We start from the raw sequence: 114063 nt of genomic DNA on the forward strand, positions 1-114063 counted from the left end.
CCGTGGATCGTGCCTTACGATCCCGTGGCTTCCAATGTCTCGGAGGCCCTGCTGCCGCCGAGCGCGGCGCATATTGCCGGCACGGATCAGCTCGGGCGCGACGTGTTCAGCCGTCTCATCGTCGCCGCGGGTCTCGATCTTGCCATTGCGGTCTCGGCAGTCGGCATCTCCTTCGCGATCGGTGCAGTGGTCGGCTCGTTCTGCGGCTATGCCGGTGGCCGGCTCGATCGTGCCGTCGGCCGCTTCGTCGACGTGATGATGGCCTTTCCGCTGTTCGTGCTGGCGATGGCGATGGTCGCAGCGCTCGGCAACCGGATCGAGAACATCGTGATCGCGACCGCGATCATCAATCTTCCCTTCTACATCCGCTTCGCGCGGGCCGAGGTCAACGTCCGCCGCAATGTCGGCTGGGTGGAGGCGGCGCGCGCCTGCGGCGAGAGCCATTTCTCGGTGGTGCTGCGCTTCCTGCTGCCGAATATCCTGCCGGCGATGGCGGTGCAGATTTCGCTCAACCTCGGCTGGGCCATCCTCAACGCGGCGGGCCTGTCCTTCATCGGCCTGGGCGTCAAGCCGCCGACGCCGGAATGGGGCATCATGGTCGCGGAAGGCGCGCGCTTCATCTCGACGGGGCGGTGGTGGCTGGTCGCCTTTCCCGGCCTGGCGCTGATGATGGCCGTGCTGTGCTTCAATCTGCTCGGGGACGGGATGCGGGACATTCTCGACCCCCGCATGCGCACATGAGCGAGGCCCTGCTCAGCATCGACGACCTTCACGTCGCGTTCTCGACGCGACGCGGCATGGTCGAGGCCGTCCGCGGCGTGACGCTGACGGTCGGGAAGGGCGAGATGCTTGGCCTCGTCGGCGAGAGCGGCTCGGGCAAGTCGGTGACCGGCTTTGCGACCACACGGCTATTGGACCCCGCCGGACGCGTGACCGGCGGCAGGATCCTGTTTCGCGGACAGGACGTGACGAAGCTTGGGGGAGACGACCTCCGTCAGCTCCAGGGCGCCGCGATGTCGATGATCTTTCAGAACCCGCGGGCCGCGCTCAATCCGATCCGGGCGATCGGCTTGCAGATCGCGGACGCCATCCTCACCCACAAGCGTATCTCGAAAGACGCCGCGCGGGCCGAAGCGCTGGACCTGCTGCGCGCCGTTCAAATCCGCGAGCCCGAGGCGCGGATGAATGCCTATCCGCACGAGCTCTCCGGCGGCATGTGCCAGCGCGTCATGATCGCGATCGCGATCTCCTGCAATCCGGCGCTGCTGATCGCGGACGAGCCCACCACCGGCCTCGACGTCACCACGCAGAAGGTTGTGATGGATCTTCTGGCAGACATTGCCGCCGCGCGCGGCATGGCCACGATCCTGATCACGCATGATCTCGGGCTTGCCGCACGCTATTGCCGCCGCATCGCCGTGATGGAGCGCGGCCGCATCGTCGAGGAATCAGATCCCAGGACGCTCTTCTCCACGCCGCAGCACGCCTACACCAGGCGCCTCGTGGCGGCATCGCCGACCGCGACGTCGCGGATTGAAGACCTCGTGACGGAAGAGGAGCGGGAAGGCTACGCGGCCATGCTCGGCAAGCCGAGGCAGGAGCCCGCGTACGGAACGCCGCCGCTGCTCGAGGTGCGCGAGCTCGCCAAGCGCTTCGACGAGGGCTCCGCGGCGGTCGCGGATTTCTCGATGACGATGGCCGGCGGCGAGAGCGTCGGCCTCGTCGGCGAGTCCGGCTCGGGCAAGAGCACGACGTCGCGGATGATCTGCCGCCTGATCGATCCGAGCGAAGGCGACATCGTGTTCGACGGGCAGTCGATCGGCCATGTGGCGTCGCGTGATTTCCATCGCTCGCCCTTGCGCAAAGACATCCAGATGGTCTTCCAGGATCCGAATGAGAGCCTCAACCCGCGGTTCACCGCGTTCGACTGCATCGCTCATCCCCTGACGCGTCTCGACGGCATGCGGGCTGGCGACGCGCTGCGCACGCGGGTCGAGGAATGCGCCGAGCGCGTGGGACTGCCGCGCGATCTCCTGCCGCGGTTTCCGCACCAGCTCTCCGGCGGCCAGAAAGCCCGCGTCGGCATCGCGCGCGCCATCGCCTGCCGGCCGCGGCTCCTGGTGCTGGACGAGCCGACCGCAGCGCTCGATGTCTCGGTGCAGGCGGTGGTGCTGCAACTGCTTGACCGGCTCAGGCGCGAGAACGACATCGCGCTGCTGTTCGTCAGCCACGATCTCAACGTGGTGCGCATGCTCTGCGACCGCACCATCGTGCTGCGCAACGGCGCAATCGTCGAGCAGGGCGAGAGCCGGGCGCTGTTCGACAATCCGAAGACCGACTACACGCGCAAGCTGGTCGAGGCGATCCCCCATATCGACACCCGGCCGGCGCTGGCGGTTGCGCTTTGAAGCCCCAGCCGGTCGATCTGCCGACGAGATGCCGCTGGCGAAGGCCCGGCTAGTGGCATACCATTTGCACGCTAATGGGCTCAGGTTTCACCTGCTCTCGGCCAAATACGGCCGGCATCACGGCACTACTGGGAGGATTTCATGGATCGCAGGACCGTATTGAAGGGACTGGCCGGCGCGGGCGGTCTGGCATTGACAGGCATCTCGGCCCCGGCCATCGCGCAAGGCGCATCAGCCCGCACCCTGCGCTTCGTGCCGCAGGCCAACCTCGCCAATTTCGATCCGATCTGGGGCACGCAATATGTCGTGCGCAATGCCGCCGCGCTGGTCTGGGACACGCTCTACGGCATCGATTCCTCGCTGGTGCCGCAACGGCAGATGGTCGAGTCCGAGCAGGTTAGCGACGACGGCACGACCTGGACCTTCAAGCTGCGGCCGGGCCTCAAGTTCCATGATGGCGAGCCGGTGCTGAGCAAGGACGTCGTCGCGAGCCTGACGCGCTGGGCGGTGCGCGATCCGATGGGCCTGATGATCAAGGCGCTCCAGCAGGAACTCACCGCCGTCGACGACCGTACCTTCAAATGGGTTTTGAAGCAGCCCTTCCCGAAAATGCTCTATGCACTCGGCAAGAACAACTCGCCGTGCGCCTTCATCATGCCCGAGCGCATCGCGCAAACGGATCCGTTCAAGCAGATCGGCGACTATGTCGGCTCCGGCCCGATGAAGTTTACCAAGGCGGAGTGGGTTCCGGGCGCGAAGGCCGTGTTCGAGAAATTTGCCGACTATTCGCCGCGGCAGGAGAAGGCGTCATGGCTCGCCGGCGGCAAGCAGATGTTGGTTGATCGTATCGAATGGATCGTGATGCCGGATGCAGCCACCGCGGCCGCGGCGCTGCAGAACGGCGAGATCGACTGGTGGGAAAATCCGATCGCCGACCTCGTTCCGGTGCTGAAGAAGAACAAGAACATCAGCGTGGATATCGGCGATCCCCTCGGCAATATCGGCTCGTTCCGCATGAATTTCCTGTATCCGCCCTTCAACGACGTGCGGGCACGGCGCGCGGTGCTGATGGCGCTCAGCCAGGAAGACTACATGCGCGCGATCGTCGGCGACGACACCTCGCTGTGGAAGCCGCTGCCCGGCTTCTTCACGCCGGACACGCCGCTCTATAGCGAGATGGGCGGCGAAATCCTGAAGGGCAAGCGCGATCTCGACGCGGCCAAGAAGCTGCTCGCCGAGAGCGGCTATTCCGGCCAGCCGGTGACGTGCCTCGTCGCGCAGGATCAGCCCATCACCAAGGCGCAAGGCGACGTCACCGCGGACCTGCTGAAGCGGCTCGGCATGAATGTCGATTTCGTCGCGACCGACTGGGGCACGGTCGGCTCCCGCCGCGCACTGAAGACCCCTCCGGGCCAGGGCGGCTGGAACATGTTCCACACCTGGCACGCGGGCGCGGACTGCACCAACCCCGCGCCCTACACCGCCATACGCGCCAATGGCGACAAGGCCTGGTTCGGCTGGCCGACCAGCGCAGGTACCGAGAAGGAAGTCACGTCCTGGTTCGAGGCCAAGAACCTCGACGAGGAGAAGGCCGCCATCGGCCGCCTCAACAAGGCGGCGCTCGATGACGTCGTCTACGCGCCGACCGGCTTCTTCCTGAGCTACACGGCTTGGCGCAAGAACGTCTCCGGCATCACCAAGGGGCCGCTGCCGTTCTTCTGGGGCGTTTCGAAATCCGCATGATCGCGCACTGAAGCCAGATGCTCTCCTACATCCTCCGTCGCATCGTCTCGACATTGCCGGTCATGGCGATCGTCGCGCTGTTCGTGTTCAGCCTGCTCTACATCGCGCCGGGGGATCCCGCCGTGGTGATCGCGGGCGATCAGGCGAGCCCGGAGGATGTGGAGCGCATCCGTCAGAGCCTGGGTCTCGATCGTCCGTTCCTGATCCAGTTCGGAGGCTGGGTCTGGCGCATCCTGCACGGCGATCTCGGCACCTCGATCTTCACCAATCTGCCGGTCTCGGCGATGATCGGACAGCGACTCGGGCCCACGCTGTCGCTGATGACCGTCACGCTGCTGCTCACGATCGTGATCGCGGTGCCGCTCGGCGTGGTAGCGGCCTGGAAGGCCGGCAGCCTGATCGACCGCGTCATCATGGGCTTTGCCGTGTTCGGCTTCTCGCTGCCCGTCTTCGTGGTCGGCTACATGCTCGCCTACATCTTTGCACTCGAGTTGGAATGGCTTCCGGTGCAGGGCTACACGCCGCTGGCCCAGGGCTTCTGGCCCTGGCTGGAGAATTTGATTCTTCCGGCGGTCGCGCTCGGCTGCGTCTATATCGCGCTGATCGCGCGCATCACCCGCGCCACCATGCTCGAAGTGCTGCAGCAGGATTATATCCGCACCGCGCGGGCCAAGGGCCTCGGGCAGGGCGGCATCCTGTTCGTTCACGCGTTGAAGAACGCGGCGGTGCCGATCGTCACCGTGATCGGGATCGGTATCGCGCTGCTGATCGGCGGTGCGGTCGTCACCGAAAGCGTGTTTGCGATTCCCGGCCTCGGCCGGCTCACGATCGATGCGATCCTGCGCCGCGACTATCCCGTCATCCAGGGCATCGTGCTGCTGTTCAGCTTCGTCTACGTCCTCGTCAATCTGATGATCGACGTCATCTATACGCTCGTTGACCCGAGGATCCGCTATTGACCGACACCACCGTCAATCCGCAGGCGCTTCCGGCCGGATTCGTCCTCGCGCCGCAACTGCCGGAGATCCTTCGGCCGGTCAAGATCCGGCGCGGTCTCATCGGCTTCCTGCGCGGTCATCCGACGGTCGCAATCGGCGGCGCCCTGCTGCTGACGCTGGTCCTGATTGCGATCTTCGCACCCTATCTCGGAACGGTCGATCCGACGGCGCTCGCGCCTGCCAAACGCACGCGCGCGCCTTCGGCGGACTACTGGTTTGGCTCCGACGTGCTCGGACGCGACATCTATTCACGCGTGCTGTTCGGTGCGCGGGTTTCCCTCACGGTCGGCCTGTCGGTCGCGATCTTCGCATCCGTGGCCGGCCTTGCGATCGGCATGGTCTCCGGCTTCATCCGCTGGGCCGACGGCATCCTGATGCGCTTCATGGACGGCTTGATGTCGATCCCGCCGATCCTGCTCGCGATCGCGCTGATGGCGCTGACGCGCGGCAGCGTCGGTAACGTCATCCTGGCGATCACCGTTGCGGAGATCCCGCGCGTCTCGCGCCTCGTGCGCAGCGTCGTGCTGTCGTTGCGCGAGCAGCCTTATGTGGATGCCGCGGTCGCCTGCGGCACGCGCACGCCGATGATCATCCTCCGCCACATCCTGCCCAACACGGTGGCGCCGATGCTGGTGCAGGCGACCTATATTTGCGCCAGCGCCATGATCACCGAGGCGATCCTGTCCTTCATCGGCGCCGGCACGCCGCCGACCATTCCGTCGTGGGGGAACATCATGGCCGAGGGCCGCGCGCTGTGGCAGGTCAAGCCCTACATCGTGTTCTTTCCGGCGGCCTTCCTGTCCGTCACCGTGCTCGCGGTGAATCTGCTCGGCGACGGCCTTCGCGATGCGCTCGATCCGCGCATGGCCAAGAGCCTCTGATGGCACGGGGCTGATCGCGATGGCATTGCTCGAAGTCGAGAATCTACAGACTCATTTCCGCACCCCGAGCGGCATCAACCGCGCGGTCGACGGGGTGTCGTTTCATGTCAACGAGGGCGAGACGCTGGCCATCGTCGGCGAATCCGGCTGCGGCAAGTCCGTAACCTCGATGTCGCTGATGCGGCTGATCCCAGAGCCGCCGGGCAGGATCGCAGGCGCGATCCGCTTTGCAGGGCGAGACCTGCTGCAACTCTCCGATCGCGAGATGCGCGCGATCCGCGGCAACGACATCTCGATGATCTTCCAGGAGCCGATGACGAGCCTCAATCCGGTGCTCACCGTCGGCCGGCAGATCCGCGAAACGCTGATGATCCATCAGGGCCTGGACAAGACGGCAGCGGAGGCGCACGCGGTCGAAATGTTGACGCTGGTCGGTATTCCCGAACCGGGGCGCCGGGTGCGCGAATATCCGCACCAGCTCTCCGGCGGCATGCGCCAGCGCGTGATGATCGCCATTGCGCTCGCCTGCAATCCCAAGCTTCTCATTGCCGACGAGCCGACCACCGCGCTCGACGTGACGATCCAGGCGCAGATCCTGAAGCTGATGCTGGACCTCAAGAGCCGGGTCGGCGCCGCCATCATCCTGATCACCCACGACCTCGGCGTCGTCGCCGAGATCGCCGAGCGCGTCATGGTGATGTATGCGGGCCGCAAGGTCGAGGAGGCGCCGGTCGCCGAGCTGTTTCGCGCGCCGCGGCATCCCTACACGCAGGGCCTGCTAGGTGCGGTGCCGCGGCTCGGCTCGTCGCTCACGGGCACGGCAAGACGGCTCGCGGAAATTCCCGGGCAGGTGCCCGATCTGCGCAAGCCGATCACAGGCTGTGTCTTTGCCGGCCGCTGTGCGCTTGCGACCGATCTGTGCCGCCAATATGCGCCGGGGCTCGAAGAGAAGGGCCCTCGTCACGTCGCCGCCTGCCACTATTCGGCCAAGGGAGCCGTCGCGGCATGAGCCCTCCGTTGCTCCAGGTCAACGACCTCAAGAAGCACTTTCCGGTCAACAAGGGCTTCTTCGGCCGAAAGACCGAATTCGTCTATGCAGTGGACGGCGTGTCGTTCGAGATCGCGCGCGGCGAGACGCTATCGCTGGTCGGTGAATCCGGCTGCGGCAAATCCACGGTCGGCCGCGCCATTTTGCGGCTGTTCGACATCACCGCAGGGCAGGTCATCCTCGACGGCCAGCGTATCGACGATGCCCATCCCAGCACGATGCGCCAGATGCGACGCCGCGTGCAGGTGGTGTTCCAGGATCCGTTCTCCAGCCTCAATCCGCGCATGCGCGTGCGCGACATCCTGGCCGAGCCGATCCGCAATTTCGGCCTCGCCAAATCGGCGGAGGACCTCGAGGTGCGCGTCACCTCCCTGATGGACACCGTGCGCCTGCCGCGCGAGGCTCTGAACCGCAGGCCGCACGAGTTCTCCGGTGGCCAGCGCCAGCGCATCGGCATTGCCCGCGCGCTCGCGGCCGAACCCGAACTGATCGTGTGCGACGAGGCGGTCTCGGCGCTCGACGTCTCGGTCAAGGCGCAGATCGTCAATTTGCTGCAGGATCTCCAGAACGAATTTGGCCTCGCGCTGCTGTTCATCAGCCACGACCTCGCTATCGTCGAGCACATGACCCACCGCGTCGCGGTGATGTATCTCGGCAAGATCGTGGAGGTGGCGCCGCGCCGCGAGATCTTTGCCGCGCCAAGGCACCCCTACACCAAGGCGCTTCTGTCGGCAGTGCCGCTGCCCGAACCCGGCGCCCAGCGCAATCCCATCATCCTCAAGGGCGACGTTCCGAGCCCGATCAACCCGCCGAAGGGCTGCCGCTTCCACACCCGCTGCCCGCTCGTGTTCGATCGCTGCCGGGTCGAAGAGCCGGTGCTTCGCGCAGCCGGGGCCGAGCAGTGGGTGGCCTGTCATCTCGACGACGGCGCCGCGACCATCGGTGTTTAAATATCGAAATCTCGCAAGAATTTCGCTTGCGAAAACAATGGCTTGCTACTGTGCATGGGGTTGTTTTCGCACTTTTGGGGGCGGGGGCCTCAGCCCTGCCGGCGGAGGAAGCCAGTGATGGTGACCTTGTCCCAGATGCCCGCGGCGGCAAAGGGATCTGCGCGATTGAAAGCCTCGACCTCGCTGCGGCCTGGCGCCTCGATCAGGAACAGGCTGCCGATCATCGTTTGACCATCGTCGGAGACCAGCGGCCCCGACATCACGATCTTCACGCCGAAGCGCGACGGGTCGCTCAGGAAAGCCTTGTGGGCATCGTAATTGGCGAGCCGGGTCGGCAGCGCGCCGGCGCGGTCGACGGCGTGAATGGCGAACAGCATGGTGGTCTCCGTGGCTTCGGCTTCAATTCTTGGGACGGCCGCCGTGGCGACCGTCCTGATGTGATGGGGTGGACTTACTTGGCGCCGAGCTTGCTGGCTTCCTCGAAGGTCGGGCAGGTCCGTTGCTCAAGCGGCACGTCGAACGGCTGGTAGTTGTCCTTGGTGATGACGGTCGGCTTCAGCACGATCTCGGCGATGACAGGCTGATTGCGCAAGGCGCGGATCGCCATCATGGTGCCGAGGCAGCCTTGCGCAAACCCGTTGTAGTCGCCGCTCGCGAGCAGCTTTCCGGACTTGATCGCGTCGATCGCCTCCTTGGTGCCGTTGATGCCGATCACCTGGGCCTTGCGGTTGGCACCGTCGAGCGCCTCGATCGCGCCGACTGCCATGGCGTCGTTGGCGGCGAGCACGCCGTCGATCTGCGAATTCGACTGCATCAGGTTCTCCATGACCTGAAGCGCCTGCAGCCGCTGATAGTTGCCGGGCTGCGAGGCCAGCAGCTTGGCGCCGGTGTTCTCCTTGAGTGCATCGTTGAAGCCGCGGACGCGGTCGACATTGGTCAACGAGCCCTTCACGCCCTCGATGATGACGATGTTGCCCTTGCCGCCGAGCGTCTTCAGCAGGAAGCGCGCGGTCTCGAGTCCGAGGCTGTAATCGTCGGCACCGACGAAAGACAGGAACTTGCCGCCGGCGGAACGGTCGGTGATGTTGACGACGGGGATCTTGGCTTCGTTGATCTTCTCGACACCCGGCACCATCGCCTTGTAGTCGACCGGCGTGAACACGATCGCGCTCGGCTTCTTCACCACCACGTCCTCGATCTGGCTGAGCTGCTCGGGGATCGAATCCGGCTTGGTCGGGATGTACTGAAGCGTCTTGGCGTTCAGCGTCTTCGCCATGTTGTCGGCGCCGACCCGCACCGTCTGGAAGAACGGGTTGGTCTGGTTCTTGGTGAAGACGGCGATGGTCTCGCCGTCGGCCAGCGCTTGCGTGGTGAATGCCGCGGCCATCAGCAGCGGCAGCGTCAGGTAACCCAGTTTATGTTTCATGTTGCCTCCATCCCTCGTTTTGCTTGTTGGTAGTCCAGGAACTCATTGCGCGCGGCGGCGGGTCTTCATGTCGAGCCAGACCGCGAGAATGACGATGACGCCTGTCACCAGCGGCTGCCAATTGGCGCTGACCGAGAGCAAATTCATGCCGTTCAGAACCAGCGTCAGGATCAGCGCGCCGATGAAGGTGCCGAACACGGTACCGACGCCGCCGAACAGCGAAGTGCCGCCGATCAGCACGGCCGCGATCGCCGGCAGCGTCAGGCTTTCGCCGATATCGGCCTCGGCCGAATTGAGCCGCGACAGGAAGATGATCGAGGCGAGCCCCGCCATGGTGCCTGAGACCGCGTAGACCAGCAGCAGGCGGCGCGCGACAGGAATGCCGGAGAGGCGGGCGGCGACCGGATTGGCGCCGATCGCATAGATCTCCTGGCCCCAGACCGTCCGCTGCGCGAAGAACGTTCCGATCCCGAGGAACACCAGCAGCAGATAGACCGGGATCGGCAGGCCGAACAGGTAGCCGCTGCCGATCTGGCGGAAGCCGGCGGGGAAGCCGTGAAGCGTTTCGCCCGCCATGTACCAGTAGGTGAGGCCGTTCAGCACCCAGAGCATGCCGTAGGTGGCGATGAAGGAGGGGATGCGCAGCGCGGTGACCATGATGCCGTTGAGCAGGCCGACGAGGCCGCCGCAGGCAAGCCCGGTGAGGATGCCCAGCGCCGGCGAGCCGGTCTTGTGGATCACGGTGCCGGCGATGCAGGCCGACAGCGCGACATTGGCGCCGACGGACAGATCGAGGCCGGCGGTCAGCACTACCAGCGTCAGACCGGAGGCGATGAAGAAGGTCAGGCTCGCCTGCCGGAGCACATTGAGGATGTTGCCGAGGCTCAGGAAGGAATCGCTGAGCACGGCGAGCACCGCGCAGATCAGCAGCGCCGCGAGCAGGCGATAGAACACCTGGATCGCATCCTGCGACAGGAAGGAGCGGGGCGGCATCATGGCGTCCTTGGTGATGTCGGTCATGCCCGGCTCCTGAGACCATCGAGGAACAGCGCGACGATGACGAGCACGCCGACGCTGGCGACCTGCACCGAGGACGGCAGCGAGATCAGGTTCAACCCATTGCGGAGCACGCCGACCGAGAGCACGCCGAGCAACGTGCCGAGCAGCCAGCCATTGCCGCGCTCGAACGAGGTGCCGCCAACGGCGACGGCCGCGATGGCATCGAATTCGAGGCCGAGGCCCGCCGTGGGATGGCCTGAATTCATGCGCGCCGTCATCAACAGCCCTGCGATGCCGGCCATGGCGCCGCCGATCGCATAGACCGCGATCAGCAGCTTGTTCGGCGACAGGCCGGCATAGCGCAGCGCCTCGCGGTTGCCGCCGAGTGCGAAGATGTAGGTGCCGAAGCGGGTGTGATAGAGCAGGCCGTGGAACGCCGCGTAGGTCACCAGCGCCATCACGATCGGCACGGGCACGCCGAGCAGCGTCGACGAATAGATGTCGCGGACGCTGTGGGGGATACCGACCACGCTCTGACCGTCGCTGACGATCAGCGACAGACCCTGCGCCATGCCGAGCGTGCCGAGCGTTGCGACGAAAGGTGGAATGCCCAGGATGGCGACCAGCCAGCCGTTGGCAACGCCGAAGGCTACACCCACCAGCAGGCCGGCGCCGAGGCCCAGCAGCATCGAGTGGGTCGCGAGAGAGACGATCGCAACGCAGAGCGAGGTCAGCGTCAGGACTGCGCCCATCGAGAGGTCCAGACCCTCGGTCATGATGATCAACGTCATCGGCAGCGCCAGCATGGTCAGGATGGTCGACTGCACCAGCACGTTGGAGAGATTGGCGACCGAGAGGAAGCCGGGGGCGATCGCGCTGAACAGCGCGATCAGCAGCACCAGCACGATGGCAACGCCGGGAATGCGCTGCAGCGGGTTGGACTCCGAGACGATCGCGGCTTCACGCATGATGCATCCCCAGTCGCACGATGTTCTCCTCGGTCAGTTCGTTGCGGGCGAGGTGACCGGCGATGCGGCCCTCGCGCATCACATAGGCGCGGTCGCAGACATGGCAGATCTCGATTTGCTCGGACGAGATCATCAGCGCAGCCGCGCCTTCGGCGACGAGACGGTCGATCAGGGCAAAGATCTCCGATTTGGCGCCGATGTCGATGCCGCGCGTCGGCTCGTCGAAGATGAAGAGCTTCGAGCCGGCCGCCAGCCATTTGCCGATCACGACCTTCTGCTGGTTGCCGCCGGAGAGCAGGCCGACGGTCTGCCGCGCGCTGGGCGTGGCGATGCGCAATTGCCGGATCAGCGCGTCGGACGTCCGTTGCGCGCTTCGAGAATCGAAAAGTCCGCTCGGGAACAGCTTTCGCAGGGCCGAAACCACGAGGTTGTCGCTGACCGAGCGCAGAAGCGCGAGACCCTCGCTCTTGCGGCTTTCCGGGATCAGCGCGATGCCGCGGCGGGCGGCAAGATCCGGCTCGCCGGACATGGCCTTTCCGTCGAAGATGATCTCGCCTGATGTGACCGGATCGGCGCCGAAGATGGCGCGCGCGACTTCGCTGCGGCCGGAGCCGACCAGGCCGCACAGGCCGACGATCTCGCCCCGGCGCACCTCGATATTGATGTCGGAGATGCCGGTCGGCGCGCTCAGGCCCTTGACCTCCAGCAGGATCTCGCCGGGCTTGTCGGCAAAATTGCGCGGATAGGTCATGTCGACGTTGCGGCCGACCATCATGCGGACGAGCTGGTCCGGGGTGACGTCGGCAGGCTTGACGCCGTCGATGCGGCGGCCGTCGCGCAGCACGGTGATGCGGTCGCCGAGCGCAAACACCTCGGCCATGCGGTGCGAGATGTAGACGATGGACACGCCGTCGGCCTTGAACTTGGCGATCAGCGCAAACAGGAGTTCGGTCTCGCGGTCGGACAGCGCGGCGGTCGGCTCGTCCATCACGAGGATGCGGGCGTTCTGGCTTATCGCCTTGGCGATCTCGACCATCTGCTGCTGCGCGACGCCGAGCTTGTCGACGATGGTGGAAGGATCGATGTCGAAGCCGATCGTGTCAAGCACGCGCCTGGCGTCAGCCAGGATCTTGCGGCGGTCGATGGTGCCGGGGATGTGGCCTTTCGGCTCGCGGCCGAGGAAGATATTCTGGGCGATATCGAGATAGGGGACCAGCGAGAATTCCTGGAAGATCACGGCAATGCCGAGCTTCTGCGCATCCGCGGTCGACGAGATCGCGACCCTGTCGCCCTTGTAATAGAACTCGCCGGCATCGGCGCGATAGGCACCGCACAGGACCTTCATCAGGCTCGACTTGCCGGCGCCGTTCTCACCCAGCAGCATGTGGACCTCGCCGGGGTAGACGGCAAAGGACACGTCATCCAGCGCCTTGACGCCGGGAAACTCCTTGCTGATGCCGCGCAGCTCGAAGAGCGGCGTGGGTGAGGTGACCTCGATCGGAAGCGCGTCGCTCATGCCAGCTCACTCATGTCTTGGCTCCGCCCGCAAAGATCTTCCCAGGGTTCATCAATCCATCAGGATCGAGCGCGGTCTTGATGGATCGCATCACATCGACGGCCTCGCCGAGTTCATCGGCGAGGTAGTCGATCTTGCCGAGCCCGATGCCGTGCTCGCCGGTGCAGGTGCCGTCCATGGCGATGGCGCGGGCGACCATGCGGGCCTGCAGCGCCTTGGCGCCTTCGCTCTCCTCCGGCTTTGCGGGATCGATCAGGATCAGCATGTGGAAATTGCCGTCGCCGACATGACCGACAATCGGTGCGGTAAATCCATGCGCGTCGGCGTCGCGCCGTGTCTCGGTCAGGCATTCCGCCAGCCGCGAGATCGGCACGCAGACGTCGGTGATGACGGCGCGCGCGCCCGGCCGCAAGCCGAGGCCGGCATAGAGCGTGTTGTCGCGAGCGTGCCAGAGCCGGCTGCGGTCTTCCGGCGCTTTGGCCCAGGCAAAGCCGTGGCCGCCATGGTCGGCGGCGATGGCCTGCGCAGCCTCGGCCTGCTCCGCGACCGAGCTTTCGGAGCCGTGGAACTCGAAGAACAGGGTCGGGGCCTCGCGATAGCCGAGCTTGGCGTAGGCATTGATGCCGCGCATCATGACGTCGTCGAGCAGCTCGATGCGCGCCACGGGGATTGCGGACTGGATCACGGAGATGGCGGTGTTCACCGCATCATGCAGCGTGTCGAAGCTGCAGACGGCGGCCGAGATCGCTTGCGGCACCGGGTGCACCTTCAATGTGATCTCTGTGATCACGCCAAGGGTTCCTTCCGCGCCGACGAACATGCGAGTGAGGTCGTAACCGGCGGCCGACTTCCGCGCACGCCTGGCGGTGCGGATGATGCGGCCGTCGGCCAGCACCACCTCCAGCGCCATGACGTTGTCCTTCATGGTGCCGTAGCGTACCGCCATCGTGCCGGAGGCCCGCGTCGAGGTCATGCCCCCGATCGAGGCGTCGGCACCGGGGTCGATCGGAAAGAAAAGCCCGGTGTTGCGCAGCTCGGCATTGAGCTGCTTGCGCGTGATGCCGGGCTGCACGACGACGTCCATGTCGCTGTCGTGCACGGTCAGCACCTTGTTCATGCGCGCGAAGTCGAAGCAGACGCCGCCAGCGATTGCGGCCGCATTGCCTTCGAGCGACGTGCCTGCGCCGAACGGAACGATCGGCATGCCCGAGCTCGCGCACAGCTTGACGATCTCGGCGACCTCCTGCGTGGTTTCAGGGAAGACGACGATGTCCGGCGGCAGATTGCGATAGTGCGATTCGCTCTGCCCATGCTGATCGAGCACGCCGCGCGCAACGCTCGCGCGCGGGCCGATCATGCCGGTAAGGCGTTCGGCCAAGATGCTCGTGCTGACCCGCGGTCCCATCCCTAACTCCCGTCTGCTCCCTGTCGCCGGACTCTTGTTGGTCCGTCGCCGCCTCAGCTTAAGCGGCTCTTGCGTTGCTCGCGACCTGCTTCAGGCCGAAATCGTAGTTGAGATGGAAATATTCGGTGCCCACCATGCGACCATCCGGCGCACGGCCGGCCGGATGCCGGGCGAATTCGCGGATCAGGCTGTCCTTGACGCCGAACACAACGTCCGAGTCGAGATACTGGTCGCCGGCAACGAACACGTGTGTCACGAGCTGCTCGAAGCCGGGCGCCGAGATCATGAAGTGCACATGCGCCGGACGCCAGGGATGGCGGCCCTGCGCCTCCAGCATCTCGCCGACCGGGCCGTCATGCGGGACCGGGTAAGCGGCCGGCTTGATCGACCAGAAATGGAATTTTCCATTGGCGTCCGTGTGGAAGCGGGCGCGCATCGCGAGATCGCCGATGTCGTCGAGCTGCTGCACGTCGTAATAGCCGTCGTCGTCGGAATGCCAGACGTCCACGACGGCGCCCACCAGCGGCTTGCCGTCGACGGTCGAGACCGAGCCGGTGACCAGCATCGGATCGCCTTCCATCGGCCCGGAGATATCCGCGCCGCTGTCCTTCTCCGGCGCAGCCTGTACGAAGAACGGGCCGAGCACCGTGGTCTCGGTCGCGCCCTCCGGCACTGGATGGTTGATCGCATCGACCAGCATCGAGACGCCTAGCGTGTCCGACAGCAGGATGAACTCCTGTCGCTTGTCGTCGCACATGTGGCCGGTGCGGGTCAGGAAGTCGATGCCGAACTCCCATTCCTTCTGGGTCGGGCGGATCTCGCGAACGAAAGCATGGAGGTGGCGCACCAGGGCTTCGCTGACCTGCTTGATGCGCGGATCGCTAGCGTCCCTGATCCGCTCCAGAACCGCGTCGGTGATCGTGGTCTCGTTGAAATTGCGCATGGGAGGCTCCGCGATCAGAGTTTGGGTTCGCCGAGGCCGGACAAGCGTTCGAGATGCTTGACCGTCGAAATGAAGTCGGTGTCGCCCTCGCCCTGCGCGACCAGCGAGCCATAGGTCTCGCGCACCTGTGCCGCGAGTTGAAGCGGCACGCCGACGGCATGGCCGGCGCCGAGGATGAGGTCGAGGTCCTTGGCCATCTGCTTGCAGGAGAAGGTGGATTCGAAGTCGCGGTTGCGCAGCGGCGCGGTCTTGTACTTGACCATGGGCGAGGCCACCGCGCTGTCGTCGAGCACTTTCAGAATGTCCTGCCAGGCGATGCCGCCCTTGCGAGCCAGCGCCAGGCTCTCGGCCATCATCGCGGCCGATACCGCGATCATCAGATTGACCGAGAGTTTTGCGTAGCGCGCTTCCTCGTCCGGACCGAGGTAGGTCTGCGCGCGGGTGAAAGCGGCAAACAGTGGCTTTGCCTTCTCGAAGGCGTCTTGCGGCCCTGAGACGAAGCAGCTCAGCGCACCGGTGTGAACGATGCTGGCGTTGCCGGAGACCGGCGAGCGGAGATAGGCAATGCCGCGCGCCTGGGCAGCCACCGCAACTTCGGTGGAGGCCTCGACGCTCACCGTGCTGGTTTCGATCAGGACGGCCCCGGGCGTCATCGCGGCGATCAGGCCGCTGGCACCGAGCAGCGCGCCGCGCAACGCGGCGTCATCCGGCAGTGACGTGACGACGGCCGTCTTGCCGCTGACGGCCTCTGCGGGCGAAGCGGCAATCGAAATGCCTTGCGCGCGCGCCTCGTTGATGCGCGCCGCATTCTGGTCGAACGCGGTGACGGCAAAACCGGCCTTGGCGACGAGCGCCGACATCGGCAGGCCCATCTTCCCGATCCCGATGAAAGCGACGTTTTTTGATGTGTCTGTCATTGTTGTTGTCCGTCGGCCGCTTCAGGCGGCGCGTCCCTGTCGTTCGATATCCTGCACCAGCCGCCGGCCCGATTGCGCCAGCAGGTCCTTCTTCGCCTCCAGTCCCTCGACCAGAAGTCGCCCGTTCCGCTTCTTCCAGGCGCCGCCGATCATGACCGCCTCGATATTGGCGAGGCTCGTCTGCATCACGACGGTGGCGACGGGGTCGTGCACCGGGACGAGATTGAGATCGCTGGCATTGATGACGACGAGGTCGGCAAGCTTGCCCGGCGTCAGCGAGCCGATCTGGTGCTCGCGGCCGAGCATGCGGGCGCCTTCTGTCGTGATCCAGCGCAGCGCCTCGCGCACCGGGATCGTAGTGGTCGCGGGAATGGTGCCGCTGGTCTTGCGCGCCTCTGCATTGTCAAGCGCCCGCTGCGTCGAGAGCGCAACGCGCGCGACGGTCAGAAGATCGCCGGCCAGCACGGATTCCAGATCGATGCCGATTGTCGGCCGCACGCCGCGCTTGAGCAGCCGCCCGGTGATCGGAAAGCCGTGGCCCTGGATCATCTCGTTCTCCGGCGTGACGGAGAATGACACGCCGAGATCGACCATCTTGTCGAGGAGATCATCGGGCAGATCGTTGCCATGGACGATGTTGATGCCGGTACCGACGAGCCCGGCCTCGATCAGCTTCTCCCAGCCGCCCGGCGTCTTGGCCGGGCCGCCGCCCTGATGCATCGATGCGATCAGCCTCAGTTCACGTGCTAGCCGGAAGTCCTGCATGGCGACGTCGAGGGTCGAATAATGCGGGCCGAGGATCGCAAGGCCGAGCGTGACGAGGCCGTCGCGGTCGGCGAGGGGGCCTGCGAGCAGCCGCTCGACCTCGCGGCGCGGATGCGGCACTTCCGAGAAATGAGGCTCGCCGGGCTTCGGTTCCGGCTTCGGCGAGCCATGGAAGAATGCGGCGCGAATGCCGCTCTCGACCAGGCCGCGCACGGCCGCGTCGGTGTGATTGGGCGTCGGATTATTGTGGCACCAGTCAACAAGCGTGGTGGTGCCGCAATTGATCTGGTTCAGCGCACCGACGAGGGTCGCGATGTAAATGTCGTCGGGCCGGAACACGGTCGCGAGGCCGGCATGCATGCGGCGGAAATATTCCAGCAGCGTCCAGTTGGCGGCAAAGCCGCGCAAGCCGGTCTGCCAGGTGTGCATATGCGCGTTGATCAGGCCGGGAATGACGATCCGATCTTTGCCTTCTACAACCTCTGCGTCGGCCGCAACGTCGATCGATGGGCGCACGTCGACGATACGGTTGCCTTCGACCAGCACGTCGCCGTTCCGGAGATCACCGATTGCGCCATCCATGGTGATGACGGTGGCGGATTTGATCAGTGTGCGCCGCATCGCTTCACGCCGCCGCTTTGATCGCGGCCGGCGGCTCGCCGGCCCAGGCGCGCGCGATCAGGTCGCGGATGGCGCCGCGCTCGAGCGGGCGCGGATTCCAGTAGGCGTTGGTGACGGCGAGATCGGCTGCCTTGTCGATGCCGCTCCCGGGCATGCCGATGTCGCGCAGCGCCGTCTTCGCACCCAGCCGCTTCGCAAGTTCGAACAGCCCCTGCGGCGCATCGGCCGCGCCGATGGCGCGCGAGATGCGCGCCATCGGCTCGGGCACGGCCGGCGCGTTGTAGGCCAGCGCGTGCGGCAGCACGATGGTGTGGGTCTCCGCGTGCGGCAGGTCAAAGGTTCCTCCGAGCGTGTGGCAGAGCTTGTGATGCAGCGCCATGCCGACGGTGCCGAGGCAGACACCGCACAGCCAGGCGCCATAGAGCGCTTCGGTGCGGGCCTCGCGGTCGTCGCTTCTGGCGGCAATGGCGGGCAGGGTGCGGGCCAGCGCGCGGATGCCTTCTTCCGCCATCAGCGATGTCACGGGATTAGTGTCGCGCGCATAAAGCGCTTCAACGGCATGCGCGATCGCGTTGATGCCGGATGTTACGGCGAGACTTGCCGGCAGCGTCAGGGTGAGATCGACATCGTAGATCACGGTCTCTGGCAATATCGCCGCATCGCGCACCGTGGTCTTCAGGCCGTTCTCGGTCTGGCCGACGATCGGCGTCATCTCCGAGCCGGCATAGGTGGTGGGAATGCAGAGCTGGTTGATTCCGGTGCGCAAGGCCAGCGCCTTGCCAAGGCCCGTGGTCGAGCCGCCGCCGAGCGAGACGACGCAGTCGGCCTCGCATGCCTTCATCGCCGCGAGCGCGCGCTCGGTGACCTCGACCGGCGTGTGCATGGTGGCGCCGGAAAAAATGCCGGCATAGAGCGAGCCGAGTGCGGCACCGAGGCTCCTGCCCTGCGCCTCCTGCTGTGGCGTCGTCAGCACCAGCGCGCGCTTGCCCCCCAGCCGTTCCACCTCCGCCTTGGCGGAGCCAAGCATACCGCTGCCGAACACGACGCGGCAGGGCAGGTTTTCAAAGGTGAACGAACCGATCATGCGCCGGTCTCTTTGATGGGATAATCGACCTGGAAGCGTCCGATCCGCAAGTCGCCTAATGCCTCGCGGACGCGCAAATGTTCGGGGTGGGTTGCATAGGCCGAAAGCGCGGCCTGGTCGGTGAATTCGGAGAACAGCACCACGTCGCAGGCGTAGTCGACCGCGCTGACGTCCACGCCGATTTCGATATGGGTGAGGCCCTCGATCCGGCCCTTGAGGCCTTCGAACAGGGTTTTGACCTTGACCCGGGCGGCGGAGCGCTCCTCAGGGGTCTCCCCGCGCAGCCGCCACATCACGATGTGCCTGATCGGGCCCGACATTTCCTGATTTCCTCGCCTGCCATTCTGCTTTGTTGGGGCTATTTTGCCTTGCAGAAATCGGAAATAAAGGCCAAAAATTGTAAGTCTCTTTTCCGATTTATGCAAAAATGGACCGGCTGCTTCAACTCGAAGTCTTCTCCAAAACCGCCGAGCTCGGCAGCCTGTCCAAGGCCGCCGAGATCCTGCGGATGTCGAACGCGGCCGCCAGCCGCCATCTCAGCGCGCTGGAGGAGCGGCTTGCGGTCCGGCTGATCGAACGCAACACGCGCCGGCAATGGCTGACCGAGGCCGGGCAGGAGCTGCTGCAGCGCTGCAGCACATTGTTGAACGAACTCGCCGAGGCCGAGGATGCCGTCTCCGACCGCGCGCTGTCGCCGAAGGGCATGCTGCGTGTGACGAGTTCGTTGTCCTTTGCGATGATCTATCTCGCGCCGATGCTGCCCGCCTTCCGCGCACTCTATCCTGATCTCAGCGTGCAGATCATCAGCGCGAATCGCTATCTCGACTTCATCGAGGCCGGCATCGACGTGGCGATCCGCACGCGCGAGCACGAACCGGATTCCAACATCATCGTCCGCCGCATCGGCCAGATGCACCGCGTGCTCGCGGCGGCGCCGTCATACCTTGAGAAGCACGGCCGCCCGGAGCATCCCGCCGATCTCGCCCACCACAACATGCTGATCTACAATCTCGCCAACGATCCCTATTCGCTGCGGCTCAGTCAGGGCAGCACGACGCAGACGGTGCGGATCGCGCCGACGCTCGACAGCAATGACGGCCAGATCATCTGCGGTGCTGCACGCGCGGGGCTCGGCATCCTGATCCAGCCGCTCTACATCGTGCAGAGCGACATCGCGGCCGGCCGGCTGGTGCCTGTCCTGAGGGATTGGCAGCTGCCGCTGCTCACCATGAACATCGCCTATCAAAACCGCGTCAGGCTGCCCGCCAAGATCAGGGTGTTTTCCGACTTCCTGGTCAGCCACATCCGCGACCATTCGGAGCCGGGGATCTGGATCGACGCGGCGAAGTGAGCGGGAACAGCAATCGCCGCGAGAATCAGCCGGTGAGACCGCAGATCACAGCGCCGAACTCGGGCTCGGTTGCCTAGATGGGACTGCCGATGGAAATCTGCTCGCGAAGGCGCGCATCTTGGGCTGGACACGTGATCCGTCGATCACCTCGAGCCGGCCGCAGCGGTTCAGGGTGTGCAGCTTTCTGCCGGGCCACAAAGGTCCGGGCTTCAGGGAATGACGGACGATCTGCCTGAAAGCCGTCGGCGACAGTTCAATCACTTCCGCCAGCGCGAGCGCCGCGCCGTATCCATCGGTGCAGTTCTGCACCGGGCGCCACAGTTTGCCATTGAACGTGACGAAATTCCCCGCCGGCCGCGTGCTGGCGCGATCGATCAGGACCGGGTTGCTGGCATGGGGCTGCCAGGGGCCCAGGAGATGCTCGGCGTAATAGATCGCGAGCGAATCCGAATAACCGCCGGTTCCGTCGCGCCAGGCGCCGAACAGATAATACAGGCCGTTGTGCTGCGTGATCGTCACGTCCGCAAGCTCGAGGCCCGACAGCAGCGTCGCATGCCGCTCCCATTTGTCCGGAAACCGGACGCATTTGTAGAGGGCGACGTCCCCGTGGGTCGAACTCTCCGGGATCATCCACAACTCGCCGCCGCCTTCGATCAGAAAGGGATAGGAGAGATGCCAGGGCTCCTCCAGCACGGGCACCACGTTTCCCGTTGGGCCGGCGTCATTGAACTCGATGGCGGAAATGATGCCCTTGCCGATACGGTGATCGAGATCTTCGAAGAAGACGAAGGTTCGTCCCTGCCACGTGACGGGAAAGGGATCGGCATAGAAGTGATTGCCGGGATCTCCAAGAACGTTCCAGCGCGGCCCGGACAGGTCACCGGTCTGCCAGACGCCTGCGCCGTCGTTGAAGCGCCACCCGACATGCCAATGCGGGGCGTAGCAGCAAAGGCGATAGATCTCCTTGGCGATCGAGACAGCAAGGCCGCGCGCGACATAGGCTGCGGGCCGCCGGCCCGGGCCGTTTGAGGTGGAACGCGCCAACTGCGGCACAATTCGCGGCCGTCCCGACAGGATTGCCGCGACCATCGTGAGCGTTCGCGCCATCACGGTTTCGAGCGCGCCGCTCATGCCGGCGGCGATCTCACCGGAAGGGTGGCCGCGGTCGAGCACGGCACCATCGACCTCGTTGACGATGTCGATCACCGGCAGGTCGCCGGCGAGAATGGCGGCGAGGGCAGCGTTCTCGCCGGAAACGCCGTTGAACAGCGGCCGGAGATATTGCCTTGCGGAGCTGTTCGGATCGCGCGCACCATTGGTGAAGTCGACGATCACGTCGGCGGTCCCGGTTCGACCCTGCGTCGATTCCGGAATGATGGGCAGCCTGTTGGCGCCGCTGTGTTTGCCCTTGTGCAACACCAAGCGTTCGAGTTCGAACAGGGCGTCGAGGCCCGTAGGGCGCGGCTCTTGAGTTGCAGTCCACGCGATTTGAACCGGAACGTCCCGGCCGTCGATCAACAGCGTGTCGCGGCTCATCCACCGCCGCGCATGCTCACGTTCACAGCGAAACTCGATGATCATGTCGAGCCATTCCAACGTATCAGGTCAAACGACCTGGCCCAGAATCCGGACGTATTCCTCCACCATGGCCTCTACCGAATAGCGCAGGCGCAGGCCTTTGGCGTTTTGTCGCAGTTCGTCGCGCAACTGTCGGTCCATCAGCAGCCTGGAAACGGCTGCTGAGAGCTTCGCATGATCGGAAGCGTCGACGAAAAGAGCCGTCGGCCTTCCTTCGTAGGACAGCACTTCGCGCAACACGGGAAGATCGGTGACGACGGAGGGAACACCGGCGTTCGCAGCCTCGACCGCGGCGAGACCGAAGGTCTCGGCCTGTGTCGGGAATACGAACAGGTCCAGGCCGGCGAGAAAATCCGCCATCCGGCTGGGGGAGATTTCCCCGAGCAGATGCAGCCTGTCCGACACCTTCAATTCATTCGCCAGCAGCTTCAGCCGGGCCTGGTCGGCACCCTGGCCAGCGAGCGCAAGATGCCAGGACGGTTGATCCGGCAACAGACGTATCGCCAGGTCGAGACGCTTGTGCGGATGCAGCCGCGCTGCGCAGCCAAGCAATATGCAATCCGGCGGCAGGTTGAATTCTCGTCGTGCAGCTTCCTTCGACAGGGTCAGGGCCTTGTCATCGAAGCCGTGCGGAACATGCACCATGCGCGACCGGTAGGATGCGGGGTAGCGCGAATATTCGCGCTCCATGTCTTTCGAATTGAGCGTGATGCGGTCGAAGAAGCCGAGGCTGCCCATCGCGATGTCGGCGCTGCGGACCGGCCAGCTCATCGACAATGCGGATGAAACCTGGTTGGCGATGACAGGTGCGCGGCTGACGAGGCGTGTCACGCCGCCGCCGATGACATTGCCGAAATGCTGGAAGGTCAGGACGGCGTCCGGTTTGACGATGCCGATATGACGGCCGAGCGTCCACAGCATCCGCAGCAGGGCCACCGGATTGCCGGGGCGGCTCGGCGCGCAATAGAGCGTATCGGGTGGCTCGTCGAAGGAATCCGATTTGCGGAAGAAGAAGAGATTGGTGACGCGATAGCCACGCGCGGTCAGCCCGGCGCCGAGCAGCCTCGAGATCTCCTGCGCCCCGGCGTTTTCGGCCTGGGTCTGGGCGAGAAGCACGTGCAGCTTTCGTTCGCTGCCGTTCGGCCGCGCGGGTGCCGTCGCGGTCGTCTCGCCCAATTCCCTGTTCGGCTGATAGTGGAGCACCGATCCCGACCCGCTAGAGAAACGAAATCTTCACCTTCTTAACCCCGTACCTATCATGCGGGCCTCGCGTGGACACCGACTAGCAACAAACGGAGTTAATGCCAGGCCTGGCCGTCGACATCGTTTCCGCAGCCGTTTCACTGGTTCCCGATGCGGTGCAGCGAGCACGTTAACCAATCGGTCCTGCGCGCGGCCAGCGCGTGATCGCGAACCGCCGGGTGACGGTGTGGTTGACGCCTAGTCGCTGGAATCGGCGCCGCGCACGGCATAATTGCCTCGTTTCAAGGCGGAGAAGCGCAACAGCACGAGGATCGAAGGATCCACTCCCGTTCGCTGGCGGCAGAGGATGTTCAGGGCAATGGTTGCGAGCGCCAGCGACACCGTGGCCGAAATCGCCGCGCCAAGCAGGCCGAGCCAGGGAATCAGGATGAGAAACCCCACGAGCCGCAACGCGACGTTGGCAGCAACGACGGGAACATAGATTCGTTCATGGCCGGTCAGCTGCAGGATCGCAGCGGACGGGCCGCCTGCGGCCTGGATGGCCGTCCCGATTGCGAGCACGATCAGGACCGAGTGCTGTGTGGTGAAATGAGGTCCGAACAGGTTGAGGAGATAGGGGCCGCCGACCCAGATCATGGCGAGCCCGGCGGCCACGCATAGTGCGGTCACCTCCGCCATCAGCCGCAACGTCCGCCCGAACTCCTGGTGGTTCTTGCTGAAATACAGCGATGGAAGCCGGCGGGCTCCGAACGTGTATAGCGCCGCAGACAGCATGGCGAAGATGTTGGCGAGGCGCGACGCGGCAAAGTAGATTCCTGCGGTCACGGGATCCAGCATCCAGTACACCAGGATGACGTCGAAATACTGGTTCGCAGCCTCGAGGATGGACGCGAGCCAGAAGTGAAGGGAGCTCGAGCGCCAGCGGGACGTTTCTAGGCGCGCCGGCGTGCCGCGCAAATCCGGCAGCGCGCGCGCGATCGAGACAATCTGCGCGGCCAGGCCGACCGACATGGCCATGGTCATGACTACGAACAACTCGGCGGGATCGAGCTGCCGATGACCGAGCAGCATGGCGAGCAGGAAGAGAACAACGATGACCCGCCAGAAGAACTCGCGATTTCCCTCGCCCATCAGAATGCTCACCAGCGAGCGGGCGACCTGACTGCCGAGCATCACGCCTGCATTCACGGCCGTGTAGGCCGCCACTGCAAGGACGAGCACCCACCAGTCCCCTCTCAGGCTGGCCACGATGGCAATGCCGAGAATGACGACCAGCATGGCAACGGACGTGATCTTGATGCTCGATTGGAGCACGCCTTTGATGAGGTCCGGCCTGTCGCCGACTTGATACTCGTTCAGGAACCGCACCAGCAACGATTCCTGGCCGACCAGTCCCACGACGGCGGCGATCTGGGCAACCGAAAGCCAGGTCGCAAAGATGCCGAAGCCGTCGGGCGACATCGTGCGTGCCGCCAGCGAAAACAACGCGAACGCGAGCGCGCCGCTACCAACCTTGAGCAGGATGGTCCCGACGACCCCGCGCGTAACGTCGCGCCGCAAGAGCTGGAGGATGGATTTGATCATGGAAGTCTAAGGAGCTGCTCTCTCCTGAAGAGACACGTTCCGATACCGGTGACAACCTAGCATGCCGAAAAATCACGAGTGTTAATGCGGGGCATCCAGGATCTCGCCTGCGGCGTCGATATCGCGATGAGGCCGGTTGCCTCACTGTGGAACATGACCGTCCCCATTGTCCCAAATGGAGCAAGGCCCACTGAGAGAGATTGACGGAATAGCGCCGCATCGACGGCCGGGAAAGGCGAGGCCAGTCGCTTGAATGCGAAATGGCCCGCCGGGATCGACCGCAGAACAGCCAGAAGCCGGACTCTACGGAGAATTCCGAGCAAGAGGCGTGCCGGATATCGTCTGGGCAGCCGGCTCTCCGCTTCATTAACCTCGATACCGAGAAATGATCGCGTTTGGTCCTGTGATGCGACATCAGGCCGGAGAATTGCACGTGCGACCTTGGTTGACCGTGGGAGCCTGGATCATGACGGTGGATGGAACTGTGACCGAGCCGATCGACACAGCCGGTACGTCGACGATCGTCGCGGACATCGCGATCGTCGGCGGCGGCCTTGCAGGGTCGCTTGCGGCGGCCGTACTGGCGCGGGCAGGGCATCGCATCGCCCTGATCGAAAAGCGCGCGGTTCATCCGGACGAATTCCGGGTCGAAAAGATCGGCGGCCATCAGCTGGAGTTGTTGCGCAAGCTGGGCTTCTTCAACGCGCTCGAGAAGGTCGCTTGCCGATATGATCAGGTGCTCAACATCCGGGAAGGCAAGGTGGTCGATGTCAGCGTCGGCCAGGCCTATGGATTTTCCTACGCCGATCTCGTCGCCATGGCGCGCAGCCAGATACCCGCTTCGTCCAGCCTGATCGTCGACGAGGTCACCGCGATCAGTGGTAGCGACGACGCCCAGCATCTCGAGCTGGCCTCGGGGCGGTGCGTGACTGCGCGCCTCGTCGTTCTCGCCACGGGCATGGCGGCGGCGCTCGGCTATAAACTCGGTATCAAGCGGCGGATTCTGGCCGAGCGCCATTCGGTGTCGTTCGGATTCACGATTGCCCGTCAGGATGGTCGCCCGTTCGATTTCGAAGCGCTGACCTGCTATGGCGAGCGCACGGCTGACGGCATCGACTATCTCAGCCTGTTTCCGGTACGCGCCGGCATGCGGGCCAATCTCTTCATGTTCCGTGACCCCACCGATCCGATCATGCGCGAGCTGCGTCGTGAACCGGAAGCGACGGTCTTGCGTCTGCTGCCGGGATTGCGGACCTATCTCGGTGATTTCCGCGTTATCGACCGGGTCCAGAACTGGGTGATGGATCTGACCGTCGTCGAGGGACACCTCCAACCCGGAATCGTGCTGATCGGCGATGCCTTCCAGACCAATTGTCCCGCCGCCGGCACCGGCGTCGCGCGCCTGCTGGTGGATGTCGATCGTCTGTGCACTGAATATGCGCCGAAATGGCTCGCGACCCCCGGCATGGGTCTGGAGAAGATCTCGCAGTTTTACTCCGATCGCGACAAGCTCGCGGCGGATCAGCAGTCCCTGAAGATGGCGCGCTTCCGCCAGGCCCTGACGTCACGCAACGATATCGGCTGGGACGTTCGGCGCCGGTTGCACTTCCTGCGGCGCAGCCTGACACACCGCGTCGATCAAATGCATCCGGGCTGGATTGGACGGGTTCGCGGCGCCCTGCGCGCCTGAGCTCTACGCTCCTTCCCGCGCAGGATCAGCGCGTGGGCGTCGGAGTGCGGGCGGGCAGCAGCCGCAAATCGGATAGCCGTTTGGCTGCCAGCTTCAGCCAGGGAGCCTGCTTCAGCGCGAACAAAGCGATGGCGCCCGCGGTGCTGCCGGCTTTCGTGATCGCCCACATCGGCGAGGGCTGTGCGCCGAACAATTTCTTGTATGGCTCGTCACCAATGGTGAAATCGAGCATCTGATCCCCGCGCTCGATGCAATCCCGCGCCACCTGCTCGAACATCAGCGCGCCCAAGGACTGGCTCTTGTACCCGGCGATGTCGAAGGCGCTCATGATGATGAGGAAGCTGCCGCGATGGCAGAGGCCGATCACGGCGGCGATCACCTCGCCGTCCATCTTCATGGCATAGAGGCGCACAAAGCCGCCGAGCCCACGAAGGGCCACGTCGGAATAAAAGCCGAAATATTCGGGACGCTGGAGCAGATCGCCGTCTCCTTGCGCCTGAAAGCGCGGGCCGCGAAGCTTCCTCATCACATCCAGCGCTTCGAGCACGGAGGCGTTGTCGCTGCAGCATGAGAAGCTCAGCACGCCCTTCTTCTGCAGCTGACGATACTTCTTTGCGAGCTCCTTCTGATAGGAACGATCGATCGCACTGGCCCGCCATTGCTCGAACGGCGCGACGAGAACCGTCGCGTAGGCATTGGTGTCCATCGATACGCGGCGGGATGCCGCTAGGAGGTTCTCGATCGGAAGCCGTCCGTCGGGCAGCTTGGTCATGCGGAGCAGATCGAAAGGTCGAACGAGGCGCTGGATCTCCGCGCATGCATCCGCATCGTCGAGCAGTTGCGAAAAGACTTTCTGGTCGCAAACCGGCGCCAGATAATCGGAGACGCGGAGGTCGGCGAATTCGACGGTCCGGATCGGACCGCGCCGGATCCGGAGCAAGGGCAGCACCATTGCAAGGGCGCTCGTCGCGCGGTGGCGGACCACGACGACCAGAGGCGTCGCACCCGCATCCGAAGCGAGCCCGGTGTAGAGGCTATGCAGCCAGATCGGATGCTGGAACGCCGTGGCGGCCGAGCGATCGAACAGCTCGGCATATTCCGGAGACAGAAAGTCGAACGCCTGCTCGATGACGATGTCGAAATTGTTGCTGAGCTTGTTCATGCGCAATCAGGGAAACCGGATACTTCGCGAAGTCGATCGAGCCGTGCCTACGCTTTATAGCAGGGTCGTTACGGGCTAAACACCGGCAGCGTGCGATTTGCATTAATGCGCTCAAGCACGTTCGTATCGTTACCAAATTCTTAAGTCCCGGAGTCGTTTGGACCGGGTCCCAGGATGAGATCGTGCAGAAGCGCCCTGATGCCGCGCAAGGCTCGGGGTAGCCGAAGTTCACTCGCTTCAACGAACCGACGGCCGGCAGAGACATCCGCCGTTGGCGGCCAGAGCAGATGCCCACGACCGGCGTGGGTCCGTTGGCATGTCTGCTCGCAGCTCTCGACAGCACACGTCCGGTCTGGAAGCAGGGCGTGCAGCGTGCCCTGTGGTCTCAGCCGCATCGAGACGGCGCGAAGTTCGGCTGCATAGTTTTGCTGCACCACGATAAGAATCGCGGCAGTTTCCGCTGCAATAACGCGCTTGACTTCGTAACTGATCTCAACGACCGTATCATGCAGGCGTTGGGCAGTTCGGCCCGTCAACGCAGCTAGCTTCAATCATTTCCAACATCACGCTGATGGCGTGCTCGGTTGGTGGCGAGGGCGCCCTCGGCTTAACAGCCGGTGGGTGCCTTTTTTGTTTTGGAACGAGTGATGGCGCGGACGAACTATCGGATCGGCGTGATGCTGTCGACGACGGGATCCTACAGCGTCGTTGCGCGCTCGATGTTGAACGGCGCTCTGCTCGCCTTTCGCGAGATCAATGCAGGGCATGACGACATCGCGCTGGAGCCCGTCGTGGTCAACCCGTCCGGCGACCTTGCGAGCTATCGTTCGCTCAGCCTCGAGCTGCTCGGTTCCGGCGTTCGGCATGTGGTCGGGTGCTACACCTCGTCGAGCCGCAAGGAGGTGATCCCCTGCTTCGAGAAGTTCGACGGACTGCTGTGGTATCCGTCTCACTACGAGGGATTCGAGAGTTCCGATAACGTCATCTACACCGGCGCCGCGCCGAACCAGCACGTGCTGCCGCTCGTCGATTATCTGGCATCCCGCGTCGGCTCGCGCGCCTTCTGCGTCGGCTCCAATTACATCTGGGCGTGGGAAAACAATCGCATCTTCCGGGAGGCACTCGCCGCGCGCGGCGGCACTGTGCTTGCCGAGCGCTATCTCTCGGTCGGCGACACCGAGGTCGACCAGGTGATCGCGGCGATCATCGATCAGCGTCCGGACTTCGTCTTCAACAACCTGATCGGCACCAGCGCTTATGCCTTCTTCCGTGCGTTCCGCGCCGCCTGCCGTGCGCGCGGCATCGACCAGGCGGCTGAAATCCCGGTCGCCAGCTGCACGCTGTCGGAGCCGGAATTGCCGGAAATCGGCCCGGATGCCGTCGATGGGCATCTGTCATCCAGTGTTTATTTCTCCTCGCTGAATTCGGCGGAGAACGGTGCCTTCATTCGTGCCTACACGACGTCCTTTCCGGATGGACCGGTCTCGTCGGCCGACGCCGAAGCGTCCTACATCGCCGTCAAGCTGCTCGGCGCGGCCCTCTCGCAAGCCGGCACCGACGACGCCCGCACGGTACGCGCTGCCGTGGCCGATCAGCGGCTGCACGCTCCGCAAGGCGAGGTCCGCATCGACCGGCAGACCTTCCACGCCTGGCTGACGCCCCGGATCGGCCGGTCGACCGTCGGCGGGCAGTTCGAAGTGCTGCTGGAATCACGCGAGCCGATCGCGCCGGATCCCTATCTCGTTCAGTCGTCGCCGCGCTTCGCCGGCGCAATGCGCTCTCCGCTTTTGAAGGTGGTGCAATCATGAGCTCTCGACTGCTTCAGAACTTCAAGGGCGGCCGTGCCATCGTCGTTGTCAGGCGGGGCGGATGGGAGAGCGCGCTCGAAACGACGCTGGCCAAGCTCGGCGTCTCCACCGAATATCCGGAGATCATCGACGGCCGTGCGCAGATTGATGTCGCAAGCCTTCAGGCCGAGCGGGACATCCTGTTCATCGACGGCGATCTCGAAGGCGCGGTCGCAATCGAGGTCAATCCCGGCTCGCGCCTGCCGCCGGTGCCGGTGATCGGCCTCGTTGGCGTCGAGGCGCCGAGCCGGCTCAAGGCGCTCGTCAATCTCGGTGCGACCTCGTTCCTGCGCAAGCCCGTGCATGGCGGCGCGGTCTATACCTCCCTGTTCATGGGCATCAACCAGTTCCTGTTGCGCGCCGAGATGTATGAGCGCCTTCAAGGCCTCGAGGAACGCCGCCGCGGTCGGCGCGCGGTGATCCGGGCGGTCATCCTGCTGATGCGGCAGGACGGCCTCGACGAGGAGGGAGCCTATTCCCAGCTCCGTCGCGACAGCATGCGCGCGCGGCAGAACATGGAACTCTATTGCGAGGAGTTTATGAGCAAGCGGGCGAAGCCGCCCGATACGTCCGGCCGCACAACCGGCATCACGCTGCAAGGCGGCAACAAGCAGGCCATCTAGGAGAAGCAAAAATGAGCAAGTCTGTATTGCGGGGGCTGCGTGCCGCAGCCCTCACGGGGACGCTTGTCCTCGGATCACCCTTTGGACCACAAATGGCACTCGCGGCGGAAAATCCGATCAAGCTCGGCGTGCTTGAAGATCAGTCCGGCGATTTTGCCGCCGCGACGATCGGCAAGGTCCACGCCATCCAGCTCGCCACCGAAGAGATCAACAAGGCCGGCGGCATCATGGGGCGGCCGATCGAGCTCGTCGCTTACGATACGCAATCCGACAACACGCGCTACCAGGAGTTCATGCGGCGCGTCCTCCAGCGCGACAAGGTCGACGTCGTGTTTGCGGGCTTCTCCTCGGCCTCGCGCGAGGCGTACCGTCCGATCGTCGACCAGTTCAACGGCTTCGCTTTCTACAACAACCAGTACGAAGGCGGTGTCTGCGACGGCCACATGATCGTGACAGGGGCGGTGCCCGAGCAGCAGTTCTCCACGCTCATCCCCTACATGATGGAGAAGTACGGCAAGAACGTCTACACGCTCGCAGCCGACTACAATTTCGGTCAGATCTCGGCGGAATGGGTGCGCAAGATCGTCAAGGAGAACGGCGGCAAGATGGCCGGCGAGGAGTTCATCCCGCTCGGCGTGTCGCAATTCTCCCAGAGCATCCAGAACATCCAGAAGGCCAAGCCCGACTTCGTGGTCACCCTGCTGGTCGGCACCGCGCAGGCTTCCTATTACGAGCAGGCGGCCTCCGCCAACGTCAACCTGCCGATGGCCTCCTCGGTCAACGTCGGCCAGGGCTACGAGCACAAGCGCTTCAAGCCGCCGAGCCTGAAGGACATGTACGTCACCACCAACTACATCGAGGAGATCGACTCGCCGAAGAGCAAGGCGTTCTACGCCAAGTTCAAGGCGAAATTCCCGAGCGAGCCCTACGTCAACCAGGAGGCGGAGAACTCCTACCTCGCCGTCTATCTCTACAAGCAGATGGCGGAGCGCGCGAAGTCGACCAAGCGCGAGGACATCCGCAAGGTGATTGCGATGGGCGACGTCTGCATGGACGCGCCGGAGGGCAAGGTCTGCATCGACCCGAAGAGCCAGCACATGTCGCACACGATCTATCTCGCCAAGGTCGGCGCCGACCATTCGATCTCCTTCCCGAAGACCTGGGAGGACATCAAGCCGTACTGGCTCGGTGAGGCCGGCTGCGATCTGACCAAGAAGGATCCGATGGCCCAGTACACGCCGTCGAATCCGCCGCCGAAACCCTGACGGCGACTGGTTGCCCCGGCGTTTCCCGGCACGCCGGGGCAACCCTCTAACATCTGCGACGGCAGTGTCGCGCCTCCCACATTCTGGTTGTTTCATGGACCTTGCGACCCTCGTCTTCTCTGCGCTCTACCAATTCGGAGACGCCTTCGCGTTCCTGGTGCTCTCCGCCTGCGGGCTCGCAGTGATCTTCGGCATGATGGGCGTGATCAATCTCGCCCATGGCGAGTTCATCATGTGCGGTGCCTATGTGACGGCCGCCACCGTGCATGCCGGCCTGCCATTGCCGCTCGGGATACTCGCCGGCACCATCGTGTCGGCGCTGGTCGGCGTCCTCGTGGAACTTGTGGTCATCCGCCATCTCTACGACCGGCCGCTCGACACCATCGTCGCCACCTGGGGTCTCAGCCTGATCGCGACGCAGGGCACGCTGATCATGGTCGGTTCGACCATGGCGGGCGTCGGCACGCCGTTCGGCAGCTTTCAGGTCGGCGACTACTCCTATTCAATCTATCGCATCGTGCTATTCTGCGCCGCGCTCGGCGTGCTGGCTGGCCTCTATGCGCTGTTCAACTGGACCCGCTTCGGCGTGTTGGCGCGCGCCACCATCCAGGTGCCGCACATGGCCGCCGCGCTCGGTGTCGACACCCGCCTGATCTATAGCCTGACCTTCGCCTGCGGAGCGGGGCTCGCCGGCCTCGCCGGCGGTCTTTATGCCCCGACGATGACGCTGGTGCCTACCATGGGCGCGACCTTCATCATGGAGGCATTCGTCACCGTGGTGATCGGCGGCGCCGACGTGTTCCTCGGCACGGCGCCGGCCGGCGGCCTGCTTGCGATCGTGAAGTCGGGGATGACGTCCTGGCAGGGGCAGCTGTTCGGCCAGATCGGCCTCCTCGTCGCCGTCATCATCGTCGTCCGGGTGCTGCCGAAGGGCATCTCCGGCTTCGTGCTGCGCGAGCGGACCTGACGGGGGATGGCGTCGTGACCGGTTTTCTCTCGTTGTTTCGCCGTCTCGAAGGACCGCAGACCGTCGGTCGCGGTCCGGCCTTCTGGGGCCTGTTCGCCGTCGTGCTCGCCGTCGCACTGGCTTATCCGCTGGTGAGTGACGGCTACACCGTCGGCAACACCGTTTACTTCTTCGTCTGGGTGTTCATCGCTCTCAGCCTGTGCCTGATCTGGGGGTATGGCGGCTCGCTGTCCTTCGGCCAGACCGCCTTCTTCGGGATTGCGGGCTATGGCTATGGCATCCTCACCATCAATTTCGGCTCGGCCTATGGCTTCACGCTGGTGGCGCTGGTGGCGGCCGTCGCGATCGCTGCGCTGTTCGCGGTCCTGCTCGGCTATTTCATGTTCTTCGGCCGCATCGCCGGTGTCTTCCTCGGCATCGTCACGCTCGCGGTGACCTTGATGCTGGAACGATTCATGGCTCAGACCGCGGGGCCGGAGTGGCGTATCGGCAGCGCGCGACTGAACGGCTTCAACGGCATGAGCGGGATGCCGCCGTTGACCATACCCTGGCCGGGCGGGCCGATCGTGCTGTTCGCGGATGTCGGCCTCTATTACTTCGTGCTCGGTCTTCTCATCTTCGTCTATCTGGGCCTGCGCATTCTGATGAACTCGTCGTTCGGCAACGTCATCGTCGCGATCCGGGAGAACCCGGAACGGGCGGAGATGCTGGGCTACGACGTGCGCAAATACCAGCTTATCACCTTCGTTATCGGCGCGGCGCTCGCAGGCCTCTCCGGTGTGCTCTACACGGTGTGGGGACAATATATCACGCCGTCGAGCATGGGCATGACGGCGGCGGCATTGCCGCTGATCTGGGTCGCCGTCGGGGGCCGCAGCGATTTGACCTCGACCGTGATCGGCACGCTGATGGTACTGGCTGCGTTCCAGGCGCTCACGATCTATGGCAGCCAATATGCGCTGGTCTTCATGGGCGTGCTACTGGTCCTCACGGTGCTGATCGCCCCGAACGGCCTCGTGCTCGGTGCGATGAATTGGCTCGGCAAGCTCGCCGCCCGCCTGACGCGGAGGGCCGGCTGATGTCGCTGCTCGAATTGCGCAAGCTGAACAAGCATTTCGGCGGGTTGCACGTCACCAACGCCGTCGACCTCACGCTGCAGCCCGGCGAGATCCATTGCCTGATCGGCCCGAACGGCGCCGGCAAGAGCACGCTGTTCCGCCTGATCTTGGGTGAGCATCATCCCGGCAGCGGCGAAATTCTCTTCGCCGGGGAGAACATCACCTCTCTGAAATCCTTTGCGCGAATTCATCGCGGCCTCTCGGTCAAATTCCAGGTGCCCGGCGTATTCAAGGGCCTGTCGGTCCGCCAGAACCTCGAGATCGCGCTTCAGAGCCGTCATCGCGGCGCCGAGCTCGAAGCGGAGATCGACCGGCTGCTCGCTTTCCTCGGGCTCAAGTCCGAGCAGGCCCAGGCTGCCGGCAATCTCAGCCATGGCCAGAAGCAATGGCTCGAGATCGGCATGGCGATCAGCCTGAAGCCGCGCCTGCTGCTGCTGGACGAGCCGACGGCTGGCATGTCGCCGGAGGAAACCCATCTGACCGGAGAGATGGTGCAGCGGCTCAATGCGGACGGCATGACGGTGCTCGCGATCGAGCATGACATGACCTTCGTTCGCCAGGTCGCCCAGCGCGTGACCGTGTTGCATCTCGGCCAGGTCTTCGCGCAGGGCTCGATCGACGAGATCGTGGCGGATGAACGTGTTGCGGCGATCTATCTGGGGCAGGCCCATGCTTGATGTGCCACGCAAGGAAGTGATCCTCTCGACGCTGGCCTTGCGCGCCGGCTATGGCGGCAAGCCCGTGCTCCAGGGCCTCGAGATCGAGGTGCGGGAAGGCGAGATCGTCGCCGTCATCGGACGCAACGGCGTCGGCAAATCCACGCTGATGAAGAGCCTGATCGGGCTCGTGCCGGCGATGAGCGGCTCGATCGTCTACCGCGGCGAGGCTGTGGATTCCCTGCCGGCGCACAAGCGGGCGCGCCTCGGCATGGGCTATGTGCCGCAGGGACGCGACGTGTTTCCACGGCTGACCGTCGGCGAGAACGTCGCGGTCGGCGCCGCGATCAAGGGCGGCGGCATTCCCGAAGCGGGCCGACGCAGGATCGTCGAGGCGTTTCCGATCCTCGCCGAACGCTGGCACCAGCGCGCCGGCACCATGTCGGGCGGCCAGCAGCAGCAACTCGCGATCGGACGGGTCTTGATCGCAGACCCCAATCTCATCCTGCTCGATGAGCCGTCTGAAGGTATCCAGCCCAACATCGTCCAGGATATCGCGCGCAACATGGTCGAGCTCAACCGCAGCACGGGCGTGACCATCATTCTGGTCGAGCAGAACCTCGACATGATCCGCGCCATGGCGCAGCGCTGCTACGTCATGGACAAGGGCCGCATCGTCGCAAGTCTCGACCGCTCGGCGCTCGACGACGTGGCGGAGATGCGCCGGCACCTCGCGGTCTAGACAGTCCAACCAAGGAGAACAGCAATGGCCTGGCAAAACGAGTCGATCATGGCACGCAAAGGCGTCGCCAAGGGCGCGCGCGGCAAAGAATATACGATCACGGAGAGCGAGCAGGGCAAGTATCACTATGTCTACGGCCCCTACGTGAATCCGGTGCTGACCGTGGATCCGGGAGCGGTCGTCGCCGCCGAGACCCACGACGCGTTCGAGGGCGCCATCAAGCACGAAACCGACAGCCCGTCGAAGATTCTCAACTTTCCGTTCCTCAATCCGCAGAATGGACCGATCCACGTCAACGGCGCCGAAAAGGGCGACACGCTCGCGGTCTATATCGAGAGCATCGTGCCGCGCGGGCCGCAGCCCTGCGGCACCACCGTGGTCATGCCGGACTTCGGCGGCCTCGTCAGCACGGGGCAGACCGCGCTGCTCAACCCGGCGCTGCCCGAACGGGTCAAGAAGCTGGTGATCGACGCCAAGACCGGTACCAAATGGAACGAAAAGATCACGCTGCCCTATGAGCCGTTCATCGGCACCATCGGAACGTCGCCGGAGATCGAGGCGATCTCCTCGCTCGTCCCCGATTATTACGGAGGAAACATGGACCTGCCGGACGTCGGTGTCGGCGCCATCGTCTACCTGCCGGTCAACACCAAGGGCGCGCTGCTCTATCTCGGCGATTGCCATGCCGCGCAGGGGGACGGCGAGCTCTGCGGCGTTGCGATCGAGCATCCAACCGTGACCACGGTCCAGGTCGATCTTATCAAGGGCTGGACGATCGCCTGGCCGCGGCTCGAGACTAAGGACTTCATCATGACCATCGGCTCGGCCCGGCCGATGGAGGATGCCGCGCGCATCGCCTATCGCGAGCTGTGCCGCTGGATGGCGGCGGACTACGGTTTCGAGGAGATCGACGCCTACATGCTGCTGACCCAGGCCGGCCGGGTGCGTCTCGGCAACATGGTCGATCCGAAATACACGCTCGGCGCCTCCATCAAGAAATCCTATCTCGTGTGAGGACCGGCGAGGTCATGAGACGCATCCACAAGGTCGCCGCCGTTCAGTTCGAGCCGACCATGTTCGAGAAGGAGCGCAACATCGCGCGCCTGCTCGAACTCTGCGAACAGGCGGCGGCGGCCGGTGCCAAGCTGATCGTCACGCCGGAAATGGGGACGACCGGCTATTGCTGGTTCGACCGTGCCGAGGTCGCGCCGTTCGTCGAGACAATCCCGGGGCCGAGCACGGACCGCTTCGCGGCGCTCGCGCGCCAGCATGACTGCTACATCGTGGTCGGCATGCCGGAGGTCGACGAGGACGGCATCTATTTCAACTCAGCCGTCCTGATCGGGCCCGACGGCATTGTCGGCCGCCACCGCAAGACGCATCCTTACATCTCGGAGCCGAAATGGGCGGCGGCAGGCGATTTGCACAACCAGGTGTTCGAGACGCCGATCGGGCGGATCGCGCTGCTGATCTGCATGGACATCCATTTCGTTGAAACCGCGCGGCTGATGGCGCTCGGCGGCGCCGACGTCATCTGCCATATCTCGAACTGGCTGGCCGAGCGCACGCCGGCGCCATATTGGATCAGCCGCGCCTTCGAGAACGGCTGCTACGTCATCGAGAGCAACCGCTGGGGCTTGGAGCGCACGGTGCAGTTCAGCGGTGGAAGCTGCGTGATCGCGCCGGACGGGGAGGTGATTGCGGTGCTCGACAACGGCGACGGGATCTTGCTGTCCGAGATCGACCTCGACGTCGCGCGCGCGCGCCGCGTGCTCGGCGAGACCGTGTTTGCGCAGCGCCGTCCCGAGCTTTATCCGGAACTGCTGACCGATACCTTCAGCTGGAACCCGCGCGATTTCTTTGGCCTCTATGGCCATCAGCCGTGGCCGACGGGCAAAACGTCGCAAGTCAGCGTCGCGCAATTTGCACCTCGCGATGACGCCAGCCAAAACCTCGGGGAGATCGCAGTGCTCGCGCGCAAGGCCAGGGACGAGGGTGCGGAGCTCGTCGTCTTTCCGGAGCTTGCCCTGACGGGACTTGCCGATCCCGCGGCATCGGCGCAACCGATACCGGGACCGGCGACCGGCAGCCTCGTCGCGCTTGCAACGGAGCTTGACCTCTACCTCGTCTGCGGCCTCGCCGAGCGCGACGGCGATCTGGTCTACAACAGCGCCTGCCTTGTGTCGCCGGATGGGGACGTCTCGGTCTATCGCAAGGCGCATCTCACCGCCAATGAGCGAAGCTGGGCCACCGCAGGTGACGGCTGGACCGTCGTGGACACGCCGATCGGGCGGATCGGGTTGTTGATCGGTCATGACGCGTCGTTCCCGGAAGCGGGCCGGGTGCTGGCGCTGCGCGGCTGTGATCTCATCGCGTGTCCCGCCGCGATCAAGGGACGCTTCAGTTCGTCGCATGCCGGCACGGAGGTCCTGCAGCCGAAGCCGATACCGACGGGCCCGGATCCGCATCACTGGCATCATTTCCGTGTTCGTGCCGGCGAAAACAACCTGTTCTTCGCTTTCGCCAATATCGCCGATCCAGAACGTGGCTATCCCGGGCTGAGCGGCGTGTTCGGTCCTGACACGTTCGCGTTTCCGCGGCGTGAGGCGATCGCGGCCGGCGGCACGGGCCTTGCAACCGCGCTGGTCGACACCACCAATCTCGACAGCGTCTATCCGACCAACGTCGTGCGGCGAAAGGATCTGGTTTCGATGCGCATGCCGCACAGCTATCGTGGATTGGTGAGGGCCGCCGCGACCAATTACTGAACCAGGAAAAGGAATCGGACCATGGATCTCGGACTCAAAGGCGCCAAGGTTCTCGTCACGGGAAGTACCAAGGGGATCGGCCGCGCGATCGTCGAGACATTTGCTGCCGAAGGCGCCGATGTCGGCGTATGCTCCCGCAATCAGGCCGAGGTCGAGAGCACGGTTGCCGCGCTTAAGGCCAAAGGCGTCGCTGCCTATGGCGGAGCGGTGGACGTCGCCGACGCGGCTGCGCTGAAAGCCTGGGTTGTCGACATGGCGACCAAATTGGGCGGGATCGACGTCGTCGTGGCGAATGTGAGCGCGCTTGCGATCGGGCAGGACGACGAGAGCTGGGAGAAGGAGTTCTCGACCGACATGATGGGTACGGTCCGGCTGGTGAATGCGGCCATGCCCTATCTGGAGAAGAGCGGCGCCGGTGCGATCGTCGCCATATCGAGCGTCTCCGGGCGCGAGGTCGATTTCGCGGCCGGTCCCTACGGCACCTTCAAGGCCGCCATCATCCACTACACGCAAGGCCTCGCCAATCAGCTCGCACACAAGGGCATCCGTGCCAACACGGTCTCGCCGGGCAACACCTATTTCGAAGGCGGCGTCTGGAACACGATCAAGGACAACAATCCCGAGCTCTACAAATCGGCGCTTGCGCTCAATCCCACGGGCCGGATGGGGACCCCGCAGGAGATGGCCAACGCGGTCGTGTTTCTCGCAAGTCGAGCCGCTAGCTTCATCACGGGAACGAACCTCGTCGTCGACGGTGCCCTGACGCGCGGTGTGCAATTCTGAGGCGTTGCTGCATTCGCCGCGTTGCAGCCGGGAAGACGAACGCTGCTGACCGAGGACCACGTCCCGAATCCGGACGGAGCCTTGAGTCCCGCCGAGGATGCGGAGCGCGAGGGTGCGGCGCCTTGCCGCCCGCACGGTGCAGGGCAGCGATCTCCTCGGGCGGATTTTCAAGGCCGTTCAATCGTGTATGATGATTGGCACGGTCCTGAATCCGCAGAAGATGTCCCTCCTTTCACGCCGAGAACTGCTCGATAGGGCGGCGCGTATTACGGCGCTGGCCGCATGGCCCGGCTGTGCGGCCGCCGGCGATTATCCCTCCCGTCCCATCAGGCTGGTCATTCCCTATACGGCTGGCGCCGCGGGTGATCAGATCGGCCGTCCCTGGGCGGACAGGATCGCGCCGCTGCTGGGCCCGATCTACGTCGAAAATATCGGCGGCGCCGGCGGCGCGATCGGCTCCGCCGCGGTGGCGCAGAGCGCCCCCGACGGCTATTCGCTTCTGCTCGGCAATGGCAGCACTCAGGTGATGATTCCGTTGTCCTCGGCGCAGCCCGCCTACGACACGGTTCGCGATTTCCGCGCCATCTATCGCCTGATTACCACCACGCTTGCAATCGCGGTTCATCCCTCGCTGCCGGTGAAGGACCTGCGGGAACTGGTAGCTTTTGCAAGCGCCAATCCGGGCAAACTCTCCTACGGCACTCCGGGCGTCGGCACCGGCAATCATCTCATTGGGGAAATGTTCAGGCTGCAATCCGGTCTCGCAACAGATTTCGTCCACGTGCCCTATCGGGGCATGAGTTCCGCTACCAACGACCTGGTCAGCGGCCAAATCTCCGCCGTCATTGCGGTGGTGTCGAGCCAGATCCTGGAATTGCACCATGCAGGCAAGCTGCGGCTGATCGCGGTGACGAGCGAGCAGCGGTTGAGCGGTGCGCCGGGAATCCCGACCGTGATCGAGTCAGGCATGCCGGGCCTCAGATACGCCGGCTGGTTTGGCTTGTTCGCTCCGCGAGCAACCCCGGATACGATCGTGGAGCAGATCTCCAGGGCAACCCGTACGGCGATGTCCGATCCGCAGTTGCAGGAAAGCTATCGTTCGCAAGGTCTGGAGCCGGACGTCGATTCAGGCCCTGACAAATTTCAGCGCCTCGTCGAGGACGAACTGACCCGCCTGGCTCCCATCGTCAAGTCGATCGGGCTCAAGCGCGACTGAGCGGAATCACCGCCGATTTGAGCTGCGTCCGTCCTGTCTCAACTCTCGCGAGCCGGATCGGCAGTGGCGTTCTCGCGGCGACGTTGAGCAGCATCGATCTTGCTGCGGCATTCTGACCGCACGAGACTTGAATCACTCACAGTGCATTTGAATCGTTCCAGACATTCTCCCGTCGATCGTCAATGATCGAGACATTCTAAGTCTCTCCGCATGCAATTGCGTTGCGGTCACGATGATGCCTTCCTAAAGAGGCGGTGCAGATCGCTGGCATCCGGATGTTGTCGCCAAGACGAAGACAGCAAGGGCGTGCGTCTGCAGAGCAATTGATTGACGGGGCATTTGTGCCGGCCGAGTTCGGATGCGGAGAGCTGCTCTTCGATCCATGCTCGTTGCTGGCCAAGCGCGGAGCCGTGTCACGGCGCGCTGCGTGCTATTGATGAAGGACTTGCTGGGAATGCGGCGTGCGGGTGAGGTTGAGACGGTGGCTCGCTTTGGTGCAGCGCTGCTGGGTGGTGTCGTGTGGCTGGCAGGGTTCGAATCGCCTGCTCACTCCCAAACATCGCAAGCTGGGAGCTCGCTTCCGCCCGTAACTGTCGAAGCTCCAACGCGCCAGGCGGTTCGTCGTGCGCCGACCAGGCGAAGCGACGCCCGGGTCCGATCGACCTCACGACGAGCCTCGCAGCCTCAGACCGTTACAGTGCCGTCGCAGCCAAGTGTCGTCCCCGCCTTTGCAGGCGGCCAGGTCGCTCAAGGCGCGCGGCTGGGACTGCTCGGCAATACCAACACCATGAAGTCACCGTTCAGCGTGACAAGCTACACCGACAAGTTCATTCGGGATCAGCAGGCGGCAACGGGTGCGGATGCCCTGATCCTCGATCCGTCCGTGCGCAGTTCCCACCCGACGGGCGGTATCGTCGATTCCTTCAACATACGCGGCTTCCCGATCAATGAAGGCAACAACGGTGAATTCGCCTTCGAGGGCCTTTACGGAATCGCGCCGACATACCGGATCTTCACGGACTACGTCGAGCGCATCGAAGTGCTCAAGGGTCCCTCGGCGGCACTCTCGGGCATGGCGCCGAATGGCGGCGTTGGTGGCGTCATCAATGTCGTGCCCAAGCGTGCGGAAGAGGATCTGACCCGCCTGACAGCAAGTTACGGATCGACCGCACGCTTCGGCGGTCACTGGGATGTTGCGAGACGCTATGGCGACGGCAAGGAATGGGGCGTACGCGCCAGCGGGAGCCTCCGCGGCGGCGATACGCCCATCGACCGCCAGTCCGAGACGACAGGTGTCGGATCGCTGGCGCTGGATTATCGAGGCGAGCGGTTCAGGTCCTGGCTCTATCTCATTGCGCAGACCGATCGGTTCGACGCACCCTCACGTCCCTTTCTGATGGCTCCCGGCCTGCAGGTGCCAAAGGCGCCGGACGGCCGGTTGAACGTGACCCAGCCCTGGGAATGGTCACGCATCAACGACCAATCCGCCTTGCTGCGGACCGAGTACGATGTCAGCGATCAGGTCACTCTGTTTGCGGATGTCGGTGGCGCCAGGACCAATGTCGAACGATTCTTCGGTCTTCCGACGATCGTCAACAATAGCGGGGACACGACCTCTACGCCCCAGTACTTCGGTCTCAGCATCGATCGAACCACATATGACGGCGGCCTTCGCGCCCGCTTCGACACCGGCTTCGTCCATCATGCTCTTGCTGTCCAGGCCTCGGTCTATCAGGACGCTCTGTACCGGCGCCTGACGAATGGCAGTCCGGTCACCTCGAACATCTACAATCCGACCGTCGCGCCGACCCAGTTCGCCAACGAGATCAGCAGCCGCCCGCGGCTCTCGGATAGCGAGCTCACGGGGCTTTCGATTGCCGACACCTTGTCCGTACTCGACGAGCGGGTCCTTCTGACCTTCGGTGTCCGGCGCCAGGGCATCGAAGCCAACAACTATCTCTCCAATACCGGAACGCTGACATCGTCTTACGACAAGAGCGCCGTGACCCCGGTGGTTGGTCTCGTCGTCCGTCCCCTGGAGCATGTCTCGCTGTACGCGAACTATGTCGAAGGTCTCGCGCGCGGCGACGTAGCTCCCCAGACCGCGTCCAATTTCGGCGAAGTGCTGCAGCCCTACGTCGCCAAGCAGTACGAGGCCGGTGTCAAGGTGGAGTTCGGCCGGATCGCAACCACCTTCAGCGCGTTCGAGATATCGAAGGCGAGCGGCGAGCTGTCCGCCGGGCGTTTCGCGGCGACAGGCGAACAACGAGTCCGCGGGCTCGAGTTCAACGTCTACGGCGAGCTCATGCAGGATGTTCGTCTCCTCGGAGGCATCTCGCTGCTGGACGGCACCCTGACGAAAACTGCGGTTGCGGCCAATCTTGGCAATACGCCGATCGGCGTTCCGAACATTCAGGCCAATATCGGGGCGGAATGGGACCTCCCGTGGATGAGAGATCTCACCGTGAATGCGGCCGTCATCTACACCGGCAGGCAGTTCGTCGATACTGCGAACAAGCAACCGATTCCCGAGTGGACGCGGCTGGATCTCGGCGCCCGTTACACCACGGCGATCAGCGGCAGGAGAACGGTTTTCCGCGCAAACATCCAGAATGTGACCGGTGAGAGCTACTGGTCCAGCGTGGCTTCGTTCGGAACGTTCTTCCTGGGAGCGCCACGGACATATCTGCTGTCGATGACCGTGGATATGTAGTCGCTGCACTTGCACTTGGGGCAAGCGCTTCCCGGCAGGGTCAATCTGGTCCCGAAGTGGATAGGGGCGCCGCAGCTCGCTTCGGCCCGGCGGAGCCTCACCCTGGAATTTCTCCATTAAATCAATGAGGCGATCTCCTTTTCCATGCGTCTTCGGCCTCAGGGCCGAAAGTGGCGCGGCTCTTGCTCTTGCTAGTATGAGGGTTCTTGATAAACGTCATACTGCCGGATGAGGTGAATGGAGCAAGCGGTGAGGCGGACTTTGCGGGCGGTCGAGCCCGGAACGGTGGTGCTGTTCGGGGGGCTGATCGCGGCCAACATCGCCGCCTGGGCTTGGGCCTTCGCGTTGTTCGGCGACCGGCCGACGGTTCTGGCGACCGCGCTGCTGGCCTGGGTGTTCGGTCTGCGTCACGCCGTCGATGCCGATCACATCGCCGCCATCGACAACGTCGTGCGCAAATTGATGCAGGCGGATGGCGCGCCGCACAGTGTCGGCTTCTATTTCGCGCTCGGCCATTCCACCGTCGTCGTGGTCGCAACCATCCTGCTTGCGCTCGGCGTGGTGAGCCTCGGCGGCGACAGCCTGCTCAAGGACATCGGCGGCCTCATCGGCACGTCGGTGTCGGCGGTTTTCCTGCTCGTGATCGCGGCCATCAATCTCGTCATCTTCGCCGGCCTGTTGCGGACGTTCCGTGCGGCACGGCAGCAGGGCGTTGACGACGCCGAAGGCCTCGAGAGGCTGCTCGCCCATCGCGGCTTCCTCGCGCGGCTGCTCGGACCGCTGTTCCGTCTGGTCACAAAGCCCTGGCACATGTATCCGCTCGGTTTCCTGTTCGGGCTCGGCTTCGACACGGCGACCGAGATCGGCCTGCTCAGCATCTCCGCAACCGAAGCCGCGCGCGGCGCCTCCATTGCAGACGTGCTGGTCTTCCCCGCGCTGTTCGCGTCGGGCATGGCGCTGGTCGACACGGCCGACTCCGCACTGATGGTCAGCGCCTATCGATGGGCCTTCGTCGATCCCATGCGAAAGCTCTGGTACAACCTCACGATCACCGGCGCCTCCGTGGCGGTCGCGCTGTTCATCGGCGGCATCGAAGCGCTCGGGTTGGCGGCCGACCGGCTCGGCCTGTCCGGGGGCGTGTGGACGCTGGTCGACGGTCTCAACGAATCGCTCGCCAATGTGGGCTTCGCAGTGATCGCGCTGTTTGCGATCGCCTGGCTCATTTCGGTCGTGCTCTATCGTCGCCTCTTCGAGGGTGGCCGGCGCCGGTCCGCGACGAAAGCCCTGGAATGCGCCGATGCGACCGATGCGGCGTAAGTCCGGTCGTCGAGGCGTTACCTCGCCAAGGATGCCTATGACGGCGGTCTGCATGTCGAGCCTTCGCTGGCAACCGCGATCTTCGTGCCAGCCGCCGTGGCGATGGTCTGGATCGTCACCCGCAACATCCGCAGGCGGCATCTGAAGCACGACGACATGCCGCCAACCACCTGGCTACTGTGCATGGGGTTGTCTTTCAGGTTTTGTGTTTGGCGGTAGAGATCGGCTCGGCCCATCAAGGCGAATTCGTCAGGTCGAGGCCCCGAACAATCTGCGGACCGCCGGCAGCCACTCGCCGGTCATCGTGAACTCGAGCCCAAGGCGCGCTCCGCAGGCGATGGCCACCATCGTGACGGGTGCCGAAACCGCGAGCGTCGAAAACGCGCTCAGGCCCTGACCGATGGTGCAGCCCAACGACATGATGCCGCCGATGCCCATCAGCAGCGCACCGATCATGTGACGCTTCAACTCGCGTGCGTCGTCGCATGCCTCCCAGCGGAATCCGCGCGCGAGCATCGCGGCGGCAAACGAGCCGGCGACAACGCCGGCAACCGAGCCGATGCCGAAATTGAGCCGCGCGCCGGAGAAGGTGGCGATGTAGAGAATGGCGTCGCCAAGCGGCGCCACGAAGGTGAGCGAGGCGACCCGTGCGGGATCGAACTCGTCGTCGGCAAGCCATCCGGTCGCAAACCAGCCGAACGCGATCGCGGCGCCGACGGCAAGACCGGAGGCCAGCAGCCGCGGCGACCGGACCAGTCGCCCATCTGCAAGGGCCCAGAAGGCCAGCGCTGCGGCAATTGCCACGACGAGGATCGCGCGCATCGCGCTGCCTGCGCCGAGCAGCGAGGTCAAGGTCTGGGTGCTTCCCTCGGGCAGCCGTAACGACAGCGGTTCGATCAGTTTAAGCCGGAGCATACCGGTGATGCCGCGCATGGTCGCGAGCGCCGACAGGCCGAGCACGAGAAAGACCACGATGGCACGGAGATCGCCACCGCCGACGCGCACCAGCGTGCCGAACCCGCAAGTGCCGACCAGGGCCATGCCGACGCCGAACATCAGCCCGCCAATGATAGCACCGCCAAGGCCGATCGATGCCGTCAGGTAGATCGACCGTGACAGATCGACGATGCCGAGCGCGGCGAGCGCCTGGGTCGCGAGCAGGGCGACCGAAGCGGCCAGCGCAAAGGATTTCAGCCGGCGAAAATCCGATCCGAAGAATGCGTCCTCGAGCATCGCCAGCGTGCAGAAACGTCCCGCACGGCCGGCAACGCCGAGCACGGCACCGGCGGCAAGCCCGCATGCGAACGCTATGGTCGAAGGGCTCAGCATTCCTCCCGCTTCTTTTTTGTTTCTGTCCGCAGGTAGTCTGCGCCGGTGGGGCGCGAAAAGCCAGCGCGGAAGAAACTACCGGCGGCGCCGGCGCACCGGCTCGCAGAACACGTCGTAGACGGCGGTGAGAATCTTGCGGACGTCCTCGCTCGCGAGACTGTAGTAGATCGTCTTGCCGTCGCGGCGGGTCGTCACCAGCCGATCGAGTCGCAGCCGCGCGAGCTGCTGCGAGACGGTCGATTGTCGCTCGCCCAGGAACTGCTCGAGCTCGGTCACGGATTTCTCGCCCTCGGCGAGGATGCAGAGCAGCAGCAGTCGGGACTCGTGCGACAGCGCCTTGAGCATGTCGCTGGCCTCGCGCGCCTTCTCGATCATCTGCTCGAGTTCGGCGGAGCCCTCGATCTCCTTCAGCTTCGGCAACGGCATCGCGTCAAGTTCCTCTCAGCAAACTCCGCAAGAACGGTCACGACCCCTTGGGTTCCAATCCCGTATTTGACAGGATTCGGTCCAACAGGCCGAAGAAGAAGGCATCCCCGGGATAGCCGCGAATGCGCCCGATCTCACGGCCCTCTTGTACCACGACGAAGGTCGGCGTGAAGGGACCCGGATCGATTCCGGCGAGATCGGCGGGAAGGCGGCTGTTCAGGTCGATCCGGCGCAATGGTGCGGCCCGGCTTTCGTCGGTCTTGCCGTAGATCGGGGCGATCTCGGCGTTGAAGCGTGCGCACCAGGTGCAGCCGGGCCGCTCGAACATGACGAGTTCGGCGGCGCGCGAGGCCGTCGCGGGCAGCGCGAGCCCGACGGTGAGGGCGAGCAAAACGGCGATTCTGTTCATGCTGCGTAATCTGGCCTTTGCCGGCTTGATTGGCGGACTTGCTTCCCAAACGTCCTTGATGTCTTATATCATTAAATTCGTATATGTGCTAGGGATGGGGCGGAAATGACCTTGGACGTCACGCTGGGTGCGGCCTTTGTCGCGGGCCTGTTGTCGTTTCTTTCGCCCTGCATCCTGCCTCTGGTCCCGCCCTTCCTTTGCTACATGGCCGGTGTCTCGGTCACGGATCTGTCCGGCGACCGGCCGGAGCTGCGGCCGCGGATCCTGATCTCTGCGCTGGCCTTCGTGGCGGGCTTTTCGCTGGTGTTCGTCGCGCTCGGCTCGACCGCGTCGATCGCGGGACGCTTCATCTCCGCACATCTGTCGACGCTCGGCATCGTCGCCGGCGGGCTGATCATCGTCATGGGTCTGCATTTTCTCGGGCTGCTCAGGATTCCGATGCTCTATCGCAGCGCGACCGTGCAGTTGGACAACCGTCCGGCCGGCGTGGCGGGGGCCTTCGTCATGGGCCTGGCCTTTGCGTTCGGCTGGACGCCCTGCGCAGGCCCGATCCTCGCCGCCGTGTTGCTGATGGCGGGCTCGGAGGACTCGACCGGGCGAGGCGCGCTGCTGCTGCTCGCCTATTCGGTCGGGACCGGAATTCCCTTCCTGATCGCGGCGGCCTTCACCGGCCGCTTCATCGCCGCGCTCGGCCGTGTGCGCCGGCATCTCGGCCTGATCGAGAAGACGATGGGCGTCTTCCTGGTCGCGACCGGCCTGATGTTTCTGACCGGATTGATGCCCGCGGTCTCGGAATGGCTGCTCGAGCATTTCCCTGCATTGACCAGCATCGGCTGAGGCTAACCGTAGCGAAAGTCGAGCAACTGCGCGAAGGACTGCAGCTCGATGAGGTAGCGGTGCACGAGGGGACCGTCGCCCGCCATCGCCGCATGAGCGATCTCGCTGCTGCTGGCGATTGCGCCGTCGATCAGGCGGCGGAATTCGCCCTGGGCGGCGATCTCGCCGTTTGCCCATTCGTTACAGCGTACGAGCCGATCGCGGAACGCGCTTGCAGCAGCAACGGTCTCCTCGGCGTTCGCCGGCGCCGGCTGTTCGCCGTATCTGATGGCCGCGACACGCAACGCTTCCATGGCGGGCGCGATCTCGAAGATGCAATCGCCGAGATCATAGAACCCCGCGTGACGTCTGAGCGCGTGAAAAGCCTGCCGAAGCGCGAGCAAATCTCGGCCGGCGGCGACGGTGTCGCCTCGCTCCAGCGCGCCCGTGATCATCGTGAGCCTCTCGCGACCCCCGTCGAGAAATTCCGACAATTCGGCCGGTCGGTCAGCGGGCAGGGGAGCGAGCCGTTTCCACCGGGCGACAGCTTCGTCGGTCTCGATCTGTGCCAGCGCGACGTTTCCGGTGCGCGCATAGCTCGCGGCGGTGCGCAGATTGGCCGTGATCGGCGCCATCGTCGATGCAACATCAGCAGCTCTATCGGCTTCCGCGCCGAGCGCGAGAGCATTCGAGGCGAGCCACGCCAGCAGTGCGATGGTGCAGCGCAAGATCGGAACTCCTTGTCACATTCGTGTATTCGAATATCATAATGAAAATGAGCAACGCGCAAGATCTTCCGATGCACGAAATCCCGACGTCGCTTCGCAAGCTGACCCGACGCGGCCTCCTGGCATTCGCAACAGGCGCGGCCTTGGCCGGCCGCGGCGCGGCGGCGGCCGAGCCGACGGTCGGAGAAGACGGGCTCTATCACGAGCCCTGGTTTCTGCAGAGCTTCCTCGATCTGCGCGAGGATCTGGAGAGCGCGGCGGCCGGCGGCAAGCGCCTCGCCATCATGTGGGAGCTGCGGGGCTGCCCCTATTGCCGCGAGACGCATCTGGTGAACTTCGCCGATCCCGGCATCTCGGGCTATATTCGCGACAATTTCGAGGTGTTGCAGCTCAATCTGATCGGTTCGCGCAAGGTGACGGACTTCGATCGCCAGGAACTGTCGGAGAAAGAGCTCGCCCAGAAATACGGGATCCGGTTCACGCCGACCTTTCAGTTCTTTCCGACATCCCCCGACGGTCTCGAGGTAAAGGACGCGACGGCGCGCGAAGTGGCGCGGGCCCCCGGTTATCTCAAGCCACAGCACTTCCTGGCGATGTTTCGCTTCGTGCGCGAGCGCGCTTACGAACGCGGCTCGTTTCGGGATTTCCTGGCCGCGAACGGTTGACCAAGAGCGTCGTTCGAATTTCGCTTGACGCCGCCAATCATATGAACATATCATAATAATTGAATTTGATGGGCCGTGAGTCCATCGTAACCAAGAGCGGGCGTCACCCCGCGATAAGGGTAGGAAACATGCGGCGCTCGCTCGCGGCTGCGTTTGCACTTTGTCTGTCGGCCGGCGGCGCTCTCGCGCAAGAGGCCGTCAAGGAGCCGATCAAGCTCGACATCGTCAACGACTCCCTTCCCAAATCCCTGACGGGCGCGCCCGGCGATGCCGCTGCCGGCAAGAAGGTGTTTCTGACGCGCACGCTCGGCAACTGCCTGGCCTGCCATCAGGTCACCAGCCTGAAGTCCGAGGAATTCCACGGCGAGTTCGGTCCGTCGCTCGACGGCGTCGCCGGCCGCTACACCGAGGCGCAGCTCCGCCTCATCGTCGCCGATCCCAAGCGCATCTTCACCGACACTGTCATGCCGGCGTTCTTCAAGAACGACGGCTTGAGCCGGGTGCGCCCGGAGTTCGTCGGCAAGTCAATTCTGACGGCCGCGCAGGTCGAGGACGTGGTTGCCTATCTCAAGACGCTGAACTGACGGCGAGGAGGATCAAGGAATGAAAGCCATCAATCGACGGCAGGCATTTGCGCTCGGGGGCGGCTTCGTCATGCTGACCCTGATGCCCATGGCGGCCGATGCCGAAGTGACGGGCGACGCGGCGAAGTGGATCGAGAAGTTCACCGGCGGCAAGCAACCGGTCAAGGGCAAGATCTCGCTCGACCTGCCGGAGATCGCGGAAAACGGCAACACCGTGCCTCTGTCGCTCACGGTCGAAAGCCCGATGACCGCGGACTCCTATGTCAAGGAAGTCATGATTCTCGCGGACGGCAATCCGAACGCCGGTGTCGCGACGCTGATGTTCACGCCGCTCTCGGGCAAGGCGGAGGCATCGATCCGGATCCGGCTCGCCACCACGCAGAACGTGGTTGCGGTCGCGAAGATGAGCGACGGGTCGCTGTTCACGGAGCAGAAGACCGTCAAGGTCACAATCGGCGGCTGCGGCGGCTAAGCTCAAGGAGACGGACGATGGCAGAGAAACCGCGCCTCAAGCTTCCCAAGGAAGCGGCCAAGGGCGAAATCATCCAGATCAAGACCCTGGTCTCGCATGTCATGGAGTCGGGCCAGCGCAAGGACGCGCAGGGCAAGCCGATACCGCGCAAGATCATCAACAAGTTCACCTGCGAATTCAACGGCAAGCCGGTCTTCAGCTGCACGCTGGAGCCCGCGATCTCGGCCAACCCCTACATCCAGTTTGACGCCAGGATCGACGAAGCCGGGACGTTCAAGTTCGCCTGGACCGACGACGACGGCTCGGTGATCACGGCCGAAGAGAAGATCTCGCTCAAGGCGTAGTGCCGTAGAGCTTCGAGGGAGAGGGCGGATGCTGTCGCGCTGTATTGGACTAGCTGTCGCGATCGCCGCGGCCGTATCGGTGGCGACGTGTGCCTCCGCGCAGGAGGCCGAACGCAAGGGCATCCCGGCGCCTCCCGGACACGTCTTCAAGACCATCATCTCCGGCTACCAGTTCCGCAGCAAGGAAACGCGGGCCCTGCAGGACGACGACCTGGAGAACCCGGGCTTCCTCGCGGTGGAGCGCGCGGCGGATGCCTGGAAGAAGGTCGAGGGCAGCGAAGGCAAGTCCTGCATGACCTGCCACGGCGAGGCCGAGACCAGCATGAAGGGCGTCGGCGCGGCGATGCCGAAATGGGACGACAAGCTCAAGAAGCCGGTCAATCTCGAGCAGCGCATCAACATCTGCCGCAGCGAGCACATGAAGGCGGAGCCCTGGAAATTCAAATCCAGGGAGCTGACCGACATGACCACTTTCGTGCGATACCAATCGCACGGCATGCCGGTGGCGGTGAAGACCGACGGGCCGATGTCGCCCTGGTTCGAGCGCGGCAAGCAGACCTACTACACGCGCTATGGACAGCTCGATCTCGCCTGCGCGTCGTGCCACGAGCGCAACAACGGCAAGTTCATGCGTGCGGACTTCCTGAGTCAGGGCCAGACCAACGGCTTTCCGACCTATCGGCTGCGCGACCAGCGCCTGGTGCCGCTGCATGAGCGGTTCGAAGGCTGCATGTTCGACGTGCGTGCCGAGCCGTTCAAGCCGCTCTCGGACGAATTCCTCGCGCTCGAGCTCTATGTCGCCTGGCGCGGCATCGGCTTGCCGGTCGAGACGCCGTCGGTGCGCAACTGACACGATGAGCTTGCAGGAGTATTGCGCATGATCTCTCGCCGCGAGTTCATTCAGGTTGCCGCGGCCACGGCGGCCCTGTCGAGCGGATTCGGCGCCGGCCTGACGCGCGCGGTCGCCCAGCAGCGCCTGACCGAGAAGGAATTGCTGGCGTTCGAACCGCTTGGCAACGTTACGCTGGTGCACGTGACCGATATTCACGGCCAGCTGATGCCGCTGTATTTCCGCGAGCCCTCCACCAATCTCGGCGTCGGCGAGGCCAAGGGCCTTCCGCCGCATGTCACCGGCAAGGAGTTTCTCACTCGCTTCGGCATCGCGCCCGGCTCGTCCGCGGCCTACGCGCTGACCTCGGAGGATTTCGAAGCGCTCGCCAAGAGCTACGGCCGGATCGGCGGGCTCGACCGCGCCGCGACCGTGATCAAGGCGATCCGCGCCGAGCGCGGCGACAAGGTCGCGCTGCTCGACGGTGGCGACACCTGGCAGGGCTCGTGGTCCTCGCTGAAGACGCGCGGCCAGGACATGATCGACTGCATGTCGCTGCTCAAGCCCGACGCCATGACCGGCCATTGGGAGTTCACCTACGGCTCCGATCGGGTCAAGCAGGCGATCGAGGGCCTCGGCTTCCCGTTCCTCGGCCTCAACATCCGCGACACCGAATGGAACGAGGCGGCGTTCGAGGCCTCGATCATGATCGAGCGCGGCGGCGTCAAGATCGCGGTGCTCGGCCAGGCCTTCCCCTATACGCCGGTCGCCAATCCGCGCTGGATGATCCCGAACTGGTCGTTCGGCGTGCGCGAGGAGGACGTTCAGGCGCAGGTCGACAAGGCCCGCAAGAGCGGCGCGCAGCTCGTCGTGCTGCTGTCGCACAACGGCTTCGACGTCGACCGCAAGCTGGCGAGCCGTGTCAAGGGCATCGACGTCATCCTGACCGGACATACTCACGACGCGCTGCCCGAAGCCGTCAAGGTCGGCAAGACCCTGCTGATCGCATCGGGCTCGTCCGGCAAGTTCGTCTCGCGGCTTGATCTCGACGTCCGCGACGGTGAGGTCAAAGCGTTCCGTTACAAGCTCATTCCGCTGTTCTCCGACGCGATCAGTGCGGATGCCGAGATGGCGGCGAAGATCGCCGAGGTCCGCAAGCCCTTCGCGAGCGATCTGGCCAAAGTGCTTGGCAAAACCGATTCACTGCTTTACCGGCGCGGCAATTTCAACGGCACGTTCGACGATCTGATCTGCCAGGCGCTGCTGCAGGAACGCGATGCCGAGATCGCGCTGTCGCCTGGCTTCCGCTGGGGCACCAGCGTGCTGCCGGGGCAGGACATCACCTTCGAGGACGTCACCAACGCGACCGCGATCACCTATCCCGCGGTCTACCGCATGGGCATGACCGGCGCGCGCCTGAAGGAGATCATCGAGGACGTCGCCGACAATCTCTTCAACGTCGATCCCTATTACCAGCAGGGCGGCGATATGGTGCGGATCGGCGGACTGTCTTACGCGATCGACGTCACCAAGCCGCAGGGGCAGCGCATCTCCGACATGCAGGTTCTCAAGACCGGTGCGCCGATCGATCCCGCCAGGGAGTATCAGGTCGCGGGCTGGGCCAGCGTCAACGAAGGCACTGAAGGGCCGCCGATCTGGGAGGTCGTCGCGAACTATCTGACGCGGCAGAAGACCGTTCGGCTCGAGCCCAACCGGGCCGTCAAAGTTACCGGAGCGTAAGAAGCGATGTCGAACACAGACAACCAATCCCGTCGCAGCTTCCTGGCCACCGGCGCCGGCGTCGCGGCCGCGATGCTGGCAAGACCGGCTGCCGCTGGCGGAAATCCCGCCAACCAGCCGCCTAACGTGCCCGAGTGGACCAAGTCGCTCGGCGAGGGCGTCGCCGTGCGCCCGTATGGCAAGCCGTCGAAATTCGAGAAGGACGTCGTCCGGCGCGACGTCGAATGGCTGACTGCCTCGCGCGAATCCTCGGTGAGCTTCACGCCGCTGCACGAACTCGAAGGCATCATTACCCCGAACGGCCTCTGCTTCGAGCGCCATCACGGCGGCATCGCCGAGGTCGATCCGGCCGATCACCGCCTGATGATCCACGGGCTGGTCGAACGTCCGCTCATTCTCACGCTGGAAGAACTGAAGCGCTATCCGCGCGTCAATCGCATCCACTTCATGGAATGCGCGGCGAATTCGGGCATGGAATGGCGCGGCGCCCAGCTCAATGGCTGCCAGTTCACTCACGGCATGATCCACTGCGTGCAGTATACCGGCGTCTCGCTTCGCACCTTGCTGCAGGAAGCCGGCGTCAAGACCAACGCCAAGTGGTTGCTGGTCGAAGGCGCCGATGCCGCCGCGATGGACCGCAGCCTGCCGATCGAGAAGGCGCTCGACGACTGCATCATCGCCTACAAGATGAACGGCGAGGCGCTCTATCCCGAGCAGGGCTATCCGATGCGGCTCGTGGTGCCGGGCTGGCAGGGCAATCTCTGGGTCAAGTGGCTGCGCCGCATCAAGGTCGGCGACCAGCCCTGGCATACCCGTGAGGAGACGTCGAAATACACGGACCTCATGCCGAACGGCAAGGCGCGCCGCTTCACCTGGTCGATGGACGCCAAGTCCGTGATCACGAGCCCGAGCCCGCAGGCGCCGATCAGGCATGGCAAAGGCTTTACCATCGTCTCGGGTCTGGCCTGGAGCGGCAACGGCAAGGTCAAGCGCGTGGACGTCTCGCTCGACGGCGGTCGCAATTGGTGGTCGGCGCGGCTCGACGGGCCGGTTCTCGACAAGGCGCTGACGCGCTTCTACTACGAGTTCGACTGGAACGGCGAGCCGCTGCTGCTGCAATCACGCGTGCAGGACGAAACCGGCTACGTGCAGCCGAGCAAGGCGGAACTGCGCAAGATCCGCGGCGTCAATTCCATCTATCACAACAATGGCATCCAGACCTGGCATGTGCAGGCCAATGGTGAGGTCGAGAATGTCGAAGTCGCTTAAGCTCGTTGCAGCCACGCTGCTTGCCTGCGCGCTGAGCGCGCCGGCGCCGGCGCAGCAGAAGGCCGACGCCAAGAGCGGTCCGCGCTATCACATCGGCCGCGTGCCCACCGCGGACGAGATCCGCGGCTGGGATATCGACGTGCGTCCCGACGGCCAGGGCCTGCCGGAAGGCAAGGGCACGGTCGCGCAGGGCGAAAAACTGTTCATGGACAATTGCTCGACCTGCCATGGCGAGTTCGGCGAGGGCAACGGCCGCTGGCCGGTGCTGGCCGGCGGCAAGGGCTCGCTGACATCGGACAATCCGGTCAAGACCGTGGGCTCATACTGGCCCTACGCGTCCACCGTGTTCGACTACATCAGGCACGCCATGCCCTATGGCAATACGGGGTCGTTGTCGGTCGATGAATATTACGCGCTGGTCGCCTACGTCCTCTATCTGAACGACGTCGTCACCGATCAGAACTTCGAGCTGAACAAGAAGACCCTTGCCGCGATCAAGATGCCGAACGAGCAGGGCTTCGTGATGGACGACCGCGCCACCAGCGAGAAGTCGTTCTGGCAGAAGGACCCCTGCATGAAGGACTGCATCGCTCCGGTGAAGATCATCGGGCGCGCTGCCGCCATCGACGTGACGCCAGAGGACGGCAAGGAGAAGAAGTCGCGGGGCGTGGAGTGAGGCCCGGCCGGGCGAGCCGCCGCACGCTGCTGCATGCGGTTCTCGCCGCTGGCTTGGTTTTCACGATCCATCCGGCCGCGGCCCAGGCAGTCGAACCTCACAGGCTCGCGCTGCAGATCAGCGACGACGACCCGGCCAAGATGCGTGCCGTCCTCGATGTTGCGGCCAACGTCTCGCGGCATTATTCCGGGCAGGGCGAGGACGTCGAAATCGTGGTCGTTGCCTTCAACGGCGGCCTCGACATGCTGCTCGCGGACCGCTCGCCGGTGAAGGAGCGCCTGGTGAATTTCCTGAAATCGATGCCTAATGTGAGCTTCATCGCCTGCGGCAACACGCTGGAGACGCTGGCGGCAAAAGAGGACAGGCGACCGCCGCTGATCGAGGGCGTCAGCGTCACGCAGGTCGGGGTTGCCGCGCTGATGGATTTGGCGGAGAAGAACTGGACGATTGTCCGGCCATAGGGGAGAGAGCCGACGATGCGATGGTTGCTGGGATTGACCATCTTGCTCGCGTTCGCAGGGTCCGGATATGCGGCCGAGCAGGAGCTCGAACTGTCGATCGAGGGCCGCACCACGCTCGCAACGCTGCGCACACCCGCCGCGATGACACCGGACACACCGCTCGTCGTGATGACCCATGGCACGCTTGCGCACAAGGACATGGAGGTCATCCAGGGCGTTGCCAAGGCGCTGGAGCAGCGCGGCATCGCCTCTCTTGCGCACACGTTGTCGCTGGGACTCGATCGCCGCAAGGGCATGTATGATTGCGCTGCGCGGCATGACTATGTCGTTGAGGATGCGGTTGCCGAGATCGGCGCCTGGGTGGCGCGGGCGAAGGGCCTGTCCCGGCTCGTCTTCGCGTTCGGTCATTCGCGCGGCGGCAACCAGGTCGCGCGGTATCTCGCAGCCGGCGAGGCCCCGCCGGTGGCGGGTGCGGTGCTGCTGGCGCCAGCGACCGCAAAAGCCGAGGCCGATCTGCGCGCCTCCTACGCCACGACCTACGGCAAGCCGCTCGAACTGGTTCTGGAGCTGGCGACCAAGGCGGTCGCGGCCGGCCGCGGCGGAGAGTGGATGGACGTCCCGGGCTTCGTCTATTGTCGCAATGCCGTGGTCACCGCGCGGGCCTTTGCATCATTCTACGGTGCCGATGCCGGCCAGGACACGGCCGCGCTGGTGGCGCGCGTGAAGCTGCCGGTGCTTGTGCTCGCCGCGACGAAGGATAGTGTCGTGCCCGACGTTGCGGACGCCTTCGCTTCGCTTGCGGGGTCGAGCGGGGGCAGAGTCCAGCTCGACAAGATCGAGGATGCCGATCATTTCTTCCGCGACCTGTTCGCCGAAGACGTCGCCGACCGCATCGCCGAATTCATCAAGCAGACACGATAAGAGGGGGACCATGCAGCGTCGATCCATGCTTCGCGCGAGCCTTGCCGGACTATTTGGTGCCTTCGCAGTGCGCCAGGCATCCGCGGCCACGGAAACGTCCGCGCGGCAGCGCGTCGTCTATCATCTCGCCGATGCCGATCGGGTCGTCTTCGTTCTGGGCAATCTGCAGAACCATGTCGACGGTGTCGGCGGACCCGGGAAGGCCGACATCAGGCTGGTCGTACATGGGCCGGCGCTGCGTGCCTTCCACGCGCTCGCGGCGCAGGATCACACCGTTGCGATGATGACGAAGCTCGTCGATGCCGGCGTTGGTTTCGACGCCTGCGCCAACACGATGAAGGCGCAGGGCGTCAAGCTGGACGACCTCACGCCCGGCTTCGTGGTGGCCGAGAAGGGCGGCGTGGTGCGGCTCGCCGAGCTGCAACAGCAGGGATATGCCTATCTACGGCCATGAGGCCGCTCCGCTCCGGCATGCTGCGGTGTCGAGCTTTGATCTGGCTCATGGGACGCGACGGCCCAATCGCTAGAATTGCATGCTCGCAGGAACAGCCGAGGCGGACGTGCTGACGCCGATCATCGATCTCTTGGGTGAAGACCGGCTGTCATGGCTCGGTGGGCTTCTGGTCGGAGGCCTGTTCGGGTTCTTTGCCCAGCGCAGCCGGTTCTGTCTGCGTGCCGCGGCGGTCGAATTCTCCCGCGGCGAGGGCGGGCCGCGCCTTGCGGTCTGGCTCCTGACCTTTGCCGCGGCGCTGGTGGGCACGCAAGGCCTGGTCGCGCTCGGCTGGCTCGACGTATCCGAGGCGCGTCAGCTCGCGCAGCAAGGCAGCATCTCCGGCGCACTGCTCGGCGGCGTCATGTTCGGTTGCGGGATGATCCTGGCGCGCGGCTGCGCCAGCCGGCTGTTGGTGCTCTCGGCCAATGGCAATCTGCGGGCATTATTGTCCGGGCTGCTGTTTGCGGTGACCGCGCAGGCCTCCTATCGCGGCCTGCTGTCGCCTGCGCGCGAATGGGTGACCAGTCTGTGGCTGGTCGATGGCGGCCCGTCGCGCGACATCATGGCGGTGTTCGGTGCCGGCACGCCCGAGAAGCTTGCATTCGGAGCGGTGTGGCTGCTTGCGGGGCTGTCCTTCGCCTTTCGCAGCCGGTTGCCGCGCCGGCTGATTCTTGCCGCGCTTGCCACCGGAGCGGCCGTCGTCGCCGGCTGGCTCTTCACCTATCAGCTGTCGCAGGCTTCCTTCGCGCCGGTGACGCTGAAGAGCCTCACCTTCAGCGGGCCGTCGGCCGAGTTGCTGATGCTGGTGCTCAACAGCGCGCAGCTCCGGCTCGGCTTCGATCTCGGCATCGTCCCCGGCGTGTTTCTCGGCTCGTTTCTCGCCGCGGCACGTGCGCATGAGCTGAAGCTCGAGGGATTTTCGGATGGGCTCGGCATGCGACGCTACCTGCTCGGGGCGGTTCTGATGGGGTTCGGTGCGATGCTCGCCGGCGGCTGCGCGGTTGGTGCCGGCGTGACCGGCGCCTCGGTCTTCGCACTCACCGCCTGGCTCGTGCTCGGCGGCATGTGGCTGGGGGCGGGACTCACGGATCTGCTCGTCGATCGCGCCGGCATGCCGCAGCAGACGACGACCGTGCCGGCAGCGGGCGGCTGAATCGCCGCGGTCCTGGTCGGCGCGCTGAGCGACCTCATCGGCCGCAGGAAGACGTTTCTCATCATCGGCATCCTGGCGCACATGCGGCCGCGCCAGCCACTACCCCGCCAGAAATCCGCCATCCACCGCGACCACCGTTCCGGTCGCGTATTGCGAGGCCGGCATGCAGAGGAAGGCGACGGCACCGGCGATGTCCTCGGGCTGTCCCCAGCGCTTGAAGGCGGTGCGGTCGGCGATGCGCTGATAATGGGCGCGGTCGGTGCGGCCGGCGGCATTGATCGCGGTTTCGACATAACCGGGCGCAACGGCGTTGACGCGGATGCCGTCTTCGGCCCACGCCAGGGCCAGCGCCTTGGTCAGCATCACGACGCCGCCTTTGCTGGCGCAATAGGCCGGAATCCGCGGCAGCGCCAGGGTGGCATTCATCGAGGCGATGTTGACGATCGAGCCGTTCATCTTCGCCAGCCGCGAGCGGAACGCCATGCAGGTCCGGAACGTGCCCGTGAGATTGACGTCGAGCACTTTCATGAAGGTCTCGATCTCGTATTCCTTGTCCCGCGCCAGGATGCCGGCGCAATTGATCAGCGCATCGACGCGTTGGTGTTGGCCGGCGAATGACGCGACGGCTTCATCGTTCGTGACATCGAGCGTCGCGAGCGCAAGCCCGCTGCGCGGCTTGAGCAGGGAGCGTGCGAGATCGGCATCATTGACGCCTGTGGCGGTCACCGTCGCCCCGAGATCGCAGAACTGGTTGCTGATCGCCGCGCCGATGTCGCCGGCACCGCCGACCACGACGGCGTGGAAGCCGGGGGTGAGAGAGAAGCTGGCACTCATCGGAGATCTCACTTCAGATTGGGGGAGGCGGAGCCGTCGATTCCCGAACCACCAGCGAGAAATCGACTTCGCGATGCATGATGGTTTGCTCGCCGGCGAGGCTGCGCACCAGATATTCTCCGGCACGCTGCCAGGTCTCGTCGGTTGGGACGTGGATCGTGGTCAGGCTCGGCCGCAAATGGCGGCTCCAGTCGAGGTCGTCGAAGCCGACGACCGACAGATCGCGCGGCACCGAAAAGCCGCTGCGCTCCGCTTCCAGCAGGACGCCATAGGCGATGACGTCGTTGCCGCAGACCACCGCCGTCGGGCGGTCCCTGAGGTTGAGGAGATGGCGAGCCGCCTCGCGCGCGTCGTCCAGGGTATAGGGGACCTCGACATGCCATTCAGGAGGCATCTCCAGGCCGTTCTCCGCGAGCGCGCGGCGAAAGCCGGCGACGCGGGCGCCGGCGCGGTCGTTGTTGCGCTGGAGCGCGGACACGATTCCGATCTTGCGATGGCCGAGCTCGATGATATGCGCGGCCGCCCGATGGGCGGCGGCTTCGTTGTTGGTGCCGACGCAAGGGTAGGGTCGGTCGGGCTGATAGATCCCGACATTGATGAAAGGCACCGCATTGTCGGCGAGCAGCTTGCGCAAGCCCTCGTGATGGCAATCGCCCCGCAGCACGAGGCCATCGACGCCGCGGCCGATCAGGTTGCGGGCCTGTTGCAGCTCGACGTCGAGATCGTATCCGCTCGTGGTGAGAAACAGCATGTAGCCCACCGAGGAGAGGTATTTCTGCAGCGAGGCGATGCCGCGCGCGAACATCGTGTTGTCGATTGTCGGCACGATCGCGCCGAGCGTACGCGAGCGCCGCGATGACAGAATGCGGGCCGGCGCGTGCGGGATGTAACCGACCGCTTCGATGGCCTGCGCGATGCGCGCGCGCAGGGACGGGCTGACCGCATCCGGGCTGTTGAGTGCACGAGAGACCGACGCCGTCGACACGCCGGCTCGCGCGGCGACGGCGCGGATGCCTTGCTTCGTCAATTTGGCGGACGATCCGGTCATGATGTAACGTTACAGTTGCGCTTTTAGGCCCGCAAATAGGAGAATATCTTCGATATTGCAGCAGAAAAGCTAAATTGTCTATCACTTGACAGAGGTGCTGTGGCGCTTAGGATGTAACCGTTTTCATAAAAGGCGCGACAGCATAAGGCGCCAGCGGGAGGAGAGTTCGATGAAGGCCAAGATGCTCGCGACGCGCGTCGCGTTGCCCGTTCTTGCGATTGCCGCCGTCAGCGCGCAGGCGCGCGCGGCCGATTTCGACTGGATGAAATTCAAGGGCAAGACCGTCACCTTTCTCGCCAACAACAATCCGGTCTCGCAGGCGCTGCTGACCTACAAGGCCGATTTCGAGAAGCTGACCGGCATGACCCTGAAGGTCGACGGCTATCAGGAACAGCAGATGCGCCAGCGTCTGGTCACGGTCATGAATGCGAACAGCGACGAGGTCGATGTCTACATGACGCTGCCGTCGCGCGAAGGCGAGCAATTCGCCGCCGCCGGCTGGTATGCCGATCTCACCGCAATGGCCAAGAACGACGTTGCCAAGGATTACGATGCAGCCGGCCTGAGCCAGGCGCTGCTGAAGGCAGCGACGTTCGGCGGCAAGCTGACCAGCATGCCGATGAACCTCGAAGGTCCGATTTTCTATTACCGCACCGATATCTTCAAGAAGTGCGGCCTCGAGGCGCCGAAGACGATCAAGGACGTCGAGGCTGCGGCCGAGAAGATCAAGACCTGCGACAGCTCGGTAACGCCGTTCGTCTCGCGCGGCCTCAAGCCCGCGGTCGCCTACACCTTCAGCAACATGCTGCACAATATCGGCGGCAGCTATATCGCGAACGGCAAGTCCAATCTCTGCTCGGCCAAGGGCAAGGAGGCGCTCGACACCTATAGCCGCCTGCTGCGCGATTTCGGACCGCCCGGTGTCGTCAATTACAGCTTCCAGCAGATCTCCGCGCTCTATCGCAGCGGCCGTGCCGCGATGGCGTTCGAATCCTCCAACGAGTTGCGTACCGTCATGGACGGCGGTGCGCGCCTCAAGGACACCGGCCTGTTGCCGTTCCCGGCGGGCGAGGCCGGCCAGGTGCCGACCACGATCGGCTGGGGCATGGCGGTGTCCTCGCACAGCAAGCAGCAGGATGCCGCCTGGTATTTCGTGCAGTGGGCGACCAGCCCGGAGGTGCAGAAGAAGATGGCGCTCCAGGGTATCGCGCCGCCGCGTCCGTCGGTCGCGAACGATCCCGAATATCGCAAGTGGATCGATGAGGAGCCGGTGCGGAAGGAATGGCAGGCCGCGCTCGACGTGCTCGCCACCAAGGGCTCGTCCGAAGTCGGATATCCCATCGTCGCCAATCCGCAATCGCGCGAGTTCATCGGGCAGGCGGTACAGGATCTGATCCTGAAGCAAAAGCCGATCGACCAGGCCTGTGCGGATGCCGACAAGGCGCTGGACGCGCTGATCGCGCTGAACTGACCGTCCGGTGCCGGCTGGCTCGCTGCCTGCCGGCACCTCACCCGATCGAGGACAGGAATACATGTCTGATACGGCTGCGCCACTCACGCAGGACCGGCAGAAGCTGGAAATGGCCGCGCTCTCCGCGCCGGCCGTGATCTTCACGGTCGCGATGATCGCGTTTCCGGTCGTCTATACGATCTGGCTCGGCTTTCAGACGTTCTCCTCGACCGGCAAGCAATCCTTCGCGGGTCTCGCCAATTATTTGAAGCTGGTTTCTGACTACGAGTTCTGGCACGGGCTGTGGATCACCATCGCGCTGTTCGTGCTGTCGCTCGTGCTGCAGCTCGTCTTCGGCATCTGGCTCGCGCTGGTGCTGTTCAACGCCAAGCGCCTGCCGGGCATCGTACGCTCGCTGTTCATCTCGCCCTTCATGATGCCGCCCGTCGTGGCCGGCATGATGTGGCTGGTGATCCTCGATCCGTCGCTGGGGGCCGCCAACTATATCCTGCAATCGTTCGGCCTGCCGCCCTCAGACTGGCTGGCTTCGCCGACATGGGTGGTTCCGACGGTGGCGCTGATCGACAGCTGGCAATGGACGCCTTATGTCGCCCTGATCGTGCTCGGCGGATTGCAATCGCTGCCGCCGAGCGTCTATGAGGCCGCGCAGATCGACGGCGCGTCCCCGTTCAAGACGTTCCAGCGCATCACGCTGCCGCTGCTGCTGCCGACCATCGTCACTGCGGCGATCCTGCGCAGCGTCGATCTGCTGCGCTTCTTCGACATCATCTACATCACGACCCAGGGCGGGCCGGGCAACGCCTCGAACACGCTCAATATCTACGGCTTCCGGGTCGGATTCGAATTCTTCAACATCGGCTATGCCAGCGCATTGATGCTGACGCTGACCGCGATCGTGTTCGGTGCCGTGCTCGCCTTCAACCGCCTCCGCAGCGCAGTGGCGTGGTGATGCCATGAACGATGCCGTCAATACCGATCGCTGGATCCGTTGGCTCAACACGGTGCAACTCGTGATCGCCGGTGTGCTCATCATGGCGCCGACGGTCTGGATGGTGCTGTCCTCGTTCAAGCCGTCGTTCGAGGTCACCGCCTATCCGCCGACGCTGGTTTTCTCGCCGACGCTGGACAATTATGTCGAGCTGACGAGGACCACGCCGTTTCTCAGCTACGCGCTCAACAGCCTCATCGTCACCGTCGGCTCGACCGCGCTCGGGCTGCTGTTCGGGATTCCCGCCGCCTTCGCCGTGTCCTGGACCCGGATCACGTGGCCGGCGATCCTGACGCTCGCGGCGCGCATGGCGCCGGGAACGCTGTTCCTGTTGCCGTGGTACGTGATGTTCCGGCAAATCGGCTTGATCGGCTCCTACACCGCGCTGATCCTCAGCCACGCCGTCATCACCCTGCCGATCGTCATCTGGGTGCTGCTGCCGTCGTTCGATGCCATCCCACGCAGCGTGTACGAGGCGGCACAGGTGGATGGATGCAGCGTCACGCGCATCCTCTGGCGCATCGCGATGCCGCTGGTGGCGTCGGGCATCGCCGTGTCGGCGATTCTCGCTTTCGTGTTCTCGTGGAATTACTTCCTGTTTGCGCTGGTGCTCTCCAATGGCGACACCAAGACGCTGATCGCGGCCGCCTTCAACTTCATCGGTGAAGGCTCGACGCAATGGGGCGCCCTCATGGCGGCTGCGACGCTGATCGCGTTGCCGCCGCTGGTGCTGGCGGCCCTGGTTCAGCGCTGGCTGGTGTCCGGACTGACGCTCGGTGCGGTGAAAGGCTAGGTATTGGATGAACGTATCTCCCCGTCCGAACTCGATCATGCAGGCCGCGGTCTTCCACGGCAACGACCGCATCACCATCGAGCGCGTCGCAATGCCCGATGTCGGCCCCGGCGAAGTGCTGGTGCGGGTCTCGCGCACCGCGCTGTGCGGCTCCGATTTCAAGCTCTGGCACAAGGGTGCCGAGTTCACCGCCGGGCATGAGATCTTTGGCGTCGTCGAGCAGCCCGGCCACCGGCTGCATGGCCGCCGTTGTGCCGTCTACATCCCCCTACATTGCGGCCACTGCGCCGCCTGCAAGCGCGGCGACACCCAGATGTGCCTGGAGGTCTCGAGCCTGATCGGCTGGAACAGGCCGGGCGGCTATGCCGAATACGTTCCGGTGCCGGAAAACTGTTTGCTGCCGGTGCCTGATGATATCGAGGACAGCCTCGCGCCGCTCTTGCTCGACACCATCGGCACCTCCGGCCACGCCGTGCGGTTCGTCGGTCGCGTGGTCCCGGCGAGCGAGGCCGGACATGTTCTCGTGATGGGCGCGGGGCCCGTCGGCCTCGGCGTCGTGCTGGCGCTCCGCGCGCTTGGCTACGACGATATCTACGTCGCCGATCCCAACGCGTCGCGATTGAAAATCGCGCAGTCTTTCGGTGCCAAGGCGCATCCAGTCGGTGATACCTCGAAGCGTTTCGCCCTCATCATGGAATGCTCCGGCGCCCATGCGGCACGCAACCTCGGCATCGAACTGGTCCTGCCGCGCGGCGCACTGGTGCTGGTCGGTGAAAACGCCGCGCCCTGGACCATCGAAGAGGGCAAGGTGTTTCGCCGCAAGGACTTCTACATGATCCGGACCTTCTACTTTCCGATCCAGGATTTCGAGCCGAATGTCGAACTGCTGCGCAAATACAAGGAGGAATATCGCGTCCTGGTCGATGGCGAGTTCGGCCTCTCGGCTCTCCCTGAGAATTTCGCCCGCTTCGCCAAGGGCGAGCTGATCAAGCCCGTGCTGGCGCTGGACTGACGATCATGGCCTCGATCTCGATCCGCAACCTGACCAAGCGCTACGGTAATTTCACCGTGATCCCCGATCTCAATCTGGAGATAGCGGACCAAGAATTCGTGGTTTTCGTCGGCCCGTCCGGGTGCGGCAAGTCCACTTTGCTCCGGATCATCGCCGGTCTCGAGCCGATTTCCTCCGGAGACCTCTACATCGGCGACACGCGCGTCAACGGCGTGCAGGCCGCGCAGCGCGACATCGCGATGGTGTTCCAGGACTACGCGCTCTATCCGCACATGCGGGTTTACGACAACATGTCCTTTGCGCTGGAGCTGCGGGGAACGCCGAAGGCGGAGATCGACGCGCGGGTGAAGCGCGCGGCGGCGCTGCTGCACATCGAGCCGTATCTCGACCGCAAGCCGAAGGAGCTCTCCGGCGGCCAGCGCCAGCGCGTCGCCATGGGGCGTGCGATCGTGCGTAACCCCAAGGCCTTCCTGTTCGACGAGCCGCTCTCGAATCTCGACGCCAAGCTGCGCGGGCAGGTGCGCGCCGAGATCAAGGCGCTGTCGCAGGAACTCAAGACCACCATGGTCTTCGTGACCCACGACCAGATCGAAGCCATGACCATGGCCGACCGCATCGTGGTGCTTCAGAGCGGCACGATCCAGCAATACGACACGCCCGAGGCGGTGTACGAGCGGCCGGCCAACCAGTTCGTGGCCGGCTTCATCGGCTCGCCGGCCATGAATTTCTTTCCAGTCGAATGGCGCGAGGGCCGGGCGGTCCTTTCGCAAGGCGGAACTGTGGTGCCGCTTGACGGCGAGACCGCAGGCCGGCTGAGCAAGGCCGGCAATGCCGCGCTGGGCATTCGACCCGAACATTTTGCCGTTGCTGCCGATGCAACCGACGGCATTGCCATCGAGGTGAGGCTGGTCGAGCCGCTCGGTTCGGATACGCTGATCCATTTCGATCTCGCCGGCGGCTCCGCCATCGCGCGGGTCGATCCGGCGCTACGGCCAAAGGTTGGCGATCGCATCACTCTGCGTCCGCAATCCGGCAAGACGCATCTGTTCGATGCCACAAATGGGCAGGTCGTGCGGTGAGCGCATTGGTCAACATCGGCGATCTGTCGGCTCTGTCTGACGTCGTGTCCAGGGCGAAGTCCGTGCACGTGATCTGCCTCGGATTGTCCGCGCTCGATCAGGTCTGGCGGGTCGACCGGCCGTTCGCGGGTGGAAGCGAGAAGATCAAGGCCATCGAATACGGTACGCTCGGCGGCGGTATGGCCGCCAATGCCAGCGTCGCGATCGCCAAGCTCGGTGCGTCCGTCGCGTTCTGGGGGCGGGCAGGGAATGACGCTGCCGGGCATGAGATGAGGTCGGCCTTCACCGCGGAAGGCGTCGACGTCGAGAATTTCCGGCTGTTTGCCGATGGCCGCTCATCCGTCTCCGGGGTCATCGTCGACAGCTCCGGCGAACGGCAGATCGTCAATTTCCGCGGTCTCTATCCCGAGGCCGCAGACTGGCTTCCCCGCGAAGCTGTCTCGCGCGCATCGTCCGTGCTGGCCGATCCGCGCTGGGTCGAGGGCGCCGAGACGTTGTTCCGCGCAGCGCGGGACCACGGCATCCCGACGGTGCTCGACGGCGACATGGCCGAGCCCGAAGTGTTCGAGCGGCTGCTGCCGCTGACCGACCACGCGATCTTCTCCGAGCCTGCACTTGCCGCCTTTGCCGGCGCGGCGGACGACAAATCCCTCGCAGCCATCGCGCGGTTCGGCTGCCGCGTCATCGCCATCACGCGCGGCGAGGGCGGCGTGAGCTGGTCCGAGAACGGCGAGTTGCAGCGGCAGGCCGCCTATGCCGTCGACGTCGTCGACACCACTGGCGCGGGCGACGTCTTCCATGGTGCCTATGCGCTGGCGATCGGCGCCGGTCTCGACGTGCGCGCCGCCATGTCATTCTCGGCGGCGGCGGCCGCCATGAAATGCCGCCACGCCGGTGGCCGCAATGGAATTCCCGATATCAACGAGTGTCTTGTATTCATGAGGACGAAGCCATGAGAACGATTGGAAAGAACCGCGGCCTGGCACGGCTTGCTGACGCTGATGGCCACTTTCGAATGGTCGCACTGGACCAGCGGCCGCCTTTGTTCGATGCCATCGCCAAGGCAAAGGGCATCACGCGGGAGCAGGTCGAATATTCCGACGTCACGGCGGCGAAGCGCCTCCTCGTCGAGAACCTTGCGCCGCACTGCAGCTCGATGCTGTTCGATCCCAATTTCGCCGTGCCCGCTGCAATCGATCTGCTGCCGCCGCGCTGCGGCCTGATCATGACGCTGGAAGAACACCGCGTCGAGGAAACCGCGGGTGGCCGCAAGTCGCGCGCCATCACCAACTGGAGCGTGGAGAAGATCCGCGCCATGGGCGGCGACGCCGTCAAGGTGCTGGCCTGGTACCGGCCGGACGCCGATGCCGCGGTGAACGATCACCAGAAGAAATTCGTGCGCGAGATCGGCGAGGACTGCGCCCGTCACGACATTCCCTACGTGCTCGAGCTGCTGGTCTATCCGTTCCTCGGCAGCGCCAACCACACCGCAGATTACGTGGAATCGCCGGGCAAGCTCCCCGGCCTCGTCATCGACAGCGTGCGCGAGTTTGCGAAGCCCGAATACAACGTCGACCTGCTCAAGCTGGAGAGCCCGCTGGCGGCCAACAGCCTGCCGGCCCGTGACGGCAGTGCGGAGGCCAAGGCCGCGCAGAAGGAGTTCGATGCGATCGGCGATATCTGCCGCGGCCGCAACATCCCCTGGGTGCTGCTGTCGGGCGGCGCCGCGCCGGAGAAATTCGAGCGGGTGCTCGACTATTCCTATGCCGCGGGCGCGAGCGGTTTCCTCGCGGGGCGCACCATCTGGCTCGATGCCGTGCTGAAGAATTTCCCGGATCGCGCTGCGGTGTCGGCCAGCCTGCGCAAGGACGGCCTCAACGTTCTGGAACGGCTCAGCGAGTTGACCACGGCCAAGGGGACGGCATGGAGAGCGCGCTATCCTGTTTTCAGCGATATCAAGCAGGAAGGTGACTTCGCGCGCGCTTACTGAGATGGTGGCGGCTCCGCGTCGTCTCGCAGGATCTGCAACATGACTGACAGCTTCACCATCCGCTCGATCGAGGCGTTCTGCTATCGCTATCCGCTGGCAACGCCGGTGGTGACGTCGTTCGGCAGGATGCTCAACCGTCCCGCCGTCTTCGTTCGCGTGATCGACGAAGACGGCGTCGAAGGATGGGGCGAAGCCTGGTCCAACTTTCCGGCACCGGGCGCGGAGCACCGCGCCCGGCTCGTCAACGACGTGCTCGCGCCCGGCCTTGTCGGGCGCAAATTCGACGGTCCCGCCCAGGCCTTTGAGGCTCTGACGAGGGGTACCGAAGTGCTGGCGCTGCAATGCGGCGAACCCGGTCCGTTTGCACAGGCGATCGCGGGCATCGATCTCGCGCTATGGGACCTGTCGGCGCGCCGTCGGCGCTTGCCGCTTTGGCGGCTGCTCGGCGGACACGGCAGCACGATCAAGGTCTATGCCAGCGGCATCAATCCCGGCGGCGCCAGGCAGACCGCCGAAGCCGCACTCGGGCGAGGTCATCGCGCGTTGAAGCTGAAGGTCGGATTCGGCGCCGACATCGACCTTGCCAATCTGGCAGCCCTGCGCGAGGTCGTCGGCGCGGGCATGCTCGCTGCGGACGCCAATCAGGGCTGGTCGGTCGAGCAGGCGCTTCAGATGCTGCCGCGGCTTGGCGGGTTCGATCTGCGCTGGCTGGAAGAGCCCATCCGCGCCGATCGGCCGCGCGAAGAATGGCAGAGACTGCGCGCAAGCGCGGACATGCCGATTGCCGCCGGCGAGAACATTTCAAGCGCCGAAGGCTTCAAGCAGGTGCTGACCGAGGACGTGCTCGGCGTGGTTCAGCCGGACATCGCCAAATGGGGCGGGCTCACGGTCTGTGCCGGGCTGGCGCGTGACATTCTCGATGCGCGCAAGACGTTTTGCCCGCACTATCTCGGCGGCGGCATCGGGCTGCTTGCCTCGGCTCATCTGCTGGCGGGCATCGGCGGAGATGGCTGGCTGGAGGTCGATGCCAACGACAATCCGCTGCGCGATCTGTTTTGCGGCCCCGTGGCCGACGTGCGCGAAGGCACGGTCCAACTGAGCGACGACCCCGGGCTCGGAGCAGTGCCGGATCTTTCAGCTGTCGAGCATTGTCGCAGCGTCTGACCAGTACTCGTCGGGAGTCGTTGGCCTAAAGCACCTCGGCCAAGGACTGGCCGTGCAGCTCGATGTTCAGTCCCTGCATGCCCATGTCGGTGATCTCGCCGCCCATCGCCTTCAGGCTCTCCTCGCGGATCAGCGACATCAGCCCGCGGCGCAGCGCCAGGAATTCAGAGGACATCATCATCGACTGCTGCCGCGGCCGTTCCAGCGGAATCGGAATCTCCGCCTTGATCGAGCCGGGGCGCGCGGTCATGCAGTAGACGCGGTCGGACAGGAAGATCGCCTCGTCGATGTCGTGGGTGACGAACAGCACCGAGATCTTCAGCCGCTGCCACATGTTGGTGAGGATTTGCTGCATGATGACGCGGGTCTGGGCGTCGAGCGCCCCGAAGGGCTCGTCCAGCAGCAGCACCTTCGGCCCCGTCGCGAGCGCGCGGACGATGCCGACGCGCTGCTTCATGCCGCCCGAGAGCTTTTCCGGATAGTGCTTCTCGAAGGCCTCCAGGCCGGCCAGCCCGAGCAGCGTTCGCGCGGCGCGCTCGCGCTGCGAGCGCGGCATCCCGCGCATCTTCAGGCCGAACTCGACGTTCTCCCGCACCGTCTTCCAGGGAAACAGCGAATATTGCTGGAACACCATGCCGCGCTCGGCGCTGGGTCCGCTCACACGCTCGCCGTCGACGGTGACGATACCGGTGGTCGGCTTGAGGAAGCCGGCGACTGCATTGAGCAGCGTGGACTTTCCGCAGCCGGAGGGCCCGACGATCGAGACGAACTCGCCCGGCTTCACGTGGATCTGCGTATCGGTGACGGCCTGGACCGGTCCCTCGATGCTGTCATAGCTCAGGGAAAAGTTCGTGACCTCGATGTGTCCTTGCGGTGCTTTGGCGGGAATCTCGCTCATTTTACTCTCCACGGCATCACCAATTGTCCGGCGCCTCGGATCAGCAGGCTCGATCCCAGGCCGAGAACGCCGATCGCGATCATGCCGAGCGCGATGTCGGCGTACTGCACCAGCGAATAAGCCTCCCAGGTGAAATATCCGATGCCGTATTGCCCGGAGATCATCTCCGCTGCGATCAGCGACACCCATGCGACGCCCATGCCGACGGTGAGGCCGGTGAAGATGTGCGGCAGCGAAGCCGGAAAATACACCTCCCGGAAGATCGATCGCTCGCGTGCACCGAGGCACTGCGCCGCGCGCACCAGCACGGGATCGACCAGTGACATGCCGTGGAGCGTGTTGATGAGGATCGGGAAGAACGAGCCGAGGAAGGTGATGAAGACGATGCTCTGCTCGTTGGTCGGCCACAGCATGATCGCCATCGGCACCCAGGCGATCGCCGGAATCGGCCGCAGCACTTCCGCGACCGGGAAGATGATCTCGTGGATGAGCTTGAAGCGGCCCATGATCAGGCCGAGCGGCACGCCGATGATGGCTGCGAGCGAGAAGCCGATGAGGATGCGCCGGCAGCTCAAGACAATATGCAACAGGAATTTGGGGTCGTGGATCGCCTTGGTGAAGCTGGCATAGACCGCGAGCGGCGAGGGGACGTTGGTGAAGCGCACGAAAAACACGACGCGGTAGGTCGTGAGCAGGTGCCAGACCAGAAGGAACGCCAGCAGCGAGATGACGCCGATCGCAATTGCGCGCAGGCTGCCGCGGTTCAGCCGGTACCAGCGCAGCGCGAGCGTGCCGAGGGAGGGCGGGGTGGCGACGGGCTCCGGGCCCGTCGCTGCAATGGCCGTTGCCGGCATGCTGTCCTCGGGCTGTCTGAGGATGGCGGAGCTGCTCACGTCTTGCCTCCGCTGACCGCCGCCTTCACCGCGTCGTCGAAGCCCAGCACCTTGCCGCCGATCTTGGCGGCATAGGCTTCGGCGTCCTTTTTCAGCAGGAACGGGGCGACGTCGCCATCGCCGACCGCGAAGAAGGCCTGGTCGGCGAATAGTTTGATGCCGCGCGTGGTGTCGAAGACGTAGGCGACGTTGATCTTCTTGCCCTTGGTCTTGAAGTCGGCATAGGCGCCCAACGTACACGCCGCGGATGAAAACGGCATGATGCCGGCGTCATCCACCCAGACCTCGCCGGCCTTGCGCGGATCGGTGATCGGCTTCTTGCAGAAGGCGTCGTCGCCCGAGATCTCGTAGTTCTTGGTGCTGGCAAGCTGGGCGTCATAGTCGAGCTTCATCTCGGCATAGGCCTTGCGGATGTAGCTGTCGTCCACCCACTTCTTCGGATCGAACTCCTTCATGCGGCCGAGATTTTGCAGTACCTTGACGTCGGTCGCGGCTGCATCGATCAGCGCCGGCTTGATCGTGGGGTCGGTGGTCATGTTGCCGCTGGGGCCGAGGAAGATGTAGACGACTTCCTTGTTGATCCCTGTCCATTCCTGGATCTTTTCGGCCGCCAGCTTGGGATCGTCGCGCAGCCACTGGTTGGCGGCGATCAGCGCCTTGAAATAAGCCACGACGACCTCGGGATATTTCTCGGCGAAATCGGTGCGGACCACGATGCCGTGAAAGGTCGGCAAATTGGTCTCGACACCGTCGAAGATCTTGCGCGCGAAGCCGCGGAACGGCAGCAACTCGGCAAAGGGAACGAAGTCCGCATGCGCGTCGATCTTCTTCTCCTGGAGGTTGGTCGAGCCGACTTCCGGGCTCTGGCTCACAAGCTGGAAGAAATCTGAATTATAGCCGCGATCCTGCATCGCCTTCAGCACCATGCCGTGCGCGGCGGAGCCGAACGGCACACTGACGAGCTTGCCCTTGAGATCGGCGAGATCGTAATAGGGCGAATCCTTGTGAACGACGACGCCGTTGCCGGAGCCGGACATGCTGTAGGCGGCTATGCCGATCAGCCGGCTCTTGCTCTCGGGATTACTTTCGAAGGTGAAGCCGTTCACGATCAGCGGATAGTCACCCATCATGCCAATCTGCAGCTTGTTCGCCATCATCGCGTTGGTGACGGGCGGGCCGGAGGTGAAGTTCTGCCACTCCAGCTCGAACTTGATGTTGGCGTATTTACCGTCCTTGGGCAGATACTTTTCGAGGAGATGGAGCTGGCGGATGACGACACCGGCGGTCACCGTATTGCTCGTGGTGTCCTGCGTTCCGATGCCGAGCGTGACGGTTTCCGCCGAGGCCGGCTGCGCGACCAGGAGGGCCAACGACGTCACCGACGTCGCGATCGAGAGCGTGGGAAGATGGCGGACCATTCTCATCCTCATTCGGTTGGATGTGCTGTGGTTGCCATGATTGGGTGAGGGCCCGGACAGGGCAAATCCGGAATGACCGCTGCAGTCGATTAGTTGCCGGGAAAAGCTGATTGCATACTCCTTGAGCAGTCCTGCACTTTAAAGCCGCTTGCCTGTGCATGGGCAGTGGTCGCAAATTCGATCAATCGGATGCGTGGCCGCGCATCTCCTCCAGCACGTCTGTCCGGCAGACCACGATCTGCGACCGCTTGGTCAGCACGATTCCCTTTTCCTGCATCCGCTTCAGGCTGATCGTGACCCATTGCCTGGTGGCTCCGACCATGTGAGCAATGTCGGCATGGGTGAAAGCGGCCGCGATCACCCTGCCATCGGCGTCCTCGACGCCATAGAGCTCGACGAGATGCAACAGCAGATGCGCAAGGCGCTGCGTGATCGAGCGCGTTCCAAGCATTTGGGCGAGAGCCGAATAGCATTTGCCCTTGAAGGTCAGGCCTTCGATCAGGCCGATCGCGAGGTTCGGAATCTCGACGGCAAGGGACCGCAGTTCCTTGCCGGGAAGGTGCACGACGCTGCAATTGCTGGACGCGACACCGGACCATTGATGCACGGTGCCTTCGAACACTTCCGGCCCGCCGACGAAATTGCCGACATGCCAATAGGCCAACGTGATCTCGCGCCCGAGCGGGGAGGTGTAGAACACTCGGATACGGCCGCTCTCGATCAGCCAGATGCCGTCATGCTTGCCGCCCTGGCTGAACAGTGTCTGGCCGCGGTTGAGCACCTTTCGGCGGCCCTGTTTCAGCACCAGCTCCCGTTCGCGTGGGGTGAGCTTGTCCATCAGCGGCGGGGGCCCGCCGATCCATTGCTGATTCTCTGTGAGCAGCAGCGAGGAACTGCCTGCAGGCCGGACTGCCGGGGGAACAGCCCCGCGAACCACATTCGCTGCCTGCAACATCGTCAGCCTCCGGAACGTTCAAATCGTTCTAAAGAGGAGCAATGTCCGTGCCAGATGGGGTAGGCACCAACACCGGTGTCATCGCCCGCCTAGTGCGCAATTGCGCACAGGGGCGGGCGATCCAGTATTCCAGAGGTGCCAATGGGATACGGAGAGGCCGCGGTGTACTGGATTCACCGCCTTGGCGGGGAATGACAGCGGTTTTCGTAGGCAGATCGAGGCCTACCGGCCCGCCAGGCTCAGCAGATATGGTTTCGGGTAGATCCCTCGGTTATGTCCATCCGAGAACGAGATGTTCAGCCCATAGCCGAGGTCGCCGATCTCGGTGATCGCGATGCCCGCAAAGCGTTCGGGAAAGCGGCCGTCGAAGCGGGCGCGGGTGCAGTGAGCGCATTTGCAGGAGAGGCGAAGCTTTTCAGCAGGCACGCTCAGCGCATCATCCTGTGTGGTGCGAACGAGGAGCGTCGCCAGATCGGCGCTCGCTTCGTAGTCTGTCACGGTCGGTGCTACCAAGGTCATGGTCATGGCGTATCTCCGCCCCTCTTCTACGTCGTCGCAGACGATCGCGAATAGCAACTAGTTGCCAACGCCGGCTGCTTCCCGATCATCGCCCGCGAAATGTGAAACTAATCGACCGGGAATTTCACTTCGGCGTTGCCGGATTCCTCTCTCTCCGAGACCTTGCGCGCAATCGAGTCATGGAGAGACGACGGATGAGCGCATTTCAGAAGGAGACGGTTCTGTCGGTCCGGCACTGGACTGAGTCCCTGTTCAGCTTCACCGCGACACGCGATCCCGGCTTCCGTTTCCAGAACGGACAGTTTGCGATGATCGGGCTGGAAGTCGAGGGCAAGCCGTTGATGCGGGCCTACAGCATGGCCAGCGCCAATCACGAGGAGGCGCTCGAATTCTTCTCGATCAAGGTGCAGGACGGTCCGCTGACCTCGCGCCTCCAGAAGATCAGCGAAGGCGACATCATCCTGGTCGGCCGCAAGGCGACGGGGACGTTGATCACCGGCAACCTCATCCCGGGAAAGCGCCTTCTGTTGCTTTCGACCGGCACGGGCCTCGCGCCGTTTGCCAGCCTGATCAAAGACCCCGACGTCTACGAGAGCTACGAGACCATCGTGCTCGCCCATGGCTGCCGCCAGGTCTCCGAACTCGCCTATGGCGAGCACGTGGTCGAAGACCTGCGCAATCACGAGTTCTTCGGACCCTTGATCCGCGACAAGCTCGTCTATTACCCGACCGTCACCCGCGAGCCGTTCAGGAATCGTGGCCGCATCACCGATCTGATCGCCTCGGGTCAGCTGTTCGACGATATCGGGCAGGGCAGCCTCGATCTCGAGACCGACCGCATCATGCTGTGCGGCAGCCCGGCGATGCTCGAGGAACTCCCCGCAATGCTTTCCGCGCGCGGCTTCGTCGAAGGGAACCACAGCCAGCCCGGCCATTTCGTGATCGAAAAGGCCTTCGTCGAGCGCTGAGGCGTAAATCGCGTCCCGGCGACAACTAATTGCTATCGCCGAGACGCCCTCTGAACAAATCTGATGCAAAGGCGCCGGAGATGCCGGCGAACCAGGAGCAAGCGATGGCACTAGATCAGATCGTCGACGGACTTTCGGAAGTTTCCTGCGATGTGCTGGTGATCGGTGGCGGCACGGCCGGCCCGATGGCGGCGCTCAAGGCGAAGCTGAAGAACCCGAAGGCGAATGTCGTCCTGCTCGAAAAGGCCAACGTCAAGCGTTCCGGCGCGATCTCGATGGGCATGGACGGGCTGAACAACGCCGTCATCCCCGGCTATGCGACGCCGGAGCAGTACACCAAGGAAATCACCATCGCCAATGACGGCATCGTCGACCAGAAGGCGGTCTATAAATACGCGCAGAACTGCTACGGCATCATCGAGGAGCTCGACAGCTTCGGCATCCGCTTCTTGAAGAACGAGAATGGCGACTACGCCGTCAAGAAGGTCCATCACATCGGCACCTACGTGCTGCCGATGCCGAACGGCGAGACCGTGAAGAAGGCGCTCTATCGCCAGTTGCGGCGTGCCCGCATCCTGATTTCCAATCGCTACATGGCGACGCGGCTGCTCAAATCGAGCGACGGCCGCATCGCCGGCGCGATCAGCGTCAACACCCGCACCGCAGAAATGCTGGTGATCAAGGCCAAGGCCGTGATCCTCTGCATGGGCGCCGCCGGCCGCCTGGGTCTGCCGACCTCCGGCTACATGTTCGGCACCTACGAGAACGCCGCCAATTCCGGCGACGGCTATTCGATGGCCTATCACGCCGGCGCCGCGCTTGCGAACCTCGAATGCTACCAGATCAATCCGCTGATCAAGGATTACAACGGTCCCGCCTGCGCCTATGTCGCCGGCCCCTTCGGCGCCTTTACCGCCAACAACGAGGGATCTCGCTTCATCGAATGCGACTACTGGTCCGGACAGATGATGCTCGAATTCTACAACGAGCTGCTGTCGGGCAAGGGGCCGGTGTTCCTCCAGCTCAAGCATCTCCACCCGGACACGATCTCGGAAATCGAATCCACGCTGCACAAGGTGGAGCGGCCGACGCGTGGCCTGTTCCAGCAGGGACGCGGGGTCGACTACCGCAACGACTCGATCGAGATGCACATCTCCGAGATCGGCTTCTGCTCCGGCCACAGTGCTTCCGGCGTGTTCGTCGACGACAACGCCCGCACCACCGTGCCGGGCCTCTATGCCGCCGGCGATATGGCAAGCGTGCCGCACAACTACATGCTCGGTGCCTTCACCAACGGCGCGGTCGCCGGCATCGACGCGATGGAGTTCGCCGACAGCCACGATTTCGCGGAGTTCGATGCGGCCGATGTCGCCAGGGAACGCGACCGCGTGATGGCGCCGACCAGGCGCGAGGACGGCATTCCGCCGAACCAGGTCGAGTACAAGACGCGCCGCCTCGTCAACGACTATCTCCAGCCGCCGAAGGTCACGCGCAAATATGAGCTCGGCATGCGCCGCCTCGCCGAGACGCGGCAGGACATGCAGGAACACATGATCGCGCGGAACGCACACGAGCTGCTCCGTGCGCTCGAAGTCCAGTCGATCATGGACTGCGCCGACATGGCGGTACATGCCTCGCTCTATCGCGAAGAGAGCCGCTGGGGCCTCTATCACTGGCGCACCGATTTCCCGGAGAAGGACAACGAGAACTGGTTCTGCCACACGCTCCTGAGCAAGCAGAATGGCAAGATGACCAGCGAGAAGCGCGCGGTCGAGCCCTATGTCGTGCCGATCGCCGACGACGAGAAGGACCTCTACGACAAGCAGCGCATCCGCGCGACCGCCTGATCCACCGCCAAATAGAAGCAACAGGAGATCAACGATGCCTCTCGCATCCTATCAGACATCGGTCCCGGTGGTCGTCGACGACGCCAAATGCATCGCCGACAAGGGCTGCACCGTGTGCGTCGACGTTTGCCCGCTCGACGTGCTCCGCATCAGCGACATAACCAACAAGGCCTACATGGCCTATGACGAATGCTGGTATTGCATGCCCTGCGAGGCTGATTGCCCGACCGGCGCCGTCACCGTCAACATTCCCTATCTGTTGAGGTGACCATGTCGAGCCCGTTCGAATCCTACGACGATCTCGAAGATGCCGACGAACGGTTGCAGGCTGCAGATCCGGCCGAGCGGCGCGTCGCCATCATCGCGCTCGGCCATTCCGGCGACCCGGCCGCCGTCGCCCATCTCGCCAACCTGGTGTCGGATCCCGACGCGGGCGTGCGCCAGCAGGTCGCGATGGCGCTGGGCGAGTTCGACGGGCCGGAGGCGGCAAGTGCTCTGGTCAAGCTGCTGGTCGATCCCGAGCGGATCGTGGCGTCGGCCGCAGCCGACAGTCTGGCCGAATTCAAGGACCCCGCCTGCGCCGAGATCATCCTGCCGCTGGTCAAGCATGCCCACGCCTTCGTTCGCATGGGCGCGCTGCGCGCGCTCAAGGAGTTGCGCCGCAAGGACACGCTGAAGCCCGCGCTGGAAGCGCTCCAGGACGGTGACGCGGCCGTCCGCGTGCAGGCGATCGGCGTCATCGGTTTCCTCAAGCTCGAAGAGTCGATCCCGGCGCTGACCGCGCTGATCCACGATCCCGACGCCCATGTGCGCCGCGCCGCGGTGAGCGCGCTTGCCTTCTCGCAGATGAAGCCGGCGGCCGAGACGATCACCCGCGCCCTCAAGGACAGCGACTGGATGGTCCGGGAGATGGCAGCCGAGACGCTGGGGCTCAACGTCAACGGTTCGCTCGCTGCCGATCAGCTCATCGCCTCACTGGCCGACGAATTCTGGCAGGTGCGGCTCAAGGCGATCCGCAGCCTCGGCAAGATGAAGCTCGAGCGCGCCTTGCGCCCGATCGGCAATTGCATCAACCACGAGCAGGCGAACTTGCGGAAGGAGGCGGCTGCCGCGCTCGGCGAGATCGCCGCCCCCGAGGGCGAGGCCTACCTTGTCGTGATCGCCAACGATCCCGATCCCGACGTGCGCAAGAACGCCCGCTGGGCGCTCCAGCAGATCGCCGCGCGAAAGGGAAAGGCGGGAGCGTAGAGTGGAGGGGGCCAGTTCAGTCTCGTGACGCCGTTTGGCGGCGTGGGTCAAGCGCTGGTCGGAGACGGCGTGGAGAACGCCGCGGCCTATGCCGCTGCGGCATTCGAGACGGCGCAACTCTGGGCGAAGTTCTGGCCGCAGCTTGCGCTGCGCGAGGGGAGTGGAGGGCGCGCGAAGGGGTGAAGCGGCCATCATACAATAGTACAGGTGTTTTGCCCGACGTGTCAGGTCGCTCAGGTACGATACGCAATCGTGAGCCTCGGTATTCCCAAAAGTAACGCGCGAAAAGCCCTTCGCAAACAAGGGCATCTCTACTGTGCATGGGGTTGTTTTCGCGCTTTTGGGGTCCTAGCCCAGCTCGATCGGTCCGTCGCGGCCGCTGAGTTCCTCGTCGAGGCGCAGATAATGCCCGAGATAATCGTGGAGTGCAGTCGCCGCCTTCGAGGTCGCCCGCTTACTTCCGCAGCAAATCCTCGATCCGTTGGGCGGCCCCAAGCAGCGTCCGGTCCTGTCCGCGCCTGGCGATGATTTGCAGGCCGAACGGAAGGCCGCGCGGATCCGCTCCGCATGGAATCGAGATCGCCGGCAGGCGGGCATGATTGACGAAGGGAGTAAACACCGCATGCCCCCGTGGGCTCGCGGGCTTTCCGCCGATCATGTCCGGCCCAAGCTGGGTCAGCGGCCAAGCGACGCAAGGGACGGTCGGGGTCAGCAGCACGTCCATTTCGGTGAGGAAGGCGGCGAAAGCACTGGCGACCGCGGCGCTCGCGACCAGAGCTCCAGCAACCTCTGCACCCGACCAGGAGAGGCCGCGTTCGATCTGCCTGGCGACGTCAGGATCGAATATGGAGGGATCCTTGCGGAACGCGTCGCCATGGAGCGCAGCGAGGCCCGCGTGCTGCAGCGGCATGATGGCGTCTTCGGTCGCGCCCGCCGGCCAGACGGGATCGCGCTGCATGATGCGCAATCCTACCGCGGAGAGGCGGTCGACGGTGGAGGCGAGGCCGTCGGCGACGATGTCGTCGACCGCGACGTCGAGGCCAAGACGGGGCGAGAACGCGATGCGCAAGCCGGCGATGTTTTCAGCCTGCGGTGCGATGACGGCGGAATCGGGGTCGCGCGGATCGGCGCCGGCCATGGCCTCGAACGCCAATGCGATATCGGCGACTTCAGACGCGATCGGTGCGATCACGGAGAGGCCGAAGAACGGCTCGGCAAAACCGGGTCCATAGGGAATCGCGCCGTAGGACGGCTTGAAGCCGGTGACGCCGACATGAGCCGGCGGCCTGCGGCTGGAGCCGCCGGCATCGGTGCCGATCGCGAGCGGCACGAGGCCGGCTGCGACGGCAGCGGCGGGACCGCCGGACGAGCCGCCCGGGGTCAGCGCGGGATCGAGCGGGTGGTGTGTGGGCCCGTAGAGCTGTGAGGTGGTGACGCCCTTGCAGGCGAACTCCGACGTCGCGCCGATACCGACCACGACGGCACCGGCCCTGCGCAGCCGCTCGATCGCCATCGCATCTTCGGGCGCGACGAAATCGGCGAACAGGCGCGAGCCCTGCGTGACACGCCAGCCGGCGACCCAGATGTTGTCCTTGACGACGACGGGCACGCCCGCGAGCGGCATGGTCTCGCCGGCGCGCACGCGATCGTCGACCGCCGCGGCATCGGCCAGCGTGCGCGCGGGATCGACCGTGACCACGGCGTTCAGCGCCTTGGCGGCCTCGATGCGCGCGAGCGCGGCCTTGGCGGTCTCGACCGCGTTCGTTCGTCCGGCCGCAACGTCGGCCGCGATCCCGCGCGCGCTATTGACCAGCTTTGTCATGGCCTCCCCAGATCAACGCCAATGTGCCGCCCAGCGCAAGGCAGGCGAGGGCGACGAAGGCCGCGCCGAGGCTGGCCGCGGCGTCCAGGATCGAGATCAGCGCCGGGGCAGCCAGCAGGCCCGCATAGGATGCGGTCAGAACCGCACCGGTGGCCTCGCCGATCCGGTCCTGCGGCGCAAGGCGCGCGATCTCGGCGATGAAGACGCCGTTCCAGCCCGACGCGGTCAGGCCGAACAGGGCGGCCATCGCGAACTGCCAGCTGCGCCCGAGCGATGCGCCCTCAAGGCCAAGCAGCGCGGCGCAGAAGGCCATGCCGAGGCCGATAGCGACCAGAACGCCGCGTGAGGCATCGAGCCGCATCGCGACAAAGCCCCAGCCGAGCCGGCCGACCAGGCCGCCGGCTTGCGCGCAGGCGAGCGCCATGCCGGCCTCGATATGGCTGAGGCCGAGTTCACGCGTGCCGAGCGTGACGAAGACCGTGTTGAGCGACACCTGCATCGCGCTGAACGGCATCGAGGCCAGCGCCAGCATCGCAATGCGCCGGTCCGCGGTGACGAGCGCGAGCCGTGCACGGAGACCGAGTTCCGGAGGAGGCACGGCCTTGCCGACGTAGGTAGGCCGCAGCCGCTCGAACAGCAGGATCGCCAGCAGTGCGCAGGCACCCACGGCTGCATAGCACCAGGCAGGTCCGAGCGAGATGGCAAGGGCAGGCAGCACCAGCGAGCCGCAGACGGCGCCAATCTGGTTGCCGGTCTGGCGCACCGAGAACACGAAGGCCCGCCGTTCGGCCGTCACGAGCCGCGACAGCAGCGCCGCGCTGGCCGGCGTCTCCGGCCCGAAGGCAAGGCCGAGACAGAGGCCCGCAGCGAGCAGGGCCGCGGTCGTGCCGAGCGAGGCCAGCGCCATGCTGGCCATGATGGCCGCCGCGCAGAGGCTGGCGATCCGCAGCGAGCCCAGCCGCGCAATGAAACCGCCGCCCCAGAACGAGGCGGGAATGCCGACGGCGAACACCGCGCAGGAGAACATCGAGAGCTGCCAGACCTCGATATGGGCGCGGGGCGCGACCACGCCCGGCGCGAACAGCGCGAGCGCCACCAGGGCCTGGAGCGAGGTCATCGCCCCCAGGGCCGGCAGCAGAGCGGGCGCTGGTCGAACGGGACTGTTTGCGTCTACCATGCAACTGCACTCACGGGAGGACCATGGTGGCAGGCGGTATTTCCATTCATGCAGTCGATGTGGCGAGCGGCCGGCCGGCGCAGGGACTGCGCGTCGAGATCTGGCGGGTCGATCCGGACTCGCTGCGCATCGCCGACGGGCGGCTCGGGGCGAACGGCGTGCTCGATCATCTCGTCGCGCAAGGCGCAGGCGTGACGGCTGGCGAGTACGAGGTGCTGTTTCATCTTGGCGAGTTCTTCGGTGACAGCGACGGTTTCCTGACCGTGGCGCCGTTCCGCTTCCGCATCAAGCACGTCAATGAACATTTTCATCTGCCGCTGAAATTCACCCGCTGGGGCTATTCGCTGTTCCGCGGCGCCTGATCAGTTGGTCAGCCGCCGCGACAGGCCCGTGACGCGCTCCATCACCGCGACCATCGCCACGGTCGCGATGATCAGGACGCCCGACAGCGCGGCGATGGTGACGTCGAGCTTGCCCTCGAGATCCTGCCACATCCGGATCGGCAGCATGTCGGTGGCGGCGTCGCGCAGGAACAACGAGACCGGCACGTTGTCGAACGACGACATGAAGGCGATGAAGGCGCCCGCGATGATGCCGGGCCGGATCAGCGGCAGTACGATGCGCCGGAACGTGTAGAGGCGGCTTGCGCCCAGCACCGCGGAGCTTTCGAGCAGGGTCGGCTCCAGCTGGGCCAGCGCGGCGACGGTGTTGCGCACGACATAGGGCACGCAGACCACGGTGTGGCCGATCACCAGCGTCAGCGGCGACACCGGCAGGCCAACCAGCGAAAACAGCATCAGCGCGGCCAGGCCGAAAGCCAGCGCAGGCAGGACCAGCGGCGACATGAAGAGGGAATCGAGCAGCCGCGCCGACAGTTTCTGCGAGCGCGAGATCGCAAGCGCGGCGGCGACGCCGAGCACGACGGACAGGCCCGTCGCCCACAATGCTACGATCAGGCTGTTCTTCGCCGCGAAGTGCAGCTGCCAGGCGTCCCAGAGCTCGGCGTACCAGCGCAGCGAATAGCCCGGCGGCGGGAATTTCAGCGAGAAGCCGCTGGTGAAAGAGACGATCAGGACGACGAGCGACGGCGCGATGATCAGGATCAGCGCGATGATCGCGACCAATGTCATGACCAGCTCGAAGCTGAAGGCCTCGAGGGTGCGCTTGCGGCCAGCCATCATGCCCCTCCGTAGCCGCGCGACAGGCGGCCGAGCGTGGTGAAGACCGACACGACCGCGAGCACGGCCAGCAGGAAGATGATCGAGATCGCCGACGCGAACGGCCAGTTCTGCAAGGTCGAGGCCTGCTGGTAGAGATACATCGGCATGAACAGCATCTGCCCGCCGCCGACCAGCGACTGGGTGATGAAGGCCGTGATGGCGGCGGCATAGGTCAGCGTGCAGCCGGCGATCACGCCGGGCAGCGACAACGGCAGCACGACGCGGAAGAAGGTGCGCCAGCTTCCGGCGCCGAGCGAGCAGGAGGCATCGTCGAGATTGGGATCGATGCGGCCGAGCGCAGTGATCAGCGGCAGCGTCATCAGCGGCATCTGCACCTGCGCCAGTGCGATCACGACGCCGAACTGGGTGTAGAGCAGCTTCAGGGGCGTATCGATGATCCCGAGCGACTGCAGCGTCGCGTTGATGATGCCCTGGCGGCCCAGAATGACGATCCAGGCGAAGGTGCGCACCACCACGCTGGTCAAAAGCGGCAGCAGCACGATCAGGATGATGATGGTCTGAAGCCTGGGCCCGACCCGCTGGTAGAGCCATGCGATGGGAAAGCCGAGCACGAGGCAGACGGCCGTCACCTCGGCTCCCAGCAGCAGCGTCGAGCCGAGCACACTGAGGCTGAAGGGGTCGGCCAAAAAGTGCAAGTACTGGCCGAGCCCCCAATGGAGCCCGGCCGTGTCGTTGTGCAGCGAGAGCCAGAACAGCTGCAGCAGGGGCGCGACGAAGAACAGCAGGAAGAACAGCGCCAGCGGCGCCGCCAATCCCATTCCATAGGACGTGACGTCCCGTGATGCCGGTGCTGCGCCCATCGCCAGGTCCTTGCGCTAGATCTTGATCTCGCGGTTGAAGCGCTCGATCCAGGCCGAGCGCTGCTCGTTGATCTTCTTCCAGTCCTGGAACACGAACTTCTTCTTCAGCTCGGCGGTGTCCTTGGCGAGCACGCGCGCGATCTCGCCGCCCATCGTCACCTTGGAATTAGTCGGCACGATCAGATAAGGCGGGTTCATCAGTGTGGTCTGGACTTCCGGTGTCAGCGCCGCCTCGATCAGCTTGAAGGCCAGCTCGCGGTTCGGCGAGTTCTTGACGATGTGGATCGTGGTCTTGAAGGCGATGGCACCTTCCTTCGGCGCTACGAACTCGACCGGCACGCCACGGGCTTTGAGGATCTGGATGGCGTTGAAATTGCCGGGGGAGATGTCGATCTGGCCCTGCTGGAACAGGGTCGCGAGCGCGCCGGGATTGGCGGCCACCGCGGCGAGATTGGGCTTGAGTTCCTCCAGCGCCTTGAAGGCGGGATCAACATTGGCTTCCGAGCCGCCGCGCATCTTGGCGATTTCGACCAGCCAGCCGGTGCCGAGCGTCGAGTTGAGGTTGGTGATGCCGACGCGGCCCTTGAACTCGGGCTTCCAGAGATCGGCCCAGGAGGTCGGCGGCGTCTTGACGGCTTCCGGGTTGTAGGTGAGGCCGACGACCTGGAAGAACGGAGCAGGGCCCATCGGTTCCTGTGCCTCGGCGATCAGGTCCTTGTAATAGGCACTCTTCTCGACCGGATAGGGCTCGACCAGGTCCTGGCCGATGGCGACGAGGGCAGGGCCGGGATCGTGCAACATGACGTCGATCGGCGGATTGGCTTTCGCGGCATTGACCTTGGCGATCTGGTCGACCGAGAGCATGGGATCGAGCACCATCGCGGCATCGGCGTTTGCCTTGCGGAAGGCCGGCACCAGAACGGCCTTGTGCGCTTCCTCCCAGCTTCCGGTGAAGGTCGCAAACACCAGCGGGCGGGCCTGGGCAAAGCTCAGTCCGGGAAACGCCTTCATGGCACCGAGTGTGAGGGCGGTCGTCATCAGGCTGCGGCGATTGAGGATCATGTCGAACTCCGTGTGGACAATGACAGGAACTAAAGCGTTGCGGGAAATGCGTTGGCGAGCGAAGGGGCGAGTGGTGCGAGCCGCACGGCGGCGCCGCTCTCCAGCGCGCGCGTCTCGCCGATGCGCGCCTGGGAGATCTTGACGCCGGAGCCGTCTGCCGTCGTGATCTCGTGCACGACGGTGGCGCCCAGCGGCAGCGACATGCCGACCACGCCGGCAAAGCCGGTCTCGTCGCCGACGAATTGCAGATGCTCGGGTCGGATGCACACGGTGACGCGCCCGCCTTCGGTGAGGGCGCCGGCGGCGGGCCGCGCAATGATCTCCGCGCCCGCATCGAGGCGGACTTTGGCGGCAGTTCGGTCCGCCGAGACGACCACGCCGGGCATGCGATTGCTGGAGCCGACAAAAGTGTTCACGAACAGGGTCTGCGGCCGGTCGTAGACGTCCGACGGCGTGCCGAACTGCTCGAGCTTGCCGTGGCTCAGCACGGCGACGCGATCGGCCATCGACAGCGCCTCTTCCTGGTCGTGCGTCACGATCAGCGTGGTGATGCCGGAGACACGCTGCAGCCGCTTGACCTCGATCTGCATGTCGAGCCGCAGATTCTTGTCCAGCGCGGCAAAGGGCTCGTCGAGCAGCAGGATCGACGGCTTGATCGCGAGCGCGCGAGCGAGCGCGACGCGCTGCTGTTGGCCGCCGGAGAGCTGCCGCGGCAGGCGTTCGGCCATGGTCGGCAATTGCACCAGTTCCAGAAGACGCTGCGACTCGCGCTGGCGCGTTGCCTTGTCGATGCCGCGGGCAGCGAGCCCGTAGGCTACGTTCTCGCTGATGGAGAGATGCGGGAATAGCGCGTAGTTCTGGAACACGATGCCGACCGCGCGGCGGTTCGGCGGCAGCGCATCGACGATGTCGTCGCCGATGATGATCCGCCCTTGCGTCTGCGCGATGAAGCCGGCGATGATGCGCAGCAGGGTGGTCTTGCCGCAGCCGGACGGGCCGAGCAGGGCGATGATCTCGCCGCCCTTGATGTCGAGATTGATGTTCTCGACCGCAAGCGCGCCGCTCGGATAGCGATGGGTGACGGCGTCGACGACGAGCGAACGTCCGCCTTGCGCTTCAGCCATGGTGTTGCCTCCCGTTGCCCCAGAGGAGAAAGCAAGTCTCGTGCCCGACGCGGTCGCTTTTTGCGGCGCGTTTTGGCATTGTAGTGCGATGACCTCGGTTCGATCGATTTGCGACCTCACCGCCACGGCCCTCGCACGCGCCATTGCGAAGGGCGAGCTGTCCTCGCGCGAGGCCGTCGAGGCGCATCTGGAGCGGATCGCGGACCAGGATCCGAAATTGGCGGCGTTCGTGACTGTCGATGCGGAGGGCGCCCGCCGTGCGGCGGACATCTGCGATGCGGCGGCTGTGCCGACCGGCCCGCTGCATGGGGTGCCCGTCGCAATCAAGGACCTCACCGACACCGCGGGGATTGCGACTACCTATGGGTCGGTGCTGTTTCGCAATCATGTGCCGACGGAGGACGATCTCGTGGTCGCGCGGCTGCGGCGCGCCGGCGCGATCATTATAGGAAAGACAAACACGCCGGAGTTCGGTTTCGGCGCGGTCTGCACCAATAAACTGCGCGGTCCGACGCGCAATCCCTTCGATCCGGCGCTGACCTCCGGCGGATCGTCCGGCGGCTCCGCCGTGGCGGTCGCGGCCGGCATGGTGCCGCTGGCGCACGGCACCGATTTCGGCGGCTCGGTGCGCACGCCCGCAAGCTTCTGCGACGTTGCCTCGATCCGGCCGACGCCCGGCCGCATTCCGGCGCCGCGCCGGCCACTCGGTTGGGACATGCTGGCCAGCCACGGTTTTCTTGCCCGCGACGTCGATGATCTCGAACTGGCGCTGTCGGTCTGCGCTGGTGGCGATGCGCAGGACCCCCTCTCGACCGGCATTGTCAATGATGATCGTCCCCTCGCTGGACGTTCCCGGATCGCAGTCACGCCTGATTTCGGTGTTGCTCCGGTTTCGCGCGATGTCCGCGCTCGTTTTGCCGATGCTTGCGAGGCGCTCGCGCGTGTTGCCGAGATCGTCTCGTCTTCGCCGGATTGCAGCGGCGCGATCGAGACCTTCAGCGCCCTTCGTGCCGCCCACATCGCCAACAGCTATGGCGAGCTGCTGCGGACGCGCCGCGGCGAGCTCACGCCGACCGTGATCTGGAATATCGAGGCGGGCGCCAAGCTCTCCGCGGAGGATTACCTGCACGCCGAGCGGCGGCGCACTGCGATCTACCGCAGCTTTCGCGAGGCGTTCGCGCGCGTCGATTTCCTGATTGCGCCCGCGGCGTCGGTCTTTCCCTGGCCGAACGAGATCAGTGACGTCACCGCGATCGACGGCGCAGCCCTGGAGACGCCGATCGACTATCTCGCCGTCACCTTCATCGTGTCGCTGGTTGGCTGTCCGGTCCTGACCCTGCCGGTGCGGCGAGGGGAGAATGAGCTGCCCTTCGGCATCCAGATCATAGCGCCACCGGGCTGCGAATCCCGCCTGTTTGCCTTCGGCCGTGCCATCGAAAAGGAATTGGGCTTTTCGCATCGTCGGCCGAAGCTCCCCTAGCTGTCGCGATGCTCGAGCCGGGCGGCGAGCGCGCCGGCAAGACCGATGGTGGGTTTGGCAGCAGGCCGGCGGTACGTGCCCGCCGTCGCCTTGCGCAGGCGCAACGCGATCAGTGCCTCGGCCTGCTTCACGGCAGCGACAACCTGGTCGACGACGGGAACGGGGATTCGGTCGGCGACGCGTTCGGCAAGGCCCGAGAGCGGCGCACCTGCAAAGATCAGCACATCGGCCTCGTCCTCGACGATGGCGCGCTGCGCAAGGGCAACGAGCAGATCTTCCTTTTCCGTGCCGACCTCGGAGATCGCCTGGAACGGCGTATCGAGCATGCGGATGCCGGCGCAGCGCTCCCAGAGCCCGTGCGCGCGGACGCATTCCTCATACCAGGGCCCCAGCGCCTGCGCGAAAGTGACGATGGCGAAACGGCGTCCGGCCATGCACGCCGTCAGCATCGCGGCTTCCGCAAGGCCGATCACGGGAATGTCGAACGTTTCGCGTGCGGCAAACAGGCCGGGGTCGCCGAAGGCGGCGATGATCGCAGCGTCGACCGTCTTGTGCTGCTCGGCCAGCATTTCCAGCGCGATCGCGCCGCCGATCTGCGCCTCGGTCCGCGTCGCGATATAGGGCACACCGCGGGTCGCGGTGCAGGGGACGATCTCGGTGCCGGGCGCGGCGGCGCGCTGCCCGACCTCCGTCATCAACTGGGTGACCCCCGTGCTGGTGTTGGGATTGAGCAGCAGCAGCTTCATGGTCATGCCGCCGTCAGCTTGGGTTTGGGAGCGAGCGTCTCGAGCAGCGCAGTGCCGGTCTGGCGGACATGGGCGCCGAGCAGGCGTCCGGCCGCTTCGCTGTCGCGCGCTTCGAGCGCGGCGAGGATGCCGGCGTGTTCTTCGACCGAATTGCTCCAGCGCTTGTCGGCACCCAGCGCCAGATAGCGTGCACGCTCGGCGCGGGAGATCAGTGTCTCGTGCGCTTCGCGGAGCGGTGTGTTGCGCGCCATCCGGACGATGGTGTTGTGGATTTCGCCGTTGATGGCGAAGTAATCGTCGAGCTTGCCGTTGCGATGATGACCCTCCATCCGGGTCTGCAGCGTGCGCAGGCGGGCGAGGTCACGCTCGGTGGCGCGCTCGGCGGCGAGCTCTGCGGCCAGCCGTTCGATCCCGGCGAGCGCTTCGAACAACTCCGAGATGCCGGCGACTGCGATGTCGGCGATGCGTGGACTGCGGTTGGGGCGAAGCTCGATCAACCCTTCGGCCGCGAGCACCTTCATGGCCTCGCGAAGGGGAGTGCGCGACACGCCCAGCTCCTTGGATAGCCTGGTCTCCTGGGTCTGCGAGCCCGGCGCCAGCTCGCCGCGAATGATCATCGTCCGCATCCGCGCGGCGGCGCGCTCATGCAGGCCCATCCGCTTGAGTTTGGGCGATTTTCGGCCCTTCGGGGTTTCCGACTTCTGCTGCACGCGCGCCTCGTTGCTCCAGTTCATCCTAGCCGTTTCCGGCCGCTTGGCTTGCCCAAAATACCGACGCATGTCGCTGAAAACAATGGCATAGCGCGCAAATTGTATGCAGCATGCAGAATCCCCGTTGCGCTGCCGCGAAGGCCGACCGATGATCTCCTGAGACGCGCGAGGTCTCGCGCCTTCGAAACGGAGTGAGCGATGCGGACGAGTTTGCGACTGGGCCTCGTGGTGATGGCGGCGATGTTCGGCGGGGGCGACCTCGCCATTGCGCAGACCGCGAAGATCAAGCTCGGCTACGCCAAATGCGCGCACTGCCTGCCGATGTCGCTGATCCCGGGCATGGCGAAGGGCGTCGAGGTCGAGGCGACCGGCTTCAACTCGGGCAACGACGTGCTCACAGCGCTGATCTCGAAGAGCATCGACGTCGCGCAGGTTACCTACCTCCATTACATCACCGCGCTCGACAAGGGCTTTGACGTCGTCGCCGTGTCCGGACAGATCAACGGCGGCTCGGAATGCCTTTCCTCTACGAAACTGAACCTGCCGCCTGATGATTGGACCGCGTTCAAGGCCATCGTTGCCAAGGGCAAGAGCGACGGTCAGCTGTTGAAGGTCGCGGCCTCCCGCGGCAACGCGCAGGACATCCACATGCGCGGCGCCTTTCTGAAGCAGGGCGTCGATCCCAACAAGGACGTCCAGTTCATCAACATCCCCAATCCGTCCGACCATCTTGCGGCCTTGCAGCGCGGCGAGGTCGACATGATCTGCTCGGTCGAGCCGTTCGCCTCGCAGATCCGGCTCGCCGGTGCCGGCAAGCATTTCGTGCTGCCTTACGATCAGGCCGCGGGCAATCTGACCAATTTGATCGTGACGCGCTCTGACGTCATCGCCAGCCAGCGCGCCGGCGTCCAGGGCGTCGTCAGCGCGGTGGTCGAGCTCGACAACAAGCTGATCGCCGACAAGACGCCGTGGATCGAGGTCATCAACAAGCTCACCGGCCTCGACAAGAACGTGGCGACCGAGGCGCTGAAGAACGCTGCGCCCGATCCGGCGATCCATCGGTCGCAGACGCTCGCGATCGCCGCGATGATGCGCGACCTCAAATACATCTCCAAGGACGTCTCTGCGGAAGCGGAGAAGAACATGGACTATTCGTTCCTGGAGAAGGCCACGGGAAAGGCCAAGAATGACCTCGGTTACTGACGTCTCGCCGGCCAAGCCGGCGTTCCGCCTGACGCGGGCGTTCCAGGGGCTCGAACGCCTCGTCGTGCCCGCACTGTTGATTGCGGGCTGGGAAGCCTTTGCCCGCAGCGGCGTACTTCCGCCGGCGCTGCTGCCGGCGCCGAGCGCGGTGCTGCATGCGCTCGGCGACTGGGTGTTCGGTTTCGACGAGACCACGCAGACCTATTCCGGGCACTGGTTTCGCGATGCGCTCGCCAGCGCCTTGCGCGTGTTCGGCGGCTTTGCGCTGGCGAGCCTGCTCGGTATCCTCGCCGGGGTCGCGATCGGCTGGTCGCGCCTGTTCGAGAAGACGCTGGAGCCGACCCTGCAGATGCTGCGGCCGATCCCACCGGTATCCTGGATTCCGCTTGCCATCATCTGGTTCGGCATTGCCGACAAGCCGGCGATCTTCCTCGTTTTCCTTGGTGCCTTCTTTCCGGTCTTGATGAACGCGATCCACGGCGTGAAGACCGTGGACCACAATCTGGTCCGTGCCGGTGCCATGATGGGCGCGAACGGGCGGCAGATGCTCACCGATATCGTGCTCCCGGCGGCGCTGCCTTCGATCTTCGCAGGCCTTCGCATCGCGGTCGGCTCGGCCTGGATGCTGACGGTCACGGCCGAGATGGTCGCGGTCAAGAGCGGCCTCGGCTACGTGCTTTGGGATTCCTACTATTTCCTGCGCTACGACATCGTGCTGGCTGCGATGATCTCGATCGGGCTGCTCGGTTATCTCTCCGACCTCGGCCTCAAGGCGATCATGGCGCGCACGCTGCGCTGGCAGCAGACAACCACCGTGCAGGGCAGGGCGGGCTGATGGCGGCAATCGAGCTTCGCAACATCGTCAAGGTGTTCTCCGACAAGCGGCGCGGCCGCGACCTGCTGACGCTGGACAACATCAATCTCGACATCGAGGCCAATGATTTCGTCTGCCTGCTCGGTCCGTCCGGCTGCGGCAAGTCGACCCTGCTCAACATCATCGCCGGCTTCGAGCAGGCGACGTCCGGCCGCACGCTGGTGGACGGCAAGCAGGTTGAGCGGCCCGGCTCCGACCGCGGCGTGGTGTTCCAGCAGCCGACCCTGATGCCGTGGCTGACGGCGATCGACAACATCGCCTTCCATCTCAAGCTCAAGGGCGTCGGCAAGGCCGAGCGGCACGATCGCGCCATGGAGTTCATCGATCTCGTCGGCTTGCGCGGTTTCGAGCATCATCATCCCTCCGAGATGTCCGGCGGCATGAACCAGCGGGTCGGCATCGCCCGCGCGCTGCTGATGAACCCCAGCGTGATCCTGATGGACGAGCCGTTCGCGGCGCTGGACGCCCAGACCAAGCTCGAAATGCAGGAGGAACTGGTCGCGATCTGGCAGAAGCGCCGTTGCACCATCGTGTTCGTCACCCACAGCGTCGACGAGGCGCTGGTGCTGGGCAACAAGATCGTGGTGATGACCAAGCGGCCGGGCCGGATCCGCGAAGCTGTCAATTTCGACCTGCCGCGCCCGCGCGACATCACCAGCCCCGAATTCAATGACGCCAAGCGCCGCATCCTGTCCCTGATCCGGGAGGAGTCGACGCGCCTTGCCCAGGCGTCGTAAGGTAAGGCTATGCGCAAGCGTCTTGGCATAATCACGCCGTCCTCCAACTCGGTGCTCGAACCCGTCACCAGCGCCATGCTGCATGGCGTGCCTGATGTCACCGCGCATTTCTCGCGCTTCCGCGTCACCGAGATTGCGCTCGATACCGCGGCGCTGAACCAGTTCGACGCCTCCTTGATGCTGCCGGCGGCGGACCTGCTGGCCGATGCCAAAGTCGACGCCATTGCCTGGAACGGCACCTCGGCGAGCTGGCTCGGCATCGGGCGCGACAGGAGCCTTTGTGAGGCGATCACGGCGCGCACGAGCGTGCCCGCGACAACGTCCACGCTCGCCTGCATCGACGCTGCCCGCGCGCTCGGTGCCGAACGCGTTGGCCTCGTTTCGCCCTACACCGACGATGTCCAACGACGGATCGGCAACGTCTGGGCCGAGGAGGGCATCGTTCCGCATGCCGAACGGCATCTCGGCCTGCGCGACAATTTCTCCTTCGGCGAGGTCCCGCCTGTGACCATCGCGGACATGATCCGCGCGGTCGCGGCGGAGGGCGCCGACGCGATCGTCATCCTCTGCACAAATCTCGACGGCGCCGCGCTTGCGGCCTCGCTCGAACGGGAGTTGAACATCGCCGTGCTGGACTCGGTGGCGGTGACGCTGTGGCGAACGCTGGCGCTCGCTGGCGGCGACATCACAGCGCTTGCGTCGTGGGGCCGGATCTTCCAGACACCAGTGGTCATCAAGTAACGGAGACGCCTGTGACCCAGCTCGATCTCGCCATTCGCGGCGGCAACATCGTGACGGCCAGCGACGAGTTTCGCGCCGACATCGGCATTCGCGACGGCCGCATCGTCAGCATTGCGGATCGTATCGAGGGCGCGGCGCGCGAGATCGACGCGACCGGCCTGCTGGCACTTCCCGGCGGGATCGACAGTCACGTCCACATTTCGCAGCCGTCAGGCCCCGATGTCGTGATGGCCGACGACTTCGCGTCGGCAACGCGCGCGGCCGCGGCCGGCGGCAACACCATGGTGCTGCCCTTCGCGCTCCAGGAGAAGGGCACGTCGCTGCGAACCTGCGTCGAGAACTACCGCAAGCTCGCCGAGGGCGAGTGCTACATCGACACCGCATTCCATCTCATCATCTCCGATCCCACCGCGGTCGTGCTCGGGCAGGAGCTGCCGGCGTTGGTCAAGGACGGCTACACCTCGTTCAAGGTGTTCATGACCTATGACGATCTGGTGCTTAGCGACAGCCAGCTGCTGGAGGTGTTCGACGTGGCGCGCCGCGAGGAGGCGCTGGTGATGGTCCATTGCGAGGGCTATGACGCCATCCGCTTCCTGACCGCGAAGCTCGAACGCGAGGGCCATATCGCGCCCTATTATCACGGCGTGTCGCGGCCGCAGGCGGTCGAACGCGAGGCGACGCATCGCGCCATCAGCCATGCCGAGGTGATCGGCGTTCCCATCATGATCGTCCACGTCTCCGGGCGCGAGGCGATGGAGCAGGTGCGCTGGGCCCAGCAGCGTGGATTGCCCGTGCATGCGGAAACCTGTCCGCAATACATCACGCTGACGGCGGACGACATGAAGGGCCTGAACATGGACATCACGGGCGCGAAATACGTCTGCTCGCCGCCGCCGCGCGATGCCGAGAGCCAGCAGGCGATCTGGGAGGGCATCACGACCGGCGTGTTCCAGACCTTCTCGTCCGACCACTGCCCGTTCCGCTATGACGATCCCAAGGGCAAGCTGACGCCGAATGCACGCACGTCGTTCCGCTGGGTTCCGAACGGCATTCCCGGCGTCGAGACGCGGTTGCCGATCCTGTTCTCGGAAGGCGTCTCGAAGGGGCGGATCAGTTTGCAGAAATTCGTCGAGCTGACCGCGACCAACCATGCGCGCATCTACGGCCTCTATCCGCGCAAGGGCTCGATCGGCGTCGGCTTCGACGCCGATATCGTGCTGTGGGATCCGAAGCTGAAGAAAAAAATTCAGCAGGCCGATCTGCACCACGGCTCCGACTATACGCCCTGGGAGGGCTTCGACGTCACCGGCTGGCCCGTCACCACCATCGCCCGCGGCCGGGTGGTGTACGAACAGGGCAGGATCGTCGGCGACAAGGGCGCGGGCGAGGTTCTGAGCCGCGGCAAGTCGAGCCTGGTCTGACAACTGAGGATGGGCGATCTGGCAAGCCCGGCCGAAGCAGGTCGCGAGAACGCGAAACCGCGTGTTTCGCTGCAACGCGTGCCGACAGTCCCACGATGAAACTGCGCGGCCTCGATCGATCCGGACCATGACGTGGTGCGGCCCGAACCGATCGGCGCCGAGCGCGCGGCTAGCTGCAGCTCAGGGGAAGTGCCCGGCCGGGGTGCACCTCGTACCAGTCATAGCAATCCGGATAGGCGCCATAGAATCCATATCCGGGCCGGCCGTAGCGGTGGAATGCGTGCTGGCGAAGACCGCCGGTATGACCGCCGAAGCCGAGCCGCTCGCCGCCGAACCGGGCACCGCCGCCAAATCCTCCCCCGCGGCCCATGCCGCCGAAATGCGCGCCGCCGCCAAAGCTCGCATGTGCGCCGCCGCCAAAGCCGCCGTGGCCGCCACCACCAAAGCCGCCGTGGCCACCACCTCCGCCGCCGCGCGCGTCGGCCGCGCCGATGGCCAGCGTCGAGGCGAGTGCTGCTGTTGCCAGAATCATGATGGCTTGTTTCATGGAAAACTCCTTTCGTGTTGAGCTGACCGGTCATCCCGTAAGCCCCCGACGCATCGTGCCGCGCGGGAGGCCGCTGATGACCGGACGTGTGATGCAGGAGAGGTAGGAGCGATCCACCGCAATCCAACTGAATTCGGCGTCATACGTCAGTCGCGCTGCTCGCGAAGGTAACTTCGCCGCGCATGGTGGCGGCGTGCGCGCAAAGAGCGGGCTGGATGGACCAGCCCGCTCCCCGTTTTCTTGGACGTGCTGCGATCAGAGGCTGCCGGTACCCGGCTCGCACGGCACGTTGTTGCCGGTCCACGGCGCGGTGGCGAAGGCGCCGACGCGCGGCGCCGGGATGCAGGCGCGTTCGCCCGGATAGCCGAACGGTGCAGTCGTCGCGATCATATCCGCTTGTACCGCGGGTTGCCGCACGACGCGATGTTGCTCGCGCGCCATGACGGGGCCACCCAGCATGGCGGCAGCGATCAATCCCATCGACAACAGTTTGGACGTGGTCATTGGCTTTCTCCATTGATGACATCAGGCCGAACCAAGTCGGCTCGGCAGTGACGTGTCAACGACCGGACACGATTCAAACGCACGATTCGCTCACTGGAGTTCAACGACCTGTGAGCCGATGCGGCGCGGCAACCGCGATCGTGCGAATGGATAACGTCCATGGCCCCCGAAATTACAGCGCGTGCGTTGAGGGCCTATGTTCGATCCAGCGCAGTTCGAAGGCGGAGCCCGCAAGATGATCACGACATCGGCAACATGCATCGTCCTTGCATTGGCGCGGCTCGTGATGCGAGCCGTCCGCAACGTGAACTGGAATTCAATGGCAGCGTCCGCGCCGCAAGCCTATCTCGCATCAGAGCGAGTGGCTGGCATCCGGCGGCGTCAGGTCGGCGGGTCCGGCGCGCGCGGATGCCGAACATGACGACGCGCGCCGCTGAACCCACGCTTCCTCACCGCGTGCCAAAGCGCCGCGCGGGGCGCGGAACGAGGATCATGAACCGTATTCTCCTGATCGAGGACGACACCGAGACCGCCGAGGCGATTGTCGCCGAACTCGCGGATCGCGGGTTCGAAGTGCAATGGGCCGGCGACGGCGTCGACGGTCTCGATCGCGCGCGCGCATCGAGCCCCGATGCAATGATCGTGGATCGCATGCTGCCGAAAATGGACGGGCTCGCCGTCATCGAGGCGCTGCGCAAGGACCAGGTTCGCACGCCCGTGCTGGTCTTGAGCGCGCTCGGCGCGGTGGACGACCGTGTGCGCGGATTACGAATGGGCGGAGACGATTATCTCACGAAGCCGTTCGCGATCATGGAGCTGGTCGCGCGGATCGAGGCATTGTTGCGGCGTCCGATCGATAGCCGCGAGACCACCCTGCATGTCGGACCGCTCGAGCTCGACCTGATCGAGCGGACGGCACGGCGCGGCGATCGCGAACTCGACCTGCTGCCGCGCGAATTCCGACTGCTGGAATATATGATGCGCCGGAACGATCAGCTGCTGACGCGCGCAATGCTGCTCGAGGAGGTCTGGAACTACAAGTTCGTCCCGGCGACCACGAATCTGATCGACGTGCATATGGGCCGGCTCCGTCGCAAGGTCGACGGTCCCGGAGAGGTGCAGCTCATCCACAACGTCCGAGGCTCCGGCTTCGTCCTGCGCTGGCGGCAATAGGGGGCAATATGCGTCACGTTCGGTTGATCCGGTCCAGCACGTTCCTCTGGGCAATAGCTGTGGCGGCGGCCCTCGCGCTGTTCGTGGTCGGCCTGTTCACGTTCATTTACTGGAAGCTCGACGATTATCTGATCGCGCGTTCCGATCGCATGATCACGACACAGATCCACTTCATGGCGGACCTGCCGCCGGCTCGCCGCGTCAGCGCGATCACGGATCATCTGGAGCAGGATTCCAGGGGCGTGCAGTACGCGGGACTGTTCGACGCCGCGGGCAACCGTCTGGCCGGCAACATCGACCGGGTGCCGCGCGAGCTCGGGCTCGACGGCGCGGTGCGGGGCGTGCGGCTCGATGTCGCCGGGAAGCCGGCGGTCCGTGGCCCTGTCGTCAGGGCGATCGGCAAGCATCTCGATGGCGGCGATGTCCTGGTGATGGGCCGGAACGTCGACGAGACGCGCGAGATATCGACCGTGGTGGGGCAGGCCCTGGCTCTGGGGCTGCTGCCGGCCTTCGGCCTCTGCCTGCTTGCCGGTGCCTGGCTGAGCTTCCGCGCCCAGAGGCGCGTGGAGGAGGTGAACCAGCGGGTGCAGCGCATCGTGGCCGGCGAACTGCGCGAGCGGCTCCCGGAGGGAAGCGCGGACGATTCCTTCGCGCGGCTGGCCGGAATCGTCAACGGCATGCTCGACGAAATGGAGACCATGATCAACGCGCTCGCCGGTGTCGGCAACGACATCGCCCATGATCTCAGGACCCCGCTCACGCGCGTCCGTCTGGCGCTGGAGCGTGGGCGAACGCAGGCGGCGACGCTGGAGCAACTCCAGGACATCACGGACAAGGCCATCGTCGGCATCGATCAATCGCTTGCGATCGTCACGGCCTTGCTGCGCCTGACCGAGATCGAGAACAACCGTCGCATGGCCGGCTTTGGTGAGGTCGCGCTCGATGAGATCCTGCGGGAAGTGTGCGACGTCTACGAGCCCATCGCGGAGGACAAGCGCGTCGGACTAGGTGTCGTCATCGAGCGCAATGCGCTTGTGTGGGGTGACCGCGACCTGCTGTTCGAGGCGGTCGCCAATCTCGCCGACAATGCCATCAAGTTCACGCCGTCAGGCGGACGGGTCGAGCTCGCCTTGGAAGCGGAGGGCGACACGGCGCTGGTGTGCGTCAGTGATACCGGACCCGGCATCAGCGAGCAGGAGCGCGAGGCGGTGCTGCGCCGGTTCTATCGCTCCGACACGATGCGCAACACACCGGGCGTCGGGCTCGGACTGAGCCTGGTCGCGGCGATCGTCAAGCTACACGGCTTTCGGCTGATCGTCGGTCCCGCTCCCGGTGGGCGGATCGAGATCCTGGCCCGGATCGGACGGACGGACAGGGCCGTCACCCGCCGGTCGCGGACGTTAGTGCACGCCGACGCCGATTAGATGGGATGGACCAAAATGATGCGCGATGCTTTCGAGATTGATCGGCCGGCCTGGAGAGTGGGAGTGACGGATGCAGACTAGCCACGAAGTTACGAGGAAAAATCTCCCGGCCATGCCGGTCTCGCAGGTGCCGGCGCCGTTCCTCAGCGCGTATTCCGCGGCCATCAGGCGCTACGACCTGCTTGAACCGGGTCAGGAGCAGCAGCTCGCGCGTCGCTGGCAGCAGACCGGGGATCGGAGCGCGGCGGACGCGCTCGTCACCAGCCATCTCCGGCTCGCGGCCAAGCTGGCGCGGGGCTACAAAGGATACGGCCTTCCGATGGTTGATGTGATCGCCGAGGCCAATCTGGGCCTCGTGATCGCGGCGTCACGCTTCGAACCCGGCCGTGGCGCACGCTTCTCCACCTACGCGGTCTGGTGGATCAGGGCCGCGATCAACGAGTACATCCTGCGGTCCTGGTCGCTCGTCAAGATCGGGACGACGGCCGCGCAGAAGAAGCTGTTCTTCAAGCTCCGCAGCGAGATCAGGAAGGCCACCGGCAACGTGATGTCAGGGCTCACGCCTGACGTCGCCGAATTGATTGCCGGGAAGCTCGAGGTGACGGCGCGTGAAGTGATCGAGATGGATGTGCGGCTGAACGGTGACCTGTCGCTGAACGCGCGCGTCGGTGGCGAAGATAGCGGAACCGAGCTGGAAGCCTTGCTGGTCGATGGGGCGATCGACGCCGAGACGATGCTTGCCGATCACGAGCAGACAGAGCGGCGTGCCAAAGCCTTGCGGGTTGCGCTGGGCGGACTTGCGGCGCGGGAACGTCATGTGTTCGAGGCACGGCGGCTGACGGAATGCCCTGTCACGCTCGATCAGCTGGCCCGCGAATTGTCCATCTCCAGCGAGCGGGTCCGGCAGATCGAGATTCGCGCCTTTGCCAAGGTCAAGCGGGCCGTCATGCTCGCCGCTCAGGATGTGCCACGGGCCGCCGTGTGTGGCGTCTGAATTAGCTTTGAATTGAACGGAGCGTCGACCGTCCTCACCTGTCCGACACCCCCACGCAACTTGCTCCAGGTAAACCACGATGGGAATTGTTCGCTTCGCGCTACGGCTTCCGCACACATTCTATGTGCTCGCTGCGCTGATCCTGTTCCTCGGCGGCATCGCGATCCGCTCGATGCCCACCGATATTTTCCCGGAGATCAGGATCCCCGTCGTCACGGTCATCTGGAGCTACACCGGCCTCTCGACGCCGGAGATGGAGCAGCGCGTCAGCACCTACAGCCAGTATTCGATCAGCGCCAATGTCAGCGGCATCAAGAATATCGAGGCGCAGACCCTCAACGGCCTCTCGGTGCAGAAGATCTACTTCCAGCCGGACGTCAATCTCGATCTCGCGATCTCGCAGATCGTCTCGGCGACCAACGCCATCCGAGCCCTGATGCCGCCGGGCATCCAGCCCCCGATCATCGTGCAGTTCAATGCGTCCAGCGTGCCCGTGCTGCAGCTCAGCCTCGAGTCGAACAGCCTGAACGAGCAGCAGCTCTACGATTTCGGCATCTATCGCGTCCGCCAGCAGCTGGCTCCCGTTCCGGGCGTGACTCTGCCCACACCCGCCGGCGGCAAATACCGCCAGATCATGGTCGACCTCGATCCGAACAAGCTGCTGTCGCGCGGATTGACGCCGCTCGACATCGTCAATGCGGTGAACACCCAGAATCTGACGCTGCCGACCGGCACGACGAAGATCGGCGACACCCAGTACACCGTTCGCACCAATGCGACGCCGGCCACGATCCAAGATCTCAACATGATCCCGGTCAAGTTCGTGAACGGAGCCACGATCTTCCTGAAGGACGTCGCCCAGGTTCGCGACGGCGCCCAGGTCCAGCAGAACATCGTGCGCGAGGACGGCCACCGCGCCGTCCTGCTCAGCGTCATCAAGAACGGCAATGCGTCCACGCTCGCCGTCGTCAACGGCGTGAAGGCGGCCTTGACGTCGATCCGCGCCTCGGCGCCCGCGGGATTGAAGATCAACGAGTTGTTCGACCAGTCGATCTTCGTCACCCATTCGGTCGACGGCGTGCTGCGCGAGGGTGCGATCGCGGCGGGCCTGACCGCGCTGATGATCCTGGTGTTCCTGGGATCGTGGCGATCGACGCTGGTCGTCCTGATCTCGATCCCGCTGGCGATGTTGTCCTCGCTGATCGTCCTGTACTTCCTCGGCGAGACCCTCAACACGATGACGCTCGGCGGGCTTGCCCTGGCGGTCGGTATCCTTGTCGACGATTCGACGGTGACGATCGAGAACACGCACCGGCTCTGGACCGAGGAGGGCATGCCGTTGTCGGAGGCGACCCTGCACGGAGCCGCTGAGATCGCGGTCCCGACGCTGGTCTCGACGCTCGCGATCAGTTGCGTGTTCACCTCGGTCGTGTTTCTGGAGGGGCCGGCCAGGTATTTGTTCACGCCGCTTGGCCTCGCCGTGGTGTTCGCGATGCTGGCGTCCTACGGGTTGTCGCGGACGCTGACGCCGATCACCATCGGTTTGCTGCTGAAGGGCGAGCGGCATCATGGCGGGAGCGAGCGCCCGTCGGGTATCTTCGCGCGCGCTTCGGCCATGTTCGAGCGCGGTTTCGAGCGCCTGCGCGACGGCTATTCCGATCTCCTGGTGAAATTGCTGAGTCGTCGCGCCGTCGTGCCTATCGTCGCCGTGCTGGTGCTGGCCCTCGGAGCCACCATGTTCGTCTTCGTCGGCAGGGACTTCTATCCCCTGATCGACGGCGGCCAGATCCAGCTGCATGTTCGCGCGCCCGCGGGCACGCGAATCGAGCGTACCGAAGCGATCTTCCAGGCGGTCGAGGAGAAGATCCGCGAAGTCATTCCGGAGCGTGATCGGGCGCTGATCGTCGACAATATCGGCCTTCCGGCACGGGCCTACAATCTCGCATTTACCGACGGTTCGACCATCGGAGTGAACGACGGCACCATTCTGGTGTCGCTGAAGGATGGGCACAAGCCGACGGCCGATTACGTCAGGAAGCTGCGGCAGGTGCTGCCTTCGGCATTCCCGGAGGACTCATTCTATTTCCAGGCGGCTGACATCGTCACGCAGATCCTGAACTTCGGCCTTCCGGCGCAGATCGATGTCCGTACGGTCGGTTACGGCAAGAACAATCTGGCCGTGGCCAAGGAACTCCGGAAGAGTCTTGCGGCGATTCCCGGCGTGGTCGATGCACATTTGCAGCAGGAGGTCGATGCTCCCGCGCTCTATGCCGACATCGACCGCACCCGTGCGGCGCAGCTGGGCCTCAATGCCAGCACGGTGGCCACCAATATCAATGTCAGCCTCTCATCGTCCGCGCAGGTCTCGCCGAATTTTTGGACTGATCCGGCGTCGGGCATCCCCTATTACCTGGCCGTGCAGACACCGGAATACAGGGCCAACTCTCTGAACGCCCTGGGCAACACGCCGGTGTCGGCCTCGCTCGCCGCGAGCGGCCAAACCGTGCCTGGCCTGCTCAGCAATGTCGCGACCTTCAAGCGCGGCACCGTCCCCACCAATTCGAACCAAGCCAATGTCCAGCCGGTGTACGACGTATATGCGAGCGTGCAGGGCCGTGATCTCGGCAGCGTCGCAGCCGACATCGAGAAGGTGACGTCCACCCTGCAGAAACAGCTCCAGCCGGGCAATTCCATTCAGGTTCTGGGACAGATCCAGAGCATGCATCAGTCGTTCCGCGATCTCGGGCTCGGGCTGCTGTTCGCGGCGATCCTCGTTTACCTGCTGATGGTCGTGAACTACCAGAACTTCGGCGATCCCTTCGTCGTCATCCTGGCCCTGCCGGCGACATTCTGCGGCATCGTGACGATGCTGTTCATCACCGGAACGACGCTGAACGTTCCCTCGCTGATGGGAGCGATCATGGCGATCGGCGTGGCCTCCGCAAATTCCATTCTGCTCGTGACGTTTGCGCGAGATGAGCAGTTGAAGGGACACTCCGCGTTCCAGGCCGCGCTGAGCGCGGGCCGGACGAGGATCAGGCCCGTGCTGATGACCGCGGCAGCGATGATCGTGGGCATGATCCCGATGGCGATCGGCGGGCCCGGCGAGGAGCAGAATGCGGCGCTCGCGCGGGCGGTCATCGGCGGCTTGCTGTTCGCAACCCCGACCACCTTGCTGATCGTGCCTTATCTCTTTGCCATGCTGCGCAAGGGCAACGACGGCAAGCGTCGCCACGGCGTATTCGAGGAGCAACCGGAATGAGTGATGTTCGCGCAAGGACTGACGACGACGAGGCGAGAGACCGCCCGGGGGCGGAGAACCTCCGGGTCGTGGAGCTGCCGGGCAAGGGCCCGCGAGTCCGCCGCCGTTACGGCGGAGCATTGCTCGGGGGAGGTGTTCTCCTGCTGCTTGCCGGCGGTCTCGGCATCGGAGCCTGGCGGCACTACGAGGCCGCGCGTGTCGTTGCCGCGGTGGCAGAGCAGGTGCGGACCAACGTTCCGGAAGTTCGGGTGGCCACAGTCAAGCCCAGCGGGGACATCATGAAGGTGAGCTTGCCGGCGACGACGACCGCATTCGAGGCGGCTAACATTTTCGCGCGGACCAGCGGCTATATCGAGAAGCGCTACGTCGATATCGGTGATCGCGTCAGGAAGGGCGACCTCCTTGCGGAAATCACCGCGCCCGAGCTGGATCAGCAGATCGCGCAGGCGCAGGCGACGCTGGCGCAGGACCAGGCGGCGCTTCAGCAGGCGCAGGCTAGCCGCGAACTCGCCGACGTCACCAATTCGCGCGACAGCAATCTCGTCAAGCAGGGCTGGTTGACGGCACAACAGGGCGACAACGATCGTCTCACCCTGCGGGCGCAGCAGGGCGCGGTGGGGGTTGCCCAGTCGAACATCACTGCGCAGGAAGCGCAGATCCGCATCCTCCAGCAGGAGAAGTCCTATCAGCGTGTGGTGGCGCCGTTCGACGGTGTTGTCACCCAGCGCAACGTGGACAATGGCAGCCTGGTGCAGGCAGGGTCGACCTTCATGTTCACGCTGATGCATTCAAACGTGATCCGAACCCAGGTGTTCGTGCCTCAGGACGAGGCGTTCGGCGTTGCTCCGGGCGTCGATGCGGACATCCGCGTCCCCGAGATTCCGGGGCGGACATTTGCGGGCAAGGTCACACGGATCGCGACCGCGCTGCAGCCGGGGAGCCGGACGCTGCTGACCGAGATCGACGTTCCCAATCCCGACGGCCTGCTCAGTCCGGGCATCTATTGCACGGTCGAATTATCGATCCCCCGCAGGACGGCATCGATGACGATTCCGTCCGACGCGCTCGTCTTCGACCAGAACGGCCTCCATGTCGTGGTCGTACGGAACGGCACCGTTCATTTTCAGAAGGTCTCGATCTCGCGGGATTTCGGCACCCATGTGGAAGTGCGCGACGGCGTGCAGCCCAACGAGCAGGTCGTGCTCAATCCCGCGGTCAATCTGGCAGAAGGCAGCAAGGTCGCCATTCGCAGGACCGAGGTGAGCTAAGGACACGAATGATGATGCGGATCGCGCTCGGCACGATGTTAGCCTTCCTGCTCGGATGCTCTCCGGGCCAGGCACAGGTCGCCACGACCGGCAGCACGGCCATGGATCTACCGACAGTGCCGGGTGCGATCGTGATTTCGCCGCTCAACAGTCCGGGCCCGTTCTCCGCGACGACCGTTCCGGGTGCTCCGGATACGACGTTGGCGCCTGTCCCGCTTGCCATGGATCCGACCACGCCGGGGACGGTGGTCGCCTGTGCTCAGCCGGCGTCATCGCCCGTGCCGGTGCCGGCAACTCCGATCGTATCGGCCACGGGTGCTTCGACATCGGGTCTCGCGGCTGAGATTCTTCCGGTCACGGGCCAGAACGGAAGCTCCATCGGAACGATCTCCGCGGCTGCGCCGGCGGGAACAGGTACGAGTGTCGCATGCAGCTCGATGCCGGGAGGCCAGGTGACGAGCGCTGCGTCTCTGCCGCTTTCGATTTCACAAATTACAGCGGGCCCCGCGCCTGGCACGATTCCGGCGGATGCAAGTGGCGCCGGCGGCACGGGCATCGACCCGAATGCCGCGGTCGTACCCAGTCCGAACAGCTCGGCCTGCATGGAAGGAGTCTCGATGAATCTGGCCTCGCCAGCAACCGTGTTGCCGGCGAACGCCTCCGGCGCAGCGCCGACGCCAGGTGTGTCGTCCATCCTGCCGCCGGGATGCTGAAGCGAAATTGCCGGGGCGGCAGGACGGATGATGCTTTCTCGCGGCGTCTCGTCATCGACGCCCGTATTCACCGTGGAAATGGCCATGGGTGAATACCGGCGCGGCCCCACCGGGTCGCTCCAGGCCCATTCGCCCGGCGGGCGTCAGCGCGCCACCATTCAGCACGTCGCGATCGGGGTACATCGATGCGAAGGTTGCCGGCTCCTGGTCGGCGAAAGACCAGGCCGCTGATGCTGACGATATCGATGCAGTTGAGATCAGCGCTGCAGCGATCAATACCTTGAATGCAGTCATAGCGGTTCTCCATTAATTACTGTGTGTGCGGAGAGGCGCGGGCGATAATCGCTGCTCGGCTGGTGGCGTTTCCGGAAATTGTTCTGATGAGAGTCATGTAGGTAGTCCGGTCGAAGAGTCCCGATGCATGTGCATCACTCTTGCGAGAAGATTCTGTCACGATTGTCAGAACGCTCGCGTCATTGTGCATGATCAAACGCGACCGGTGTTTCGTTTCCGAGCAGCGGATCGCGTGAACATCTGGAGTGTGAGCAATGAGATTATTCCCTGTCGTTTGTGTTGCCGTCTGCATTGGACTGTCGGGCACCGCGTCAGCTCGCGGTGGTATGGGATCGCATATGTCGATGGGTGGCGGCGGTACGCTCGGCACCAGCGCTGCCGCGCCAGGAACGAACTCGCTCGGTACCGCACTTCCAGCGTCGGACGGCGGCGGCCACGTGACGAAGGGGCCGTTGCTCGGCACGGACCCCACCATCGACAAGGATGACGCCCGGCTCGAAAGGATGCTGGAAGGATCGATCTGCCGCGGTTGCTGAAGAGCAGACGTCGCCGGCTTCGCTCCGAGAGCCTCCGGGATGCGGTCGATTGCAGGATGGTCTGTCGAACCCGGTAGGTGGTTCTCAAATCGCACGAGATGTTTCGAGTGAGCCCGAAGGCGGCAGGTGGGCCCTCCGGTTGGTCGGACACGCCCAAACGTGCCTTTGTGCAATTGACGTTGGGTTTCAGAAGATCGCGACCGTGGCCGCCGGCTACAAGAAACCCGCACCGGAGCGGCCGGTGTGGCCGTTCCCGGGGCGGCTTACGCATCGCAAGGACAAGTGATGAAGCAATCAGGCAAGTGGCCGCGTTCGGGCTTCGGCTCGCTCGTATTGATTGCGGCTGTGGTCGGAGGCGGCGCTGCCGCGTTCGCATACACCGCAGGCTGGCTATCGCCCGGGCGCCTCACGCCGGAGCGCCTGATCGCGGCACTGGCGCCCCCGGGAGGCGCGTCTCCGGGGCACCGGCGAAATCATGCCAAGGGAATCTGCTTCACCGGGGCCTTCGAGGCGAACGGAAACGGTGTCGAACTCTCGCGGGCCAAGGTCTTTGAGCGCGGTAAATATTCCGCGGTAGGCCGCTTCAATCTCGGCACCGCCGATCCGAACGCCGTGGATGCAACCGTGCGTGTGCGGGGTTTGGGATTGCAGATCGCAGCGGCGGACGGCGAAGAGTGGCGGATGGCGCTGATTAATCCGCCGTTTTTCGCGGTGTCCACGCCGCAGGCGTTCCACGACCTGCTGATCGCATCCGGCAAGAAGGATCCCGAAGCGATGAAGGCTTTCATCCAGTCCAATCCGGAATTCGCCGCCTTCGCGACCTGGGCGAAGACGGCGCCCTGGACCGACAGTTATGCGGAGGACGCTTACCACGGGCTCAACAGTTTCATCTTCACGGATGCACGCGGCGGCGAGCGGACGGTGCGATGGTCGTTGCTCCCGACCGCTCAGGTCGTACCGATATCACAAGCCGAGCTGGAAAAGCGCGGCCCGGATTTTCTGGAGCAGGAGATAACGGAGCGAATCCGCACCGCCGGCCCGCAACGCTGGACCATGGTCACGACGGTTGCCGATCCCGGCGATCCCACCGCAGACCCGAGCAAGGCCTGGCCGGAGGGCCGCCGGACGGTGCAGGTCGGAACGCTCGTCGTGCAGCGGATCGAACAGGAGCGGGACGGGCCGTGCCGCGACATCAACTTCGATCCGACCGTGTTGCCGCAGGGGATCAGGGTGTCGGACGATCCTTTCCCCGCCGCGCGCTCGTCGGTCTACCGCAAATCCTACGATCTTCGTGCGGCCGAAGCCGGCAGCTATCCGCGAACGGGGACGACCAAGCCATGAGCAACACACCTCATCATTTCGCCCCGATCCAGCGGTTCTTGCACTGGCTGATGGCGGCTTGCATCATTGCCATGCTCTTCATCGGCGTCGGCATGGTATCCACTGTTGCGCCCAGATATCTGCCGTTGATCCTGATCCACAAGACACTTGGTGTCACGCTTCTGGTCCTCGTCGTGATCAGGCTGGCGCTGCGGCTCCATTACGGCGCGCCGCCATTGCCGGAAGATCTTTCGCCGGGGATCAAGCTGGGAGCGCGATTGTCACATCTCGCCCTCTATGGATTCATGATCGTCATGCCGCTGCTGGGTCTCGGCATGCTCTGGGCTGCTGCCTATCCGGTGGTCCTGTCTGGCGGGATTCAAATCCCGGCGGTGCTGCCGCAGAGCGACCGCGCGCACGCGCTGTTGTGGAACGCTCATTTCTATCTGGGCTTCGCGTTCTTTGCCGTCGTGCTGCTGCATCTGGCGGCAGCTCTGTTCCACGCCTTGGTACGCCGCGACGGCGTCTTCGGGACGATGGCACCCTTCCCACTGCGGAACAGGACGACGCCGGCGGAATGAACCCTTCGCCGGCGAAGCGCGCCGCCGAAATTTTTCAACCTCCAACAGGACGACGACAATGACCAAAGCAGATATCCAGACCCCAACGGATCTCGGGGCCAATGCGAACCGGGACATTCCAGCCGCGCTGAGAGCGCTGTTGGCCGACGTCTTCGCGCTGTACCTGAAGACCAAGAACTTTCACTGGCACGTGTCGGGCCGGCATTTTCGCGACTATCACCTGATGCTCGACGAACAGGCCGGGCAGATCTTCGCCATGACCGACGACATTGCCGAGCGGGCGCGCAAGATCGGCGGAACGACGCTGCGCTCGATCGGCCAAATCGCGCGCGAGCAGCGCCTTCTCGACAATGACGCCGACTATGTCGATCCCCAGGACATGCTCGCGGAACTCCGCAGCGACAATCAGCAACTGACACGAGAGATGCGCCGCGTCCACGAGCTCTGCGACGAATATGGCGATGTCGCGACCGCGAGCCTGCTGGAGAACTGGATCGACGAGACGGAGCGGCGGATCTGGTTCCTTTACGAGACCGGCCGAAGCGGTCCGAATTCGTAGAGATTGGGTGTGTTCATGCGGCCGATCGCTGCGAGGGGGTGAGCCATGATAGCGGGCTCGACATTCGCCCGGCACCGGGAGATCGCCTGGCGCGGCGGCCGCACGACATCGACGTCGCGGTTGGTGGCCGAGGAGAGCGCCATCGCGCTCACCTACAACGGATCGACTCATGCCGTGATGATGGGGACGCCGGCTGACCTCGAGGATTTCGGTGTCGGATTCAGTCTCACCGAAGGAATCGTCGGCCGCGCAAGCGAGATCGGGAGCATCGAGCTGATCTCGAACGAACTCGGGATGGAGGTCCGGATGTGGCTCGATGGTGACCGCGCGGCGACACTGGCCGCGCGCCGCCGGGCCATCAGCGGGCCGGTCGGGTGCGGTTTATGCGGCATCGAGAGCCTCGAACAGGCGCGCCGTACGCCGTCACGCGTCGAAGGCAGTGGCATTGCCTTTCACGCGCGGGATCTGCTGAACGCCATGCAGGCGCTGTCTCCGCTCCAGGCACTGAACCAACAGACGAGGTCCGTTCACGCGGCGGCCTTCTGGCATCCTCGCAGCGGCATTGCGCGGATCAGGGAGGACGTCGGCCGGCACAATGCGCTCGACAAGCTCGCCGGTGCGATCGTCCGAGACGGCAACTCGGCCCGCGACGGCGCCGTGCTGTTGACGAGCCGCGTTTCGGTGGAGATGGTGCAGAAGGCAGCAATGATGGGTGCGCCCGTCATCGTCGCCGTTTCCGCTCCGACCGCGCTCGCTATCCAGACGGCGGATGAGGCGGGAATTACGCTTCTCGCCGTCGCACGCGATGATGGATACGGCGTCTTCACGCATCCGCGCCGCGTCCTGCTGCCGGAAGAAGCGGCACCGCGCGCTGGCTGCTGACCCCCGGACCTGCAAATATGGCGATGCACGCCGTATCAACGGAGCCTCTGACCGAGGCAGGCGTCGGGGCCTACGCGCCGGAACGATCGCTGCTGGTCGCCGCTCTCCTGACCTTGTCGGGAGGTTTCCTCGACGCCTTTACATGGCTGTCGCTCGGCGTGTTCGCGAGTTCGCAGACCGGCAACGTCGCTTTCCTCGGGATCTATGCGCTGTCGGGGCAATGGCAGCTGGCCCTGTCCCATCTCCTGCCGCTAGCGGCCTTCCTGCTGGAAGCGGTCGTGGCAGTCGGCACCGGGGCGGTACTGCACTGTCTCGCCGTAGAGATCGTCTGCCTGGCAGCGGCGATGCTGCTGCTCCATCACGTTCCTGATCAGATTGTGATCCTCGTCATCTCCTTCGGCGTCGCGTTGCAGTCGGCGAGTTTCAGGCAGGTCGGACGCTGGAAATATCTCTCGGTCACCGTGACCGGAAACCTGCTAAGAGCGATCGATCAGTTGGTCACGGCGTCGGATCGCGATGCGGCACGCGGTGCACGAACCATGATCGCGCTCTGCCTGAGTTTCCTGTTGGGTGCCGCCACCGGCGGCTGCGTGACGCGATGGCTGGGCAGGTGGAGCTTCGCTCTGCCGATCGCCTCGTCGGCATGGGTTCTCTGGCTCTGCCGCAAACGAAGCTGTTCGCGATGACATCACGCTCGCTCGTTGCAGGCGCCGCGCGCCGGCCCGCGGGCTGCGCCTGCGGCCGATCGCTGTAGATCGCCGTACGGCGCGGATCAGGGAAGAAGGAAGGTGCCGGTCTCGGCACCTTTCCCGTTCCGGTTTCTATATCTCCTTGCTTCAGGATTTGGGCATCAAGCCGGGGCCGTTGTCCGGCCATTGAGCGATCAGCTTCTCGTCGATGTTGAAGTGCTGGGCGACGAGCTTGGGCGGCGTGTGTGTCAGCCAGTTGGAGAGCGAGACCTCCTCGTAGCGCGGCGCACGGAATACGCCGATGAACTGGAGCTCGGTGTCGCCGACATTCTCGACATAATGGCCGAGATTGCGCCGGACATAGCCGATGTCGCCGGCTGCGAAATCCGTCGTCAGCGCGTTCGGACCGGTGTCGAAAACCGTCATCCGCGCCTTGCCCTTGATGTAATACTGCCACTCGTCGGCGTTCGGGTGCCAGTGCATTTCCCGGACCGCTCCCGGCGGCATCGTCACCAGTGCCGCGGCGATGGTCGTGGATACCTTGAAGTTGCTGCTGTCGGCGACGCGGATGCTTCCGGCGGAGCTCTCCTTGACCGGGGTCGAGCTCCCGAGCGAATGGATGAACGGGTAGGGCGGTGCCTCCGCATGCCCAGCGATCGCCGCGCGATCGGCGGCGAGATCGCCGGGCACCGCCCCTTGGAAAATCCAGAGGTTGTTCAGCGGGATCTTGGCGAAGGCGTCAGCCGGCACGCCAAAGTTCTTCGCCAGCACCTCGGGAGGCGTATGGGCGAGCCAATCCGTCACCAGCAGCGTGTTGAACTCGTTGGCATGGCCGTCGTCGAAGCAGATCACGAACTCGCATCCGTCGGGACCCAATCCCTGCAGTGAATGCGGGGCTCCCGACGGGAAATACCAGAGGTCGCCGGCCTTGAGGTCGCCGACATAGGGGCGTCCCTGGGTGTCGAGCACCGTGATGCGGCAGCTGCCGTAAGTCATGATCGCCCATTCGGCGGCCTGATGCCAATGCAGCTCGCGGATGCCGCCGGCGGACAGCCGCATGTTGACGCCGGAGATTTCCTTCGAGATGGCAAAATCCTCAACGGTGACCTGGCGCGCCCAGCCGCCATTCTGGATGCGCCTCGGTGCATTGTTGAACGAGGCCCAATCCATCGGCAGGCCGCCGACGTCGGTCGCAGGCGGACTCTGCACGGAGGGGAACTGCCTGGCCAATTCAGGATTTTGCGGACCGGGATCGGTCAGGCTTCCGGGACTCCTGGCGTTGACGGCGCCTTGCGGTGGCTCGTCCGGATTACCGAAGGTTGCGGCCTGCGCACTGGAGCCGACCATGGCGGCGCCTGCCGCGGACATGGCCAGCAAATCACGTCGTGAAAACATCTGGGGTCGCTCCTGAAAGATGTCGAAAGCCCTCCGTAGCGACGGGGCTCCAAGCGCCGACCCTAGTTTCCGCTTGTCGTTTCAGCTTCCGGGAACGGCGCTCCTTTTGCCGGAATGCATGGCTACTGCGGCCGACCAGCCCGGTCCGGACGTGTGCAATTGCGAAATTCGGTTTCGTTTTGAAAAGACGGCGCTGCCCGCGCGATCCTTAACTACCGCGAAGAAGCATAAGATCGAGAGATGTCGAGATGACCACGAAATCGGTTCGTCCTTATGGTGGACCCGCCGGCGGCTGGGGCGCACTCAAGGCGCTCAGCGAGGCGCTTCTGGTGCAGAGGGCGCCGCTGAAGGGCGCAGCGACGCTGAGCCGTATGAACCAACCGGAGGGTTTTGATTGCCCCGGCTGCGCCTGGCCCGACCCGAAGCACACCTCGTCATTCGAATTCTGCGAGAACGGCGGCAAGGCGATCGCATGGGAGACGACATCGAAGCGCTGCACCCCCGAATTCTTCGCGGAGCATACCGTCACAGAACTCGCGAGCTGGAACGATTACGATCTCGAAATGGTCGGGCGGCTCACGCATCCGATGGCTTACGATTCCGCATCCGACCGCTATCTCCCGGTCGCGTGGAGCGAAGCGTTCGACATGATCGGTCGAGAGCTTCGGGCCTTGCCCGATCCGAACATGGCGGAGTTCTACACATCCGGGCGGACCTCGAACGAGGCCGCCTTCCTCTATCAGCTGTTCGTGCGCGAATACGGCACCAACAATTTCCCCGACTGCTCGAACATGTGCCACGAGGCGACCAGCGTCGGCCTGCCGTACTCGCTCGGCGTCGGCAAGGGCACCGTGTTGCTGGAGGATTTCGACAAGGCCGATTGCATCTTCATCTTCGGCCAGAACCCAGGCACCAACAGCCCGCGGATGATGACCAGCCTGCGCAATGCGGCACGCCGGGGCGCCGCCATCATGTCGTTCAATCCGTTCCGCGAACGAGCGCTGGAGCGGTTCCAGGCGCCGCAGAGCCCGGTCGAGATGGTCACGCTGTCGTCGACGACGATCAGCTCGAAACTGTTCCAGGTGCGGGTCGGCGGCGACGTCGCCGTCCTCAAGGGGATCATGAAGATCCTGGTGGAGGCGGACGAAGCCGCCCGCGCCGCCGAGCAGCCGGAGATCCTGGATTGGGATTTCATCCGCGGCCACACCGCGGGCGTTGAAGCGCTGGTCGACGATCTCGAGCGCACGCAATGGCCTGATATCGAACGTCAGTCCGGCCTGACGCGCGAGGACATGGCATATGCGGCCGCCGCCTACATGAAGGCCGAGCGCGCAATCCTCGTCTACGGCATGGGCATCACCCAACACTGGCGCGGCGCGAACAACGTCCAGCAGATCGCGAACCTCGCATTGTTGCGCGGCAATGTCGGGCGCGAAGGCGCCGGCGTTTGCCCGGTTCGCGGTCATTCCAACGTGCAGGGCGATCGGACCGTGGGGATCACGGAGGTCCCCAAGGCGGACTTCCTCGCGCGCCTCGAGCAACGCTTCGGTTTCAAGCCTCCGGTCGCGCCGGGACACAACGTGGTCACCGCACTGGAAGCCATGATCCGCGGCGAGGTGAAGGCCTTCTTCGCGATGGGCGGCAATTTTGCCGCGGCCATTCCGGACTGGCAGGCGACCCGGGCGGCGCTTGGCAAGCTCGATCTGACCGTCCACGTCTCGACCAAGCTCAACCGCAGCCACCTGATCCACGGTCGCGCCGCCCTGATCCTGCCGTGCCTCGGACGCACCGAGATCGATGTGCAGGCATCGGGGCCGCAGTCGGTCACGGTGGAGGATTCGATGTCGATGGTGCATGCATCCGGCGGCCGCAACAAGCCGGCATCGGAGCATCTGCGCAGCGAGGTCGCGATCATCGCCGGCGTCGCCAAGGCGACACTGGGCGAACGCACGGTGGTCGACTGGGACGGATTCGTTGCCGATTACGACCGCATCCGCGATGCGATCGAGGCAGTGTTCCCGATCTTCCAGGGCTACAATGCCCGCATCCGCGTCCCCGGTGGCTTCCATCTCACCTCGACCGCACGTGAGCGCATCTGGACGACACCCTCGGGCAAGGCGAACTTCCTGGTCTTCCCGGGGTGTGGCGAGGACCCGCCGGAGAGCGATCCCGATTCGCTCTGGCTCACCACCATTCGCAGCCACGATCAGTACAACACCACGCTTTACTCGATGTCCGATCGCTATCGCGGCGTGTTCGGCCAACGCGACGTGATCTTCCTCAACGAATACGAACTGAGGAAGCGCGGCCTTGCCGATGGCGATCGCGTCGACCTGATCACCGCCTCGACCGACGGCGCCGAGCGGATCGTGCGCAACTTCCGCGTCGTTGCCTATTCTTTTCCGAATGGCTGCTGCGCGGCCTACTATCCGGAGACCAATCCGCTGGTTCCGCTCTACGCCCGCGACCCTCTCAGCTTTACGCCGTCATACAAAGGCGTCCCGATCCGGCTGGTGCGATCGGCCGCGACCGGTGAATAGCGGCAGCGTAAACCAGAAGCGGGCGCCGCCGTTGGCGCCATGGCCTTCGGCGCCGATCCGGCCGCCATGCGCCTCGACAATCGACCGGCAGATCGGTAGTCCCATGCCCATCCCACTGTCCTTGGTCGTGAAAAAGCTTTCGAACAGCCGATCGAGATGCTCGGCGGCAATGCCGGGACCATTGTCTTCCACGGAGCAGCACAGCGTGGCCGCGTCTTGCGTGATCGTGCTGATGACGATCCTGCGATCGCCATATCCAGCCTGCGTCAGCGCCTGCACCGCGTTGATGGCCAGGTTGACGATCACCTGTTGGAGCTGGGTGCGGTCACCGAGCACCTGTGGCGCGCTCGGATCGGGCTGGTGCAGGATGCTCACGCTGCGGGATTCCATCTCGTGTTGCAGGAAGAGAAGCGCTTCGCGGATGATCTCGTCGAACGACAGGGATGCCTGCTCGGGCGTTTTCCGTGAAGCCATTCCGTGAACGCGCGCTACGATGTTCGCGGCGCGCTGGGCATCCTCGACGATGTTCTCGATGGTCTTGCGGACCTCGACGACATCGGGCGCGGGCCTGTTCAGCCATCGCAGGCCGGCGGCGCCGTTGGTTGCGATGGCTGCCAGCGGCTGGTTGACCTCGTGCGCGATCGAGGCGGTGAGCTCGCCGAGCATCGAGACGCGCGCGGCATGCGCGAACTCGGCCCGTACCTGCTGCAGCTTCTGCTGGGCGCGGACACGCTGTGAGATGTCGATGGTGCCGACCAGGCTGATTTCGAGGTCGTTGATGGGGCCGACGCGGGCTGTCGTGAAGAGGACGTCGACGACGCGGCCGTCCCAGGTGACCATCTGGGTCTCTTCCTCGAAGTTCGTCTCACCGCGATAACGTGACTCCATGGCCCGCCGGAACGTATCGGGACGCTTCTTCCAGGTCTCGGCCATGGAAGGTCCGACATAGTCGCTGACGCCGCCTCCGAACATCTGGACGGCCCGTTCATTGGCCTCCTGAAAGGAGAGCGCGTCCATGCAGGTCCGGAGGAACTTGGGATGGGAGTCGAAATAGGGGCCGAGGTCCTTGACCCCCTCGCGGCGCAATTTCCGGAATAGCACAACCAGCCTGCTGGCGTCGAGCTGATGGAATGCGATCGGCATGCGGCTGAACAGATGGCGATATCGCTGCTCGCTCAGCTCCAGCTCGGTATGGGCTTTCTTCCGGGCGGTGATGGTCAGGCTGATCACCACCAGCGAAGCCGCTATTGAGGCGGCGAATGCGATCGCTGCGAAATTGAAGCCGAGCAGGGAAGACGTGAACGACAACAAGCTCAGGGCAACACTACCCCACGCCCACAGTGGAGCGCGACCCCGCATGGGCCAGCCTGGGAGCATACGGCGCCACCATTGCTGGGGCTTTACGGGCGTGGAGCCGTCCAGGCGTTCGAGCGTCATACGAAATGTCTAACGCGACGTTGAAGAGCCGTCTTTTGCAATCTGGCGGGTCCTTTGTCAAAGCGCACGAGGGCGCGATCGGGCCGCTCGACGGCCGCGAGGTCAGGCCATCTCTGCTGTTGGCTTGGTCACGTCGAACCGCCGCTCGAACTCGGCGACATCGACTACGCCGCGCCGGTGGGTGCCGTCGCCGATCTTGCGGCCGCCGTCCCACGCCTCGATTTCGAACAGCACGCTCTTGGCCTCGACCGCGATCACCCGCGCGATCGCGCGCACCGTGTGGCCGACCGGCGTTGCGGCAAGGTGGCGGATGTTGACCATCATCCCGACGCTGACATGGCCTGCGGGCAGGAACGGCTGCACTGCCGATCCGGCGGCCATCTCCATGTGCAGGATCATCATCGGCGTGCCGTAGACAGCCGGCATGCCTGATATCACGTGGCCGACCGTCATCTCGGGCGTGACGGTCACGAGCTTCTCCGCCGTCATGCCGGCGCTCACCTTCTCAAGTGGATCCATGGCTCAGTTCCGTATCTGCTCCGGTTGTCGAGAGAGTGGATGTCGCGGCCGCCCGCGGCTTGCGCCCGGTGAACCAGTTGCCGAGCTTGTCAAGGTAGAGATAGACAACGGGCGTGGTGTAGAGCGTCAGGATCTGCGACAGCATCAAGCCGCCGACGATGGTGTAACCGAGCGGCTGGCGCAGCTCCGCGCCGGTACCGGTGCCGAGCATCAGCGGCACGCCGCCGAGCAGCGCGGCCATCGTCGTCATCAGAATCGGGCGGAAGCGAAGCGTGCAGGCTTGGTATATCGCCTCTTCCGGGCTGAGCCCCTGCCCGCGTTCCACCTCCAGAGCGAAATCGACCAGCATGATGCCGTTCTTCTTGACGATGCCGATCAGCAGGATGATGCCGATGATGGCGATGACGCTGAGATCCATATGGACGGCGAGCAGCAGCAGCAGTGCGCCGATGCCGGCCGAAGGCAGCGTCGACAGGATCGTGATCGGATGGATCAGGCTCTCATAGAGAACGCCGAGAATGATGTAGATCACGATCAGCGCCGCCCCGATCAATAGCGGCGTGCCGCGCAGGGAGGACTGGAACGCCTGCGCATTGCCCTGGAACGAGGCCGTGAGCGAAGCGGGCTTGCCGGTCTCCTTCTCGATCTTCTGGACCGCCGCCACGGCGTCGCCGAGCGCAGCGCCGGGCCGCAGGTTGAAGGAGATCGTGACCGAGGGAAACAGGCTTTGATGATTGATCAGGATGGGTGCAGGCTTGATCACGGCGTGGACCAGCGTGCTGAGGGGGACCTGCTGGCCGGTGGACGAGTTCAGGTAGATGTCCTTGAGCGCCTCGGGCCCGTACTGGAAGCGCGGGTCGACCTCCATCACGACGTGGTACTGGTTCAGCGAGGTGAACATGGTGGAGACGATGCGCTGGCCGAACGCGTCGTCGAGGGCATTGTCGATCGTCGTGGGCAGGATTCCGAAGCTGGAGGCGACCTCGCGGTTGACCGTGACCTCCAGCCGCGGGCCGGCATTGGCCTGGTCGCTGGCGACGTCGGTGATCAGGTCGAGCGCGCGGAGCTTCGCCAGGAAGATCGCCGACCAATGCGTCAGCTCGTTGGAATCGGCATCCGTCAGCGTGTACTGATACTGCGTCTTCGACAGGCGTGCGCCGATCGTAATGTCCTGCGCGGCCTGCATGTAGAGCCTGATGCCCTGGATGTGGGCCAGCCGGGGCCCCAGCCGCTCGATTACCTGATCGGCGCTGGCCTTGCGCTCAGGCTTCGGCTTCAGCACGATGAAGATGCGCCCCTGGTTGAGCGTGGCCGTCGGTCCGCCCGGACCGATGTAGCTCGCCACCGACTGGACCGCCGGATCTTTCGAGAGGATGCCGACGATCGCCTGCTGACGTTCGGACATCGCGGGGAAGGAGATGTCCTGGGCGGCCTCGGTGATGCCGACGATCTGCCCGGTGTCCTGCTGCGGGAAGAAACCTTTCGGGATGATCACGTAAAGATAACCGGTCAGCGCGATGGTCGAGAGCATCACCAGCAGCGTCGCGAAGCGATGGCGCAGAACGATCCGCAGGCCTCTCGCATAGAGTGAGAGCAGGGCGTCAAATCCCCGTTCGAAGGCGAGATAGAGCCGGCCGTGCTTCTTCCGCGATTGATCCTTCAGCAGCCGCGCGCACATCATCGGCGTCAGCGTGAGCGAGATGACCAGAGACAGCAGCAGCGCTGCGGTGATCGTGACCGCGAATTCCTGGAACAGCTTGCCGACGTAACCGCCCATCAGGAACAGCGGGATGAACACCGCGATCAGCGACAGGGTGATGGAGACGATGGTGAAGCCGATCTCGCGAGAGCCCTTCAGCGCCGCTTCCATCGGCGTCATGCCCTGCTCGAGATGACGTACGATGTTCTCGATGACCACGACGGCATCGTCGACCACGAAGCCGACCGCGATCGACAGCGCCATCAGCGAGAGATTGTCCAGGCTGTAGCCGAGTGCATAGAGAACCGCGAAGGTGCCGATCAGCGCCAGCGGAACCGTGATCGCCGGAATGAGGGTGGCCCAGAAATTCCGCAGGAACAGGAATATGACCATCACCACCAATGCGACCGTGAGCATCAGTGTGAACTGGACGTCGGACACTGCCGCGCGAATCGTGGCGGTGCGGTCCGCGGCGATCGTCACCTTGATCGCCGGCGGAACGGAAGCTTGCAGCTGCGGCAGCAGCTTCTTGATGCGGTCGACCGTCTGGATCACATTGGCGCCGGGGACGCGCTGGACTGCCAGGATGATGGCGCGATCCTTGCCGTACCAGCCGGCGAGAAGGTCGTTTTCGGGGGCCTCGATCGCCGTGCCGATATCGCGTATTCGCACCGGCGAACCGTTGCGATAGGCGATGATGAGGTCCTCATAGGCCGATGGCTTCAAGAGCTGATCGTTGGTGTTCAGCGTGTAGGTCACGCGCGGGCTGTTGAGCGTGCCCTTCGGCAGGTCGACATTGGCGCCGGCGATCACACTGCGGACGTCTTCGAGGCCGATGCCGCGGGCGGCGAGCGCCTGCGGATTGACGCGGACACGGATCGCGGGCTTCTGCTG

General features: G+C 64.6%; 109 protein-coding genes (2 of these 109 cut by a window edge). 67 read left to right on the top strand and 42 right to left on the bottom strand.

Annotated elements, in window-relative coordinates; all coding sequences use genetic code 11:
• From CIT40_RS12670 to CIT40_RS12700, 7 genes are all read left to right on the top strand, one after another.
• Nucleotides 1-741, top strand: the 3' portion of a protein-coding gene (locus CIT40_RS12670; RefSeq protein WP_094896262.1) for an ABC transporter permease. Its footprint begins 108 nt before the window's first position; only the last 741 of its 849 coding nucleotides appear in the window; the start codon falls outside the window, past its left edge; it ends in the stop codon at nt 739-741.
• Complete coding sequence (gene nikE, locus CIT40_RS12675) at nt 738-2408, top strand: nickel ABC transporter ATP-binding protein NikE (protein ID WP_094896263.1); 1671 nt, start codon at nt 738-740, stop codon at nt 2406-2408. The genes CIT40_RS12670 and nikE overlap by 4 nt, the downstream gene beginning before the upstream one ends.
• Before the next feature lie 141 nt (nt 2409-2549).
• Nucleotides 2550-4151, top strand: coding sequence for an ABC transporter substrate-binding protein (locus CIT40_RS12680; protein ID WP_094896264.1), 1602 nt, complete (start codon nt 2550-2552; stop codon nt 4149-4151).
• Between the two features lie 17 nt (nt 4152-4168).
• Nucleotides 4169-5110, top strand: coding sequence for an ABC transporter permease (locus CIT40_RS12685; RefSeq protein ID WP_094896265.1), 942 nt, complete (start codon nt 4169-4171; stop codon nt 5108-5110).
• Nucleotides 5107-6030, top strand: coding sequence for an ABC transporter permease (locus CIT40_RS12690; RefSeq protein WP_094896266.1), 924 nt, complete (start codon nt 5107-5109; stop codon nt 6028-6030). Before CIT40_RS12685 ends, CIT40_RS12690 begins: the two co-directional genes overlap by 4 nt.
• 19 nt (nt 6031-6049) lie before the next feature.
• Nucleotides 6050-7039: an ABC transporter ATP-binding protein gene (locus tag CIT40_RS12695; RefSeq protein WP_162307469.1), complete on the top strand. Its 990-nt coding sequence runs from the start codon at nt 6050-6052 to the stop codon at nt 7037-7039.
• On the top strand, nt 7036-8028 hold the full coding sequence (locus tag CIT40_RS12700; RefSeq protein ID WP_094896268.1) for an ABC transporter ATP-binding protein: 993 nt from the start codon (nt 7036-7038) through the stop codon (nt 8026-8028). The genes CIT40_RS12695 and CIT40_RS12700 overlap by 4 nt, the downstream gene beginning before the upstream one ends.
• A gap of 89 nt (nt 8029-8117) precedes the next feature.
• Here CIT40_RS12700 and CIT40_RS12705 read toward each other — a convergent pair whose 3' ends face one another.
• The 11 genes from CIT40_RS12705 to CIT40_RS12755 all read right to left on the bottom strand — a co-directional run bounded on the left by CIT40_RS12705 (nt 8118) and on the right by CIT40_RS12755 (nt 18992).
• Nucleotides 8118-8405 carry a YciI family protein gene (locus CIT40_RS12705; protein ID WP_094896269.1) on the bottom strand — a complete coding sequence of 96 codons (288 nt, stop codon included), beginning with the start codon at nt 8403-8405 and terminating at the stop codon, nt 8118-8120.
• A 74-nt stretch (nt 8406-8479) separates the two neighbouring features.
• Nucleotides 8480-9454, bottom strand: coding sequence for a sugar ABC transporter substrate-binding protein (locus tag CIT40_RS12710; protein ID WP_094896270.1), 975 nt, complete (start codon nt 9452-9454; stop codon nt 8480-8482).
• 42 nt (nt 9455-9496) lie between these two features.
• Nucleotides 9497-10474 carry an ABC transporter permease gene (locus CIT40_RS12715; RefSeq protein ID WP_094896271.1) on the bottom strand — a complete coding sequence of 326 codons (978 nt, stop codon included), beginning with the start codon at nt 10472-10474 and terminating at the stop codon, nt 9497-9499.
• On the bottom strand, nt 10471-11421 hold the full coding sequence (locus CIT40_RS12720; RefSeq protein ID WP_094896272.1) for an ABC transporter permease: 951 nt from the start codon (nt 11419-11421) through the stop codon (nt 10471-10473). Before CIT40_RS12720 ends, CIT40_RS12715 begins: the two co-directional genes overlap by 4 nt.
• The gene (locus tag CIT40_RS12725; RefSeq protein ID WP_094896273.1) at nt 11414-12937 is read right to left on the bottom strand and encodes a sugar ABC transporter ATP-binding protein; all 1524 of its coding nucleotides are present in this window, start codon (nt 12935-12937) and stop codon (nt 11414-11416) included. Before CIT40_RS12725 ends, CIT40_RS12720 begins: the two co-directional genes overlap by 8 nt.
• Before the next feature lie 10 nt (nt 12938-12947).
• On the bottom strand, nt 12948-14342 hold the full coding sequence (locus CIT40_RS12730; RefSeq protein ID WP_094896274.1) for an FAD-linked oxidase C-terminal domain-containing protein: 1395 nt from the start codon (nt 14340-14342) through the stop codon (nt 12948-12950).
• Between the two features lie 58 nt (nt 14343-14400).
• Nucleotides 14401-15285 carry an intradiol ring-cleavage dioxygenase gene (locus CIT40_RS12735; RefSeq protein WP_094896275.1) on the bottom strand — a complete coding sequence of 295 codons (885 nt, stop codon included), beginning with the start codon at nt 15283-15285 and terminating at the stop codon, nt 14401-14403.
• 14 nt (nt 15286-15299) lie between these two features.
• A complete protein-coding gene (locus CIT40_RS12740) occupies nt 15300-16202 on the bottom strand; it encodes an NAD(P)-dependent oxidoreductase (RefSeq protein ID WP_094896276.1) in 903 nt (300 codons plus the stop codon).
• A 21-nt stretch (nt 16203-16223) separates the two neighbouring features.
• On the bottom strand, nt 16224-17588 hold the full coding sequence (locus CIT40_RS12745; protein WP_094896277.1) for an amidohydrolase family protein: 1365 nt from the start codon (nt 17586-17588) through the stop codon (nt 16224-16226).
• A 4-nt stretch (nt 17589-17592) separates the two neighbouring features.
• The gene (locus CIT40_RS12750; RefSeq protein WP_094896278.1) at nt 17593-18672 is read right to left on the bottom strand and encodes a maleylacetate reductase; all 1080 of its coding nucleotides are present in this window, start codon (nt 18670-18672) and stop codon (nt 17593-17595) included.
• Nucleotides 18669-18992, bottom strand: a complete 324-nt coding sequence (locus tag CIT40_RS12755; protein WP_094896279.1) for a Dabb family protein — start codon at nt 18990-18992, stop codon at nt 18669-18671. The genes CIT40_RS12750 and CIT40_RS12755 overlap by 4 nt, the downstream gene beginning before the upstream one ends.
• Before the next feature lie 107 nt (nt 18993-19099).
• Here CIT40_RS12755 and CIT40_RS12760 point away from each other — a divergent pair, with 107 nt between their 5' ends.
• A complete protein-coding gene (locus CIT40_RS12760; RefSeq protein WP_094896280.1) occupies nt 19100-20023 on the top strand; it encodes a LysR family transcriptional regulator in 924 nt (307 codons plus the stop codon).
• A gap of 45 nt (nt 20024-20068) precedes the next feature.
• On the opposite strand, the gene CIT40_RS12765 is transcribed toward CIT40_RS12760, so the two are convergent.
• From CIT40_RS12765 to CIT40_RS12775, 3 genes are all read right to left on the bottom strand, one after another.
• Nucleotides 20069-21604: a glucosamine inositolphosphorylceramide transferase family protein gene (locus CIT40_RS12765; RefSeq protein ID WP_094896331.1), complete on the bottom strand. Its 1536-nt coding sequence runs from the start codon at nt 21602-21604 to the stop codon at nt 20069-20071.
• 24 nt (nt 21605-21628) lie between these two features.
• Entirely contained in the window at nt 21629-22804 is a 1176-nt protein-coding gene (locus CIT40_RS12770) for a glycosyltransferase family 4 protein (RefSeq protein WP_094896281.1), read from the bottom strand.
• A 237-nt stretch (nt 22805-23041) separates the two neighbouring features.
• A complete protein-coding gene (locus CIT40_RS12775; protein WP_094896282.1) occupies nt 23042-24388 on the bottom strand; it encodes a lipopolysaccharide biosynthesis protein in 1347 nt (448 codons plus the stop codon).
• A 466-nt stretch (nt 24389-24854) separates the two neighbouring features.
• Between CIT40_RS12775 and CIT40_RS12780 the strand changes: the two genes are divergently transcribed.
• Nucleotides 24855-26078, top strand: coding sequence for an FAD-dependent oxidoreductase (locus CIT40_RS12780; protein WP_162307846.1), 1224 nt, complete (start codon nt 24855-24857; stop codon nt 26076-26078).
• 25 nt (nt 26079-26103) lie between these two features.
• On the opposite strand, the gene CIT40_RS12785 is transcribed toward CIT40_RS12780, so the two are convergent.
• Nucleotides 26104-27240: a GNAT family N-acetyltransferase gene (locus CIT40_RS12785; protein ID WP_094896283.1), complete on the bottom strand. Its 1137-nt coding sequence runs from the start codon at nt 27238-27240 to the stop codon at nt 26104-26106.
• Nucleotides 27241-27887: 647 nt separating this feature from the next.
• Between CIT40_RS12785 and CIT40_RS12790 the strand changes: the two genes are divergently transcribed.
• The 14 genes from CIT40_RS12790 to CIT40_RS12855 all read left to right on the top strand — a co-directional run bounded on the left by CIT40_RS12790 (nt 27888) and on the right by CIT40_RS12855 (nt 43474).
• Nucleotides 27888-29048, top strand: coding sequence for a transporter substrate-binding domain-containing protein (locus tag CIT40_RS12790; protein WP_094896285.1), 1161 nt, complete (start codon nt 27888-27890; stop codon nt 29046-29048).
• Nucleotides 29045-29710 (top strand): ANTAR domain-containing response regulator, encoded by a 666-nt coding sequence (locus CIT40_RS12795; protein ID WP_094896286.1) that lies wholly within the window; start codon nt 29045-29047, stop codon nt 29708-29710. The genes CIT40_RS12790 and CIT40_RS12795 overlap by 4 nt, the downstream gene beginning before the upstream one ends.
• Nucleotides 29711-29721: 11 nt before the next feature.
• Nucleotides 29722-30975, top strand: coding sequence for an urea ABC transporter substrate-binding protein (locus CIT40_RS12800; RefSeq protein WP_094896287.1), 1254 nt, complete (start codon nt 29722-29724; stop codon nt 30973-30975).
• 94 nt (nt 30976-31069) lie between these two features.
• Nucleotides 31070-31942 (top strand): ABC transporter permease subunit, encoded by an 873-nt coding sequence (locus CIT40_RS12805; protein ID WP_094896288.1) that lies wholly within the window; start codon nt 31070-31072, stop codon nt 31940-31942.
• A gap of 14 nt (nt 31943-31956) precedes the next feature.
• Nucleotides 31957-33021 (top strand): branched-chain amino acid ABC transporter permease, encoded by a 1065-nt coding sequence (locus CIT40_RS12810; protein ID WP_094896289.1) that lies wholly within the window; start codon nt 31957-31959, stop codon nt 33019-33021.
• The gene (locus CIT40_RS12815) at nt 33021-33737 is read left to right on the top strand and encodes an ABC transporter ATP-binding protein (protein WP_094896290.1); all 717 of its coding nucleotides are present in this window, start codon (nt 33021-33023) and stop codon (nt 33735-33737) included. The genes CIT40_RS12810 and CIT40_RS12815 overlap by 1 nt, the downstream gene beginning before the upstream one ends.
• A complete protein-coding gene (locus CIT40_RS12820) occupies nt 33730-34458 on the top strand; it encodes an ABC transporter ATP-binding protein (RefSeq protein WP_094896291.1) in 729 nt (242 codons plus the stop codon). The genes CIT40_RS12815 and CIT40_RS12820 overlap by 8 nt, the downstream gene beginning before the upstream one ends.
• A 24-nt stretch (nt 34459-34482) precedes the next feature.
• Nucleotides 34483-35472: an acetamidase/formamidase family protein gene (locus CIT40_RS12825; RefSeq protein ID WP_094896292.1), complete on the top strand. Its 990-nt coding sequence runs from the start codon at nt 34483-34485 to the stop codon at nt 35470-35472.
• A 14-nt stretch (nt 35473-35486) separates the two neighbouring features.
• Complete coding sequence (locus CIT40_RS12830) at nt 35487-37226, top strand: nitrilase-related carbon-nitrogen hydrolase (RefSeq protein ID WP_094896333.1); 1740 nt, start codon at nt 35487-35489, stop codon at nt 37224-37226.
• Between the two features lie 21 nt (nt 37227-37247).
• Nucleotides 37248-38009 carry an SDR family NAD(P)-dependent oxidoreductase gene (locus CIT40_RS12835; protein WP_094896293.1) on the top strand — a complete coding sequence of 254 codons (762 nt, stop codon included), beginning with the start codon at nt 37248-37250 and terminating at the stop codon, nt 38007-38009.
• A 220-nt stretch (nt 38010-38229) separates the two neighbouring features.
• Nucleotides 38230-39225 carry a Bug family tripartite tricarboxylate transporter substrate binding protein gene (locus CIT40_RS12840; protein WP_094896334.1) on the top strand — a complete coding sequence of 332 codons (996 nt, stop codon included), beginning with the start codon at nt 38230-38232 and terminating at the stop codon, nt 39223-39225.
• Nucleotides 39226-39661: 436 nt separating this feature from the next.
• Nucleotides 39662-41938 (top strand): TonB-dependent receptor, encoded by a 2277-nt coding sequence (locus CIT40_RS12845; RefSeq protein ID WP_244611958.1) that lies wholly within the window; start codon nt 39662-39664, stop codon nt 41936-41938.
• A gap of 237 nt (nt 41939-42175) precedes the next feature.
• Nucleotides 42176-43255, top strand: coding sequence for a HoxN/HupN/NixA family nickel/cobalt transporter (locus tag CIT40_RS12850; protein ID WP_094896295.1), 1080 nt, complete (start codon nt 42176-42178; stop codon nt 43253-43255).
• Nucleotides 43256-43321: 66 nt separating this feature from the next.
• Nucleotides 43322-43474, top strand: coding sequence for a hypothetical protein (locus tag CIT40_RS12855; RefSeq protein ID WP_414645424.1), 153 nt, complete (start codon nt 43322-43324; stop codon nt 43472-43474).
• Nucleotides 43475-43504: 30 nt separating this feature from the next.
• Here CIT40_RS12855 and CIT40_RS12860 read toward each other — a convergent pair whose 3' ends face one another.
• The 3 genes from CIT40_RS12860 to CIT40_RS12870 all read right to left on the bottom strand — a co-directional run bounded on the left by CIT40_RS12860 (nt 43505) and on the right by CIT40_RS12870 (nt 45419).
• On the bottom strand, nt 43505-44584 hold the full coding sequence (locus tag CIT40_RS12860; protein WP_094896296.1) for a YeeE/YedE family protein: 1080 nt from the start codon (nt 44582-44584) through the stop codon (nt 43505-43507).
• Between the two features lie 75 nt (nt 44585-44659).
• Entirely contained in the window at nt 44660-45010 is a 351-nt protein-coding gene (locus CIT40_RS12865) for an ArsR/SmtB family transcription factor (protein ID WP_028137430.1), read from the bottom strand.
• Between the two features lie 37 nt (nt 45011-45047).
• Nucleotides 45048-45419 (bottom strand): thioredoxin domain-containing protein, encoded by a 372-nt coding sequence (locus CIT40_RS12870; protein WP_094896297.1) that lies wholly within the window; start codon nt 45417-45419, stop codon nt 45048-45050.
• Between the two features lie 105 nt (nt 45420-45524).
• Between CIT40_RS12870 and CIT40_RS12875 the strand changes: the two genes are divergently transcribed.
• On the top strand, nt 45525-46256 hold the full coding sequence (locus CIT40_RS12875) for a cytochrome c biogenesis CcdA family protein (RefSeq protein WP_094896298.1): 732 nt from the start codon (nt 45525-45527) through the stop codon (nt 46254-46256).
• Between the two features lie 2 nt (nt 46257-46258).
• Here the strand turns inward: CIT40_RS12875 and CIT40_RS12880 are convergent, their stop codons facing one another.
• The gene (locus CIT40_RS12880) at nt 46259-46963 is read right to left on the bottom strand and encodes a hypothetical protein (protein ID WP_162307470.1); all 705 of its coding nucleotides are present in this window, start codon (nt 46961-46963) and stop codon (nt 46259-46261) included.
• A gap of 47 nt (nt 46964-47010) precedes the next feature.
• On the opposite strand from CIT40_RS12880, the gene CIT40_RS12885 reads away from it, so the two are divergent.
• The 12 genes from CIT40_RS12885 to CIT40_RS12940 all read left to right on the top strand — a co-directional run bounded on the left by CIT40_RS12885 (nt 47011) and on the right by CIT40_RS12940 (nt 56570).
• A complete protein-coding gene (locus CIT40_RS12885; protein WP_094896336.1) occupies nt 47011-47628 on the top strand; it encodes a SoxW family protein in 618 nt (205 codons plus the stop codon).
• A gap of 128 nt (nt 47629-47756) precedes the next feature.
• Nucleotides 47757-48212, top strand: coding sequence for a sulfur oxidation c-type cytochrome SoxX (gene soxX, locus CIT40_RS12890; RefSeq protein ID WP_167443341.1), 456 nt, complete (start codon nt 47757-47759; stop codon nt 48210-48212).
• A 19-nt stretch (nt 48213-48231) separates the two neighbouring features.
• Nucleotides 48232-48684 carry a thiosulfate oxidation carrier protein SoxY gene (gene soxY / locus CIT40_RS12895; protein ID WP_094896300.1) on the top strand — a complete coding sequence of 151 codons (453 nt, stop codon included), beginning with the start codon at nt 48232-48234 and terminating at the stop codon, nt 48682-48684.
• 17 nt (nt 48685-48701) lie between these two features.
• The gene (gene soxZ, locus CIT40_RS12900) at nt 48702-49028 is read left to right on the top strand and encodes a thiosulfate oxidation carrier complex protein SoxZ (protein ID WP_094896301.1); all 327 of its coding nucleotides are present in this window, start codon (nt 48702-48704) and stop codon (nt 49026-49028) included.
• Nucleotides 49029-49056: 28 nt separating this feature from the next.
• Entirely contained in the window at nt 49057-49878 is an 822-nt protein-coding gene (gene soxA, locus CIT40_RS12905; protein ID WP_094896302.1) for a sulfur oxidation c-type cytochrome SoxA, read from the top strand.
• Between the two features lie 27 nt (nt 49879-49905).
• Entirely contained in the window at nt 49906-51597 is a 1692-nt protein-coding gene (soxB, locus tag CIT40_RS12910) for a thiosulfohydrolase SoxB (RefSeq protein ID WP_094896303.1), read from the top strand.
• A 6-nt stretch (nt 51598-51603) separates the two neighbouring features.
• Nucleotides 51604-52866, top strand: a complete 1263-nt coding sequence (soxC, locus tag CIT40_RS12915; protein WP_094896304.1) for a sulfite dehydrogenase — start codon at nt 51604-51606, stop codon at nt 52864-52866.
• Nucleotides 52850-53542: a c-type cytochrome gene (locus CIT40_RS12920; RefSeq protein WP_414645419.1), complete on the top strand. Its 693-nt coding sequence runs from the start codon at nt 52850-52852 to the stop codon at nt 53540-53542. The genes soxC and CIT40_RS12920 overlap by 17 nt, the downstream gene beginning before the upstream one ends.
• Nucleotides 53543-53568: 26 nt before the next feature.
• Entirely contained in the window at nt 53569-54003 is a 435-nt protein-coding gene (locus CIT40_RS12925) for a DsrE family protein (RefSeq protein WP_414645425.1), read from the top strand.
• A gap of 15 nt (nt 54004-54018) precedes the next feature.
• Complete coding sequence (locus CIT40_RS12930) at nt 54019-54924, top strand: alpha/beta hydrolase (protein WP_109862223.1); 906 nt, start codon at nt 54019-54021, stop codon at nt 54922-54924.
• A gap of 10 nt (nt 54925-54934) precedes the next feature.
• Nucleotides 54935-55378, top strand: a complete 444-nt coding sequence (locus CIT40_RS12935; RefSeq protein WP_094896338.1) for a DsrE family protein — start codon at nt 54935-54937, stop codon at nt 55376-55378.
• A 106-nt stretch (nt 55379-55484) separates the two neighbouring features.
• On the top strand, nt 55485-56570 hold the full coding sequence (locus CIT40_RS12940) for a YeeE/YedE family protein (RefSeq protein ID WP_094896750.1): 1086 nt from the start codon (nt 55485-55487) through the stop codon (nt 56568-56570).
• A 99-nt stretch (nt 56571-56669) separates the two neighbouring features.
• Here the strand turns inward: CIT40_RS12940 and CIT40_RS12945 are convergent, their stop codons facing one another.
• Both CIT40_RS12945 and CIT40_RS12950 read right to left on the bottom strand, forming a co-directional pair.
• The gene (locus tag CIT40_RS12945) at nt 56670-57404 is read right to left on the bottom strand and encodes an SDR family NAD(P)-dependent oxidoreductase (protein WP_094896339.1); all 735 of its coding nucleotides are present in this window, start codon (nt 57402-57404) and stop codon (nt 56670-56672) included.
• Nucleotides 57405-57417: 13 nt separating this feature from the next.
• Nucleotides 57418-58452, bottom strand: a complete 1035-nt coding sequence (locus CIT40_RS12950; RefSeq protein ID WP_094896340.1) for a LacI family DNA-binding transcriptional regulator — start codon at nt 58450-58452, stop codon at nt 57418-57420.
• 169 nt (nt 58453-58621) lie between these two features.
• Here CIT40_RS12950 and CIT40_RS12955 point away from each other — a divergent pair, with 169 nt between their 5' ends.
• The 8 genes from CIT40_RS12955 to CIT40_RS12990 all read left to right on the top strand — a co-directional run bounded on the left by CIT40_RS12955 (nt 58622) and on the right by CIT40_RS12990 (nt 66949).
• Nucleotides 58622-59923, top strand: coding sequence for an ABC transporter substrate-binding protein (locus CIT40_RS12955; protein WP_094896341.1), 1302 nt, complete (start codon nt 58622-58624; stop codon nt 59921-59923).
• Nucleotides 59924-59984: 61 nt separating this feature from the next.
• Nucleotides 59985-60872 carry a carbohydrate ABC transporter permease gene (locus CIT40_RS12960; RefSeq protein ID WP_162307472.1) on the top strand — a complete coding sequence of 296 codons (888 nt, stop codon included), beginning with the start codon at nt 59985-59987 and terminating at the stop codon, nt 60870-60872.
• A 4-nt stretch (nt 60873-60876) separates the two neighbouring features.
• Entirely contained in the window at nt 60877-61704 is an 828-nt protein-coding gene (locus CIT40_RS12965) for a carbohydrate ABC transporter permease (RefSeq protein WP_094896343.1), read from the top strand.
• A 7-nt stretch (nt 61705-61711) separates the two neighbouring features.
• Entirely contained in the window at nt 61712-62716 is a 1005-nt protein-coding gene (locus CIT40_RS12970; protein WP_094896344.1) for a zinc-dependent alcohol dehydrogenase family protein, read from the top strand.
• Between the two features lie 5 nt (nt 62717-62721).
• Complete coding sequence (locus CIT40_RS12975; RefSeq protein ID WP_094896345.1) at nt 62722-63795, top strand: ABC transporter ATP-binding protein; 1074 nt, start codon at nt 62722-62724, stop codon at nt 63793-63795.
• Nucleotides 63792-64751, top strand: coding sequence for a sugar kinase (locus tag CIT40_RS12980; protein ID WP_094896346.1), 960 nt, complete (start codon nt 63792-63794; stop codon nt 64749-64751). Before CIT40_RS12975 ends, CIT40_RS12980 begins: the two co-directional genes overlap by 4 nt.
• A complete protein-coding gene (locus tag CIT40_RS12985; RefSeq protein ID WP_094896347.1) occupies nt 64748-65785 on the top strand; it encodes a tagatose 1,6-diphosphate aldolase in 1038 nt (345 codons plus the stop codon). Before CIT40_RS12980 ends, CIT40_RS12985 begins: the two co-directional genes overlap by 4 nt.
• Nucleotides 65786-65824: 39 nt before the next feature.
• On the top strand, nt 65825-66949 hold the full coding sequence (locus CIT40_RS12990) for a mandelate racemase/muconate lactonizing enzyme family protein (RefSeq protein WP_094896348.1): 1125 nt from the start codon (nt 65825-65827) through the stop codon (nt 66947-66949).
• A 25-nt stretch (nt 66950-66974) separates the two neighbouring features.
• Here CIT40_RS12990 and CIT40_RS12995 read toward each other — a convergent pair whose 3' ends face one another.
• The 5 genes from CIT40_RS12995 to CIT40_RS13015 all read right to left on the bottom strand — a co-directional run bounded on the left by CIT40_RS12995 (nt 66975) and on the right by CIT40_RS13015 (nt 71632).
• Entirely contained in the window at nt 66975-67847 is an 873-nt protein-coding gene (locus CIT40_RS12995; protein WP_094896349.1) for an ABC transporter ATP-binding protein, read from the bottom strand.
• A complete protein-coding gene (locus tag CIT40_RS13000) occupies nt 67844-68701 on the bottom strand; it encodes an ABC transporter permease (protein WP_162307850.1) in 858 nt (285 codons plus the stop codon). The genes CIT40_RS12995 and CIT40_RS13000 overlap by 4 nt, the downstream gene beginning before the upstream one ends.
• Before the next feature lie 35 nt (nt 68702-68736).
• Nucleotides 68737-70158 carry an ABC transporter substrate-binding protein gene (locus CIT40_RS13005; RefSeq protein ID WP_162307473.1) on the bottom strand — a complete coding sequence of 474 codons (1422 nt, stop codon included), beginning with the start codon at nt 70156-70158 and terminating at the stop codon, nt 68737-68739.
• A 181-nt stretch (nt 70159-70339) separates the two neighbouring features.
• Complete coding sequence (locus CIT40_RS13010; protein ID WP_094896352.1) at nt 70340-71113, bottom strand: Crp/Fnr family transcriptional regulator; 774 nt, start codon at nt 71111-71113, stop codon at nt 70340-70342.
• 222 nt (nt 71114-71335) lie between these two features.
• The gene (locus CIT40_RS13015; protein WP_162307851.1) at nt 71336-71632 is read right to left on the bottom strand and encodes a gamma-butyrobetaine hydroxylase-like domain-containing protein; all 297 of its coding nucleotides are present in this window, start codon (nt 71630-71632) and stop codon (nt 71336-71338) included.
• A gap of 194 nt (nt 71633-71826) precedes the next feature.
• Here CIT40_RS13015 and CIT40_RS13020 point away from each other — a divergent pair, with 194 nt between their 5' ends.
• The 4 genes from CIT40_RS13020 (at nt 71827) to CIT40_RS13035 (ending at nt 75695) form a co-directional block, all read left to right on the top strand.
• Nucleotides 71827-72600 (top strand): ferredoxin--NADP reductase, encoded by a 774-nt coding sequence (locus tag CIT40_RS13020; protein ID WP_094896353.1) that lies wholly within the window; start codon nt 71827-71829, stop codon nt 72598-72600.
• 104 nt (nt 72601-72704) lie between these two features.
• On the top strand, nt 72705-74447 hold the full coding sequence (locus tag CIT40_RS13025; protein ID WP_094896752.1) for a fumarate reductase/succinate dehydrogenase flavoprotein subunit: 1743 nt from the start codon (nt 72705-72707) through the stop codon (nt 74445-74447).
• A 34-nt stretch (nt 74448-74481) separates the two neighbouring features.
• Entirely contained in the window at nt 74482-74715 is a 234-nt protein-coding gene (locus tag CIT40_RS13030) for a 4Fe-4S dicluster domain-containing protein (protein ID WP_094896354.1), read from the top strand.
• Nucleotides 74716-74717: 2 nt separating this feature from the next.
• A complete protein-coding gene (locus CIT40_RS13035) occupies nt 74718-75695 on the top strand; it encodes a HEAT repeat domain-containing protein (protein ID WP_162307474.1) in 978 nt (325 codons plus the stop codon).
• A 454-nt stretch (nt 75696-76149) separates the two neighbouring features.
• Here the strand turns inward: CIT40_RS13035 and CIT40_RS13040 are convergent, their stop codons facing one another.
• Together CIT40_RS13040 and CIT40_RS13045 are read right to left on the bottom strand one after the other, a co-directional pair.
• On the bottom strand, nt 76150-77517 hold the full coding sequence (locus CIT40_RS13040; RefSeq protein ID WP_094896356.1) for an amidase: 1368 nt from the start codon (nt 77515-77517) through the stop codon (nt 76150-76152).
• Nucleotides 77498-78694 carry an MFS transporter gene (locus CIT40_RS13045; RefSeq protein ID WP_094896357.1) on the bottom strand — a complete coding sequence of 399 codons (1197 nt, stop codon included), beginning with the start codon at nt 78692-78694 and terminating at the stop codon, nt 77498-77500. The genes CIT40_RS13040 and CIT40_RS13045 overlap by 20 nt, the downstream gene beginning before the upstream one ends.
• A gap of 26 nt (nt 78695-78720) precedes the next feature.
• On the opposite strand from CIT40_RS13045, the gene CIT40_RS13050 reads away from it, so the two are divergent.
• Nucleotides 78721-79056 (top strand): hydroxyisourate hydrolase, encoded by a 336-nt coding sequence (locus CIT40_RS13050; protein WP_162307852.1) that lies wholly within the window; start codon nt 78721-78723, stop codon nt 79054-79056.
• Here the strand turns inward: CIT40_RS13050 and CIT40_RS13055 are convergent, their stop codons facing one another.
• Genes CIT40_RS13055 through CIT40_RS13070 form a run of 4 tightly spaced genes read right to left on the bottom strand, consistent with a single transcriptional unit; the run spans nt 79057 to nt 82921 of the window.
• Nucleotides 79057-79872: an ABC transporter permease gene (locus tag CIT40_RS13055; RefSeq protein WP_162307853.1), complete on the bottom strand. Its 816-nt coding sequence runs from the start codon at nt 79870-79872 to the stop codon at nt 79057-79059.
• Nucleotides 79872-80735, bottom strand: a complete 864-nt coding sequence (locus tag CIT40_RS13060; RefSeq protein WP_094896360.1) for an ABC transporter permease — start codon at nt 80733-80735, stop codon at nt 79872-79874. Before CIT40_RS13060 ends, CIT40_RS13055 begins: the two co-directional genes overlap by 1 nt.
• 15 nt (nt 80736-80750) lie before the next feature.
• Nucleotides 80751-81797 carry an ABC transporter substrate-binding protein gene (locus CIT40_RS13065; protein WP_094896361.1) on the bottom strand — a complete coding sequence of 349 codons (1047 nt, stop codon included), beginning with the start codon at nt 81795-81797 and terminating at the stop codon, nt 80751-80753.
• Between the two features lie 29 nt (nt 81798-81826).
• Nucleotides 81827-82921, bottom strand: a complete 1095-nt coding sequence (locus CIT40_RS13070; protein ID WP_094896362.1) for an ABC transporter ATP-binding protein — start codon at nt 82919-82921, stop codon at nt 81827-81829.
• Nucleotides 82922-82961: 40 nt separating this feature from the next.
• On the opposite strand from CIT40_RS13070, the gene CIT40_RS13075 reads away from it, so the two are divergent.
• Entirely contained in the window at nt 82962-84401 is a 1440-nt protein-coding gene (locus CIT40_RS13075) for an amidase (protein ID WP_244611959.1), read from the top strand.
• Here the strand turns inward: CIT40_RS13075 and CIT40_RS13080 are convergent.
• Nucleotides 84398-85147 carry an aspartate/glutamate racemase family protein gene (locus tag CIT40_RS13080; protein ID WP_162307854.1) on the bottom strand — a complete coding sequence of 250 codons (750 nt, stop codon included), beginning with the start codon at nt 85145-85147 and terminating at the stop codon, nt 84398-84400. The genes CIT40_RS13075 and CIT40_RS13080 overlap by 4 nt on opposite strands.
• A 2-nt stretch (nt 85148-85149) precedes the next feature.
• Complete coding sequence (locus CIT40_RS13085; RefSeq protein WP_244611960.1) at nt 85150-85881, bottom strand: GntR family transcriptional regulator; 732 nt, start codon at nt 85879-85881, stop codon at nt 85150-85152.
• Nucleotides 85882-86055: 174 nt separating this feature from the next.
• Here CIT40_RS13085 and CIT40_RS13090 point away from each other — a divergent pair, with 174 nt between their 5' ends.
• The 5 genes from CIT40_RS13090 to hydA are packed head-to-tail and all read left to right on the top strand — an operon-like array spanning nt 86056 to nt 90833.
• Entirely contained in the window at nt 86056-87060 is a 1005-nt protein-coding gene (locus CIT40_RS13090; protein ID WP_094896366.1) for an ABC transporter substrate-binding protein, read from the top strand.
• On the top strand, nt 87044-87895 hold the full coding sequence (locus CIT40_RS13095; protein ID WP_094896367.1) for an ABC transporter permease: 852 nt from the start codon (nt 87044-87046) through the stop codon (nt 87893-87895). The genes CIT40_RS13090 and CIT40_RS13095 overlap by 17 nt, the downstream gene beginning before the upstream one ends.
• The gene (locus CIT40_RS13100; protein WP_094896368.1) at nt 87895-88671 is read left to right on the top strand and encodes an ABC transporter ATP-binding protein; all 777 of its coding nucleotides are present in this window, start codon (nt 87895-87897) and stop codon (nt 88669-88671) included. Before CIT40_RS13095 ends, CIT40_RS13100 begins: the two co-directional genes overlap by 1 nt.
• A gap of 9 nt (nt 88672-88680) precedes the next feature.
• Nucleotides 88681-89412, top strand: a complete 732-nt coding sequence (locus CIT40_RS13105; protein ID WP_094896369.1) for a maleate cis-trans isomerase family protein — start codon at nt 88681-88683, stop codon at nt 89410-89412.
• 11 nt (nt 89413-89423) lie between these two features.
• Nucleotides 89424-90833 carry a dihydropyrimidinase gene (gene hydA / locus CIT40_RS13110; RefSeq protein ID WP_162307475.1) on the top strand — a complete coding sequence of 470 codons (1410 nt, stop codon included), beginning with the start codon at nt 89424-89426 and terminating at the stop codon, nt 90831-90833.
• A 169-nt stretch (nt 90834-91002) separates the two neighbouring features.
• Here the strand turns inward: hydA and CIT40_RS13115 are convergent, their stop codons facing one another.
• Both CIT40_RS13115 and CIT40_RS13120 read right to left on the bottom strand, forming a co-directional pair.
• Nucleotides 91003-91380 (bottom strand): hypothetical protein, encoded by a 378-nt coding sequence (locus tag CIT40_RS13115; RefSeq protein WP_094896371.1) that lies wholly within the window; start codon nt 91378-91380, stop codon nt 91003-91005.
• Between the two features lie 255 nt (nt 91381-91635).
• Nucleotides 91636-91884, bottom strand: a complete 249-nt coding sequence (locus CIT40_RS13120; RefSeq protein ID WP_162307476.1) for a hypothetical protein — start codon at nt 91882-91884, stop codon at nt 91636-91638.
• Between the two features lie 492 nt (nt 91885-92376).
• On the opposite strand from CIT40_RS13120, the gene CIT40_RS13125 reads away from it, so the two are divergent.
• From CIT40_RS13125 to CIT40_RS13145, 5 genes are all read left to right on the top strand, one after another.
• Entirely contained in the window at nt 92377-93057 is a 681-nt protein-coding gene (locus CIT40_RS13125) for a response regulator transcription factor (RefSeq protein WP_162307477.1), read from the top strand.
• Nucleotides 93058-93065: 8 nt separating this feature from the next.
• Nucleotides 93066-94481 carry a sensor histidine kinase gene (locus tag CIT40_RS13130; RefSeq protein ID WP_094896373.1) on the top strand — a complete coding sequence of 472 codons (1416 nt, stop codon included), beginning with the start codon at nt 93066-93068 and terminating at the stop codon, nt 94479-94481.
• Between the two features lie 112 nt (nt 94482-94593).
• Nucleotides 94594-95475, top strand: coding sequence for an RNA polymerase sigma factor RpoH (rpoH, locus tag CIT40_RS13135; protein ID WP_167443342.1), 882 nt, complete (start codon nt 94594-94596; stop codon nt 95473-95475).
• A gap of 79 nt (nt 95476-95554) precedes the next feature.
• The gene (locus tag CIT40_RS13140) at nt 95555-98737 is read left to right on the top strand and encodes an efflux RND transporter permease subunit (protein WP_094896375.1); all 3183 of its coding nucleotides are present in this window, start codon (nt 95555-95557) and stop codon (nt 98735-98737) included.
• Nucleotides 98734-100005 (top strand): efflux RND transporter periplasmic adaptor subunit, encoded by a 1272-nt coding sequence (locus tag CIT40_RS13145; protein WP_094896376.1) that lies wholly within the window; start codon nt 98734-98736, stop codon nt 100003-100005. The genes CIT40_RS13140 and CIT40_RS13145 overlap by 4 nt, the downstream gene beginning before the upstream one ends.
• 259 nt (nt 100006-100264) lie before the next feature.
• Here the strand turns inward: CIT40_RS13145 and CIT40_RS13150 are convergent, their stop codons facing one another.
• A complete protein-coding gene (locus tag CIT40_RS13150) occupies nt 100265-100804 on the bottom strand; it encodes a hypothetical protein (protein WP_244611961.1) in 540 nt (179 codons plus the stop codon).
• Nucleotides 100770-101012, bottom strand: coding sequence for a hypothetical protein (locus tag CIT40_RS13155; protein ID WP_094896377.1), 243 nt, complete (start codon nt 101010-101012; stop codon nt 100770-100772). Before CIT40_RS13155 ends, CIT40_RS13150 begins: the two co-directional genes overlap by 35 nt.
• A gap of 338 nt (nt 101013-101350) precedes the next feature.
• Here CIT40_RS13155 and CIT40_RS13160 point away from each other — a divergent pair, with 338 nt between their 5' ends.
• The 6 genes from CIT40_RS13160 (at nt 101351) to CIT40_RS13185 (ending at nt 105576) form a co-directional block, all read left to right on the top strand.
• On the top strand, nt 101351-101548 hold the full coding sequence (locus tag CIT40_RS13160) for a hypothetical protein (RefSeq protein ID WP_244611962.1): 198 nt from the start codon (nt 101351-101353) through the stop codon (nt 101546-101548).
• A gap of 285 nt (nt 101549-101833) precedes the next feature.
• On the top strand, nt 101834-102889 hold the full coding sequence (locus CIT40_RS13165) for a catalase family peroxidase (RefSeq protein WP_094896379.1): 1056 nt from the start codon (nt 101834-101836) through the stop codon (nt 102887-102889).
• Nucleotides 102886-103449, top strand: coding sequence for a cytochrome b (locus CIT40_RS13170; RefSeq protein WP_094896380.1), 564 nt, complete (start codon nt 102886-102888; stop codon nt 103447-103449). Before CIT40_RS13165 ends, CIT40_RS13170 begins: the two co-directional genes overlap by 4 nt.
• 58 nt (nt 103450-103507) lie before the next feature.
• Nucleotides 103508-104008, top strand: coding sequence for a Dps family protein (locus tag CIT40_RS13175; RefSeq protein ID WP_094896381.1), 501 nt, complete (start codon nt 103508-103510; stop codon nt 104006-104008).
• 45 nt (nt 104009-104053) lie between these two features.
• Nucleotides 104054-104890, top strand: a complete 837-nt coding sequence (gene fdhD, locus CIT40_RS13180) for a formate dehydrogenase accessory sulfurtransferase FdhD (RefSeq protein ID WP_094896382.1) — start codon at nt 104054-104056, stop codon at nt 104888-104890.
• A gap of 17 nt (nt 104891-104907) precedes the next feature.
• Entirely contained in the window at nt 104908-105576 is a 669-nt protein-coding gene (locus CIT40_RS13185; protein ID WP_094896383.1) for a YoaK family protein, read from the top strand.
• Nucleotides 105577-105726: 150 nt separating this feature from the next.
• Here CIT40_RS13185 and CIT40_RS13190 read toward each other — a convergent pair whose 3' ends face one another.
• Entirely contained in the window at nt 105727-106974 is a 1248-nt protein-coding gene (locus CIT40_RS13190) for an oxalate decarboxylase family bicupin (protein WP_094896384.1), read from the bottom strand.
• 248 nt (nt 106975-107222) lie between these two features.
• Between CIT40_RS13190 and CIT40_RS13195 the strand changes: the two genes are divergently transcribed.
• A complete protein-coding gene (locus tag CIT40_RS13195) occupies nt 107223-109514 on the top strand; it encodes an FdhF/YdeP family oxidoreductase (protein ID WP_094896385.1) in 2292 nt (763 codons plus the stop codon).
• Here CIT40_RS13195 and CIT40_RS13200 read toward each other — a convergent pair.
• The 3 genes from CIT40_RS13200 to CIT40_RS13210 form a co-directional block, all read right to left on the bottom strand.
• Nucleotides 109461-110822, bottom strand: a complete 1362-nt coding sequence (locus CIT40_RS13200; RefSeq protein ID WP_244611963.1) for a PAS domain-containing sensor histidine kinase — start codon at nt 110820-110822, stop codon at nt 109461-109463. The genes CIT40_RS13195 and CIT40_RS13200 overlap by 54 nt on opposite strands.
• Before the next feature lie 231 nt (nt 110823-111053).
• Nucleotides 111054-111470, bottom strand: coding sequence for a thioesterase family protein (locus tag CIT40_RS13205; RefSeq protein WP_094896387.1), 417 nt, complete (start codon nt 111468-111470; stop codon nt 111054-111056).
• Nucleotides 111457-114063 carry the 3' portion of an efflux RND transporter permease subunit gene (locus CIT40_RS13210; protein ID WP_094896388.1) on the bottom strand. It continues 537 nt past the right edge of the window, so 2607 of the gene's 3144 nt are visible here — the last part of the coding sequence; its start codon lies beyond the right edge, outside the window; its stop codon occupies nt 111457-111459. Before CIT40_RS13210 ends, CIT40_RS13205 begins: the two co-directional genes overlap by 14 nt.

The organism is Bradyrhizobium amphicarpaeae, from assembly GCF_002266435.3.
GTDB classification, from domain to species: domain Bacteria; phylum Pseudomonadota; class Alphaproteobacteria; order Rhizobiales; family Xanthobacteraceae; genus Bradyrhizobium; species Bradyrhizobium amphicarpaeae.

Coding starts and splice junctions, on each gene's coding strand:
- nikE (WP_094896263.1), top strand. CDS start 738: ATGAGCGAGGCCCTGCTCAGCATCGACGACCTTCACGTCGCGTTCTCG.
- CIT40_RS12680 (WP_094896264.1), top strand. CDS start 2,550: ATGGATCGCAGGACCGTATTGAAGGGACTGGCCGGCGCGGGCGGTCTG.
- CIT40_RS12685 (WP_094896265.1), top strand. CDS start 4,169: ATGCTCTCCTACATCCTCCGTCGCATCGTCTCGACATTGCCGGTCATG.
- CIT40_RS12695 (WP_162307469.1), top strand. CDS start 6,050: ATGGCATTGCTCGAAGTCGAGAATCTACAGACTCATTTCCGCACCCCG.
- CIT40_RS12700 (WP_094896268.1), top strand. CDS start 7,036: ATGAGCCCTCCGTTGCTCCAGGTCAACGACCTCAAGAAGCACTTTCCG.
- CIT40_RS12705 (WP_094896269.1), bottom strand. CDS start 8,405: ATGCTGTTCGCCATTCACGCCGTCGACCGCGCCGGCGCGCTGCCGACC.
- CIT40_RS12710 (WP_094896270.1), bottom strand. CDS start 9,454: ATGAAACATAAACTGGGTTACCTGACGCTGCCGCTGCTGATGGCCGCG.
- CIT40_RS12715 (WP_094896271.1), bottom strand. CDS start 10,474: ATGACCGACATCACCAAGGACGCCATGATGCCGCCCCGCTCCTTCCTG.
- CIT40_RS12720 (WP_094896272.1), bottom strand. CDS start 11,421: ATGCGTGAAGCCGCGATCGTCTCGGAGTCCAACCCGCTGCAGCGCATT.
- CIT40_RS12725 (WP_094896273.1), bottom strand. CDS start 12,937: ATGAGCGACGCGCTTCCGATCGAGGTCACCTCACCCACGCCGCTCTTC.
- CIT40_RS12730 (WP_094896274.1), bottom strand. CDS start 14,342: ATGGGACCGCGGGTCAGCACGAGCATCTTGGCCGAACGCCTTACCGGC.
- CIT40_RS12735 (WP_094896275.1), bottom strand. CDS start 15,285: ATGCGCAATTTCAACGAGACCACGATCACCGACGCGGTTCTGGAGCGG.
- CIT40_RS12740 (WP_094896276.1), bottom strand. CDS start 16,202: ATGACAGACACATCAAAAAACGTCGCTTTCATCGGGATCGGGAAGATG.
- CIT40_RS12745 (WP_094896277.1), bottom strand. CDS start 17,588: ATGCGGCGCACACTGATCAAATCCGCCACCGTCATCACCATGGATGGC.
- CIT40_RS12750 (WP_094896278.1), bottom strand. CDS start 18,672: ATGATCGGTTCGTTCACCTTTGAAAACCTGCCCTGCCGCGTCGTGTTC.
- CIT40_RS12755 (WP_094896279.1), bottom strand. CDS start 18,992: ATGTCGGGCCCGATCAGGCACATCGTGATGTGGCGGCTGCGCGGGGAG.
- CIT40_RS12760 (WP_094896280.1), top strand. CDS start 19,100: ATGGACCGGCTGCTTCAACTCGAAGTCTTCTCCAAAACCGCCGAGCTC.
- CIT40_RS12765 (WP_094896331.1), bottom strand. CDS start 21,604: ATGATCATCGAGTTTCGCTGTGAACGTGAGCATGCGCGGCGGTGGATG.
- CIT40_RS12775 (WP_094896282.1), bottom strand. CDS start 24,388: ATGATCAAATCCATCCTCCAGCTCTTGCGGCGCGACGTTACGCGCGGG.
- CIT40_RS12780 (WP_162307846.1), top strand. CDS start 24,855: ATGACGGTGGATGGAACTGTGACCGAGCCGATCGACACAGCCGGTACG.
- CIT40_RS12785 (WP_094896283.1), bottom strand. CDS start 27,240: ATGAACAAGCTCAGCAACAATTTCGACATCGTCATCGAGCAGGCGTTC.
- CIT40_RS12790 (WP_094896285.1), top strand. CDS start 27,888: ATGGCGCGGACGAACTATCGGATCGGCGTGATGCTGTCGACGACGGGA.
- CIT40_RS12795 (WP_094896286.1), top strand. CDS start 29,045: ATGAGCTCTCGACTGCTTCAGAACTTCAAGGGCGGCCGTGCCATCGTC.
- CIT40_RS12800 (WP_094896287.1), top strand. CDS start 29,722: ATGAGCAAGTCTGTATTGCGGGGGCTGCGTGCCGCAGCCCTCACGGGG.
- CIT40_RS12805 (WP_094896288.1), top strand. CDS start 31,070: ATGGACCTTGCGACCCTCGTCTTCTCTGCGCTCTACCAATTCGGAGAC.
- CIT40_RS12815 (WP_094896290.1), top strand. CDS start 33,021: ATGTCGCTGCTCGAATTGCGCAAGCTGAACAAGCATTTCGGCGGGTTG.
- CIT40_RS12820 (WP_094896291.1), top strand. CDS start 33,730: ATGCTTGATGTGCCACGCAAGGAAGTGATCCTCTCGACGCTGGCCTTG.
- CIT40_RS12825 (WP_094896292.1), top strand. CDS start 34,483: ATGGCCTGGCAAAACGAGTCGATCATGGCACGCAAAGGCGTCGCCAAG.
- CIT40_RS12830 (WP_094896333.1), top strand. CDS start 35,487: ATGAGACGCATCCACAAGGTCGCCGCCGTTCAGTTCGAGCCGACCATG.
- CIT40_RS12835 (WP_094896293.1), top strand. CDS start 37,248: ATGGATCTCGGACTCAAAGGCGCCAAGGTTCTCGTCACGGGAAGTACC.
- CIT40_RS12840 (WP_094896334.1), top strand. CDS start 38,230: ATGTCCCTCCTTTCACGCCGAGAACTGCTCGATAGGGCGGCGCGTATT.
- CIT40_RS12845 (WP_244611958.1), top strand. CDS start 39,662: ATGAAGGACTTGCTGGGAATGCGGCGTGCGGGTGAGGTTGAGACGGTG.
- CIT40_RS12850 (WP_094896295.1), top strand. CDS start 42,176: ATGGAGCAAGCGGTGAGGCGGACTTTGCGGGCGGTCGAGCCCGGAACG.
- CIT40_RS12860 (WP_094896296.1), bottom strand. CDS start 44,584: ATGCTGAGCCCTTCGACCATAGCGTTCGCATGCGGGCTTGCCGCCGGT.
- CIT40_RS12865 (WP_028137430.1), bottom strand. CDS start 45,010: ATGCCGTTGCCGAAGCTGAAGGAGATCGAGGGCTCCGCCGAACTCGAG.
- CIT40_RS12870 (WP_094896297.1), bottom strand. CDS start 45,419: ATGAACAGAATCGCCGTTTTGCTCGCCCTCACCGTCGGGCTCGCGCTG.
- CIT40_RS12875 (WP_094896298.1), top strand. CDS start 45,525: ATGACCTTGGACGTCACGCTGGGTGCGGCCTTTGTCGCGGGCCTGTTG.
- CIT40_RS12885 (WP_094896336.1), top strand. CDS start 47,011: ATGAGCAACGCGCAAGATCTTCCGATGCACGAAATCCCGACGTCGCTT.
- soxX (WP_167443341.1), top strand. CDS start 47,757: ATGCGGCGCTCGCTCGCGGCTGCGTTTGCACTTTGTCTGTCGGCCGGC.
- soxY (WP_094896300.1), top strand. CDS start 48,232: ATGAAAGCCATCAATCGACGGCAGGCATTTGCGCTCGGGGGCGGCTTC.
- soxZ (WP_094896301.1), top strand. CDS start 48,702: ATGGCAGAGAAACCGCGCCTCAAGCTTCCCAAGGAAGCGGCCAAGGGC.
- soxA (WP_094896302.1), top strand. CDS start 49,057: ATGCTGTCGCGCTGTATTGGACTAGCTGTCGCGATCGCCGCGGCCGTA.
- soxB (WP_094896303.1), top strand. CDS start 49,906: ATGATCTCTCGCCGCGAGTTCATTCAGGTTGCCGCGGCCACGGCGGCC.
- soxC (WP_094896304.1), top strand. CDS start 51,604: ATGTCGAACACAGACAACCAATCCCGTCGCAGCTTCCTGGCCACCGGC.
- CIT40_RS12920 (WP_414645419.1), top strand. CDS start 52,850: ATGTCGAAGTCGCTTAAGCTCGTTGCAGCCACGCTGCTTGCCTGCGCG.
- CIT40_RS12930 (WP_109862223.1), top strand. CDS start 54,019: ATGCGATGGTTGCTGGGATTGACCATCTTGCTCGCGTTCGCAGGGTCC.
- CIT40_RS12935 (WP_094896338.1), top strand. CDS start 54,935: ATGCAGCGTCGATCCATGCTTCGCGCGAGCCTTGCCGGACTATTTGGT.
- CIT40_RS12945 (WP_094896339.1), bottom strand. CDS start 57,404: ATGAGTGCCAGCTTCTCTCTCACCCCCGGCTTCCACGCCGTCGTGGTC.
- CIT40_RS12950 (WP_094896340.1), bottom strand. CDS start 58,452: ATGACCGGATCGTCCGCCAAATTGACGAAGCAAGGCATCCGCGCCGTC.
- CIT40_RS12955 (WP_094896341.1), top strand. CDS start 58,622: ATGAAGGCCAAGATGCTCGCGACGCGCGTCGCGTTGCCCGTTCTTGCG.
- CIT40_RS12960 (WP_162307472.1), top strand. CDS start 59,985: ATGTCTGATACGGCTGCGCCACTCACGCAGGACCGGCAGAAGCTGGAA.
- CIT40_RS12965 (WP_094896343.1), top strand. CDS start 60,877: ATGAACGATGCCGTCAATACCGATCGCTGGATCCGTTGGCTCAACACG.
- CIT40_RS12970 (WP_094896344.1), top strand. CDS start 61,712: ATGAACGTATCTCCCCGTCCGAACTCGATCATGCAGGCCGCGGTCTTC.
- CIT40_RS12975 (WP_094896345.1), top strand. CDS start 62,722: ATGGCCTCGATCTCGATCCGCAACCTGACCAAGCGCTACGGTAATTTC.
- CIT40_RS12985 (WP_094896347.1), top strand. CDS start 64,748: ATGAGAACGATTGGAAAGAACCGCGGCCTGGCACGGCTTGCTGACGCT.
- CIT40_RS12990 (WP_094896348.1), top strand. CDS start 65,825: ATGACTGACAGCTTCACCATCCGCTCGATCGAGGCGTTCTGCTATCGC.
- CIT40_RS12995 (WP_094896349.1), bottom strand. CDS start 67,847: ATGAGCGAGATTCCCGCCAAAGCACCGCAAGGACACATCGAGGTCACG.
- CIT40_RS13000 (WP_162307850.1), bottom strand. CDS start 68,701: ATGCCGGCAACGGCCATTGCAGCGACGGGCCCGGAGCCCGTCGCCACC.
- CIT40_RS13005 (WP_162307473.1), bottom strand. CDS start 70,158: ATGGTCCGCCATCTTCCCACGCTCTCGATCGCGACGTCGGTGACGTCG.
- CIT40_RS13010 (WP_094896352.1), bottom strand. CDS start 71,113: ATGTTGCAGGCAGCGAATGTGGTTCGCGGGGCTGTTCCCCCGGCAGTC.
- CIT40_RS13015 (WP_162307851.1), bottom strand. CDS start 71,632: ATGACCTTGGTAGCACCGACCGTGACAGACTACGAAGCGAGCGCCGAT.
- CIT40_RS13020 (WP_094896353.1), top strand. CDS start 71,827: ATGAGCGCATTTCAGAAGGAGACGGTTCTGTCGGTCCGGCACTGGACT.
- CIT40_RS13025 (WP_094896752.1), top strand. CDS start 72,705: ATGGCACTAGATCAGATCGTCGACGGACTTTCGGAAGTTTCCTGCGAT.
- CIT40_RS13030 (WP_094896354.1), top strand. CDS start 74,482: ATGCCTCTCGCATCCTATCAGACATCGGTCCCGGTGGTCGTCGACGAC.
- CIT40_RS13035 (WP_162307474.1), top strand. CDS start 74,718: ATGTCGAGCCCGTTCGAATCCTACGACGATCTCGAAGATGCCGACGAA.
- CIT40_RS13040 (WP_094896356.1), bottom strand. CDS start 77,517: ATGACAAAGCTGGTCAATAGCGCGCGCGGGATCGCGGCCGACGTTGCG.
- CIT40_RS13045 (WP_094896357.1), bottom strand. CDS start 78,694: ATGGTAGACGCAAACAGTCCCGTTCGACCAGCGCCCGCTCTGCTGCCG.
- CIT40_RS13055 (WP_162307853.1), bottom strand. CDS start 79,872: ATGGCTGGCCGCAAGCGCACCCTCGAGGCCTTCAGCTTCGAGCTGGTC.
- CIT40_RS13060 (WP_094896360.1), bottom strand. CDS start 80,735: ATGGGCGCAGCACCGGCATCACGGGACGTCACGTCCTATGGAATGGGA.
- CIT40_RS13065 (WP_094896361.1), bottom strand. CDS start 81,797: ATGATCCTCAATCGCCGCAGCCTGATGACGACCGCCCTCACACTCGGT.
- CIT40_RS13070 (WP_094896362.1), bottom strand. CDS start 82,921: ATGGCTGAAGCGCAAGGCGGACGTTCGCTCGTCGTCGACGCCGTCACC.
- CIT40_RS13080 (WP_162307854.1), bottom strand. CDS start 85,147: ATGAAGCTGCTGCTGCTCAATCCCAACACCAGCACGGGGGTCACCCAG.
- CIT40_RS13085 (WP_244611960.1), bottom strand. CDS start 85,881: ATGAACTGGAGCAACGAGGCGCGCGTGCAGCAGAAGTCGGAAACCCCG.
- CIT40_RS13090 (WP_094896366.1), top strand. CDS start 86,056: ATGCGGACGAGTTTGCGACTGGGCCTCGTGGTGATGGCGGCGATGTTC.
- CIT40_RS13095 (WP_094896367.1), top strand. CDS start 87,044: ATGACCTCGGTTACTGACGTCTCGCCGGCCAAGCCGGCGTTCCGCCTG.
- CIT40_RS13100 (WP_094896368.1), top strand. CDS start 87,895: ATGGCGGCAATCGAGCTTCGCAACATCGTCAAGGTGTTCTCCGACAAG.
- CIT40_RS13105 (WP_094896369.1), top strand. CDS start 88,681: ATGCGCAAGCGTCTTGGCATAATCACGCCGTCCTCCAACTCGGTGCTC.
- CIT40_RS13115 (WP_094896371.1), bottom strand. CDS start 91,380: ATGAAACAAGCCATCATGATTCTGGCAACAGCAGCACTCGCCTCGACG.
- CIT40_RS13120 (WP_162307476.1), bottom strand. CDS start 91,884: ATGACCACGTCCAAACTGTTGTCGATGGGATTGATCGCTGCCGCCATG.
- CIT40_RS13125 (WP_162307477.1), top strand. CDS start 92,377: ATGAACCGTATTCTCCTGATCGAGGACGACACCGAGACCGCCGAGGCG.
- CIT40_RS13130 (WP_094896373.1), top strand. CDS start 93,066: ATGCGTCACGTTCGGTTGATCCGGTCCAGCACGTTCCTCTGGGCAATA.
- rpoH (WP_167443342.1), top strand. CDS start 94,594: ATGCCGGTCTCGCAGGTGCCGGCGCCGTTCCTCAGCGCGTATTCCGCG.
- CIT40_RS13140 (WP_094896375.1), top strand. CDS start 95,555: ATGGGAATTGTTCGCTTCGCGCTACGGCTTCCGCACACATTCTATGTG.
- CIT40_RS13145 (WP_094896376.1), top strand. CDS start 98,734: ATGAGTGATGTTCGCGCAAGGACTGACGACGACGAGGCGAGAGACCGC.
- CIT40_RS13150 (WP_244611961.1), bottom strand. CDS start 100,804: ATGGCCATTTCCACGGTGAATACGGGCGTCGATGACGAGACGCCGCGA.
- CIT40_RS13155 (WP_094896377.1), bottom strand. CDS start 101,012: ATGACTGCATTCAAGGTATTGATCGCTGCAGCGCTGATCTCAACTGCA.
- CIT40_RS13160 (WP_244611962.1), top strand. CDS start 101,351: ATGTCGATGGGTGGCGGCGGTACGCTCGGCACCAGCGCTGCCGCGCCA.
- CIT40_RS13165 (WP_094896379.1), top strand. CDS start 101,834: ATGAAGCAATCAGGCAAGTGGCCGCGTTCGGGCTTCGGCTCGCTCGTA.
- CIT40_RS13170 (WP_094896380.1), top strand. CDS start 102,886: ATGAGCAACACACCTCATCATTTCGCCCCGATCCAGCGGTTCTTGCAC.
- CIT40_RS13175 (WP_094896381.1), top strand. CDS start 103,508: ATGACCAAAGCAGATATCCAGACCCCAACGGATCTCGGGGCCAATGCG.
- fdhD (WP_094896382.1), top strand. CDS start 104,054: ATGATAGCGGGCTCGACATTCGCCCGGCACCGGGAGATCGCCTGGCGC.
- CIT40_RS13185 (WP_094896383.1), top strand. CDS start 104,908: ATGGCGATGCACGCCGTATCAACGGAGCCTCTGACCGAGGCAGGCGTC.
- CIT40_RS13190 (WP_094896384.1), bottom strand. CDS start 106,974: ATGTTTTCACGACGTGATTTGCTGGCCATGTCCGCGGCAGGCGCCGCC.
- CIT40_RS13195 (WP_094896385.1), top strand. CDS start 107,223: ATGACCACGAAATCGGTTCGTCCTTATGGTGGACCCGCCGGCGGCTGG.
- CIT40_RS13205 (WP_094896387.1), bottom strand. CDS start 111,470: ATGGATCCACTTGAGAAGGTGAGCGCCGGCATGACGGCGGAGAAGCTC.